At 65.4% G+C, this 115,343-nt stretch carries 98 protein-coding genes and 2 pseudogenes (2 of these 100 running past the window's edge); 35 read left to right on the top strand and 65 right to left on the bottom strand.

Translation table 11 applies throughout. The annotated features are described in order from the left end of the window. The 4 genes in view from KBC94_RS00785 to KBC94_RS00770 are tightly spaced (at most 30 nt apart) and all read right to left on the bottom strand, a layout consistent with a single transcriptional unit that may run on beyond the window. Window positions 1-412 carry the 5' end (the start) of a hypothetical protein gene (locus KBC94_RS00785; protein ID WP_294365267.1) on the bottom strand. The gene continues 746 nt to the left of window position 1, outside the view, so only the first 412 of its 1,158 coding nucleotides appear in the window; it begins with the start codon at window positions 410-412; the stop codon falls past the left edge of the window. Continuing rightward, window positions 409-10,200: an RNaseH domain-containing protein gene (locus tag KBC94_RS00780; RefSeq protein WP_294365265.1), complete on the bottom strand. Its 9,792-nt coding sequence runs from the start codon at window positions 10,198-10,200 to the stop codon at window positions 409-411. Before KBC94_RS00780 ends, KBC94_RS00785 begins: the two co-directional genes overlap by 4 nt. A gap of 30 nt (window positions 10,201-10,230) precedes the next feature. After that, complete coding sequence (locus KBC94_RS00775; protein WP_294365263.1) at window positions 10,231-13,746, bottom strand: hypothetical protein; 3,516 nt, start codon at window positions 13,744-13,746, stop codon at window positions 10,231-10,233. Further along, the gene (locus tag KBC94_RS00770; RefSeq protein ID WP_294365261.1) at window positions 13,739-15,145 is read right to left on the bottom strand and encodes a hypothetical protein; all 1,407 of its coding nucleotides are present in this window, start codon (window positions 15,143-15,145) and stop codon (window positions 13,739-13,741) included. Before KBC94_RS00770 ends, KBC94_RS00775 begins: the two co-directional genes overlap by 8 nt. A 332-nt stretch (window positions 15,146-15,477) precedes the next feature. On the opposite strand from KBC94_RS00770, the gene KBC94_RS00765 reads away from it, so the two are divergent. Beyond that, complete coding sequence (locus KBC94_RS00765) at window positions 15,478-15,699, top strand: hypothetical protein (RefSeq protein WP_294365258.1); 222 nt, start codon at window positions 15,478-15,480, stop codon at window positions 15,697-15,699. Between the two features lie 185 nt (window positions 15,700-15,884). Here KBC94_RS00765 and KBC94_RS00760 read toward each other — a convergent pair whose 3' ends face one another. Beyond that, window positions 15,885-16,604, bottom strand: coding sequence for an SOS response-associated peptidase family protein (locus KBC94_RS00760; RefSeq protein WP_294365256.1), 720 nt, complete (start codon window positions 16,602-16,604; stop codon window positions 15,885-15,887). A 358-nt stretch (window positions 16,605-16,962) separates the two neighbouring features. Between KBC94_RS00760 and imuA the strand changes: the two genes are divergently transcribed. From imuA to KBC94_RS00725, 7 genes are all read left to right on the top strand, one after another. Then, on the top strand, window positions 16,963-17,721 hold the full coding sequence (gene imuA / locus KBC94_RS00755; RefSeq protein WP_294365254.1) for a translesion DNA synthesis-associated protein ImuA: 759 nt from the start codon (window positions 16,963-16,965) through the stop codon (window positions 17,719-17,721). Then, window positions 17,672-18,982 (top strand): DNA polymerase Y family protein, encoded by a 1,311-nt coding sequence (locus tag KBC94_RS00750; protein WP_294365251.1) that lies wholly within the window; start codon window positions 17,672-17,674, stop codon window positions 18,980-18,982. The genes imuA and KBC94_RS00750 overlap by 50 nt, the downstream gene beginning before the upstream one ends. 9 nt (window positions 18,983-18,991) lie before the next feature. Next, window positions 18,992-22,093, top strand: a complete 3,102-nt coding sequence (locus KBC94_RS00745) for an error-prone DNA polymerase (RefSeq protein ID WP_294365249.1) — start codon at window positions 18,992-18,994, stop codon at window positions 22,091-22,093. 242 nt (window positions 22,094-22,335) lie between these two features. After that, window positions 22,336-22,698 carry a nuclear transport factor 2 family protein gene (locus KBC94_RS00740; RefSeq protein ID WP_294365247.1) on the top strand — a complete coding sequence of 121 codons (363 nt, stop codon included), beginning with the start codon at window positions 22,336-22,338 and terminating at the stop codon, window positions 22,696-22,698. After that, window positions 22,695-23,489 carry an alpha/beta hydrolase gene (locus KBC94_RS00735; protein ID WP_294365243.1) on the top strand — a complete coding sequence of 265 codons (795 nt, stop codon included), beginning with the start codon at window positions 22,695-22,697 and terminating at the stop codon, window positions 23,487-23,489. The genes KBC94_RS00740 and KBC94_RS00735 overlap by 4 nt, the downstream gene beginning before the upstream one ends. Then, the gene (locus tag KBC94_RS00730) at window positions 23,486-23,899 is read left to right on the top strand and encodes a PaaI family thioesterase (protein ID WP_294365240.1); all 414 of its coding nucleotides are present in this window, start codon (window positions 23,486-23,488) and stop codon (window positions 23,897-23,899) included. The genes KBC94_RS00735 and KBC94_RS00730 overlap by 4 nt, the downstream gene beginning before the upstream one ends. A gap of 25 nt (window positions 23,900-23,924) precedes the next feature. Beyond that, entirely contained in the window at window positions 23,925-24,227 is a 303-nt protein-coding gene (locus tag KBC94_RS00725) for an antibiotic biosynthesis monooxygenase (protein WP_294365237.1), read from the top strand. Between the two features lie 83 nt (window positions 24,228-24,310). Here KBC94_RS00725 and ligD read toward each other — a convergent pair whose 3' ends face one another. The 4 genes and pseudogenes from ligD to KBC94_RS00705 all read right to left on the bottom strand — a co-directional run bounded on the left by ligD (window position 24,311) and on the right by KBC94_RS00705 (window position 28,017). Next, window positions 24,311-26,848: a DNA ligase D gene (ligD, locus tag KBC94_RS00720; protein WP_294365229.1), complete on the bottom strand. Its 2,538-nt coding sequence runs from the start codon at window positions 26,846-26,848 to the stop codon at window positions 24,311-24,313. Between the two features lie 7 nt (window positions 26,849-26,855). Further along, window positions 26,856-27,041 (bottom strand): DUF3606 domain-containing protein, encoded by a 186-nt coding sequence (locus KBC94_RS00715; RefSeq protein ID WP_294365227.1) that lies wholly within the window; start codon window positions 27,039-27,041, stop codon window positions 26,856-26,858. 146 nt (window positions 27,042-27,187) lie between these two features. Further along, window positions 27,188-27,274: pseudogene (locus KBC94_RS28830) on the bottom strand (type I methionyl aminopeptidase); the annotation flags it as partial. 353 nt (window positions 27,275-27,627) lie between these two features. Then, complete coding sequence (locus KBC94_RS00705; RefSeq protein ID WP_294365222.1) at window positions 27,628-28,017, bottom strand: hypothetical protein; 390 nt, start codon at window positions 28,015-28,017, stop codon at window positions 27,628-27,630. A 50-nt stretch (window positions 28,018-28,067) separates the two neighbouring features. On the opposite strand from KBC94_RS00705, the gene KBC94_RS00700 reads away from it, so the two are divergent. Genes KBC94_RS00700 through KBC94_RS00690 form a run of 3 tightly spaced genes read left to right on the top strand, consistent with a single transcriptional unit; the run spans window position 28,068 to window position 31,416 of the window. Next, window positions 28,068-29,627: a recombinase family protein gene (locus KBC94_RS00700; RefSeq protein WP_294365220.1), complete on the top strand. Its 1,560-nt coding sequence runs from the start codon at window positions 28,068-28,070 to the stop codon at window positions 29,625-29,627. Next, entirely contained in the window at window positions 29,624-30,514 is an 891-nt protein-coding gene (locus tag KBC94_RS00695; protein ID WP_294365217.1) for a plasmid partitioning protein RepB C-terminal domain-containing protein, read from the top strand. The genes KBC94_RS00700 and KBC94_RS00695 overlap by 4 nt, the downstream gene beginning before the upstream one ends. Next, entirely contained in the window at window positions 30,514-31,416 is a 903-nt protein-coding gene (locus KBC94_RS00690) for a plasmid partitioning protein RepB C-terminal domain-containing protein (RefSeq protein WP_294365215.1), read from the top strand. The genes KBC94_RS00695 and KBC94_RS00690 overlap by 1 nt, the downstream gene beginning before the upstream one ends. A gap of 340 nt (window positions 31,417-31,756) precedes the next feature. Here KBC94_RS00690 and KBC94_RS00685 read toward each other — a convergent pair. The 5 genes and pseudogenes from KBC94_RS00685 to KBC94_RS00665 all read right to left on the bottom strand — a co-directional run bounded on the left by KBC94_RS00685 (window position 31,757) and on the right by KBC94_RS00665 (window position 35,256). Beyond that, window positions 31,757-32,332: pseudogene (locus KBC94_RS00685) on the bottom strand (PIN domain-containing protein). Next, window positions 32,329-32,796 (bottom strand): helix-turn-helix domain-containing protein, encoded by a 468-nt coding sequence (locus KBC94_RS00680; RefSeq protein ID WP_294365212.1) that lies wholly within the window; start codon window positions 32,794-32,796, stop codon window positions 32,329-32,331. The pseudogene KBC94_RS00685 and the gene KBC94_RS00680 overlap by 4 nt, the downstream one beginning before the upstream one ends. A 397-nt stretch (window positions 32,797-33,193) precedes the next feature. Further along, window positions 33,194-33,730: an XRE family transcriptional regulator gene (locus tag KBC94_RS00675; RefSeq protein WP_076511125.1), complete on the bottom strand. Its 537-nt coding sequence runs from the start codon at window positions 33,728-33,730 to the stop codon at window positions 33,194-33,196. A 204-nt stretch (window positions 33,731-33,934) separates the two neighbouring features. Next, on the bottom strand, window positions 33,935-34,276 hold the full coding sequence (locus tag KBC94_RS00670; protein ID WP_076511126.1) for a chorismate mutase family protein: 342 nt from the start codon (window positions 34,274-34,276) through the stop codon (window positions 33,935-33,937). Window positions 34,277-34,293: 17 nt separating this feature from the next. Beyond that, a complete protein-coding gene (locus KBC94_RS00665) occupies window positions 34,294-35,256 on the bottom strand; it encodes a tripartite tricarboxylate transporter substrate binding protein (RefSeq protein ID WP_294365206.1) in 963 nt (320 codons plus the stop codon). 392 nt (window positions 35,257-35,648) lie between these two features. Between KBC94_RS00665 and KBC94_RS00660 the strand changes: the two genes are divergently transcribed. The 4 genes from KBC94_RS00660 (at window position 35,649) to KBC94_RS00645 (ending at window position 39,981) form a co-directional block, all read left to right on the top strand. After that, the gene (locus KBC94_RS00660) at window positions 35,649-35,924 is read left to right on the top strand and encodes a helix-turn-helix transcriptional regulator (RefSeq protein ID WP_294365204.1); all 276 of its coding nucleotides are present in this window, start codon (window positions 35,649-35,651) and stop codon (window positions 35,922-35,924) included. 469 nt (window positions 35,925-36,393) lie between these two features. Further along, window positions 36,394-36,669: a helix-turn-helix transcriptional regulator gene (locus KBC94_RS00655; RefSeq protein WP_294365202.1), complete on the top strand. Its 276-nt coding sequence runs from the start codon at window positions 36,394-36,396 to the stop codon at window positions 36,667-36,669. Between the two features lie 287 nt (window positions 36,670-36,956). Beyond that, on the top strand, window positions 36,957-39,116 hold the full coding sequence (pabB, locus tag KBC94_RS00650) for an aminodeoxychorismate synthase component I (RefSeq protein ID WP_294365199.1): 2,160 nt from the start codon (window positions 36,957-36,959) through the stop codon (window positions 39,114-39,116). Beyond that, the gene (locus KBC94_RS00645) at window positions 39,043-39,981 is read left to right on the top strand and encodes an EamA family transporter (RefSeq protein ID WP_366934623.1); all 939 of its coding nucleotides are present in this window, start codon (window positions 39,043-39,045) and stop codon (window positions 39,979-39,981) included. Before pabB ends, KBC94_RS00645 begins: the two co-directional genes overlap by 74 nt. A gap of 20 nt (window positions 39,982-40,001) precedes the next feature. On the opposite strand, the gene KBC94_RS00640 is transcribed toward KBC94_RS00645, so the two are convergent. Further along, complete coding sequence (locus KBC94_RS00640) at window positions 40,002-40,715, bottom strand: LuxR family transcriptional regulator (RefSeq protein WP_294365194.1); 714 nt, start codon at window positions 40,713-40,715, stop codon at window positions 40,002-40,004. A gap of 255 nt (window positions 40,716-40,970) precedes the next feature. Here KBC94_RS00640 and KBC94_RS00635 point away from each other — a divergent pair, with 255 nt between their 5' ends. Beyond that, the gene (locus tag KBC94_RS00635) at window positions 40,971-41,588 is read left to right on the top strand and encodes an acyl-homoserine-lactone synthase (protein ID WP_294365193.1); all 618 of its coding nucleotides are present in this window, start codon (window positions 40,971-40,973) and stop codon (window positions 41,586-41,588) included. Between the two features lie 144 nt (window positions 41,589-41,732). Here the strand turns inward: KBC94_RS00635 and KBC94_RS00630 are convergent, their stop codons facing one another. The 13 genes from KBC94_RS00630 to KBC94_RS00570 form a co-directional block, all read right to left on the bottom strand. Next, window positions 41,733-43,700, bottom strand: a complete 1,968-nt coding sequence (locus KBC94_RS00630; protein WP_294365191.1) for a DUF3363 domain-containing protein — start codon at window positions 43,698-43,700, stop codon at window positions 41,733-41,735. Between the two features lie 337 nt (window positions 43,701-44,037). Continuing rightward, the gene (locus KBC94_RS00625; protein WP_294365190.1) at window positions 44,038-44,562 is read right to left on the bottom strand and encodes a S26 family signal peptidase; all 525 of its coding nucleotides are present in this window, start codon (window positions 44,560-44,562) and stop codon (window positions 44,038-44,040) included. Continuing rightward, window positions 44,559-44,912: a hypothetical protein gene (locus KBC94_RS00620; protein ID WP_294365188.1), complete on the bottom strand. Its 354-nt coding sequence runs from the start codon at window positions 44,910-44,912 to the stop codon at window positions 44,559-44,561. The genes KBC94_RS00625 and KBC94_RS00620 overlap by 4 nt, the downstream gene beginning before the upstream one ends. Next, entirely contained in the window at window positions 44,909-45,172 is a 264-nt protein-coding gene (locus tag KBC94_RS00615) for a chromosome partitioning protein ParB (protein ID WP_294365185.1), read from the bottom strand. Before KBC94_RS00615 ends, KBC94_RS00620 begins: the two co-directional genes overlap by 4 nt. After that, window positions 45,169-45,861: a ParA family partition ATPase gene (parA, locus tag KBC94_RS00610; RefSeq protein WP_294365182.1), complete on the bottom strand. Its 693-nt coding sequence runs from the start codon at window positions 45,859-45,861 to the stop codon at window positions 45,169-45,171. The genes KBC94_RS00615 and parA overlap by 4 nt, the downstream gene beginning before the upstream one ends. A 66-nt stretch (window positions 45,862-45,927) precedes the next feature. After that, complete coding sequence (locus tag KBC94_RS00605; protein WP_294365179.1) at window positions 45,928-46,905, bottom strand: replication initiator protein A; 978 nt, start codon at window positions 46,903-46,905, stop codon at window positions 45,928-45,930. A gap of 20 nt (window positions 46,906-46,925) precedes the next feature. Next, window positions 46,926-47,219, bottom strand: a complete 294-nt coding sequence (locus tag KBC94_RS00600) for a helix-turn-helix domain-containing protein (protein ID WP_294365939.1) — start codon at window positions 47,217-47,219, stop codon at window positions 46,926-46,928. A gap of 92 nt (window positions 47,220-47,311) precedes the next feature. Beyond that, window positions 47,312-47,863, bottom strand: coding sequence for a DUF2285 domain-containing protein (locus tag KBC94_RS00595; protein ID WP_294365937.1), 552 nt, complete (start codon window positions 47,861-47,863; stop codon window positions 47,312-47,314). Window positions 47,864-47,927: 64 nt separating this feature from the next. Next, a complete protein-coding gene (locus KBC94_RS00590; RefSeq protein ID WP_294365176.1) occupies window positions 47,928-48,131 on the bottom strand; it encodes a DUF6499 domain-containing protein in 204 nt (67 codons plus the stop codon). Between the two features lie 81 nt (window positions 48,132-48,212). Beyond that, on the bottom strand, window positions 48,213-48,563 hold the full coding sequence (locus tag KBC94_RS00585; protein ID WP_294365935.1) for a DUF2958 domain-containing protein: 351 nt from the start codon (window positions 48,561-48,563) through the stop codon (window positions 48,213-48,215). A gap of 871 nt (window positions 48,564-49,434) precedes the next feature. Then, window positions 49,435-49,980: a DUF6036 family nucleotidyltransferase gene (locus KBC94_RS00580; RefSeq protein ID WP_294365173.1), complete on the bottom strand. Its 546-nt coding sequence runs from the start codon at window positions 49,978-49,980 to the stop codon at window positions 49,435-49,437. Continuing rightward, window positions 49,977-50,654, bottom strand: coding sequence for a helix-turn-helix transcriptional regulator (locus tag KBC94_RS00575; protein WP_294365168.1), 678 nt, complete (start codon window positions 50,652-50,654; stop codon window positions 49,977-49,979). Before KBC94_RS00575 ends, KBC94_RS00580 begins: the two co-directional genes overlap by 4 nt. A gap of 180 nt (window positions 50,655-50,834) precedes the next feature. After that, the gene (locus tag KBC94_RS00570; protein ID WP_294365164.1) at window positions 50,835-51,077 is read right to left on the bottom strand and encodes a helix-turn-helix transcriptional regulator; all 243 of its coding nucleotides are present in this window, start codon (window positions 51,075-51,077) and stop codon (window positions 50,835-50,837) included. A 231-nt stretch (window positions 51,078-51,308) separates the two neighbouring features. Between KBC94_RS00570 and KBC94_RS00565 the strand changes: the two genes are divergently transcribed. Further along, window positions 51,309-51,587 (top strand): helix-turn-helix transcriptional regulator, encoded by a 279-nt coding sequence (locus KBC94_RS00565; protein ID WP_294365161.1) that lies wholly within the window; start codon window positions 51,309-51,311, stop codon window positions 51,585-51,587. A gap of 358 nt (window positions 51,588-51,945) precedes the next feature. On the opposite strand, the gene KBC94_RS00560 is transcribed toward KBC94_RS00565, so the two are convergent. From KBC94_RS00560 to radC, 4 genes are all read right to left on the bottom strand, one after another. Next, window positions 51,946-52,323, bottom strand: a complete 378-nt coding sequence (locus KBC94_RS00560) for a DUF2958 domain-containing protein (protein WP_294365155.1) — start codon at window positions 52,321-52,323, stop codon at window positions 51,946-51,948. A 583-nt stretch (window positions 52,324-52,906) separates the two neighbouring features. Then, window positions 52,907-53,215 carry a DUF736 domain-containing protein gene (locus tag KBC94_RS00555; RefSeq protein WP_076511102.1) on the bottom strand — a complete coding sequence of 103 codons (309 nt, stop codon included), beginning with the start codon at window positions 53,213-53,215 and terminating at the stop codon, window positions 52,907-52,909. Window positions 53,216-53,948: 733 nt separating this feature from the next. Continuing rightward, window positions 53,949-54,341: an ATPase gene (locus KBC94_RS00550; RefSeq protein ID WP_294365144.1), complete on the bottom strand. Its 393-nt coding sequence runs from the start codon at window positions 54,339-54,341 to the stop codon at window positions 53,949-53,951. Window positions 54,342-54,597: 256 nt separating this feature from the next. Next, a complete protein-coding gene (gene radC / locus KBC94_RS00545; RefSeq protein ID WP_294365141.1) occupies window positions 54,598-55,128 on the bottom strand; it encodes a DNA repair protein RadC in 531 nt (176 codons plus the stop codon). Between the two features lie 389 nt (window positions 55,129-55,517). On the opposite strand from radC, the gene KBC94_RS00540 reads away from it, so the two are divergent. Genes KBC94_RS00540 through xseB form a run of 3 tightly spaced genes read left to right on the top strand, consistent with a single transcriptional unit; the run spans window position 55,518 to window position 57,584 of the window. Next, a complete protein-coding gene (locus KBC94_RS00540; RefSeq protein WP_294365139.1) occupies window positions 55,518-55,856 on the top strand; it encodes a DUF5710 domain-containing protein in 339 nt (112 codons plus the stop codon). Further along, window positions 55,738-57,249: an exodeoxyribonuclease VII large subunit gene (gene xseA, locus KBC94_RS00535; RefSeq protein ID WP_366934628.1), complete on the top strand. Its 1,512-nt coding sequence runs from the start codon at window positions 55,738-55,740 to the stop codon at window positions 57,247-57,249. The genes KBC94_RS00540 and xseA overlap by 119 nt, the downstream gene beginning before the upstream one ends. Beyond that, window positions 57,246-57,584 (top strand): exodeoxyribonuclease VII small subunit, encoded by a 339-nt coding sequence (xseB, locus tag KBC94_RS00530; RefSeq protein ID WP_294365135.1) that lies wholly within the window; start codon window positions 57,246-57,248, stop codon window positions 57,582-57,584. The genes xseA and xseB overlap by 4 nt, the downstream gene beginning before the upstream one ends. A gap of 63 nt (window positions 57,585-57,647) precedes the next feature. Here xseB and hxsA read toward each other — a convergent pair whose 3' ends face one another. From hxsA to KBC94_RS00510, 4 genes are read right to left on the bottom strand one after another with little or no spacing between them, the layout of a single operon-like run. Then, window positions 57,648-58,313 carry a His-Xaa-Ser repeat protein HxsA gene (gene hxsA, locus KBC94_RS00525; protein WP_294365133.1) on the bottom strand — a complete coding sequence of 222 codons (666 nt, stop codon included), beginning with the start codon at window positions 58,311-58,313 and terminating at the stop codon, window positions 57,648-57,650. Beyond that, a complete protein-coding gene (gene hxsC / locus KBC94_RS00520) occupies window positions 58,310-59,443 on the bottom strand; it encodes a His-Xaa-Ser system radical SAM maturase HxsC (protein WP_294365129.1) in 1,134 nt (377 codons plus the stop codon). The genes hxsA and hxsC overlap by 4 nt, the downstream gene beginning before the upstream one ends. Then, on the bottom strand, window positions 59,443-60,882 hold the full coding sequence (gene hxsB, locus KBC94_RS00515; RefSeq protein ID WP_294365126.1) for a His-Xaa-Ser system radical SAM maturase HxsB: 1,440 nt from the start codon (window positions 60,880-60,882) through the stop codon (window positions 59,443-59,445). The genes hxsC and hxsB overlap by 1 nt, the downstream gene beginning before the upstream one ends. Beyond that, the gene (locus KBC94_RS00510; protein WP_294365122.1) at window positions 60,870-61,793 is read right to left on the bottom strand and encodes a restriction endonuclease; all 924 of its coding nucleotides are present in this window, start codon (window positions 61,791-61,793) and stop codon (window positions 60,870-60,872) included. Before KBC94_RS00510 ends, hxsB begins: the two co-directional genes overlap by 13 nt. A 518-nt stretch (window positions 61,794-62,311) precedes the next feature. Between KBC94_RS00510 and KBC94_RS00505 the strand changes: the two genes are divergently transcribed. The 4 genes from KBC94_RS00505 to KBC94_RS00490 all read left to right on the top strand — a co-directional run bounded on the left by KBC94_RS00505 (window position 62,312) and on the right by KBC94_RS00490 (window position 69,116). Next, window positions 62,312-63,679 (top strand): hypothetical protein, encoded by a 1,368-nt coding sequence (locus KBC94_RS00505; RefSeq protein WP_294365119.1) that lies wholly within the window; start codon window positions 62,312-62,314, stop codon window positions 63,677-63,679. Between the two features lie 46 nt (window positions 63,680-63,725). After that, entirely contained in the window at window positions 63,726-64,358 is a 633-nt protein-coding gene (locus tag KBC94_RS00500; RefSeq protein ID WP_294365116.1) for a hypothetical protein, read from the top strand. Window positions 64,359-64,837: 479 nt separating this feature from the next. After that, entirely contained in the window at window positions 64,838-65,614 is a 777-nt protein-coding gene (locus KBC94_RS00495; RefSeq protein WP_294365113.1) for a Hachiman antiphage defense system protein HamA, read from the top strand. Then, complete coding sequence (locus KBC94_RS00490; protein WP_294365111.1) at window positions 65,601-69,116, top strand: DEAD/DEAH box helicase; 3,516 nt, start codon at window positions 65,601-65,603, stop codon at window positions 69,114-69,116. Before KBC94_RS00495 ends, KBC94_RS00490 begins: the two co-directional genes overlap by 14 nt. A gap of 345 nt (window positions 69,117-69,461) precedes the next feature. Here KBC94_RS00490 and KBC94_RS00485 read toward each other — a convergent pair whose 3' ends face one another. The 8 genes from KBC94_RS00485 to KBC94_RS00450 all read right to left on the bottom strand — a co-directional run bounded on the left by KBC94_RS00485 (window position 69,462) and on the right by KBC94_RS00450 (window position 81,142). Next, entirely contained in the window at window positions 69,462-70,601 is a 1,140-nt protein-coding gene (locus KBC94_RS00485; protein ID WP_294365108.1) for a caspase family protein, read from the bottom strand. After that, window positions 70,598-73,075: an effector-associated domain EAD1-containing protein gene (locus KBC94_RS00480; protein ID WP_294365105.1), complete on the bottom strand. Its 2,478-nt coding sequence runs from the start codon at window positions 73,073-73,075 to the stop codon at window positions 70,598-70,600. The genes KBC94_RS00485 and KBC94_RS00480 overlap by 4 nt, the downstream gene beginning before the upstream one ends. Further along, entirely contained in the window at window positions 73,075-73,923 is an 849-nt protein-coding gene (locus tag KBC94_RS00475; RefSeq protein ID WP_294365104.1) for a hypothetical protein, read from the bottom strand. The genes KBC94_RS00480 and KBC94_RS00475 overlap by 1 nt, the downstream gene beginning before the upstream one ends. Next, window positions 73,920-74,849, bottom strand: a complete 930-nt coding sequence (locus KBC94_RS00470; protein ID WP_294365103.1) for a hypothetical protein — start codon at window positions 74,847-74,849, stop codon at window positions 73,920-73,922. The genes KBC94_RS00475 and KBC94_RS00470 overlap by 4 nt, the downstream gene beginning before the upstream one ends. 34 nt (window positions 74,850-74,883) lie before the next feature. Continuing rightward, the gene (locus KBC94_RS00465; protein WP_294365100.1) at window positions 74,884-76,104 is read right to left on the bottom strand and encodes a GTPase-associated system all-helical protein GASH; all 1,221 of its coding nucleotides are present in this window, start codon (window positions 76,102-76,104) and stop codon (window positions 74,884-74,886) included. Window positions 76,105-76,740: 636 nt separating this feature from the next. Further along, window positions 76,741-77,055: a hypothetical protein gene (locus KBC94_RS00460; RefSeq protein WP_294365097.1), complete on the bottom strand. Its 315-nt coding sequence runs from the start codon at window positions 77,053-77,055 to the stop codon at window positions 76,741-76,743. Between the two features lie 162 nt (window positions 77,056-77,217). Continuing rightward, entirely contained in the window at window positions 77,218-78,135 is a 918-nt protein-coding gene (locus KBC94_RS00455) for a hypothetical protein (protein WP_294365095.1), read from the bottom strand. Continuing rightward, the gene (locus tag KBC94_RS00450; RefSeq protein WP_294365091.1) at window positions 78,128-81,142 is read right to left on the bottom strand and encodes a hypothetical protein; all 3,015 of its coding nucleotides are present in this window, start codon (window positions 81,140-81,142) and stop codon (window positions 78,128-78,130) included. The genes KBC94_RS00455 and KBC94_RS00450 overlap by 8 nt, the downstream gene beginning before the upstream one ends. Window positions 81,143-81,890: 748 nt before the next feature. Here KBC94_RS00450 and KBC94_RS00445 point away from each other — a divergent pair. The 4 genes from KBC94_RS00445 (at window position 81,891) to KBC94_RS00430 (ending at window position 86,141) form a co-directional block, all read left to right on the top strand. Next, window positions 81,891-83,930, top strand: a complete 2,040-nt coding sequence (locus tag KBC94_RS00445; RefSeq protein WP_294365088.1) for a CHAT domain-containing protein — start codon at window positions 81,891-81,893, stop codon at window positions 83,928-83,930. 16 nt (window positions 83,931-83,946) lie between these two features. Then, window positions 83,947-85,278: a hypothetical protein gene (locus KBC94_RS00440; RefSeq protein ID WP_294365085.1), complete on the top strand. Its 1,332-nt coding sequence runs from the start codon at window positions 83,947-83,949 to the stop codon at window positions 85,276-85,278. Between the two features lie 382 nt (window positions 85,279-85,660). Next, complete coding sequence (locus KBC94_RS00435) at window positions 85,661-85,816, top strand: hypothetical protein (RefSeq protein ID WP_294365974.1); 156 nt, start codon at window positions 85,661-85,663, stop codon at window positions 85,814-85,816. Further along, entirely contained in the window at window positions 85,788-86,141 is a 354-nt protein-coding gene (locus tag KBC94_RS00430; protein ID WP_294365930.1) for an AlpA family transcriptional regulator, read from the top strand. Before KBC94_RS00435 ends, KBC94_RS00430 begins: the two co-directional genes overlap by 29 nt. Before the next feature lie 269 nt (window positions 86,142-86,410). Here the strand turns inward: KBC94_RS00430 and KBC94_RS00425 are convergent, their stop codons facing one another. The 7 genes from KBC94_RS00425 to guaB all read right to left on the bottom strand — a co-directional run bounded on the left by KBC94_RS00425 (window position 86,411) and on the right by guaB (window position 93,851). After that, entirely contained in the window at window positions 86,411-87,361 is a 951-nt protein-coding gene (locus KBC94_RS00425; protein WP_294365084.1) for a nucleotidyl transferase AbiEii/AbiGii toxin family protein, read from the bottom strand. Further along, on the bottom strand, window positions 87,345-88,166 hold the full coding sequence (locus tag KBC94_RS00420) for a type IV toxin-antitoxin system AbiEi family antitoxin domain-containing protein (protein WP_294365081.1): 822 nt from the start codon (window positions 88,164-88,166) through the stop codon (window positions 87,345-87,347). Before KBC94_RS00420 ends, KBC94_RS00425 begins: the two co-directional genes overlap by 17 nt. A 154-nt stretch (window positions 88,167-88,320) precedes the next feature. Then, complete coding sequence (locus KBC94_RS00415; RefSeq protein WP_294365079.1) at window positions 88,321-89,577, bottom strand: tyrosine-type recombinase/integrase; 1,257 nt, start codon at window positions 89,575-89,577, stop codon at window positions 88,321-88,323. Between the two features lie 299 nt (window positions 89,578-89,876). After that, window positions 89,877-91,496, bottom strand: coding sequence for a glutamine-hydrolyzing GMP synthase (gene guaA, locus KBC94_RS00410; RefSeq protein WP_294365076.1), 1,620 nt, complete (start codon window positions 91,494-91,496; stop codon window positions 89,877-89,879). A 44-nt stretch (window positions 91,497-91,540) separates the two neighbouring features. Further along, window positions 91,541-91,957, bottom strand: a complete 417-nt coding sequence (locus KBC94_RS00405; protein WP_294365073.1) for a type II toxin-antitoxin system VapC family toxin — start codon at window positions 91,955-91,957, stop codon at window positions 91,541-91,543. Continuing rightward, window positions 91,944-92,288: a type II toxin-antitoxin system Phd/YefM family antitoxin gene (locus KBC94_RS00400; RefSeq protein WP_017760532.1), complete on the bottom strand. Its 345-nt coding sequence runs from the start codon at window positions 92,286-92,288 to the stop codon at window positions 91,944-91,946. The genes KBC94_RS00405 and KBC94_RS00400 overlap by 14 nt, the downstream gene beginning before the upstream one ends. Window positions 92,289-92,384: 96 nt before the next feature. Continuing rightward, a complete protein-coding gene (guaB, locus tag KBC94_RS00395; protein WP_017760531.1) occupies window positions 92,385-93,851 on the bottom strand; it encodes an IMP dehydrogenase in 1,467 nt (488 codons plus the stop codon). 59 nt (window positions 93,852-93,910) lie between these two features. On the opposite strand from guaB, the gene KBC94_RS00390 reads away from it, so the two are divergent. Continuing rightward, window positions 93,911-94,402 (top strand): DUF4124 domain-containing protein, encoded by a 492-nt coding sequence (locus KBC94_RS00390; protein WP_294365060.1) that lies wholly within the window; start codon window positions 93,911-93,913, stop codon window positions 94,400-94,402. 67 nt (window positions 94,403-94,469) lie between these two features. On the opposite strand, the gene KBC94_RS00385 is transcribed toward KBC94_RS00390, so the two are convergent. Together KBC94_RS00385 and KBC94_RS00380 are read right to left on the bottom strand one after the other, a co-directional pair. Further along, the gene (locus tag KBC94_RS00385; protein WP_294365057.1) at window positions 94,470-94,799 is read right to left on the bottom strand and encodes an RnfH family protein; all 330 of its coding nucleotides are present in this window, start codon (window positions 94,797-94,799) and stop codon (window positions 94,470-94,472) included. Next, window positions 94,796-95,254, bottom strand: coding sequence for a type II toxin-antitoxin system RatA family toxin (locus KBC94_RS00380; RefSeq protein WP_294365052.1), 459 nt, complete (start codon window positions 95,252-95,254; stop codon window positions 94,796-94,798). Before KBC94_RS00380 ends, KBC94_RS00385 begins: the two co-directional genes overlap by 4 nt. A 62-nt stretch (window positions 95,255-95,316) precedes the next feature. On the opposite strand from KBC94_RS00380, the gene smpB reads away from it, so the two are divergent. From smpB to KBC94_RS00360, 4 genes are all read left to right on the top strand, one after another. Beyond that, the gene (smpB, locus tag KBC94_RS00375) at window positions 95,317-95,796 is read left to right on the top strand and encodes an SsrA-binding protein SmpB (protein WP_294365049.1); all 480 of its coding nucleotides are present in this window, start codon (window positions 95,317-95,319) and stop codon (window positions 95,794-95,796) included. A 113-nt stretch (window positions 95,797-95,909) separates the two neighbouring features. After that, window positions 95,910-96,434: a sigma-70 family RNA polymerase sigma factor gene (locus tag KBC94_RS00370; protein WP_294365046.1), complete on the top strand. Its 525-nt coding sequence runs from the start codon at window positions 95,910-95,912 to the stop codon at window positions 96,432-96,434. A gap of 16 nt (window positions 96,435-96,450) precedes the next feature. Further along, a complete protein-coding gene (locus tag KBC94_RS00365) occupies window positions 96,451-97,182 on the top strand; it encodes an anti-sigma factor (protein ID WP_294365043.1) in 732 nt (243 codons plus the stop codon). Window positions 97,183-97,284: 102 nt separating this feature from the next. Next, window positions 97,285-97,677, top strand: coding sequence for an ATP-binding protein (locus tag KBC94_RS00360; protein ID WP_294365040.1), 393 nt, complete (start codon window positions 97,285-97,287; stop codon window positions 97,675-97,677). Between the two features lie 116 nt (window positions 97,678-97,793). Here the strand turns inward: KBC94_RS00360 and KBC94_RS00355 are convergent, their stop codons facing one another. From KBC94_RS00355 to KBC94_RS00300, 12 genes are all read right to left on the bottom strand, one after another. Beyond that, a complete protein-coding gene (locus tag KBC94_RS00355) occupies window positions 97,794-98,645 on the bottom strand; it encodes a DMT family transporter (RefSeq protein WP_294365037.1) in 852 nt (283 codons plus the stop codon). 52 nt (window positions 98,646-98,697) lie between these two features. Next, complete coding sequence (typA, locus tag KBC94_RS00350; protein ID WP_294365034.1) at window positions 98,698-100,524, bottom strand: translational GTPase TypA; 1,827 nt, start codon at window positions 100,522-100,524, stop codon at window positions 98,698-98,700. Beyond that, window positions 100,521-101,513 (bottom strand): tRNA pseudouridine(55) synthase TruB, encoded by a 993-nt coding sequence (gene truB, locus KBC94_RS00345; RefSeq protein WP_294365031.1) that lies wholly within the window; start codon window positions 101,511-101,513, stop codon window positions 100,521-100,523. Before truB ends, typA begins: the two co-directional genes overlap by 4 nt. A 4-nt stretch (window positions 101,514-101,517) precedes the next feature. Next, entirely contained in the window at window positions 101,518-101,889 is a 372-nt protein-coding gene (gene rbfA, locus KBC94_RS00340; protein WP_114804132.1) for a 30S ribosome-binding factor RbfA, read from the bottom strand. A gap of 24 nt (window positions 101,890-101,913) precedes the next feature. Beyond that, window positions 101,914-104,904, bottom strand: coding sequence for a translation initiation factor IF-2 (gene infB / locus KBC94_RS00335; protein ID WP_294365026.1), 2,991 nt, complete (start codon window positions 104,902-104,904; stop codon window positions 101,914-101,916). Window positions 104,905-104,927: 23 nt separating this feature from the next. Beyond that, window positions 104,928-106,415 (bottom strand): transcription termination factor NusA, encoded by a 1,488-nt coding sequence (gene nusA / locus KBC94_RS00330; protein ID WP_294365023.1) that lies wholly within the window; start codon window positions 106,413-106,415, stop codon window positions 104,928-104,930. A 25-nt stretch (window positions 106,416-106,440) separates the two neighbouring features. After that, window positions 106,441-107,055: a ribosome maturation factor RimP gene (gene rimP / locus KBC94_RS00325; protein ID WP_294365019.1), complete on the bottom strand. Its 615-nt coding sequence runs from the start codon at window positions 107,053-107,055 to the stop codon at window positions 106,441-106,443. Between the two features lie 316 nt (window positions 107,056-107,371). Further along, window positions 107,372-108,508 (bottom strand): YbfB/YjiJ family MFS transporter, encoded by a 1,137-nt coding sequence (locus tag KBC94_RS00320; protein WP_294365929.1) that lies wholly within the window; start codon window positions 108,506-108,508, stop codon window positions 107,372-107,374. Between the two features lie 65 nt (window positions 108,509-108,573). Continuing rightward, complete coding sequence (locus tag KBC94_RS00315; protein ID WP_294365017.1) at window positions 108,574-110,190, bottom strand: ABC transporter ATP-binding protein; 1,617 nt, start codon at window positions 110,188-110,190, stop codon at window positions 108,574-108,576. Window positions 110,191-110,193: 3 nt separating this feature from the next. Then, entirely contained in the window at window positions 110,194-111,237 is a 1,044-nt protein-coding gene (locus KBC94_RS00310; protein WP_294365014.1) for an ABC transporter permease, read from the bottom strand. Window positions 111,238-111,239: 2 nt separating this feature from the next. Further along, complete coding sequence (locus KBC94_RS00305) at window positions 111,240-112,274, bottom strand: microcin C ABC transporter permease YejB (protein WP_294365011.1); 1,035 nt, start codon at window positions 112,272-112,274, stop codon at window positions 111,240-111,242. 10 nt (window positions 112,275-112,284) lie between these two features. Next, window positions 112,285-114,081, bottom strand: a complete 1,797-nt coding sequence (locus tag KBC94_RS00300) for an extracellular solute-binding protein (RefSeq protein WP_294365008.1) — start codon at window positions 114,079-114,081, stop codon at window positions 112,285-112,287. A 37-nt stretch (window positions 114,082-114,118) separates the two neighbouring features. Here KBC94_RS00300 and fabI point away from each other — a divergent pair, with 37 nt between their 5' ends. Together fabI and KBC94_RS00290 are read left to right on the top strand one after the other, a co-directional pair. Then, window positions 114,119-114,913, top strand: coding sequence for an enoyl-ACP reductase FabI (gene fabI / locus KBC94_RS00295; RefSeq protein ID WP_017762261.1), 795 nt, complete (start codon window positions 114,119-114,121; stop codon window positions 114,911-114,913). A gap of 25 nt (window positions 114,914-114,938) precedes the next feature. Beyond that, on the top strand, window positions 114,939-115,343 hold the start of the coding sequence (locus tag KBC94_RS00290; protein ID WP_294365927.1) for a DNA ligase. The gene runs 432 nt beyond the window's last position; the window shows 405 of its 837 coding nt (coding positions 1-405); it begins with the start codon at window positions 114,939-114,941; its stop codon lies beyond the right edge, outside the window.

Raw genomic sequence — 115,343 nt, 5'->3', positions numbered from 1 at the left:
TGCACTTCTGGCCGGGAATGAGCTCGTAGGCGTACTCCTCCAGATACGCTCGGCAGCGCTCGCGTGCACGGGCGGTCCTTGGCGTAAGGACGATGGTGGTCCGAGGCGGCGCCGACCAGCGGGCCAGCTCGAGTGCGGAGACCGTTGCGCGGCCGAAGTGGTGTCCAACATCTGACTCCAGGTGCGAGCCTTCATCCAGTTCGACGAACTCGACCCGTTCGGGCGCAGGGCATGCGCTCGTCAGCGCCTCACGCAAGGCATGGCGAATGCCCGTGACGTGCGACGAGTCGATGCGGATGACGAGGACAGCGGTCGAATCGAGGCTGTGCGCGAGTTCCGAGGTGAAGCGGCTCGGGCCGGGCAGCGACCAGTACAACGCAACGGAGAGCGCAGTTGGGTTGGGGGTGCTCATGCGGCGGTGCCTGACCGTGCATCGATGAGGTCCAGGTACAGCGCGGGAACTTCCCACGACCCGTCCGCGGCGGGCTGGATCAGCCCCATCCACTGCGCAAAGAGAAAGTGTGCGGAACTCAGGCCTAGTCCCTCCAACTGCTCAAGTTCTTTGGACTCACCGCGCATCTCGCCGTGCATGAGGAGCAGGAGGTCTTCCAGCCGGGCACGGGTCGGCTCGGAAATCCTCGAGGGCAGCCCAACCTTGGCGTAGAACGAGTCGAGGTCCGATGCCAGTCGCTTGCGCGATTCCTCGGGCTGCTGAAGAGCTTCCTCGACCGTCATCGAGGCACCACAGATCCTCTCAAGCTCATCCCCGAAGCCGCAACTCGCGCGCAAAAGAGCCTGGCGTGCTTCGGCGTTGTCGCGAACGGCCTGGTTCTCCAACCGGTCGAGCCGGAAGTAGACCGCGTCGTCACTCCAAGCCGGAATCGGCTCGACCACGACGTTGCGCGGTAATGGCTTGCTCGCGTCTGCCAGTCTCTCGGCGAGCGCAAGAGCCTGTTCAGGGCCCGCCACCAGCAACTGGCGCATGGTGGTGGGCCGCACTCGCAGGGATGGGTCTGACTGCCCGGATTGCTTGCCAAAGGTTTGCGCAACCCCGGCATAGGTTTCGAGCTGGTCGAGGCGCCAGCCTCGTGACACCACTGCAATCAGCCTGGAACGGGCCGCGCTTGGCTTCTTGCGCTCCCTGTTGATCCAGGTTCGCGCTTCGTCAGGGCTGTTGAAGGTTCTACCTTCGATGGTGGCTTCCTCTTGGCCTACATCCCAGGTCTCGCGCAGCCGATCGAACGTGGCGATGCCGCTGAGGATGTTACCCACGAACACCACCAGTTCGCTGGCATCGCCCTGCAAATAGTTGCGCACCCACGCACTTGGGGCAGGGAAGGTCTTGGTGTCGCGTTTGTTGCGAACCAAAAGGCGGGCCTCGCCACGCGAGCGTTCATCGGTCGGCTTCTCGCGTGCCAGTTCGATGAGGAGGTGGGCGACCTGGTCCTTGTCGCCCAACATCGTCGCGATGTCGGGCGTGCGCAACTGGAAGCGTGACCCATTGCGTTCGAGAACGGTGAGCTTCTCCATCTCGTCGAGCAGCGCCTCGTACGCACCTGGCGCCGTGGTCTTGAAATGCTCGGGGGCGTAGGCGACACAGTGGTCACGAATCTCGGTGGCCGTGAGGCCGGTGAAGACGCCGCCTGCAGGCTCCGCATAGGAATACTCGGCCAGGATGAGCGCAATGGCCTTGTAACGCTTGTCGAGGTTGAGGTTCAGGCCGAACTTCTCTTGGATCTCGCGAAGGAAGTCCTGGTCGCGCTCCACTGCGTCGAGATCGGCGATGCCGATCATCGTCGGCAGCTCCTTGCCGCCGCGCTTGTTGTACAGGCGGCGCACGAGGTTGCGACAGTACAGCTGGATGAAGGCCGGGTAGAAGTTGCACACGGCCATGATGCGCATTGGCAGGCTCTCGTCACCCTTGCCGAAGTGAAACCCGAGGGATGCCAGTGGCTTGGTGATGAGGTCGATGCCGTTGAGGATGTCGGTATCCGACGAGAACGGCTGCAGGGCGATCGACGTGGCCTTGCCCAAGGCCGTGTTGCCGCCGGTGGTCATGCGGGTGAGGTTGTGCAGCCCGGCAATCACATAGCGCAGTCTGCAGCGGCTCAGCACGGTCTCGCTCAGGTTCTGCAGATTGGCGAGAAACGGCGCGTTGCCCTGCAGGTCCTCGCGCATGACATCATCCGCTTCGTCGATGAGCAGGTAGCAGGCATTCGTCGCCGCGCGACCGGCCATGATCTCGTCGTGAATGCGGTCGCGCACTGCCTGGTCCGTTGTCAGTTCGTCGGGAGACTGGCTCAGGAACCCCGCGGTCACCATTGCCTTGTGTATGGCCTTCCAGCTGAACAGCCTGTAGTTCTGGCTGAAGCCGGCGGGGTCCTTGCCGCTGTCCAGTGGCACGTAGATGGCCATCTCGCCGCTGCCCACCGCGCCCGACACCAAGCGGACATGGCTCTTGGACTCTTCCAAGATCTGGTTGAGCAGTGACGACTTGCCGAGCCGGCGGCCACCGTACAGGACCGCCGCCGATGGCACCTCACGCAGCATGCGTAGCTCGCCCTTGCGCCCGAAGAACATCTCTGGCGGCACAGGCCTGGCGCCATAGTCCGCATAAGGGTTCGTGGAGAACGACAGCAGGCACACTTCCATCAGCTTGGCCAGCCGTGTGGCGGCATGAACCGCCATGTAGGCCACCAGGTCGTCATCGACCAGCAGCACTGGCTGCTCGTGACCGAGTTGCGCGCGCTGCTGGAGCGTCAGGTTTTGACGGCTGAGCATGAAGCTTGGCGTCAGTGGCGGCAACTGGGCCAAGGATTGGCTGAGCTGCCCGATACTGGCCGGCTGAGGAACCACGACGCCTTCGATGTGAGTCGCGTCGGACCCGAGCGCAGGCGGGATGAACACCCCAAACCCAGATGCAGCCAGCCCCGCGAAGGGTTTGCCCTCGAAGAAGAACTTGCCCTCGTTGCGCTGCACGACCGTCGGCTTCTGGGTCACGCCTGCGGCACCGAAGAAGCTCTGCAGCGCGTCGGCAAACTCGCCGCGCGGCCGACCCTTGAAGACGCTGACCCAGCTCGCGATGAATTCGGCCCCCTCGGCACGCTCGGGATTGCCCATCGAAGTCAGCCACTCCGGCGCGCCCGCAGGCACTGGCGCGACCCCTCGGAGAATGTCGTGCAACCCTTCGAGCGGACGGTGGCCCTGGGTGACCTTGCGGACCTGAGCCCTGAACTCGTCGAAGCGGTGACTGGCTGTCCGTTCCTCGAACTTCAGAAGCGGCAGCTTGTCCTCGCGCAGCAACAGGAACTCGTTTCGAGCCACGCGCACGCTAAGGGCCGTCCCCGTTGCGAGCCTTGCGCGGATCAGCTGTGCCTTCTGCTCAAACTGCCGCATCTCGAGGGGCTCCAGATTGCGCTCCTTGCGCTCCTTCACGAGCTCGTCGATTTCGCGCTCGAGCTGGGCCCTGCTCTGCTGGATCTTGGTGTCCAGCGGCGTGAGCACCATGTGCTGGAGGACCGCCCGTGCTTGCGGGTAGTCTGCATACACGGCCGACGTCTTCGCCGGCGACCCGATATCCTGGGTCGAGTTCGACCTCACGAGCGACTCGATGACCTTGAGCATGCGACTGGCCTCGGCCTGAGGCAATGCGTTCAGTGACATCGCATTGGTGACCCGCTGCTTGGCCTCCTGCAGGTCTGCGCTGAGCTTTGACCGCGCCTCGCGCTGGGCGGTCTCATTGTCCGCAACCAGTCCCGGGAGCAAGGACTTCGCGAGCTTGCTCAGCCGCTCCTCGATGAGGCGCGCAGGCAGGAGCCTCTCGGCGGCGCGGTGAGCCTTCGCCGCGCCCAACAGCAACACAGGGAGTTCGTCGGTGCTCGTCGCGCCCATGCGCGGGCGCAGGTCGCGCTCGGCGCGAGCCATAGCAGCAACGAGCGCCGCGAGGTCACCCACCGGTACACGGGTTGCCGGGTCGTCGGTCGGGCGCCAGGACAACGTGGGCTGCAGGTCCCGGCCCAGCGGATGCTCGAGCAGAAGGAGCTGGTCCTCCTCCGACACCGCCTCGGTGTCTTCGGCCTGGCTCATCAACGCCAGTGCCCGGTCAAGCGCGCAAAGCAGGACGGCTCGATGAACCGCCGGCGTCCCTTCGTCCAGTTCGAGCGCTTTCACGTAGGCCTGGGCAACCTGGAGCTCCCGGAACAGCCCTTGCAGGAAGTCCTTGTGCTTGGGCGGCAGGCTATCCTGCTTGCTGCTTTCGAGTCGATCGAGCTGCTCGAAGTACTCCTGCACGAACTGCGCCGTCGCTTTGAGGTTGTTGACGAGGTAGTCCCGGCCGACGCCCTCGATGGGCTTCCTGCGGCCAATGCGCTTGCGCAGGTCCGATATCGTGGACAGGCCCTTGTCGGCCAGCTTCAGAACCTCAGGCAGAAGTTCGCGGGCACGGGCGTCCTGGCCTCGTGCGATACGGGCGACGCACTCGCCGGTCGCGAAGCCTCGCTTTTCCGAGCACATCGCGGCGTGCAACTCGATGTAGTCCCCTGCCGTCCAATTGGTGACCAGGGAAGCGTCGCTTGCCCAGTTGGCCGCGCGCTGTCGCATGCGGCGAACACCGTCCTCGAGCGCCTGGTGCAGCCCGACGCGTGCTGCCGACATCATCTCCGGTGTGACGACCAAGTGGATAGACTCGAGTGACGCAATCCGCTCGACGATGTCGTGCAAGTCCGGATGCTGCTGCAGACGCGGTCGCAGATATTGGATGACCGCCCATCGGATGCCGCGATCGTGGCCTTCCAGTAGCATGGGCAGCAGGCTCGCGCCGAGTACCCCCAGGTGGTCAGCGAATGTGTTTGCTGCCGCGTGGTCTGCCGTCTGCTCGGCCAGCCACCCGTCAAGGGCCGCAAGAGTGGCTGGATCGACGGGCTGCCTCTGGTAGGTGGCTCGGATACCGGCTACGGCGGCGTGCCACAAACGCGGCGCCGGGCCCGCCATCATCTCGGTCAGCGCATTGGCGGCGACCTGAGCCAGCGCCAGGCGGTTCGCCTGCAGACACGCCAGCAACGTGCTCTGAGCCGGCTCGAGAAGGGTGACAGGACCCACGGTCGGTGGATCCGGCGGTTCATCCTCTTCCTCAACCTCCTCGAACACCTCGGCCGTGACGGCCGCTGCGGTCAGCGGTGCTCGTTCGTCGCCGGAACGCGCGAGCGGCGGCGCCTGGTCGGGGCCGGAACTCTCCAACGGCGCCACCGCGGGCGTCGGGATCGGTGTAGCCGCAGGTACCGGGGCCGCAGCGGGGGTGGCCAGTTGTCGTTCTGGCGTGGCCGGAGTCGTTACGACGGGCTGAGTCGGCTGCGCTTGATGGGCCGGCACGACATCGTCTGCTGAAGTCAGGTCGGCGGGCGCCGGTAGGGGGACTGGTGTCGGATGGACGGCCGGTTCGTGCTCGGCTACAGGTGGTTCGCTGGCGAGGCCAGCTGTCTCGTTCATCTCCCCTGAAGTGAAAAGCCGGCAATCGACCAGTGCTTGCTCGAGTGCATCGTCGGCGTTGGAGGCGCGCTGCGCCGCAACTTGCAGCAGCGTGGCCTTGCGCATGCGCAGTTCCTTGGCCGCGAGCAATTGCGCACCTTCAAACTGGCCCGAGTCGACCTTGGTGAGCTCGGCGTCCGCCGCTGCCGCCTCATCTAGGGCCTGACGCACAGTCGCCAACTGCACACCGATGGCGTCCAGGTCTGCGTCACTCGGATGCGGGCCCAGTACTTGCCGGACGTCTACCGCGTGCCATGTACCCACCTCCAGGTCCGTCACGACGGCCCGGGCCAGCGCTCGCGCCTCCTGGTCGAGTGCGTCGAGCCGGGCGGCCAGTGCCGCCCGCTGGGCGGCGAGCGCCGCTTCTTCAGCAGCCCGTTGCGCCGCCTCAGCTTCCTTCAGCTGCAGCTCGGCAGCACGGACAGCAAGGATCTCGTCATGCTGCTGCCTCAATTGCGCCAGTCGTTGCGCATGAGCGTCGTATAGGGCGTCGAAGTCGGGGTTGCCGGGCGCGGGCCACGGCAGGTCGTAAGGGGCGGGTGGAATCGTGGGAACATGTGCAGGTGTCGCCCGCTCACTGCGCAGAACCGGGGCCAATGCCATCGCGGCGACCGCTTGGGCGATTGGTGCCTTCTCGAGCTCCGAGGGTGCCGAGAAGCGTTCGACCGGAAAGCTGGGTACAGGCGCCAGAACAAACGGCGACGAAGTCTCCCTCACCCCGATGGCCGGCGCGAACTCCTGGCTCACCACCAGTTCCGCGTTGGGCCGGGATGCAGCATGGACCACGTGGACGCCGACCTTGCGTTCGGCACTCGACCTCTCGTCGAAGGCCTTCCGACAGACCTCGTAGCAGTCGATCATGTACTGGAGCGCTGCTCGCGCATGGGGCCCCAACGCGATGGGGTCTGTCGCCGCAAGCGTGTTGGGCACGACGTCTCGGTACGGGTAGTGCGCCAAAAGGCAGAACACCCAGCCCAGCACCTCGTCGTCGCCGTTCTTGCAGAGCCAGCGAACGAACTGCGGCATCTCCTGCCAGAACTTGCCACGCGCCGGGTCACCTTGCTCCGAGTCGGTGTCGTCCAGGAACTCGTCGTAGGCCTCGTTGATGGGATGGAAGAAGATCTTCTCCGACGACGGAAACACCCCCGCGATGTCCAGCGCGTAGTGCGACTGCGGAATCCCCAGGCGCTTGAGCACCCATTCAGGGAACGTAGCCACACTCGGTGCTTCACCCCGCTCCAGCCGCAGTTTGATGTGAAACTCCCTGAGCTGTCGCCAGTAGCGCCCAATGGCACGCTTGTCCGTCGGCCAGGCTCTAGACGGAAGGATGCTCTCGCGTGTGACGAACCAGGGTGGCTCCACACGCACGTGCACCTTGCCTAGCAGCATGTCCTCGTAGAGCTTCTTGCCGACAGCGCCAGACTTTCGCGAGTACAGCTCCGGCGCGGCGAATGCAGCCTTGAGGGCGCGGTCCAGCGCAGGATCTTCCAATGATTCGGGTGGAGGCTCGGCCTGTTTCATGGCCGGTGTAGCGGCGCTGATCGCTCCGGTTAGTGTGGCGTCGGCGATGACCGCGGCTTCGGCCTGCGCTACTTCAAGCGCGAGGCGGTCAGGAGTGCACCGAGCCGCAGCCTTGAGGTCTGGGAGGGCTTCCAGTACCTCGGCCACCAGTTCGCTTCGAAGCTCCGCCGAGCGGCTGGCGTTCGCGTCGGTCCTCGGCGCGTCCTGGCGCGCGCGGTCCGGGGTGTCGGGAGCGGCGGGCAAGGGCTCCTCGGCTTCTGCTTCGGGCGCTTCCGGATATCGGATGATGTAGTCGCGGACCTTCGACACGAAGAACAGCGGCGCGGGCAACGCAGTCCAGTCGTCGTAGTGGGCGTAGCCCAGCCGCAGGCCCATCACGAGTCGGGCGAGGTTGTCCGGCTGGACGTCGGACGGCGCCTGGAGCACAGTGACTTCCAGCCCACTCGGCAGCGCGGCGTTGTCCTTGGCCACGGGAAGCGTGCGCCGCTCGTACCAGCCGGAGGCATTCCTGCTCATGCGCCACATCGGGCGATAGCAGGACATCCCACGCTTGGTCTGCACCGTGCTCCGGTAGCCCATCACCATCAGGTAGTGCGGGTGGAGGCGCGGGCCGGCGGACTCGTCAAGCTCGACGATCGTCTTGTAGGTTGTGGCGTACTGCTCCTCGGTGGTCTGTCGGGTAGGCTCGAGCTGCGGCTCGGCGCGCCACTCCTCAAACGCGGTCGTGTTAACCCACCGCATCACCATCGTCGCGTTGCGATCGCTGCGCAGGCGCAGGAAGGTCATCGACGCAAAGCATGTCCTAAATTCGGCGTCATCGAGCACGACTCCGCGGCCGTTGCCCGAGGTCAACGATTCGTCGGTGAGCTCTTTCCACAAACCGGCCACCGTCGACCAGTCCACCAGCACGATGGCACGCGGGTCCTCCTCGCCGATGTGGCCGAGCATTTTGCGGGTAGCGTCAGCAAAGTTCTCTCGAGCCCAGCGCTCATCCCCCGACAGCTGGCGCTGACTGCCCAGCCACTGAAGGCCTTGGTTGAGAGGCTCCCATTCGGTAGGTTGAGTGCGGTTCTTGTTGCGGCACACGAAGCGCACGCTGGTCACCCCGGAGGTCACGTCGAGCCGGGTGAACAGGATCAGGCAGACAGGCTGCTCCTGGGTGAAGGCTCGCGCTTGCGAACGCACCACCTGAATGCCGTAGATCGCTTTCGGCGCTGCGTCGCCCAGGCAGCCGGTGACAAACTGCTGCACGCCGAACACCACGCCCGAATGCGCCATGAAGACGTCGAGCAAGGCGCTTTGCACGCGGTGAATGAAGTGCTGGACGTCGGGCTGCTGCGACTTCCTGTCGACTTCGAGGGGCAGGAGGTGGTGCACGTTAGCCTTCGCGCGGCTGCACATCGCATGCAGCCCGGCAAAGTAGTTCACGGGGTCTTCGGGCCGTTGATTGACGTCCTTAGGTGCACAGATGAGCACGTGTCGCGCGCCGTCGGCATCTTGTGCCACTCGGTCGGCAATCCCAGCCCACCGGTTCACTCTCGCATCGAAGCGCCGGATGCCTTTTTCTCCGGACTCATCCAGGTCGGCACGCAGGCCGTGCACGCCTTGCGGCAGTGTCGAAAACTCCAGGCGCAGCCGATCGCCAAAGATTGCCCGCGCGCTGCGCTCAATGAGTTTGCGCTCGTCGGTGCCGTCGACAAACACCCAGAGCGAAGGCGTCTTGCTGCCATGGATGCGGGCCAACGCATCCTCGTTGGCTGAGCGGTGGCGGGCCAGCCTCTCGCGGCGTTTGGTCTCCTTGGCCGGATCGTCGCCGGCCATTTCGCCGTCTGCCTGCTCGTCGCCGGCTCCGGCCGCCGCCACTTCATCGGACAGCGCTGCGCCAGCCCATCCGAGCTCGGCGGCATCAGAGGGCATTACGTCGGTGACCAGTAGTCGCGCCACCTCACTCTTGGCCTGGTTCATGGCGCGAGGCATCTTAAGGACGCGGCAAGGCAGTGCGGGGTCGAGCACATCCGGCAGCAACTCGACGATCTCGTCATAGAGGTCGACTTCGTCGCTTTCGAACACGGTGCGCTGCTGCACGTAGTCAAATAGCGTGGTGAGCTCAGGCAGGCCGACCCACCACCCGCTCTCGTCGGGCAGGAGGTTGGCAACAGCGTCGGCCAACGTTTCAGGCAGCGCGCGGTCACTCTCGATCCGATACTGGATGTACTCGTCGCCAAACTCCCAGCCGTCCTTTCCGCGCCGAATCCAGGCCGGCAGAACGGGCATCTCAGGACTGAAGATGTAGCAAGTGACGGTGCTAGGCGCATTGGGCTTGCGGCCAGGGACTCTCTGGGCCCACACCCGCTTGACCGGTGTGACCTTCAGGTGGATTTCCTTGCTCGTCGGCCAGGTTCCCACCGAGAGCCGTGCTGCCATTGAGAACAAGGGCTTGTGTCCAGGCACTTGGTTCGGCCACGTGATGAGCTCGACCGAGCCATCTAGCGATGTGGCGTCTGCGACCAGTTCGCACGGGCCGAGGCCAGGGAAGAGTTCTTCGCCGACAAGTCGTTCGGCCAGGTGTTTGGCGATGAGGTCAAACTGGGGCTTGGACACCTGTCCTGTCGAACTGCGCTCGACAAGCGGCTGATTGCGGTGCTGCAAGTCGATGTTGCCCGCAGCGATGCTCGCACGCAGCTGCGCCGCGGCGTCGCCCAGCCCGTTGTGCTCGGCCCACGGCCCGACGACATCCAGATGCCAGCGCATCAGGACTACGACAACTTCCTGCTTGATCTCATCGCACTCCGCGTCGCTGGAGTCACCCGGGAACGCCCACCGTAGCTCCAGCGCCGGCTTGCCCGGGTTCTTGAGGCCAAGGTGCTTGTCCAGGCGCACGACGCCTTCAAACTTTGCCATCAGGGCCGAACGCAGGCGCAGGATTGGGAGGTTCTTCTCCTCGTTGCTCTTGGCTGCCTCCAGCAAAGCCTGCAGCGATGTGCCGAGTGGCCCAACGAATCGAACCGCAAGCAGCGACACGCTCTGCCCGAGCCATTCCGGCCGAATTCGCGCACCAAGCAGGACGGGCCGGTCACTGCCCTTGGTCTCCGGCGACTTGCGCCATACGGGGGACCCCGCGCTTTGGCTCTGTTCAGAGGTCGTTGTATCGCTCATAAGGGTCCTCGCTGGGTTCGTGTTCTTGTCCTACGCGTCCTTTAGTCCACTGATGCGAGACAGCGGCATGTAGAAGGAGCGGTAGAGGTTCTCGTAGCACTCGCGGAGCCCAGCGTCAGGGTGCGTAAGGCAGTCATCCAGGATGCGGCGCATCATCAACAACATCGATGTGCGCAAGTTGTCGGGCAGCCCCACCGCCGAGCGCGGTGCCCAGGCGGCATCGACGAAGTAGACGAACGCCGGGCAGTCGCCGCGCATCGCCCGTCCGATGGTCTGCAAGATCATGATCATCTGGTCGGCGACGAAGGGCTTGGCGTACTCCCCGAGCGCCCGCGACGCCTGGGGCAGCCGCAGCAAGGCCCCGACCGTGCCTGAGACCTTCCCGCGTCGATTGCGCATGGCTCCAAGTGCCTCTTCGGTGGACGCAAACCGCTCCTGGTCGAAGCTCTCAGATGCCGCACCCACGACCCCCTGCAGGAAGCCGAGGCTGTCGCTGCGCGGGTGCGGTCGCGTCAGAAAGAAGAGCGACCCGATCATTGCTTTGTCGGCGCGCGGACCGGACTTGTAGACGATGTTGACGCCGCGTCCGATGGCGTTCATCGGGAAGATGAACAGGTCCCAGTCCGGGTCCTCACCCAGGCGCTCGACCTCGGAGGCGGTGATGCCGTGCGCAGTGGCTGCCGCCAGCGCGCCGCCGCGAACGAGGTATCGCACGCGCGAGCGCCAGGCCGGATACTGCTGTCGAATGTGCTCGTAGAGCATCTCGCACTGCTCGTAGCTGTTGACGACGAATGCCGCTTTACGGCCAACATCATCGACGATGTCGTTCTGCGCGATCGCAGTCTCGACCTTGCTGACCCGGCCGCCCTCGAGCAAGTCGGTCACCATGGCCTTGAGCACGAACTCGCGCCGGGCTAGCCGCGAACCGCTGAAGAACAGCCGCTTGCGGTCGTCGTGAGGGTCCTTCAGTGGCAGGAACTGGTAACGCGACAACGCCCATCCAACGCCTGCGTTGGGACGGCGCAGCACGTAGTGCGGACCGACAGCGACGTGGTAGCTCGGGCTGGCTTGAAGCAAGGACGTCGCGCTTGTGAGTAGAACGGCGGGGCCTGTGCCTCCGGTGGCCAAGCCGAGCTGTGCCATGCGGTGCACGAGTGTGCGCGGCGTGCCGAGAAAGCCGACATGGGCGATGTCTACATCACCCTCGTCGCCGACGGTGTAGCGCACGCCGCTGAGCCTGCCGGCCAGTGACTCGGGGACGATGCCCAACATCTCCTTGGAGGGGCGTGACTCGAAAATCTCGTCGCCGAGGATGCCTTGGCCGTTGAGCAGACGCAGGTGGGGGCCGAGTCCGAAGTGCTGCAGCACCAGCAGCGTCACGTTAGCAAGCAGCTTGACGTGCTCGAAGAAGAACTTGGGCTCCTTGGCAAGGGTCAGGCCAGGTGGTCGCAGCAGCACCCGCGCCAGTGCCCTCATCCACTCGTCGGTGCCCTCACGGTCCCAGGCCTCCAGTGCCCGCAGGACGTCGGCGGCGTACTTGCGAATTTCCTCGGGGGTTGACCGCGCGAGTCCGGCCAGCTTGGCAAGCTCGGCATCACTGATCTCGTAGGCGAACGTCTGCACCACCTCGTTGTCGGCTTGACCACTCTCCCCCTGCGCACGGTCTTCCTCCTGCTGCAGAAGATTGAGGTGTCTCAGCGCCTCGCCACCCTCACGGAATGCCACTCGCTTGGTGGCGTAGTCCCAGATGCGCTCGAGAGCCTGGCGGGCCTGCAGATGAGCTTCTGTCTCCTCCTCATCGAATCCCTCTGCGTCATGGCCGCCCCTCGCAAGCGGGAACATGTCGGCGATGAGGGACAGGCCCGTCAAGAGCTTGCGGGCGTATTCGTCGCGAAACTCCCGCGGCGCGGTCACGATCGCCGCGGTCAGTCGTTCTGCAGCGAGCCCAAAACGACCGGACATCGCCATGATGGCGGCGATCGAGGCACCGCCGACGAACGCATTGCGGCCCTGAGCGGCGGGCGCGTGCAGATCCAAGAGCAGCCTGTTCCAGACCGAATCGGCGTCACCCGAAAGCTTCATCAGCGGCGTGCCGCGGCCGTCCATGTTGGCCTGCGCGCCATCACATTCGTCGACCACGATGAGATCGAAGGTTCGCGCGAGGTACTCGAAGTGGCGCAGTTGGACATCGCTGAAGAGTGGCGAGACTTCGCGGTCGGTCGACAAAATGTGACCGGCCCAGACCGTCGCATCGACCAGCGAACGCTCGCCGTGTTGCCGGCCGCACACCGAGGCGAGCGCGCACTGGTGCGGCTTTGGCCTCTTGCTGGCTTTTGCGCCGCTAACGGTTTGGTGGACCAGTTGGCATGGCGGATGGGCATGCGGAAAGGTCACGTCCTCGTCGGCGGCGAAGGCGGCGAGACTGCAGTTGGTGGCAAAGTAAGGCGCGGCGTCCCGCGTCACGGCGTAGCCGCGGTTGTCCTGCGACAGTGCCGCGGCGAAGCTCGAGACGTGCTTGGATCGAGCCCGGTCGCTCTGGCCGAACAGCAGACCGGCGGGCACGTAGTAGAGCGACAGGCGCTCGACAAAGCCTGTGGCCACCTCGATGGACGGGAAGAGGAGGCACACCTGGTAGTGGCGCTCGCTCGCCCATGCAGCAAGCAGGTAGAGCAGCGTCGTCTTTCCGGCACCCGGCAAGCCGATAAGGTGCTTAACGCCGATGAGCTCTATCGCATCTCGCTCTACCAGACCTTCAACCGTCGCCTCGGTGAGCACGGCGGTCGGCTCGCCGGTCGCCGTGTGCAGCCGTCGATACCAGCTGCGCTCGCCGGCCTTCTGACGTCCGGCCTGCTCGTCCAACACGTCGAAGCGGTCTGCCACGGCCACGAGATCCGACCATTTGACCAGCCCCGGGGCGCGGCCGTGCCGGGTGGTGTCCATCAACGGCGGCTCCGGCGGCATGAACCCGAGCGGCTCGATCGCCGTCTTGAAGTGCCGCCTCTCGTCGACGATCCGCGCAGGCAGCGTGGGGTCGTGACGACGGCGCGGCGGCCGCTGCCGCAGGGCCAGTGGCGCCGTCAACGAGGCGAGCGCCTCACTGATGTCGTCCGGCATGATGGACGTCCAGACTGGCCAGACGTTGAGCTGAGGGTCGACCTCGAAACGCTTACCGGGCCCTTCTTCGTCGTCCTCCGCCGGCCCCGCCGGCGGTGCGCCGCGCTCGGGCGCATCACCCGGCTCGACGTCATCGTCCCAAGATTTCGCGCGCGAGGTGGCCCGTCGGCGCTGCTCGAGTCGGCGGTGCGTTTCGTTGTACTGGCCGACCATCAGGCGCAGTTCGCGCTGGCTCCACGGTGCGTAGCCTGAGATGCGCAGGTTCTCGATGGCAGTAACCACATTGGCCGGTAACGTGGCCAGTACCGAATTGAAGCCGGTCATAAGCGCCGGCAGGTCCCGCAGGTGCCGTTGGCCCATCAGTTCGGTGGCGAGCAAGCACAGGTAGTTCAGCGCGTTGGCGCCGCGGTAGGGCTTCAGGCGTTCACGCATGGCCAAGCACCTCGACGGTGTCCGACAGCGTTAACGCTCGAATCGACGAGCCCTCCAGGCACGCGCTTACGCGCTCGACGTAGTGGGGCACACGGCGAGCCATCCAGTCAGGAATGACAAGCAACTGGGTCTTGTAGTTCTTGAGGCCTCCGGGCCGGCGCCGTAGGCGCTCCCCGAGGAGCTCTGGGCTACTGTAGGCCTTGAGGTCTATCCCTACAGGGCTACCTTCGCCGAGGTCCAGGTCCACCATGTCGCGGTTCGGGTACATGCGCACGGTGTGGCCGCGTGCGGCGAGACGATCGGCAAGTCGGATCTCGTCGATGCCCGGTTCCAGCCAGTACTTGCGCAGGGACCTGTTCAGGCGCAGGAGATCCGCTGCCGGCAGCGTTCGTCCGGGCGTGGCGGCGTGCTCTGCCGCGCAGGCCGCCGTCATACATCGCAACCCGCCCGGCTGCGCGGTCATCACGTTGTTGCAGTGCCCGCACAGAGTCGCCGTCTCACCAGCGACTAGCGCGCCGGGAAGCGGCTCGTAGAACTGCTGCTCGATGCAGGCCCATACGGCAGACGGCAACGCAGCCAGGAACTTCAGCAGCTGCTTGCGTGTGGCCACAGGGTTGCGAACAACAAATGTGCGCACCGCCGTGTAGTAGTCGTTGGCATCCTTTGCTGAGTGCTTGGACAAGCTGTCCTGGAAGGCGGCAAACACCTGCTCTTCGAGCAGGCCGGTCATGCCGCCAAAGCCTTCCGACAACTCCTCGGCCTCCAGGGTCGGCATGTAGTCCTCGGCGTCGATGAGACACACCGCGTTTAGACCAGCTTCCTTGACGGCGGGAAGAGGAAGCCACTCGCCTAACGGCTTGGTGCACTGGGCAAGGAGTTGGTGAATCTCCGCCCCGACGTCGGAGAGGCCCAGCGTCAGGCGTGCCCTGGAGACAAGGGCCATGGCCTTCCTGTCTTCATCCCCGAGGCCTGAGACGCCGCTCCAGAGGCGGTCGACACCTGAAACCATGGTCGCGCCTCCGCCCATGAAGACCTGACGTGCCTGGCGGATGACGAGTGCTGCGAGACTGGCAGGAAGAAGCTTGAGCGGGTCGCTGCGAGGTTTCCAATCCACGTATGGGTCTCGTGGAGGGGCCGCGGCGCCCGCCGGGGAAGGGGCCTGTGCCTCTGCTACCAGGGCCTCGATCTTCTCGACAAGCAGCTTGGGCATCGTCCGGTAGTCGCTGGAAGCAGCGGGCATTCGGTAGGTCTTCATTGCCCGCGGCTCGACGCCAAGAATTGCGGCCAGGACATCCCAGGTCAGCCGCGTCTTGCCGGCGCTGAGGATGCGCTTTGCTGCAACCAGGAATGCCTTTTGGTCTGACTTGGCATCAGGCGGCGGTGCAGACTTGGTTGGCATCAAGACTTTCGAGGTCGACGCGACCCTGAAGATACGCACAGCGTACTATCAATATAGAGCACATCGCAATACGGTACGCAGTGTGTTCAGATTTTCGGCTGCGGTAATGCACTGTTTGCGTCGCATTCCCATCACGGTACGCCCTCCCGTCCTATGGCAAGGACATTAATAGTCCTCCAGCCGGCGGTGATCTCACTTACGTTAAGTACCCAAGTACCACAGGCATCTCCGAACAACGAAGTCCCCGATGACGATCACGCCACTCTCCTACGGGTCTGATCGATACCGCACGAGCGCGTTAGCCTTCTCCACCATTCCCCCGGGCCGCTGCAGTGCCCCCTTCCGCGTCCCTTCGCTCCATCAGTCGCGGGCCGCGCTCGGCCAACGTCGTCACCAATGGCCCGGGTACGCTGTACACGCTGTTACGTGAGGCCTTCGATCAGCTGCGCCGCGAGCGCTGCGATCTGGCCGCGGCTTTCGGCGACTTCCTGCTGAGGACGCTGGCCGATCGCCTGACGCTGACCCGGCGCTTGGTGCCGACGCTGTCCGGCTGAGCGGTAGAAAAGCGGCTGCAATCGTGGTGATCAGCCCGACAGCTGATGCTCCTGGACGTCCGTTTGATGGCTGACAGCTGTCACTGAGATGGCGAAAGTGAATGACTGCAAGCAGTCTGAAGCTGCCTCCCACGCGATACCGATACCCGCCCATGGGCTCTCTTCCTGAGGCGGAGCGTGAGCGATCAGAACAGCCCGCCTTGAGATGGCGGAACTTGGTCAGAACTTCTCGGCGATCTCACATTCGGCTTAGCCGGCACCGAGCGCGGCTGCCTAGCCTCTGGCTGCCCCTTCATCGGCCCACCCCATTGACGGAAGAACCGAGGCGCCTTAGCCAAGGAGCATGACATCCACTGGTCGTACTCGTCTGGCTCCAGGAAGACAGGCATCCGCTTCTCCGTCCCCGGTTCGTGGAACTGGCTGTAGAACGGATGCCCATCGCAGTTCACCGTCAGCATCGTGTAGCTGAACTTGTCGACGCCGTGCTCCAGCCACTGGCTATATAAGCCCGCGATGCCGAAGGGCGTGCCGTCTTCCTTCTCGATGCGCCAACGCTCGCTGGTCAGGTCCTCGGCGTACCTCGGCTCATAGACCGCCTGGGCCGGGATCACGCAGCGCAGGCCTCGCATCCAGCTGTCTTTGAAGCTGGCCTTGATGCCCACCGTCTCACTGCGCGCGTTGTAGGTGCTGCGCCCGTACGCAACCTCCCGACGCCACGGCGGCAGCAGTCCGAAGCGACCAGCCTCGAACTCGCGCTGTCCGTTCACCAGTCGAATGAAAGGACCGAGTCCCGTCGGATAGAGCTCTGGCGGCGTCTCTGCCTGGGCATCCCGCTGCACGCCAAAGAACGCCAGCAGTTCATCGGCATTGGTCACGGGCAGGTAGTTCGCGCACATGAAGCCCATGATAGGACCGCATCCTGAGACATTTTTCTCGCCAGATCCTACGGGGAGAGGCGCTGGACAAAGGACGCCGTGAGACGATGAAACCGAGGTCGCACCTTTCAGTCAGTTCGACTCCCTTCGACCTGAGATTTCCTCCCTCGCGATCTCTTTGGCCTGCCCCGAGCAGGCCTTTTCTTTGGCTGCGCTGATCACGGCCACAGCTCCGCAAAGCTGGCCTTCCTAGAGGCCGCTCACGAAGTTTTCAGCTCGGCACGCATTCCAAACCGGCGCTGGATCAGATACTGTATGCACATACAGTTTAACAATACCCATGCGTCCCGCTGCCCTGTCCCACTGGTCCGAGCCGGATCCACCTCCTATGGCTCCCGCCAGACCGCGCGCCAATCCAACCCCCGGCGAGATCCCGAAGGGCGTCTGGCGCGGCAGTGAGCTGGGCAGCCAGGTCACTGAGACGGTGCCTTCCGGCTGGGCGGCACTGGACGCTCAATTGCCCGGTGGCGGATGGCCTCGCCGCTCACTCACTGAAGTGCTCGCGCCCCAGCCAGCCGTCTGCGAATGGCGCCTGCTCGGCGGCGTGCTCGGGCACGTTGCTGCTGCTGGCGGCCAGGTCGTGCTGGTGGGCCCGCCGAAACCACCGCACCTGCCAGGCCTGCTGCATGCCGGCATCGGCGCTGCCCAAGTGATCTGGGTGAAGGCAGAGACGCCGGCCGAGCGCTTGTGGGTCACCGAGCAAATGATCAAGTCCGACGCCGCCGGCGCCATCGTGGCCTGGCTGCCGCAGGCACGCCAGGAGCAGATCCGGCGCCTGCAGGTCTGCGCCCTCGCCTGCAAGGCCCCCGTCTTCCTGTGTCGACCCGAGGCCGCGCGCCACGACTCGTCGGCCGCACCGCTTCGCCTGCACACGACCTTTCGGCTGGACTGGGAGCTGGAGGCCGACATCTTCAAGCGCCGTGGCCCCGCCATGGACGCGCCACTTCGTCTGCCCTCCATCCCGGGCGGTCTTACCTCCATCCTCACGCCTCGGCTGCTGACACCGAGCCGCCTGACCCAAGCCAAGGAGGCTTCGCATGCTGTGGGCAGCCCTGCTCCCCGCACTCGAGAACACGCCCTCCACTGAGCTGCTGCACGGCGCCGCGCAGTGGGCCATGCAGTACACACCGCGCGTCACGGTCCTGGAGGCATCGGCGCTGGCGATGGAGCTTTCAGCGAGTACGCGCCTCTTTGGCGGCAAGCGCCTGCTGGTCAAGCGCATTCGCAACGAGGCGCCGGAACTCGATCTGCGTGTGCCCAGCTGGGCACCGACGAGCCTGGCCGCCCTGGCGTTGGCGCGGGCCGGGCAGACCAACGGCTTCAGCAGGCCGCTGGTGGAAGTGCTGGATGCCCTGCCCTTCGATGCGCTGAGCGCCGCCCGGGCGCACGAGGCCACCTTGTCCCGGCTGGGCTGCCGCAACCTGGGCGATGTGCGGGCGCTGCCGCGTGGGGGCCTGAGCCGTCGCTTCGACGCAGGCCTGTTGACCGCCATGGACCAGGCGTATGGCTTGCGGCCAGAAACGCACGCCTGGGTGCAGCCGGCTGACCGCTTCGCCCAACGGCTGGAGCTGATGTCGCGGGTTGAACTGGCTCCCGCCATGCTTTTCGGGGCGCGGCGCCTGCTGCTGCAACTGTGCGGCTGGCTCGCCGCCCGGCGCAGCGGGACAACGGCTATCACCCTGAAATGGTGCCACGACGTCATGCGCGCCAAGACTGCTGGCGACGGTGGCGAACTCACGGTGCGTACGGCCGAAATCACGCGCAACGTGGAGCACCTGTCACGCCTTCTGGCCGAGCACCTGGCCAAGGTCGAGCTCAAGGCGCCGGTGGGCGATCTGGAACTGATCGCCGACGAGGTGCAGCCCATGGAGGAGCGCAGCGCCGCGCTGCTGCCCGATCCTGCGCAGAGCGGCGAATCCCTCGCCCTGGTGCTGGAGCGCGTGGCCGCCCGCCTGGGCCCCGAGCGCGTGCTGCGCCCGGTAACCGCCGCAGACCACCGCATGGAGTGGATGGTGCACTGGCAGCCAGCCGACCAGCCTCTGCCTCGAAAACCCTTACACGACATCTCGCTGCCGCAGCCCACGTTCATGCTGCCCCAGCCGCTGAAGCTGGCGGTGCGCGGCGACCGGCCGATCTACCAAGGGCCGCTCATCATGCTGTCGGGCCCCCACCGGGTCGAGGGCGGCTGGTGGCATCGGCTCTCCGACGACCAGGGCCAGCAGTCCACGGCCAACGTTCTGCGCGACTACTGGGTGGCGCTGAGCGAGCACGCCGGCGTGCTGTGGGTCTTCCACACCCGGCTGGACGACGAGCGCAGCGCCTGGTTCCTGCAGGGCGTCTTTGCGTGAGGCACTCCTATGGCGCTTTCCCACTACGCCGAGCTTTGGTGTCTCTCCAATTTCTCTTTCCTCCACGGCGCCAGCCATCCTGAAGAGTTGGTCGAGCGCGCCCACGAAATGGGCTACTCGGCTCTGGCCCTCACGGACGAATGCTCCATGGCCGGGATCGTGCGGGCGCATGTTGCGGCCAAGGAGGTGGGCCTCAAGCTGCTCATCGGGGCACAGTTCAATGTTGAGCACGAGGCTCCGTTCACCTTCATTGTCCTGGCCCGCAATCTCCAGGGCTACGGCAACCTGTGCGAGTTCATCACCGGGCTGCGGCGCAGCGCTGACAAGGGCACCTACCGGCTGACCTTCGGCCACCTGGCCAAGCAGCGCTTCGAGGACTGCCTGGTGCTGCTCGCCCCACCGCGCGGCACCACGCCTGACCACCTGAACGTCCTCACCGACTGGCTGCAGGCAAGCTTCGAGGATCGATGCTGGCTGGTCGCGCTGCGCGAGCGGGTGCTGGGCGACGAGATGTGGCTGCACCAGCTGCGCCAGGCGGCGAACGCCTTCGGTGTGCCCGTGGTGGCCGCCGGCGACGTCCACATGCACGTGCGCTCCCGCAAGCCGCTGCAGGATGTCCTGACCGCCACCCGCATCGGCAAGCCGCTCACGGAATGCGGTCTGGCCCTTCAGCCCAACGCCGAGCGCCACCTGCGCACCCGGCTCCGCCTGGCCCAGCTCTACCCCGCCTCGCTGCTGCGCGAGACCTTGCGCGTGGCCGAACTCTGCGACTTCTCGCTGGACGAGCTGCGCTACCAGTACCCCGACGAGGTCGTGCCAAAGGGCGAGACCCCAGCCTCCTACCTGCGGCGCATCACCTACGAAGGCGCCGGCCGCCGGTGGCCAGAAGGGGTCTCAGCCAAGGTGCAGCAGCAGATCGAGCACGAGCTGTCGCTCATCTCGGAGCTGCACTACGACCACTACTTTCTCACCGTCTACGACATCGTGCGCTTCGCCCGCTCCCGGCACATCCTCTGCCAAGGACGAGGCTCTGCGGCCAATTCGGTCGTCTGCTACTGCCTGGGCGTCACCGAAGTGGATCCGGCGCGCATGTCCGTGCTCTTCGAGCGCTTCATCAGCCGGGAGCGAAACGAGCCACCCGACATCGACATCGACTTCGAGCACGAGCGGCGTGAAGAAGTCATGCAGTACCTGTACCAGAAGTACGGGCGCGACCGCGCCGCCCTCGTCGCGACGGTGATCAGCTACAGGCCACGCTCGGCCATTCGGGACGTGGGCAAGGCGCTCGGCTTCGACCTGGAGACGGTGGATGCGTTGGCCAAGGGCCACCAGTGGTGGGATGGCCGCGAGGTGCGGCCGGAGGCCTGGGCCGAGGTTGGCCTCGATCCCGACGACCTGCAGGTACGCCAGCTGGTGGCGATCACGCAGCAACTGATGGGCTTTCCCCGCCACCTATCCCAGCACGTGGGTGGCTTCGTGCTCACGCGGGGCCCTCTCGCCCGCATGGTGCCAATCGAGAACGCCTCAATGGTGGACCGCACGGTGATCGAATGGGACAAGGACGACCTGGATGCGGTCGGCCTGCTCAAGGTGGACTGCCTGGCCCTGGGCATGCTCACGGCCATTCGCAAGTCGCTGGAGTTCATCGGCGAGCGCAGGGGCTACCGCTTCGAGATGCAGGACATCCCGGCCGAAGACAGCACCACCTACGACATGATCTGCAAAGCCGACACGGTGGGCGTCTTCCAGATCGAGAGCCGGGCCCAGCAGGGCATGCTGCCGCGCTTGAAGCCTCGCTGCTTCTATGACCTGGTGATCGAGGTCGCCATCGTGCGGCCGGGTCCGATCCAGGGCGGCATGGTCCATCCCTACCTGAACCGGCGCCAGGGCAAGGAGCCAGTGACCTATCCGAGCGAAGCCTTGAAGGAAGCGCTGGGCCGCACGCTGGGCGTTCCGGTGTTCCAGGAGCAGGTGATGCAGATCTCTATCCTCGCCGCGGGGTTCACGCCCGGTGAGGCGGACGGGCTGCGGCGCTCGATGGCCGCGTGGAAACGAAAGGGCGGGCTGCAGCAGTACTACGACAAGATCGTGAACGGCATGACGGACCGTGGCTACGACGAAGCCTTCGCAAAAAGCATCTTCGAGCAGATCAAGGGTTTCAGCGAATACGGCTTTCCGGAAAGCCACGCAGCCAGCTTTGCGCTGCTGGTCTACGCCAGCTGCTGGATCAAGTGCCATCACCCGGCGGAGTTTCTGGCGGCCATGCTCAACAGCCAGCCGCTGGGGTTCTATTCGCCTTCGCAACTCGTTCAGGACGCGAAGCGGCATGGCGTCGTAGTGCGGCCCGTGGATGTGATGCACAGCCAGGTGAACTGCTCGCTGGAGGGCCTGCCGCATCCGCCAGCCGTGCGGCTGGGCCTGCGCATGATTGACAAGCTCAAGGGCGAGTCGGCGCAGCGGATCGTGCAGGCACGGGAGCAGGCGCCGTTCGACAGCGCAGAAGACTTGGCCCGGCGCGCTGGCCTGGAGCAGCATGAGCTGAAGATTCTCGCGGCCGCCGATGCGCTGATGAGCCTGTCCGGCCACCGGCGCCAGCAGGTCTGGGATGCCGCGGCGCTGCGACGAGCGCCGGAGCTATTGCAGGACGCGCCGGTGGACGAGGACTATCTGGAACTGCCCGAAGCACCAGAGGGCGAGGAGATCGTGTGGGACTACCGATCCCTCGGGCTCACGCTGCGGCGCCACCCGCTGGCATTGCTGCGAGAGAAGCTCAAAGCCAAGGGGCTCAGCACCGCAGCCGACCTGCACCACCTGCCCAGCGGCCGGCAGGTGCGCTACTGCGGCATCGTGACGCTGCGCCAGCAGCCGGATACGGCCAATGGGACGATCTTTGTGTCACTGGAGGACGAGACCGGCGTGGTGCAGGTGATCTGCTGGAAGAGCTTGCGAGAGAAGCAGCGCGAGGTGTTGCTGCGATCGAGGCTGCTGGCCGTGCGGGGGGAGTGGCAGCGAGAGGGTGAGGTGCGGAACCTCATTGCTCATCGGCTGGCTGATCTATCGCCGCTCCTGGGGCGACTGGCCGACTCCGCGGCGAGTCGGGATTTCCGATAAAGGTGGCTGTTCCTGCTATGAGCACTTGCGGCCCTCGCGAGGGCGGTCTGCTGTCGCAACGGGCAACGCTGCAAACTAACCTTGCATGCCAGTTGACCTCAGCAACAGTCCGACGACCTTGTTCGCCTGCATCTTCATGCGGCCATGCCAGCGCCCCGGCGCAGCGCTGCCATGACCTGCGAGGTCATCGCTTTTCATCGCCCGGCTCCACACACTCGGTGCACCTCAACCAGGAGCTGAACATGATCGATCCGAACACCCTCGCCCGCGACTATCTGGCCGTGTGGAACGACGCCGACGACGCCTCGCGCGACCGTCGTCTGGCCGCCAACTGGCGGGCCGATGCCTGCTATGCCGACCCGATGATGCAAGGCGAAGGCCGCGACGGCATCGCCACGATGATCTCGGCCGCGCGCACGCAGTTTCCCGGCCATGCCTTCACCCTTCGCGGCACGCCCGACACGCACGGCCACTTCGTGCGCTTCTCGTGGACGCTGGCGCCGGACGGCGGCTCCGCCGTGGCCACCGGGACCGACGTCGTGCGGTTGGATGCCGAGGGCCGCATCGCCGAAGTGATCGGCTTCCTCGACGGTTCTGCCGCATGAGCCGCGCCTCGATTCCACGCGGCGATGGCCACGCGCTGCATGTCCGCGACTGGGGCGAGGGGCCGCCCGTGGTGCTGCTGGCAGGCTGGGCCATGGATGGCCGCATCTGGGGCGAGACCATGCTGCACCTCAACGCCACCGGACTGCGCACCATCGCCTACGACCGCAACGGCCATGGCCGGTCCACCGACCGGCCCGGCTACGACTACGACGCACTGGCCGACGACCTGGCTGCGGTGCTGGAAGACCTGGACCTGCGCGGCGTCACACTGGTGGCCCACTCGGGCGCGGGCGGCGAGGCCCTGCGCTATCTCGGGCGCCATGGCCGTGCGCGGGTGGCGCGGCTGATCCTCGTGGGTGCCACCGGTCCGCGCGTGATCGGCCAGGGCGGGATCACGGCCGAAATGGTGGACCTGCTGTGCGGACAGCTCGGCAGCGACTTGTCGGGCTGGATCGACGCCAACATCGGCCCCTTCGCGCCCGGCTCCCCCGCGCGCATCAACGACTGGATGGCTGCAATGGTGCTGGACTGCTCCCGTCGCGCGGTGGTGGAGTTCCAGCGGACCATCGCCCATACCGACCTCTCGGCGGATGCAGCCGGCCTGGACCTGCCGGTGACCATCATCCATGGCGATCGCGACGTTTCCGCGCCGCTGGACCTCAGCGGACGCGTCTACGCAAAAACGATCCCGGGCGCCGAACTCGTCGTGTACGAGGGCGTGGCGCACGGCGTCATGGTGACGCATGCGCGCCGGCTGGCCGATGACATCGCACGACGGGCCGCACCATGATCGCGCCTGGCATCGCCCACGAACTCATCGCGGCGCGGCTGCTCGGTTCGCCCGTCGCACTGCAGCTCGGCCTGCGCCTCGCCCACGCAGAACCTGGCAAGGTGCAGGTGCGATTGCCGTTTTCGGGCGGCAACGTCACCGAAGGCGCGTTGGTGCATGGAGGGGTGATTGCCACCTTGGCCGATGTCGTGGCCGTCGCCACCGCGGTATCCGCCGCCCACCGACCGCCAGCCGGAGGGGCGACTTCCAGCTTGGCGATCACCTACCTCTCACCGGCCGAGGGCTGCGCGCTGCTCGCGACCGGACTGGCGCTGCGCAGTGGCGCGCGCCAGCATGCCGTGCGGGTGGAGGTCGCGAGCGATATGGGCATTGCGATCGCGCAGGCGCTGGTGACCGTCGTGCTGACCTGATCCGTCGTAACGGAGGCATCCATCGATGAACGAGACCTACGTGATCACCTTCCATGTCAAGCCGGCGGAGGTGCGACGCTTTCATGCGTTGCTGGACGGCGTGCTCGATGCCATGCGCGGCGAAGCCACCTTCGTGCGGGCAGCACTGCACGTCGATCCGGACCGGCCATACATGTTTCAGTTGCACGAGACCTGGAGCGACCGGCAGGACGTGTTGACCGTGCAACTGCAGCGCGACTACCGGAGGGCGTGGCACGCCGCCCTCGAGGAAATCCTGGCCGAGCCTCGGAGCATCGCCATCTGGACGCAGTTGCGGGCCGATCCGTGAAGCTGGTCCGACGCTAAGGCGAAGGCCCGTTCCTGAGCGCCGACACACCAATCATTTTGGAGAGCCGGACGACACGCTCCCCCCTATCCATCTCGCCGTGCCGCGGCCAGCGTCTTGACCGCCTGCGCCAGCGACTGCCGCCTCGTCCAGTACGCCGCCCACGGATCACTCTTCTGGAACGACAGGTACTCCCGCGTCGTGAGAACGGTCCACTGCGCGCCGCTCTTGACCTCGCCGAGTTGCTCCCAGGCGATGGGCATGGACACGCCCGTGCCAGGCCGGGACCGCGCCGAGAACGCTGCGGCTGTGGTCTGCCCATGACCATTGCGCAGGTAGTCGATGAAGATGCGGCCCTTGCGGTTGCTCGGCCCGCTCTTGGCGACGAAGCGCTGGGGAATTACCCGTGCCATGTGCGCCACGACGTCGCGCGAGAACTGCTTGACGGCGTCGAAGGCCAGCCGGGGCTGAATGGGCACGACCACATGCAGGCCCTTGCCACCTGAAGTCTTCAGCCAGGCGTCGAGTCCCAGTTCATGCAGCAGGGTGCGCGTGAGCAAAGCAGCCTCCTGCAGTTCGCCCCAGCTCACTCCCTCCCCCGGGTCCAGGTCGAACACGATCCGGTCCGGCTGGTCGATCTTTCGCGCGGTCGAATTCCAGGTGTGGAACTCGACGGTGTTCATCTGCGCTGCGGCCACCAAGGCTTTCGTGCTGTCCACCACGAGCAGAGCCGCATGCCCCGGCCAAAGGCCAGGGTCGAGCTGGCCGAGTCCTGGCACGCGCGTCTCCGGATGCTTCTGGAAGAACAGCTGCCCGGTCACACCCTGCGGTGCGCGCACCAGGGATACCGGCCGGTGCGCGAGGTGCGGCAACATCCATTCGGCGACGCTCTCGTAGTAGCGCACCAGATCCACCTTGCGCAGCCCCGTTGACGGGTCGATCACCCGATCCGGGTGCGTCACCACCACAGGGGCGACCAACTTCGCCTTGCGCGGCTCGGCTCGCTTCTTTACCGCCTGTTCGATCCCGATGTCCTGCGGCGGCTTGTCGGCGCGCACGCCCTTGAAGATGGCATGGCGCACATGTCGCTCGGGCGTCCATTCGGCGAACGCGACCTCAACCACCATCTCGGGGCGCACCCACCGCTCGCTGCCGGCCGTGCGGCGGCTCCAACGTCCTGGCTTCACCGAACTGCGCTCAACCGCCGGCGTGTCCGTTTCCAGCACCCGGAGCCTGTCGTGCAGGTCCCGTGCCGTCGTGGCGTCAAAACCGGTGCCGACGTTGCCCACATAACGCAGCGCCTCGCCCTCATGCACCGCCAGCAGCAGGCCCCCCACCGCATTGGTCGTGCCGCCGCGCACCGTGTAGCCCACGACCACGAACTCCTGCCGCTTCTGGCACTTGAGCTTGAGCCAGGTATCGGAGCGGTCGGACACGTAGGGAGCCCGCGGGTCCTTCAGGATCAGGCCCTCCAGGCCAAGCCGACAGGCTGCACCCAGCAACTGCGAGGGCTCGGCATCCAGCGCTTCGCTGAATCGCACCCGGTCGGAGCCACGCTCCTTCAGGAGCGCTTTCAGCACCAGACGGCGGCTGCGCAGCGGCACGGCGCGCAGATCGGTGTCGCCGACATAGGGCAGGTCGAAGACAAAGTAAGTGATGGACTCGCTCTTCGCGCTGTCGATCGCGTTCTGCAGCGCATTGAAGCTGGGCACACCCTGGGTGTCCACGACGACGATCTCGCCATCGATCCAGGCGTCGACCAAGCCCATCGCGTCGACGGCGTTGGCAAGGCTCTGGAGCTTGTCGGTCCAGTCGTGGCCGTTGCGCGTGAAGAGGCTGCAGCGGCCCTGCTCAATGCGGGCCAGCAGGCGATAGCCATCGAACTTGTTCTCGGCGATCCAGTCGCCGCTTGGTACCTGCTCGGTCAGCCGGGCAAGTTGCGGCGCGAAGCTCTTCGGGAGTTTCTTGATCGGCAATGCATTGGCCAGGTCCGGTGCCTCGTCCTTACGGGGCGGCGGCGCTCGGGGCTCACGCTCTTCGACCAGCCCGAGTGGATGCGCCACCACGCTGTCCGGCAAGGCGGTGACGACGTCGTAGTCGGTACTGGACCGTGCCCAGGCATCGCCCTTCTTCTTGAAGAGCATCCACTGGTCCTGCTTCTTCTCCCCGGGCTTGGAGATGCGGACCAGCTCCCAGAGCCCGGCCAGCTTCTCGCCGTGCAGACGGAACAGGATCTTGCCGACCTCGAGGCCTTCGCGCGGGTCACCCATGGGCTCCCACGTGCCACGGTCCCAGATGATCACTTCGCCGGCGCCGTACTGCTTTGCAGGAATGGTGCCTTCGAAGCTGTTATAGCCAAGCGGATGGTCTTCGACCTGGATGGCCATCGACTTCACGGCGGGATCGTACGAAGGGCCCTTCGGCACCGCCCAGCTCAGCATCACGCCATCAAGCTCCAGCCTGAAGTCGTAATGCAGCCGGCTCGCCCAGTGCTTCTGGATGACGAAGTTCAGCGCCGGGGAAGCGCCCTGCTCCTCCTGCCCGCGCGGCTCGGGCGTGAGGGCGAAGTTGCGCTTGGCGGTGTACGCCTGCAGCCCGCGCTTCTGGCGCGTGGAGGCGGGCATGCGCGCCTTACTTCTTCTCGGCGCTCAGGTACTGCTCGACATTCTTGGCTTCAGGGCCGACGGCCTCCACCGCCGTTCGTAGCTGGTCCGGCGTCACGCCGAACTTTTTGGCCCAGTCATGGACTTCGTAGTCCTCGTGAATGTTGATGCGGCTGCGATCATGCCCATGGGCTTGCGTGCGGTCGTCGGACATGGTGATCTCCTTTACCCTAGAAGAAGAGCATCGGACACCTCACGACGCAACTGCTTTTGGCAGATCTTTGTGCGCGCCGCTTCCTACAGCCTCAAGCCTGCGCATGCGCCCCCTGGTGGCCCGTTTCTGACTGCGCCGGCGTAGAGTCAGTGCGGCACGCTTTCGCCTGCCTGCAAGGTCAGCACCTGTACGCCATGGCGTGTAACGGCCACCGTGTGCTCGAACTGGGCCGAGACCGCAGTCTGCATCTCTCCGCTGGTGAGACACATCTTGGTCTTCGCAAGCCGGATACGGAAGTCGTGACTGGCCCTCTTGCCTACGTCCGCCGGTTCGATGTCGATGAGGCCAGTGACTGGCGCGATAAAGCCCATCTCCCCTTCGAAGATGTAAGAAGGCCCGGTCATGCCAGGTAGCGCGGAGTAGGCGCAGACCGCGGCGTTGCGCATCTCGTGGATGCAGCGACGCCCTTCCAGCCCGACCACTGTTCGCCACGCAGCTTGGTCGCGCTGCACCCACATTGGATTTTCTCCCCATCCGCTTGGCCCGCATTTCAGGGTTTGCACACAGCTAAGATTTGGAAATGACTTCAAAAGATGCGGCGCGTATTGAACTTCTCGAACTCGCAGTGGATGAGATGGAAGAGGACCAAGCCGCCCAGGACGCGGAGATTGCCATGTTGCGAGAGCTGGTCCTTCGACTCATGCAACTGCTGCACCTCAACGGAACCGTTCCGACTCCAAGACCTCGCGGCCGCAAGTGCCGTCGCCTCAGCCTTCTCGCAGGCAGACTCTGGTCCGGCCGTAAAGCCGGTCTCATCCCCTTTGCCCAGGCTGCTGATGGATTTGGCCAAGAAGCTGGACGACCTGCCCGGGTCGAAAAAACCCAGCGCTTGAGCCACGGCCGGCGCTGCATTGCGCCATTGCACACCAGTTGTCCGGCCAGTTTGGTTGGTCCCCGTCACGTCGCTGTCATGCACCGCCTTTAGCTTCTCATCCTGCGGCACACCGCCGCAATCGAGGGCGCAAGGTGAATGACGACACTGGTGCGAAACATGGACAAGCCCACGAACTGCCCGTGGCTCAGTACGTCCGGATGTCGACCGAACATCAGCGCTACTCGACGGAAAATCAATCGGCGGCGATCTCCGACTATGCAAAGCGCCATGGGATGCGCATCGTCAAGACCTATGAGGATGCGGGCAAGAGTGGGTTGAACCTCAAAGGCCGCAATGGCCTCCAGGCGTTGCTCCACGACGTACGTACCGCCTCACCCAACTTCTCCGCGGTCCTGGTCTATGACGTGAGTCGCTGGGGCCGCTTCCCGGATCCGGACGAAGCTGCGGTCTACGAACATGCCTGCAAGAGTCGAGGCATCCGAGTCATCTACTGTGCGGAGCCGTTCAACAACGATGGCTCGCTGCCCTCCACTGTATTCATTGGCATCAAGCGGAGCATGGCGGCGGAATACAGCCGCGAACTCTCGGTGAAGGTATTCGCGGGAGCGTGCAACATTGTTCAGCATGGCTATCGGCAAGGCGGCGCGCCAGGATTTGGCCTGCGACGGCAACTCGTCGACGAAGCTGGCACCGTCAAAGGCCTTCTCTCCAGAGGCGAGAAAAAGAGCATCCAGACCGATCGAGTGATTCTGGTTCCAGGGCCGTCCGAAGAGCAGGAGGTGGTGAGCCGGATCTACCGCATGTTCCTGGAAGACGGAAGCCCGGAGCGGGTGATCGCATCAGCCCTGAATCGCGAGGGCATTCTTTCCGATGCGGGCAAGCCCTGGACACGCGGCACGATTCACCAGATCCTCACCAACGAGAAATATGTCGGCAATAACGTCTACAACCGCACGTCGTTCAAGCTGAAGATCAAGCATGTGCGCAATCCGCCGGAAAGCTGGGTTCGGTGCAATGGCGCCTTTTCCGGGATCGTGCCGGTGGAGCAATTCCTGCGCGCTCGCGCCATCATCGATGCGCGCGCCATCCACCTTGAGGACGAGCACTTGCTGGCCGTGCTGCGAGCGACACTCGAGAAGCATGGCGCGCTGTCCGGGATCGTCATCGACGAGGAAGAGGGAACGCCATCGAGCTCGGTCTACCGTAGCCGGTTCGGCAGTCTGCTGCGGGCGTACAGCTTAATTGGCTATCAGCCGCGCCGGGACTATGCATACCTCGAGATCAACCGCGCACTGCGTAAGAAGCACCCAGTGCTGGTTTCCGAGATGGCTTCCTCCATCGCCGAATGGGGTGGATGGACAAAGATCGACGCGGCCACCGACCTGCTGACGGTCAACGATGAATTCACCACATCCCTGGTGATTGCCCGATGCCAGCAGACGGCGCATGGGTCCAACCGCTGGCGAATCCGCTTCGACACAAGCCTTCATCCGGACATCACCGTCGTCGCCAGAATGGGGCCCGACAACTGCGTACCGCAGGACTACTACGTGTTTCCTGCGCTCGATTTCGCGACCGAGGTGCTGCCCACCTCTGAGGACAACGGCTTCAGCCTCGACGCCTACCGCGTGGATTCACTCGAACTGCTCTACCAGTTTGCTGGACGCACCCCCGTGCCGGAGACGCCATGAAGACGCCAACCAACAAAGTCCACATGATTGCCATCGCAGACATCACGGTGGCCAACCCGCGTGCTCGGAATCCGCGTATCCACAAAACGATCACGGACAGCATTGAGCAGGTCGGACTGAAGCGGCCCATCACAGTGCGTCGAATGCCGGAAGGAAAGGGACCCACGCCCTTTGCGCTCATATGCGGCCAGGGGCGCCTCGAGTCCTGTGTGATGCTGGGCCAGACAGAGATCCCCGCCATCATTGTGGACGTCGACGAGGAGACGGCGCATCTGATGAGCATTGTCGAGAACGTCGCGCGCCGATCCCCCCGCTCTGTCGAGACGCTTGAGCATGTACGCGCGTTGAAGCAGCGCGGGTATTCGGACAGCGAGGTGGCCACAAAACTAGGGTGTACCGCGTCATGGGTCAATTGCGTTTCGCATTTGCTGGAGCACGGCGAGAGGCGTCTGCTTGCCGCTACCGAAGCAGGCGACATGCCACTGCATCTGGCTGTCTCGATCTCACGCTCAAGCGATGCCGAAGTTCAGCAGTTGTTGATCGACGCCTATGAAAGTGGCGAGTTGAAAGGCCGCAAGGTCACCGTTGTTCGCAAGATCATCGCCCGGCGAGCGCGACATGGTAAGTGGATCAATGCGGGCGGCAGGGGGCCTGCCCGCGCGCAGATGACGCCAGACGAGCTGGCCAAGCTGTACAGCAGGGACGTCGAGATTCATCGACGTATCCAAAAGAAGGCAGAGTTCACCCAACGATCGTTGTTGCTGGCTCAACAGATCTTCAAGGAGTTGTTCTCGGACCTGCGCTTCTGCGCCGTGCTGAGAGATGAGGGTCTCGTCACCGTTCCGAAGCCCCTGGCGGACCTGACAACCTCCGTGGGCCTCGACTGATGGCAGGCAAGGCCACCCGAACCGTGCGCTTGGGCTTCGAGCGCGACTGTCAGAACATCGATCTGGACTTGTTGCATTGCGCGGTCGAACTCCCTGAAAACATCAAGAACACGGTCAAGTACCGGCAGATTCGGGCCTCGGTCGAGGCCATCGGCCTGGTCGAGCCCATCGTGATCGCCCACAGCCCAGCCACACCCGGCTCGTTTCTGGTGCTGGACGGCAGGCTGAGGCTCGACATCCTTCGGCAAATGGGCGTTCCGAAAGCGATGTGCCTCATCTCCACGGACGACGAAGGCTACACCTACAACAAGCGCGTCAATCGCCTCTCAGTGGTGCAGGAGCATCGAATGATTGTGCGGGCCGCCGGCCGCGGCGCATCGGTGGCCCAACTTGCCGAGGTGCTGAATGTCTCCGCCGACTCGATTCGTCAGCAGTTCAGGCTGCTCGACGGCGTCTGCAATGAGGCAGTGGCACTGCTCGCGGACAAGCCAACCACCTATGGGACGTTTCGGGTGCTGAAGCGCATGAAGCCATTTCGTCAGATCGACGTCGCCCAGGCCATGGTCAATCTCGGCAAGTATTCAACGAAGCTGGCAACCGCCATGCTGCAGGCCACCCCTCCAGAGCAGCTGACCGAACAGGCCGCCGCCCGCGCCACAAAAGCGGCTCCCGTCGAAGCGCTTCAACGACTGGAGCGGGAACTTGCGGCCGTCCAAGCCGACACAAAACTGCTGGAAGAAGGCTACGGGCCGGCAAACCTGCAGTTGGAAATCATCAAGACGTACATCGGCAAGACGCTGCTTGAGAACGCCTCGGTCGTGCGGTGGTTGGCCAAGAACCGCGCGGAATACCTCGAACAGTTGCAGATCATTGCGGACATCAAGACCCTGCCTGCGCACTGAACGCCGTTGGACGTGCCGTGCCGTTTTCGCTGCCGGCCCAGTACAACGATCGCTCCGCCCATGCCGAGCACCCACAAGGCCCACGGCGTGCACGGGCTCGGCGCCGCACTGATCTTGGTCTGTCCAGCCGTGGTCACCGCGTCAATTCAGCCTCCAGCGGCTGTTCTCGCCACGCGTTCGACGGCGCTAGGGCGCTGAATGCGTTGTCCGCGCTCCACGCGTCCCCGGCCTCCTGTGTGGAGCCTGGCCTCTGGCTTCCAGAGCGTCGTCTGAAGCCTAGACAGGGCCTGATGCCTACGCTACCGGCGTGCAGGAAAAGGTGTAGGACGAGCAGCCCCGTTCACAGAACCGTCCGAAAGCTCACCAGGTCCCGAACCACACGCGTCAGGCCTTGCTTCAGCAGGATGTCCAGGTAGCGGTCCGCATCGATAGGCGGATTCTTGAGCGTCCGCCGCTGCTTCTGCGCGGCAGCAACCACCGCCGCCTGATCCAGATCGAAGAGGTTGTCGATGAACTCGTCCGGATGCTGCACTTCGATGCCGAAGGGCGCCAAACGATCCTCTGGAAAGTCACGCGCGTTGAAGGTGACGATCACACTGGCCCCACATCGGATGGCGGCGGCAAGGACATGCCGATCGTCCGGGTCCGGCAGCGTGAGCCCGTCGATCAACGCTTCGTGGCCGGTGACCAGCGCATCCGGCACCGCAGCATTCATGCAGTCGACGGTGCGCTGAAGACTGGGAGGTTCGAGCTCGGGGCGGCTCTTCAGCAGGTTTCTCACCCATTCGTCATGGATGAGATCGGTCTAGCGTGCGCGAAACTGCCCCGACAGAGCGAGCCACATCAGGAAGTCGCGCAACGGCGCGGGATACAGCACGCAAGCGTCGAAGACCGCCGTGAACGGCGAGCTCTTCATTCATACCCCATCTGCAGCGCCTGGGCCTGCGCGGCAAGCTCCTCCATGGCGGCGGCACTGGTCCGCTCCTGGGCGGACTTGTAGGCCATCAGGTCGGCAAACCGAACCCGACGGTGCTTGCCCGCCTTGTGGAAGGGCAGCGTCCCCGACTCCAGCAGCTTGACCAAGTGGGGCCGCGACACGTTGAGCATGTCCGCGGCCTCCTGGGTGGTGAGCTCCGCATGGATCGGCACCACCTTGACCGCGTTGCCTTCGGCCTGCTCCGACAGGATGTCCACCAGCAGGCGCAGCGCAGAGGTGGGCAGCTCGACGGCATGCGCCTCGTTCTTCTCGTCAAAGATCTGGATCCGTTGCGTCTCCAGCTGCGTCGACAGGAACGCTGCCAGTGCACGCTGGCCTTGCGTGGCCGCAGCGACCTCTCGCGCAACCGGCAGGGATGCTTCGAAGGTGGTGGACTGGGTCATGATGGCGGCTCCGCTGGGCTGGTATCGAGCCGCCATCTTATTCGAAACAAACGAAACTCGCAATAAACGAAACGAAGATGACCGCGAGGATGGCGAGGAATGCCAGCCTGCGCCGCCCAGAAATCGAACAAGTCGGCCTCCGGCCCAGCAATGAGACGCCGCCACGCCAAGATCAACGGCGGCAGGCACCGGACATTCCGCCCATTCCATGGAGGCATCCGATGGCGCGCCGGCGCAAGATGCCCGCAGGCACCCGGTGTCCCATATTGCATCGCACCGTATGAGCCCGCGATGCACGCGGGCGGTCCGCTGAAACGTTGCGCGAGGTTGAGGGCTCACCGCGGTCGACCGATAGACCGGTGCTCCGCCCCGGCAAGTCTCAGCACGCCAACGCCACTCAGGGTCTCAGCGTGAACACGATGGACAGATAAGCCACCGGCCGTGCCTCGATGGCCTCGACCCCGTGCAGGGCACTGGCGTCGAACAGCAGGGAGTCGCCCTCCTCCAGGTCCATCACCCGCGGCCCGTACCGGTACTTCACCCGGCCATTCAGCAGGTGGATGAACTTCAGCCCCGGATGCTGGAAGTTGGCGTAGGCAGGCGCGTCGGTATCGAGCCGCACCAGATACGGCTCCACGAACATCTGCCCGGACAGCAGGTGGCCCAGCAACTCATAGTGGTAGCCGGCCACCGCGCCCAGCCGGTCGACCGGCATCCCCTGGCCCCGCCGCACCAGGCTGAAATCCATGCGCTCAGCCTGGTCCGCGAAGAAGCGCGCCACCGGCACACCCAGCCCGCGCGCGATCCGCTCCAGCGTGTCGACCGACGGCGACACCAAGCCGCGCTCGATGCGCGACAGCATGGAACGCGAGACCCCGCTGGCCTGGGCGAGGCCCAGACCCGACATCGTCATCGCCGTGCGCAGCGCGCGGATCTGCGCCCCGACCCGGGAAACGGCCGAGTCCGGCTCGCCCGCCAGGGGCTGGCGTAGCGTGGGCAGCGCCGACGCCGGCAGCGGGATCACCCGCCCGGTGGGCAGGGGCGAGGCCCTGCGCAGCCGACTCATGGCGTGCGCCCTCCCTGCCGCCTGGTCACGAGCGGCCAGTGGGCACCCCGGCGGCACGGCCATCGCGGGTCCTCAAGCGCCAGGCGTGGGTCCAATGATGTCCTCCTCCAGGCGGCAGGTCTCCTGGATGATGAGTTCGTAGAGACTGCGCAGGAACGTGGGCGAGATGCCATGCTGGGCGGCGAACTCGGCCGCGCGGCCCTGCACGACGCCGATGCGCTGGGGCTGCATCATGGGCACGCCGAAGGCCTTCTTGTGGTGGCCGATGCGCACGCAGACATCGAGCCGCCGCCGCAGGGTCTCCAGCAGCAGGCCATCGGTTTCGTCGAGTTCAGCGCGCAGGGCCGCAAGTTGCGCCTCGCCGGCATGGGCCTGCTCGCCCGTCGGGGCCGTCGTGTTCGAAGAAGCGGTCATGATGTCGAGGTTCCCGCTCATTCCTGCACGATGTGCTGCGTGCGAATGATCTCGCCCAGCAGTGCCGTGTCCGCCTGGACCCGCTGCCCAAGCGCCTCGGCCGTGCTGCCGGCGGCCTGATACCCCTGGCGGAACAGCTTCTGACCGACGTCGGGCGTGCGCACGATCTCGGCGATCAAGCGCGACAGGCGTTGCGCGATGGGCGCGGGCAGGCTGCTCGGCGCCGCCGCCGCGGTCCAGATCTCCAGCGAAAGCGCGGGCAGCCCGGCCTCCACCAGCGTGGGCATGTCGGGCACCAGTGGCGAGCGTTGGCGGGCCGTGATGCCGATGGCCCGCAGCTTGCCCGAGGCCACCTGGGTCTGCGCCAGCCCCGGCGGCAGCAGGGCCAGGTCGATCTGGCTGCCAACCATGCCGGTGATCACCTGCGGATTGCCCGGATAGGGCACATGCACCGGCACCAGGCCGGTGCGGGCCTTGAACACCTCCATGCCCAGGTGGCCCAAGGTGCCCACGCCCGGGCTGCCGTAGCTCCACCGATTGCCCGCGGCCTTGGCCGCCGCGAGGAAGCTGGCTCCGCTGTTGGCCGCAGACGTCGCCGGCACCGCCAGCACCATGGGCGCCACGCACACCAGGCTCAAGGGCTGCAGATCCTTCTGCGGCTCGTAGGCCGTGGCGGGATTGAGCATCTTGGCGATGGTCATGTTGCCGTTGATCAGCATGCCAATGGTGTGCTGGTCGGTGGCCTTGGCCACCAGCGCCGCCGCAATGTTGCCGCTGGCGCCCGCATGGTTCTCCACCACCACGGGCTGGCCCAGCGACCGGGCCAGCGGCTCGGCCACGATGCGCGCCACCAGGTCCGGGGTCGATCCGGGACCGAAGCCCACCAGGATGCGCAGCGGCCGGCTGGGCCACCCTGGGGTGCTCGCTGCATCGGCAACGGGCTCGGCGCCCGAGGCGACGGTCGAGAGGCCCAGCCCCATGGCGGCGGCGATCAGCGACAGCGCCCCGCAACGCGTCGCGCGTGACAGCCTGGCACCGAGCCGGCGTGCCGTCGACGCCAGAGATGTCGCAGGGGGACGTAAGGCGGGCAGAGAAGGAGGAATGAGCGAGGGGCGGGACATGGGCACTCCGGGTCAGAAAAGCCGGCAGTTTTCGAACAACCCGTCGCCGCCTCAAGGCTTGCCTCAGAGGCAATCCGCGGCCGCCGCGCCGCGCGTCATGCAGCCCTGCCGCCTCACCCTGCAGTCGGTTGCAGTCCCGAAGCACCTGCCGAGGAAGGCGGGACACCGTGGTGTTGCATGCCATGCCCATGGGTCATTTTTGTACCATACATGCGGGTGCATATAAACGCCACAAACGGGAGAGTCGTCATGTGCGCACCCATCAGGATCCCGACCTTCTGCGAGCCTTCGCCGCCGAGGTTCGGGCACGCCGCGATGCGCAGGGCCACAGCCAGGAATCCCTGGCCTTCCAGTGCGGCCTGCACCGCACCTTCATCGCCAAACTCGAGCTGGGCCAGAGCAGCCCGTCGATCACCACCCTCTTCTGTCTGGCCGACGGGCTGGCGGCCCCGCCGGCCGAACTGGTCGAGGCCGTGAGCAATCGCCTGCGCAAGGAGCGCGCCGCGCGGCACCGTCCCGCGCGTTGACGCGACGCCGCCCGCTCCGGGCCACTGTGAACCAGCCGGGACCAGGAGCCCGGCGGCCCCCTCCTTGGGTGCTCGCCGATGTCGGTGCACCTGCGGCGCCAGCAACGGCGGGCGACCCATCTGAACGGTGTGGAGCGGCGTGCACCGGTCGCAGTGCCAGATCCGCAACACCAAACCACAGCGTTGTCTCATGGCCCCCACTGTGGCGCGCCTTGCGCAGGACCGCCGCCCGCCCGCGCATGAACGGCGCCCACCCATCGTGGCAGATGCCTGAAGCCCTGCGCACTCGCGCCTGTGCCTGAGGCGCAACCCACGCATGGCCAACCAGCCATCCCGTGCCGCCGACGTTGCCTCCCACGAACGCCAGCCGCGCTCACGCCTCCTCATCAATTGCACCTGCAGCAACAACGCCACGTTTTGCACCATACAAGCGGGTGCATAAGAAACCCATCACCGGGAGAGTCGGCGCGTGCGCGCCCATCAGGATCCCGACCTTCTGCGAGCCTTCGCGGCCGAGGTTCGGGCGCGCCGGGACGCGGCTGGCCTGAACCAGGAGGCCCTGGCCTTCCAGTGCGGACTGAACCGGACCTTCATGGCCAAGCTGGAGCTCGGCCAGACCAGTCCATCGCTCACCACGCTGTTCCGCCTGGCCGAAGGACTGGCCGCGCGTCCTGCCGAGCTGATCGACGCGGTGGCCAACCGCCTGCGCAAGGAGCGCGCGGCCAGCCGTCGCCGTGCCTCCTGAGTCCCTGACCGTCTGACGCCCGGCCAGGGGGCCGCTCGCGGCTGCGGCGCGGGGGCCCGGATTGCTTCGCGAGCAAGCGTTGCGGCGAGACCGATGGCGCTGCAGGATGCGCGCCATGCCCGGACGTCTCCCGCCTGCTTCGCAGCCTGACGGCTGCGCGACCCGCGTCGCCCAGGTCGCTCCAGCGCGATGCGATGCGGCAGGCCACCCTCCCATTTCCAGCAGCTTGTTTTCCGCGACCGCAGGGCCAGGATGTCTGCTCCCCTTTGCCAACCTGGAGCTTCACCGTGCGCACCCTGCTGATCGACAACCACGACTCCTTCACCTACAACCTGTTCCAATACCTTGCGGCCAGCAATGGTGTGGCGCCCACCGTCGTGCGCAACGACGAGATGGACTGGCCCGATGCGGCCCGCCTCGGCTTCGACAACATCGTGATCTCGCCGGGACCCGGGCGTCCGCAGCAGCCCGCGGACCTGGGGCTGTCGGCCGATGCACTCGCACAGGCAGAGGTGCCCATCCTGGGCGTGTGCCTGGGGCATCAGGCCATGGGCCATGCCTGCGGTGCCACCGTCGACCTGGCCATGCGCCCCATGCACGGCCGCGTCGACCGCATCTCGCACTGCGGGCGCGGGCTCTTCCAGGGCATCCCCGATCGCTTCGAAGCCGTGCGCTACCACTCCCTCGCGGTGACGCAGTTGCCGGGCAGCCTGGAGGCCCTGGCCTGGGCGCCCGACGGCACCCTGATGGCCCTGCGTCATCTTCGCAAGCCCTGGTGGGGCGTGCAGTTCCACCCCGAGTCCATCTGCACCGAGCATGGCGCCCGGCTGCTGCGCAACTTTCGGGAACTCACCTTGGAATGGCAGCAGTCCCGCATCCGCCGCAACACCTGGGGCAGTTTCGTGACGCTGGATGAAGCGACGGATCCGCCGCCGCCGGCGTGGGAGGTCCAGGCCCGCTGCCTGGACTACTTCGTCGATCCTGCCCGGGTCTACCAGGCCCTCTTCGCGACCCGACGACCGGCCTTCTGGCTGGACAGCAGCCAGAACGGTCCGGGCATCGCCCGCTTCTCCTTCATGGGTGACGGGAGCGGACCGCAGAGCGAGTACCTGAGCTACGACAGCACGGCGCACGCGCTGCGCATCCAGCACGCGGACGGCGAGCAGGTCCTCACCCAGAGCATCTTCGACTACCTGAGCACGCGGCTCGCCAACGAGCCCGCGCTCGTGCATGCGCCCCTACCCTTCGACTTCGTCGGCGGCTTCGTGGGCTACCTCGGCTACGAGCTGAAGCAGGAACTCGAGGGCGAGGCGGCGCACGCGGCGCCCGGCCCCGACGCCGCCTGGCTGTTCGTCGACCGCTTCCTGGCCTTCGACCATGCCGAGGGCCAGATGTGGATAGTCTGGCTGACCCCTCACGGTGCCGCCGATGCCCAACTGGGTTGGGTGGAAGCGATGGCGAGCTACCTGCAGGCGGAGGCCGGGGCCGCCGAGCCGCCCGTGCCCCCAAGCCGCGGCGCCGCCGCCAGCCTGGTCCAGCGCATGCGCTGGCACACGCCCCTGGCTGAATACCGCCGCCTCATCGAGCGTTGTCAGCACGAGATCCGGATGGGCGAAAGCTATGAGATCTGCCTCACGAACCAGCTCGTCGGCGCAGGGCGCGTGGAAGCGCTGGAGCTCTACCATGCACTGCGCACGCGCAATGCCGCGCCCTATGCGGCCTACCTGGCACTGCCCGAACTGGCGGTGCTCAGCGCCTCGCCGGAGCTCTTCCTGGCGATCCTTCCCGACCGCACCGTCGAGTCCAAGCCCATCAAGGGCACGGCCCCGCGTGGCCGCACGCCGGAGGACGACGAGCAGATCGCCCAGGCGTTGCACGCCGACGAGAAGACGCGCAGCGAGAACCTCATGATCGTTGACCTGCTGCGCAACGACCTCAACCGCAGCTGCGAAGTGGGCAGTGTCCATGTGCCCGTGCTCTTCGGCATCGAGCGCTTCGCCACCGTCCACCAGATGGTGAGCACGGTGCGTGGCACGCTGCGCAGCGACCTCACGGCCGTCGATGCCATCAAAGCCGCGTTCCCCGGTGGCTCCATGACCGGCGCTCCCAAGAAGCGCACGATGCGCATCATCGACACGCTGGAGGGCGCACCGCGGGGCATCTACTCCGGCAGCCTCGGCTACCTGTCGCTCAACGGCGCCGCGCGCCTGAACATCGTGATCCGCACCCTGGTCGTGCGGGACGACATGCTCAGCATCGGGGCCGGTGGTGCCATCGTGGCGCTGTCGGACCCCGATGCCGAAGTGGCGGAGATCGTCCTCAAGGCACGGGCACTGTGGGACACGCTCAAGGCCTGCGGCGCGCCACTCGACGATGCCGACCTCCAGGGTACGCAGCGTCCCGATCCGAGCACGCCCGACGGCCATGAACCCGCCGGCGAGGCCTGAAACGGCGGGGAGGAGCGGGCCCCTCGCCATGGTTGCCGCCATGGGCTGCTGGGCCGGCAACGACGCGCTTGTGAAGCTCTGCGCTCAGGACCTGAGCGTCGCGCAGATCCTGGCCGTGCGCGGCAGCTTTGCCGTGGCCTTGTCCCTGGCGCTGATCATGCTGGCCCGCGAGCGCCTGCTGGACCGCGTCATGCTGCGCCCGGCCGTCGCGCTGCGCTGCATCCTGGAGCTCGCTGCGGCCGCCAGCGCGACATGGGCACTGGGGCTTGCGCCGCTCGGGGTCGTCGCCGCCCTGACCATGACCGCCCCCCTGCTGACGCTTCTGACCGCCCTCCTCCTCGGCTGGACGCCGTGGCAGTGGTCACGGCTGCTCACCGTGGCCATCGGCTTGGCAGGCGCCTGGCTGGTCGTGCAGCCCTGGCGGAGCGAGCCTCCTGCCCCCCTGGGCGTCGTTGCCGCGCTGGCCTGTGCGATGTGCCTGGCAGGCCGGGACCTGAGCACGCGCCGGCTCTCACCCACGGTGTCGCCCCGGCAGCTGACCCTCTTGGTCAATGCGACCGTGTGGGTCGCCGGATTGGCACTCTGGGCATTCACGACGCCAGAGCGGCCGGTTCAGCTCCAACACGCCGCGTGGCTCGCCGCGGCGGCCCTCTGTGCCACTGCCGGGAATCTGCTGCTCGTCAAGGCCTTGCGCAGCCCTGATTTGGGCCGCGTCATGCCGCTGCGGTTCACGCTGCTGCTGTGGTCCTCGCTGCTCGGCATGCTCGTGTGGCACGAGCAGCCATCGGCGGCCACCTGGGCAGGACTCGCCCTGATCGCCGCCGCGGGCGGGGTGGCGCTGCGCCGACCTCCAGACTCCGCCTGAGCGCTCAAACCCGCCGGCGCTCAGCGCAACAGTCCCGTCGCGGCCGCCCGTGCGGTGGCCGCGGGGCGGCTGCCTGCGCCCATCTTGCGGGCGGCATTCTTCATGTGGAACTCGACGGTGTGCGGTGACGAAGACAGCAGGCGAGCGGTATCGTTCGACGTCTTGCCGTCGGCGGCCCACCGCAGCACTTCTCGCTCCCGAGGCGTGAGTCGTTCAAGCTGAAGTCCTGGGGGGAAGCGCAGAACCCACGACGACAGCGCACCGTGCGCAACGTTCACGAGGAAGCGCATCGGCATCTCCTTGGCCCGCAATTCGGACATCGTGAGCGGCTCGACATCACGCGCGAGGGTAAGCAGACCGACGCCGCCTTCCGGTCCGAAACACGCCTGCGCCCACCCATGCCGCAGACCGAAGGAACGCGCCTCGTCCCAGAGCTGCGCCGCCGGCCTGAACGTGGCGTCGTTCCACAGCACCGGCTCCAGGGACCGACGGGCGTGCAGCACCGTCGGGTCGATGCGCAGATAACCGGCTTCTTCGTACCGTGCGCGCCAGGAGGGGTCGTAGTTGCTGATCAGGTAACAGCGTTTGCGCGTGAACGGGAGCGGGAACTGGTAGCCATAGGCGCACAGGTCAAAGCCCAGTTGCTGCGCCGCATCCGCCACGGCATCGAAGGCCTGCTCGACGCACGCGCTGTCATGCAGCGCCTGCAGCAGTGCCCCACCCCATCTCTCCATGTCTATCCCCTTGTCTGCTCTGAAACCACAACGCTCCGTGACAAAAGATTAATGAAAACTGAACTCTTTGTGCAACAGGTGTGCCACCGGTGAGCAGCGCTTTGTCCGCTGAAGTCGCTTATGCGGATGGCACGCCGCTGCGCCCGGCGCCCCCCCTGCCGTAGAAGCGGCGCATTGCCTACCTACCAGATCCAGCAGGTAGCTCTGCGCCACATGTCCCTCTGAAATTGCCCTGACATCATCAGGAGGGACTTCATGGTCTATTTGACGGGCACCGCACTTGAACTCGGCACTGCGCTGCTGCGCGACCTCGGGCACTACCGATACCGGGTCTTCGTGGAGCGCCTGGGATGGAAACTGCCGGACGCCCGGGATGGGACCGAGTGGGACCGCTTCGACACACCGCAGACGGTCCACGTGGTCGCCCTGGACGCCCAGGGTCGCATCCAGGGCTGCGCCCGGCTCCTGCCTACGACGGGGCCATATCTGCTCGCAGATGTGTTCCCCGAACTGATGGGGCGTCAGCCTTGCCCGCGCGCCGATCATGTCTGGGAGCTGTCGCGCTTTGCCGCCATCGACTTGGCGTCCGCACCGGCGTCGGGCCACACCTTGGGCTCTCCGGCGGCACTGGCACTGCTGCGGCGCGCCATGCAGGACGCACGCCACCACGGCGCGCGCGAACTCGTCAGCGTCTCGCCGGTCGCCATCGAGCGAATCCTGAGGCGCGGGGGGTTCGCCTATGCCCACCTGGGCGCACCGATGGACATCGATGGCCAGCACCTGTTCGCCTGCAGCCTCGCGCTGAGCGCGCCGCGCAGCGACCGGCTGCCGGTGCGAGAGGGTGTAGCGGCCAATGGCCAGGTTCGAGGCTGAGGGGTTGAAGGACCATGAGCAGGGTCGCCAAGCTCCCGGCCGCCAGCCATCCATTGGAGCGGCAGGCGCCCGCGAGGCGCCTCCAGCGAAGTCGTGCCTGACGCACCGGCAAACGCCACCCCATGAACAACGCGATTGGCGCGCTCAGCGACCGAGCCCACGCGCGCGGCCTACCTCCCAGTTGGCGGAAGTCCCCCGCAGGATCACGCTCAGTTCCTGACCGCGCCGGGTCTCGATCACCGGCTGCCAGGGCACCAACCGAAGCGCCTTTCCATCATCGAGCACGGCAAAGCGCCCGCTGGTCAATTGCACGGCGTGGCGGTAGACGCCGCGCACCCGCTCGCCATCCTTGACGGGCCGCCACAGTCGTCCCGCGCGCGCAGCGAGGTCCTCGCCAGACCGCTGGACCTCCCGCGCGGTCAGGGTCCGCAACAGATCCCGGGCCAGCACCCATCGCTGTCCCTGCCGCGCCGCGAGCCCGCGCGACTCGAGCACCCGCAACCGCGCGTCCTGCGCCTGCCGCACCTGCGCCCCGAAGCCGGCCTGGGCGGGTGGCGTTTGCGTCGAGGCGGTGCCCACCAGCTGCCGATCAAGCCAGGTCGCGCCTTCCGCGCCCACCTGCTGCCCGATGGCCAGCGCCGAGCGAATCTCGACCACCCGCGCTGACGTCCTGGCCGCATCCTGCGCACGCGCGCGCTCGACCAGATCCTCAGGCACGTGCCACACGCCTTCACCAACGCGCGTGACCACCCCGCCTCGGCGCAGGACCTCGAGCCGACGCCGGCACGCCTGCACCACCTGGTCAGGCTCGCCGTGCCCGCTGGCCACCAAGGATGCCCTGTGCATGGCTTCCTCGTAGCGTCCGTCCGTGCTGGCAGCCCGGATCAGGCGGTCAGCGCTTCGCCCGAGCTGGGGCGGCCCGCAGGCAACGATCCCGCCGACCGGTAGGGCAGACAGGTCGCTGCCCACCGGCAGCGTGACGTAGTGGGCGCGGCCATCCAGCCCGTCGATCACCAGATACGGACGTTCCAGCAGCTCATCGTCCAGGCCCTTGGCCTGCAGCCGGCCCACGACTGGCGCGCCAGGGGCTGAGTCCGTGATCAGTTCCCGAGCCTCGCCGGCCATCGCCCGATGCATCGTCCGCACGATGTCCCCCCGTCGCCCCATCGCGGCCAAGGTGTCCTGCAGCCCCACACCGAGCTGCCAGCGCTGTGGGCCGACGCGATGTGCCAGTCCAAGTCCCTCGAGCCGCTGCAGGCGAGACCGCAACAGGTTCTCGCTCAGCACGGAACGCGCCTCATCTGTGACCGACTGCAGGTTGACGGAACCGCTTGTTCCGCCACGCTGCACAAGCTCCCGATCCAGCCCCGTGAGCCGCTCCTGATCGACCTCTCGCCGCCAGCCCTGCTGGATCTCGCGCTCCGTGCGTGGGCCCAGCCACTCGGTCGCGATCTCGCTCGCCCGCAGACGGATGCCATGCGCGATGTAGTCCGGTGCGATCACCAGGTCCCGCGCATCGCGGCCACGGCCCACCCGTCCTCGCAGCACCACATGGGTGTGCGGGTTGTCCGTGTCCCAGTGGTCGACCGCCACCCAATCGAGGGAGGTCTCCAGGTCGGTCGCCATCTGCTCCATCAGTCGTCGGGTGAAGCCGGGCAGATCCTCCAGCTCGGCCGCGTCCTCGGGCGACACGATGAAGCGGAACTGGTGGCGATCACCGCGACCACGTTCCTCGAAAGCCTCCAGATCGGCCGCGTCCGAGTCTGCGCCATAGGCCCTGCCGGGCGAGCCATCGCGCCGCACCCCGTCGCGTTCGATGTAGCGCAGATGCGCCCTCACGCCTGCCTTGCCCGCACGCCGCAGCATCACGTAGCGCGACTTCACGACCACCCGCCGTGCGTTGGGGGGCAGCCTGCGGCCCGCCGCACCGGCAGCCACCCGGCCGCGCCCGAATCGCGAAGCGGGACGCCCACCCGCCGTGCGTCGGGGCTTGGCGCCGGAGGCCGAAGCCGCCTTCAGCACTTGCGCCACGAAGGCCTTCGGTCGCGGGCCGCCACGCGCCTTCGGTGGCCCAGGCCGCACGCGGAAGTGCTCATCGTCGGAGCGACTCATGACCCCCGCCCCTCGCTGCGCAGCCCGGGGCACCCGCCCGGCACGCAGGATGCCGCCGGAGTGCCGCGCCAAACCCTTGTGCAGACTGAGGAAACGGCCTCCGACGTGCCGACCCTTTTCTCTTGCCCTCGAGCCCGAACCCGTTCCCTGCACCACTGATACCCCTGCTCACCCAAGCCGACCTCGCGAGGACAACGCGGATATCGGCACGATGTGGCCGCATCGTTCGCTACCGCAGGACGGCTCCCGGTTCGCACGCCGGTGTACTGCCCGAGCGCTGCTTTCGTAGCGCGTTGGCTGCGCCCGTGAGGCGCGATTGAACACACAGTCATGCCACTCACCATGTCCACAGCGGATACGCGACACCGAGCACGGCATCCACACGCACCGGACCGAAGTAGCGGCTGTCGAACGACACCGGCTGCGCGTCCCCAAGCAGGAAGAGTTCGCCATCGGCCAGCGGCCCACAGTGCGCCCAGATCGGCAGCGACCGACCCGCGCCATCGTGCAACCGCACGACCGCCATGGCCCTCGCGTCGATCCACACCCGCTGCCGAGCGATGCACACGCGCTGAGGCGCCACCGCCGCAACCCGCTTGAGCACCGGCGTGCCGGCAGGCAGGTAGTGACGCTGCGCCGCGAGTGCCGCTGCGCAGGCAGGCAAGCGGGCCAAAACCAGGCTGCCCACGTGCATCGCACCTGGCGCGCTTACCGCATCGACGCGGTACCAGCCCCGCGCCATGCTCGCGCTCGGGTTGAACACGATCCGCGTGCGAAGCGGCAGCACACACGGCGCCGTAAGCACTGTCACGGCGAGCAGCGTGGCAGCGAGAAATGCAACCCGGGCTGCTCGGGCCTTCATGAGCACCCCTCGCACGCCAATGCTTCCGCCACTGGCGTCCACTGCAGCGACGGCGCGCGGAGGAACGCACACGGCAGACACAGCGCCGAGCCCATTCGGCAGCCGGCCATCGGGCTCGACCAGGGCACCTGAATCGACAACGACAGCGCCGGGAACTTGGCAGAGCCCCGTTCCATCTTCCTGGCGCAGCGGCAGCCCTGGCGGCTCGTCGACGCATGCACGCAGGCACTGCGAACACAGGCAGGCACCCGGCATCCGGCCGCCGGCCGCTCCTTGGCCGCCGCGCCAACAAGGCGGTGCGCGCAATGCACCGCCTCCGCCATCGCGCTGAACGCGAAACCGGCGATCACGCCGCTTCCTCCGGATAGGCGCCTTCGAGCAACTCGCGCAGCATGTCCGCCACGGTCAGGCCCCGCCGGAAGGCGATGACCTTGATGCGCCCGCGCAGCGCTGGCGTCACATCAATGGTCAGCCGCGCAGTGAACACTGTGGCCTTGGCCTCTGCAGCGACTGGCTGCTCGCGACGCACCCAGGCCGTCACCGGGTCAGCAGCCGGTCGCCGACCGATGGCGGCCCGCCGCGAGGGCAGGCGCGCGCCGCCGTCCGTCATTGAAGTGCCTCCCCGACAGCATCCGCCAGCGTCGCGATCTCGCGCGCAGCGGCCCCTTTGCGCGCCACCTCCCACACCAGCTTGCCGGCCGCCACGCAGTCGGCGAAGGCGATGCGCTGCCCAATGTCCGCGCGCAACGTGGCAAACGGTTGATCGGCCAGCGCGGCGCGCGCCTCGCGCCCGATCACCGTGCCGACCACCCGCCGGTTGATCACGAACGCTGCGCGCAGACCCGGCCGGAACACCTGCGCTTCCTGGATCAAGGACACCATTTCCTGCGTGGCCGAGACGTCGTAGGCGCTGGGCTGTACGGGGATCAGCACCAGGTCAACGGCCAGCAGCCCGGAACGCGCAAGGCTCGCCACACGGGGCGGCCCGTCGATCACGACAAGGTCGGTCTGGGCGGCGATCTGCGGCACCTCCCGGTGCAGCGTATCCCGCGCCAGGCCGAAAACCCCATAGAGCCGATCCTGGCCGCGCTGGTGCCGCCGCTGGGCCCAATCCAGGGCAGAGCCCTGCGGATCGGCGTCGATCAAGGTGACGCGCCGGCCCTGCCTGGCGAAGGCACCGGCCAGGTGCGTGGACAGTGTGGTCTTGCCTGCGCCGCCCTTCTGGTTCAGCAACGCAATGACCTTGCCGCTGCGGACGGCGGGCTCGTCCAGCACCGCCACGCCAGCGGCATTGCCCATCTTTTGAGCAGCCAAGTCGGCGGTCTCTCTTCTATTCATACAGTTAGTCCCTGTTATGAATTCAAGTTAAGGAAGGCCCGAACCCTTGCGGGGCACGGCTTCCAGGCGGTTTGGCGCCGGTGATCTCCCGAGTCGCGCGCCGTCGATCTCCCGTGCCTGGCGCCCCCGATCTCCCGAGCCCGTCCCCACACCATCCACAGCTTCTTCCACGGCATCTGTGGACAACTCGTCCTCACGCCCTGGCCGGAAGGCGAGCCATTCGTGCGTCCCGCATCGCTCGACGGCCAGGCGATAGCCCGGCAGCGCCTGGCGCTGCGCGAGCGCGCGCAGGTGCAGTGCGAAATCGCGGTAGCGCTGCAGGCAGCCAGACTTGGCGTGGAGGTAGCGAAGCTCGAAGCGCCAGCCGTTGCGCTGCCGTCCGCCGTGCTTGCGCACCAGTCGGTAGAGCCAGCGCTCTATGCCGCCTGTGAGCCGGAAGTAGGTGCGGTCCAGCGTGAGCACGAGCGTGTGGTCGATCACCCCGGAATAGAACCAGTCGGGCAGGATCAGCTCGATGCCGTCGCTTCGGCCATCGGGCCGCACGTGCTCGCGCCACTCGTTGATCCAGGAGAAGCGGTGCATGCGCCGGCCGGCCTGCCGGATGGACGTCTGCACCGTGGTGGACTGAAGCCGGTCCAGCGACGCGCGCAGCGCGAGGTACTCGGTGCGACCGGTGCCACGCTGGGCGAAGCGCAGGATCTCGTAGGGGGTGGCCGCCATCAGGCGTGAGGTCGGCCGGCCCTCGTCCCGGGCCTGCACGATCTGGCTGGCGGCCCAGATCAGCACATCGGCATCCCAGATGGTCGCGATGCCATGCTCGGGCACACCTTCTACGGTCAGGGACACGTCGCCCGCCTCGAATCGGATCGGCACCACCCGGTGCGACTTGGCCAGGCTGAAGAAGGGATAGGACATGAGGTCCTGCGCATCGCGCAGGGCCATGTCGTCGACGGGCAGCGCACGGAACAGGGTGAGCTGCTCGCGTTCGCCAGACCACTTCGACATCGCCGCGACTTCCCCACGCTTCAACGCACGGAATCCCGGACCGCGTAGCCGGGATCGGAGGTCATGGCGAAGGTGTTGCGGTCGGCATAGGCGCGCAGGTCGGCCCGGGCATAGACCACCCTTGCGCCGAACTTCCGAAAGCGCGGCCCGCCGCCCAGCACCCGCTGCTTCTCGAGCGTGCGCGGCGACAGCCGAAGAAGCGCCGCGGCTTCTTCAGTGGTCAGGAACTCCGGCTCTGCCGGAGCTGCGGCGGACGCAGACTGGGGCGCAGCCCCTGCCGCGCCGTACGGAGGAATCGGATGTCCTGCTGCCATGGCGGCCTCCTTCGGGGTGAATGGGCCGTGATCCATTCACAGCCCATGGGAGGTAGTCTCCGGATACCGCGGAGACCCGCACAGGGAGAGCTTCAGGGCGAGAGGTCGCCTCCGTGGGCGCGAGCGTGGACAGGGCGCAGCCCCGCCAACCCCAGATAACCTCCACGCATGAAACCCTCGGCGCGCGCGATCAGGTGGCGAACCTGCGCACGCAACGCACCGTCCGCGTGCCAGTCCGCGCGTACGGCCCGCGAGCCGAAGAGCGCGACGGCAAGGTCCCGGTGCGAGGCACCCGCCTGCATCGCATCGAGCGCCTGCAGCGCCCTCAGGTGCAGCCGCCCGTCACGGCCCACAGAGCGTGCGTGCGCGGCTGGCAAGGTCCGGCCCTCCAACAGCCCGGCTGCGGCTTCGAACGCCGCCAATTGCCCGCGCAGGTGTGTCGTCAGGGGCACCGTGACGACAAAGGGCGCGCCGCTCGACAGCCCCGCGTCGATCAGAAAGCGTGCGTGTCGCGGACCGATGGAAACGCTCAGGACGGCGTCGGGGCCCGCCATCAACTGCTTGTCGCCGGGCACACGCCACAGGTCAAAGACGATGTGCGCTGACGCAGCGACCACCCCGCCCTCGCAGCGAGCGCGACGCACACGCAACAGCGCATCCTCCTCGCTCAGCCAGGACGGCTGCGCATCACGCGCATCCCATGCAGGATCAGCGGCGACATCGCAAGCCCCAGCGGCGCAACTCACCATCGGGCCTGCACCACCGCCCCTGTTGCCAGCCGCCTCGGTAGCCGGGGTGCCGCCGCAGGTATTCCCAGGCGAGCGCCGGCCCGTCCAGTTCCAGCAGGTACAGGTAGGCGCCTCCCGCGCACCAGGGCGCAGGAGGCGCGTCGGCAGAGGAATGAATCGTCATGGCGCGCGCTCGGTTCGTCGAAGACGACAGGCTGCCGCGGGCCCGGGGCCCGCACGTGGCTTTGCGCGCCATGGGGCTCACTCAGGCCACGATCCGACCCGCCAGCCGTGCTTCGCGCGCATAGGCCTCAACGCTCCTGTCCGGACGGAAGCCCAGGTCCCGCTCGATGGGCAGCCCCAGAGGGCCACGCACGGCTGCCAGTTCCGCCAGGCTCACCCAGCCCAGCTCTGGACACCCGTGCCCCAGATCGCAGAGCCCGAAGGCGAGATCCGGGTTCTCGGGATCGATCTCGGTCAACAACCAGGTCGCGCCGGCATCGGGCGTGAACAGCTTGACCACGGGCTGCGGGTCGGGATGGCGCGGATCGCGCGCCTGCCAACCGTTGTCCAGCAGTTGCGCACGTTGTTCGTCGGTCAGGAGCGTCGTCATGATGAGGTCCTCGAAGGTGTCCGGGCGGGATTGCCCGGTGCCGACGAGCACACGGCGCAGCGCCGCCGTCACAGGTTCCGCAGGACGGCCGCCAGGCCGCCAACGTGCAAAGCACGCGCCGACCTTGACGGCCAGAGCGCCGTGGCACGCTAGGCAACACAGCAAGCCAGCCCCCGCACTGGCTCCCAGGCGAGCGCAGCGCGCAGCGCCGCCAGGTGCGGAGGCGTCAGTGATCGACGCCAGCAGGGTCGAGACGCCCGGACACGCGTGGCCGGGTGGCTCGATGCGTCAGCACGAGTGCGCGGTGCGGCAGCGCCTCAGACGCACAAACACGCTTTGACGCAATCACGACGAACCCGAGAACTCACAGACGCGCCCTACGCCTTCAAGCCGGCGACTGGTGCCCGCCGGCTCGGAGACCATCAAGGCGATCGACTTCAGGTTGAAGCGCTGTCAAGAGCTCACATCCCTTGTGGGTGATGGCACCGTGCCGATCTCGACAATCGGGTCGGGAACCAGATCCGGCCGATGCAGTCGGTGGATCCAACGGGTTGCCCGCCAGCAGGCTGCGGGCAGGCAAACACGCTACGCATTCAAGACCCTGTCAGGCCCGTACCGTGGGGAGACATGGAAGCGGCGGCGGACAGTGGCCCCCAGAAAACCCGCTGGCAGCGGCACCAAGGCTGCAGAAGTGCTGGACGCGAGTCTCCGGCCTCTGAGTCATGAGCGAAGAACAAAGCTCCAGCCGCGTCCACCGCGCAGAGGAGCACGTCCGCTGCAGCCTGCTCCATCGTCGCTTGGCTCGCGTGGGCGCGCCAAATCGGCCACCGACACAGGAAGCGAACCGCATGGAAGCGGCGCAACCGGTGGATGGCTATCTTTCCGAGGATGGTCCCGCAGCCCACCGCGCCAGCGTCCGGCGCAGGCGCTGCTGCTCGGTGCGATCGAGTGTGCTCATGCGGGGAATGAGTGCCAGCACCTCATGAAGCGCCACGAGCCCGTGGCTGAACATGGCCATGCAGAACACGCGGTCCTTCTCCCGGCCCGCAACGGCCTTGGACAGCATCAGATCCGCAAAATCGAGGCAGTAAGCCACCTTCCCGTCAGTACCCGGTCCCTGGACCCGGTGCACCCGGCTCATCCAGTCGTCCGGGAGCACCGCCGTCTCCGGGCCCACGCCTTGTGCGTAGTAGCCGTAGGTCTCGTGAAACTGTGAACCTTCGCCAATCGCGCCATCGATGGCGTCGGAGAGATCGGGGCGCTGCAGCGGATAGATGTCGGCCTCTCGCGACGCACGGAAGACGGCTGGCGCAGCGGGTAGTGCGCCGAGGATGGACTGGCTGCCGACCACAACGAACTCGTACTGATCGGTGATGTCGGCACTGGCGCGGACAATGTGTTCCAGTTCTTCGCGCGTCATGGCTCGGACTCCGACATCGGGCACGCGCCGACCTGCACCCCACCCTTGAGCGCACGAACCTGGGCCAGGACGTCAGCCCGAACGGATGCCGGCAGGACGGCTGTGAGCGGCGACGCCTGACGCAATTCGGCGGCGCGCTGGCTGCGGCTCAGCACCTTGTGCCACGACCGGGAAGCCAAAATCGCCTCCCACTCATGCCAGAGACTGGTCGAGCGTGTCGAACCGGCCTCCATCCAACGCTGCAACGTGGCGTGCGCCTGAGCTAACAATGCCGGGTCTTCTCGCGCCATGCGAACGGCGGCCTCGTGCAACGCCAGGCTCTGAAGGTCTTGCGCCTGATGGCGGCCTTCATCGGTACTCACCGTGACCTGAACGGTGGGCCGACGGCGTCTGGACCTTGCCCCGGCGGTACCTGCGGCCGCAGCCTGCAGGCCGTCCCCAGCCAGCAAGGCCAGGTCTCCCACGATGCCCAGCACCGACATCACGCGGGCGTAGTTGCCCATCGAAGGCCCGGGATCTCCGGCCTCGATGGCGGTCAGGGTGGTGCGCGACAACTGAGCTTCTCGCGCAACATCGGCCATGGAGAGCCCCTTGCTTTTGCGCACCGCTTTCAACCGATCACCCAGCTGCAGAAGCAACTGACGCTCAAGAACAAGAGGAAGACTACTGCCCATTTGTTCATAATTTTATTCATCTGAATCAACAATGACCAGTATCCTGAACATCTAAGCAGGAACCGTGGGCTGCTCCGCCCAGGCGACCTGCTTCCTGCGCCGAAGGCCCACCGCGTCGTCTCGGCCTCGCATGCCATCGTCATTAGCGCAGGCACGGCCTCGCACGGTGCCCGCCCAATTTCACGCCAACCGCCGCCCCGCATCGGTACTCTTCCCGGGCGAGACGTCATCCAGCAATTCGGCCATGCTCACCCGCAATGCGCTGGCAATCTGCGCCAGTGCCTGAATCGATGGGGAAACCAAACCTCGCTCGACGCGAGACAGCATGGACAAGGACAGGCCGCAGACACGTGCCAGTTCAGACATGGACAGGCCAAGTCGCTCACGGTGAATGCGGACATGCGCGCCGATCTGCATGCCCATCGACCCTTCAACACCGCGCTTGGGCGTTCGCCCTGTGGCAAGCAACCGCGGTGGAATACAGATGGGTGTGGCTTGCGGCAGTGGAGAAGCACGGTGCATGGCAAAGTCCTTTCGAGGTCGCAGCGCAGGGCAATCTACGTATTTCGTAGAGAACTTTAACTCAAACACTTCGAATATCGTAGGGTGGCACATGTTGGTCAGCCCCCTTCTGCTGGAACCTTCGGGCGTCGGATGCGTGAGGCACGCATGCGCGCGAAGTTGCCGCAGGACCGCGTCGGCGTGCTCATGGGCTTGGACGAGTCCACCAGCAGCGCCAGGATCTCTCGTTACGAGACGGGCGTTCACGAACCCTCGCTATCCACGGCGCGTGCGATCGCGGCAGTTCTGAACGTACCGCTGGCTTATCTGTACTGCGAAGATGACATCGCTGCGGACATCCTGCTCGAACTGCATCTGCGCAGCGAAGATCAACGCCGGCGATTTCTTTCATGGCTGAGAGAGGCGGACTGAAGCGAGGAGCCCGAGGGGCCTGTGGCCAGGCAGCACCGCATCTCGCTGAGGGATGCATGGATCCCCATCGTTCGTAGTCGGCCGCGAGCGACTGTTCTGGGCGAGAGGGCGCCCCATTCTGTGAACTGCGTCGGAATGGCAGCAGTGTCATCACTGCGCCGGCCGTCACTGATGCGCACGGCTATCGTGGCGTGCCGCTCGTTCGCACAGTGCCCTCCCGGAGCACTCATGCTTGCAGCGCGAACTAGGCCGAAAGGTGGAAAACAGGCCGCTCGGCACTGCTTCAACGCCATCCAGCATATCGGCGACGAACAGCACGCAATCGGCAGCATTCAGATTCATGACGTGCGGCCCGCATTCAGTGCAGCCAAAAGCCCTGGACGTTCGCATGGGGCGTTGCCGTCCGGATCCAGCTGCACCCGATGGGGCTCCGCGAACATGTGCATCGGCTGCTCGTGCTCCGGTCCTGCTCGATGGGCGGCCCCAGAGGACCACGCACGGCCGCCAGTTCCGCCAGGCTCACCCAGCCCAGCGCTGGACACCCGTGTCCCAGATCGCAGAGCCCGGAGGCAAGATCCGGGTTCTCGGGATCAATCTCGGTCAGCAACCAGGTCGCGCCGGCATCGGGAGTGAACAGCTTGACCACGGGCTGCGGGTCGGGATGGCGCTGATCGCGCGCTTTCCGGCCGTTCTCCAGCAGTTGCGCACGTTGTTCGTCGGTCAGAAGTGTCGTCATGGTGAAGTCCTCGAAGGTGTCCGGGCGGGATTGCCCGGTGCCGAGGAGCGCACGGCGCAACGCCGCCGTCACAGGGTCCGCAGGACGGCCGCCAAGCCGCCAGCGTGCAAAGCACGCGCCGACCTTGACGGCCAGAGCGCCGTGGCACGATGGGCATCACAGCAAGCCAGCCCCCGCACTGGCACCCAGGCAAGCGCAGCGCGCAGCGCCGCCAGGTGCGGAGGCGTCAGCGATTGACGCCCGCAGGGTCGAGACGCCCGGACACGCGTGGCCGGATGGCTCGATGCTTCAGCACGAGAGCGCGGTGCGGCGGCGCCGCAGACGCACAACTGCCGCACAAGCGCAAACACGCTTTCACGCGAGCACGACAAGCCGATGACTCGACAAATGGCCTCTACGCTGTCAAGCCTTCACGGACTCACGCCTCCTAACGGAACCTGAAAGACGTCAGGCCACCAAAGCGTCTTCGCGCAGAACCGGACATGCGCTTGCGATGGAGATATCACCCCTTGAGCGAGCGCAACCTGGGTGCGGAAATCCAGCCGCAAGGCGCCCCGCCGAAGCGGGGCGCCCAGGACGACGATCAGTCGGCCTTGGTGCGTGTCCAGATCAGCTGGTGCGCACCTTCTTCGCCTTCGACCAGGCGGGCGTAGATGGTGGACGGGAACGATGGGTCATCGAGGGTCACCGAGAGGTAAGGCCGCTCCGCACGGCTGACCTTCTTCCAGGCCGCGCCGATCTCCAGCCCATTGCCGGCCACGATACGGAAGTCCGGCGCGTTGTCGCTGCCCTTGTCATTGGGCACGATGCGGACCTTGACGTTCAGCGTGAGTGTGCGCACGGTGCCGGTATAGCTGTTGCCCGAGGCGGTGAATTGGCCGATGGTGCTCATGGTGTTTCCTTTCGAGGTGGTGCCAGGTCCGCGCCCATCGCGGCCTTGTGCGGTGATCCGGCCGGCGCGGGTCGGGCGCGTCGCACCGGAGGCCGCAACGCAGTGGAGGACCGGCAGGCCCGGCAAATTTGCCTCGCGAGGAATGCGCACAGCGCAGGGGAAATTTGTTGGGCATGCCGGTTGCGGCGATCAAGCCCGAGGCGGGCCGAAGCGCAGCACAGCGGAGCGCAGGCCTGCCGTGCCCACGCCAGGATTCACGCTCAAAGACAAGGCCGCGGGAGCGGATCGCCCCTCGAACGGAACCAGTGGCACAGGCCCTCGCCACGCGGCTTACACGTTCGCCACGAAGCACGGATCGCACAACGCACGATGGATGCCGTGACCTGTGACACACAAGCGCGCCGAACGTCATTCGTCACCGGCAATGTCACCTGATCGAGATGGCGCAATAGGATTTCAGCAGACAACGCCCACCGGAATGGCTGGCCCTCGCCGCCCTCTGCCGCTGCGTCAGCGTGGCGCCAGCAGAAGAGCGCTGTTGCTCGCCGCAAATGCGACGCGCACGTTCCGCGCCGGGCGTGGATGGCGGGATGCCGACGACTTCAGCAGTGATCTCGGGCCACCGTTCTAGGCAGGCCGGTACTCTAGGTCCGGCCCAGGACGCCTGCTGCCATGTCAATATGCACGATGCGCCGCCCAGAACCGGCGGCGCATCATCAGCCGTGGAGGCCGATCAGCGTGGCGCAGACGCCATCGTCTCCAACTGAGCGATCACACCCGGCTCGACAAAGACACAAGCCTGCCCGTCTGCGATGGATGCATTGAACAGACGCATGAACACCTCCCTTCGGAGATGGGCGAGGCGCCCTGTGCGGTAGGCTTGCTCAGGCCTGAGCGTCCCAACGCCAGCCGACACGCCACTGCGCTCGGAATCGCACTCGACCAGCGCGACGAAGCCGTCGTCGAACAGCGCTTGATGCTCCGCGCACAGGCCCCAGCCGGTGATCGTGTGATGCGCCATGCTCGGGCGAAGGCGCTTGTCCAGCAGCAGGTTGCCGGTATCGAAAGGCGGGCCACAAACGAGGCACAGCCTCTGCTCCAGCGACACGTAAGATTTTTCGTCCATGAGGACCTCCGGTTGTTCGGGCGGGATTGCCCGGGACCGTGATCCGCACGGCGCAGCGCAGGGGGTCAGGGGCCAAAGGCGGCCGCGCGGCCGCAAGCGCCAACGGCGCGCCGCCCTTGACGACCGAGCACGCCGTGACAGGATGAACGGAACAGCAAGCCCTCCGAATCCAGCACAACATCAGTCCACGAGAGGCCTCATGCCGACGCGCCTGGCGAACCGACGCAAAGCAGAAGAAGGGGCCGAGCCCCTCCTCTCAAAGCAGCCCGCGCTCAGCGAAGGACAGCACCGTCGGCCCGGCAACGATCAAGTGATCGAGGACCCGGACATCCACCAGCGCCAACGCCTCCTTGAGATTCCGCGTCAGGACTTCGTCCGCTCGCGAGGGCTCCGCAGCGCCCGACGGATGGTTATGAACCAGCAGTAGCGCCGCAGCATTCCGCGCCAGCGCCTCCTTGACGATCTCGCGTGGGAATACCGACGTCTGGTTCACCGTGCCCCGGAACATCTCGACGTAATCCAGCACGCGGTGTTGCGCATCCAGGTGAATCACGGCGAACACCTCATGCGGCAGCACGCCCAGACGCAGCTTGAGGAACGCCCGCACGGCAGCCGGCGAGTCCATCACGTCGGTGCCCCGCACTTGTCCCGCCAGCACCTGCTGGGCCGCCAGCAGCAGCTCTTCCGCAGTCGCCGGTCGGTACTCGCCAGAGCGATCCTGGACCATCAGCGAAGCAGTGGGAACAGAACCAAGAAGATCGAGAGAAGAGAAAAGATCGTGTGCCATGACGGCCTCCAGTGACCGGGCGGAGTTGCCCGGGACCGGAACCGGCACATCGCAGCGCAGCGGTCACAGGTTCGGAGACGGCCGCGAGGCCGCAAGCGTGCGCAGCACGCGCAGACCTTGACCGCGAGAACGGTGTGCAAGGATGAAGGGAACCAGCAAGCCAGCCCCACCACCCCGTCCTCGAGGCAAGCGCAGCGCGCAGGCTGCCGCGCAGCGACAGCCGAAGGCGTGAGGGATCGAAGCCGAATGGTCAGGACGACATCGTTGGCCTGGGGCGAAGCCCGTAGAGCCCGACGGCAGGAACTGCTGGCACGCACGTCATCGGTCTTCAGCGTTCCTGAGGAGGCTCGGTCTGCAACAATTCTCCGGACAGGAAACGATTGCAAACCATGCCCCGGCACTACCTCAACGTCCCCTTCGCCCAGAAGGACGCCGCCAAGTCGCTTGGCGCGCGCTTCGACGGTGCGGTCAAGCGCTGGTACGTCGAGGACGGACGTGACCTGAAGGTTCGCCCAGTGGTTACCCGCATCGGTCAGCACGTCCACTTCTCCAGCGGAACTGGCGCTCCCGACTGCAACAGTCGCGATCGCCGTTTCCCCCGGCAAAGGCATCTCCCTCTCGCGCCTGCTCGGCGGGGTCGCCGACGCGGTCGCCCACGCCTTCGACAAGGGTGTCTGGACACTGGTCGAGGTGGTCGAGGCCCGCGTACGCGGCCATGTCTACCTTGAGCTATCCGAGCGAGACGGCAGCGGCCAGCCCATCGCCAAAGCCAGGGGCGTCATCTGGAGTTCAACCGCCTCACGCATCCTCCCAGAGTTCGAGAAGGACACCGGCGCCGTCATCGGCGCTGGCATCAAGCTGCTGGTGCGCGCCCGGCCGGTCTTCAACGCCCAGTACGGCTTCAGCCTCGACATCGATGCCATCGACCCCGACTACACGCTGGGCGACCTCGAAGCCCGCAAGAAGGAGATCCGGGACCGACTGCAAAAGGAAGGCGTCTTCAACCAGAACCGCCGGCTCGCGCCGCCCTGGGACTACCGGACCGTCGTGGTGATCGCTCCCGAAGACGGCGCGGGCCTCGGCGACTTCCGCAAAGAGGCCGAGCGGCTGGAGCGCTTCGGCATCTGCCGCTTCATCTACGCCCACAGCCGCTTCCAGGGCGAAGGGGCCGCCCGGGAGATCGTCTCGGCTCTGGCATTGGCGCTCGAACGAGTGAACAAGTCGACCCCACCCGACGCCGTCGCGCTCATCCGCGGAGGGGGCGCCGTCAACGACCTGGCCTGGCTCAACGACTACGACCTGGTCCGCTTCATCTGCGACCTGGACATCCCGGTCCTCACCGGGATCGGCCATGAACGCGACAACACGCTGCCCGACGAGGTCGCCCATATCCGCTTCGACACCCCCAGCAAGGTGATCGCCGGCATCGAGCAGCACATCCTGCGAAGGGTGCGCGAGGCCAGCCGCGCTGCTCAGGACATCTTCGCCGCGGCTTCCCGCATCGCCCAAAGTGCGAAGAGCAAGACGGAGCGCTACGACGCGCAAGTCCGGGCGGATGCCAGGACCCATCTGAGCCGTGCCCGACAGTTCAGTGCCGAAACCCTGCACCAATTGCAGGCCGCCGCGCTGCACCAGATCCATGACGCCAGGGTGAGCAGCACGGCCCTCCTCCACCAGACCAACACCGAAGCAGCACTGCATGTGTCCTCGGCGCGGCAGCAGGTGCCCGCGCTCATGAACGACATCCGCGTCCACTCCCAGGACCAGGTCGGCGCTGTACGCAGCAGGACAGATCTGAACTTCCAGGCAATCACGGCCGAAGGCGGAGCGACGGTACGAACCACGCGACAGTCGGTGAATGACCAAATGCTGCGCCTGGCAGAGCGCGCCCAGGGTTCGATTCAACAGGCACGGGCCGGTGCCGAAGCCCTCATGCGCGAAGTGACGGGCCAGGGCCCGGAGAAGACGCTCGGCCGCGGTTTCGCCATCGTCCGCGCGCCTGACGGCCAACCCGTCACCGACACCGTGCAGGCCCAGGCACTCACCACCATCGACATCCAGTTCAGAGACGGCCGGATCAACGCGAGGCCGGCCGGCAAGACACGAAAGACAAGCCCATGACGACGAGCTTTAGAGAAGCGTACGGCATGCTGCAACGCCATGCCGAGACCCTGCGCACGCAGGACGAACCCAACATTGACGACCTGCTGACCATCGTCACCGAATCGGTGAGTGCCTACAAGGTCTGCAAGCAGCGCATCGATGCCGTGGAGGAGGCCTTGAAGGCCGCCTTGGATGGTGCCGGCGTCGAGGTCCCGCCCTCGCCTGCCGCGCCCGCGCCCGCGCCCGCGCCCCAGACCACAACGCCCGCCCCTGCGAGAGCGCGCGGCCGCGCCAGCCAGACAGCCGCTCCCGCGGCTTCGTTCGACGACATGGATGACGACATCCCGTTCTAGCGGCTCATCGGCAAGGGCCATGAAGAGACATCCATCTCCCGCTCTCGGCCAAGCATCCTGAAGCTAATTGACTGCCGGAATGCCCATGGCGTTGAGCGTAGGCGTCGTCATCGTGCCGGTCTTCTGCAAGCCCTTGAGGTCCTGGAAATAGCGCAGCGCCCGTCGCGTGTCTTCGTTCATCGTCCCGTCCACTGGTCCGTCATAGAGCCCCAGCCCCCTGAGCTTGATCTGCACTCGCATGATCTGGAGCCGTAGCTTTTCCGGATGAGTCAGTTCCTCCCGCGCTGCCGCGGAGTTGCCGGGGACGGTCTGCCCAGGTCGAGCGCTGGCACCGGGCGCTGCGAATCGATTAGTCGCATTCCCGGGAACTGCTTCATACAGCGAGGAAGCCCGCGAAGGCGTGGGTGCCGGCGCTGGTGCAGGCTGCACATAAGAAGGAGCGGGAGCTGGACTCGGCGCCACATAGGCAGGTGCACGATAGCTCGAACTGCCGCCGCCGGAACCCGAATAGTGCGAGCTGTGACTTGAATGGGACCGATGACTGGAATGGGAGCGATGACCCGCAAACAGGTTGTCGGCTTCCAGGTTCAATGGCCGCAGCGGAACTGGCCCTGTCGCGTCCAGCGGATCAATCTCCGCTTTGGGGCCGGGAACCGCTGAGAGACTCTTTGTTGTCATCAAAGGAAGACTGGCAACGAACAGCGACAGATTGCGGATGAACGTGCTCATGCGATGACTTCCCCTGCCTCGATGGTTTTCAGCGGCGCGGGCTTCCAGCCTTTCTCGTGCCACGCAAACAGCCCCGCGCATCCGGCCTTCACAGTACAGCGATCGCACTCGCTGGCGTAGACGTTCTTCCAATCGGAGATGCTCCGACTGGCAACGGGCCACAGCGTCCGAGGTAGCGCGCAGAGCGGCGCATTCATGAACAAATGAGGAACGGCGTGACGCCGGAGCACTCGCGCCGCCTGCTCCAGCGTATCGCCCCACGCGCTCAGATCCACCTCGCACAACGCGCGGTTGGCCAGCGCGAATCCGGTCGGCTCACACCCCATCAAGGCCACTTCGCGAACAAAAGGCAAGTTACGGCCAATGAATCCTGCCAGTTCCGGCAGGACCTGCAACACAGGCTCGATCAACACGATGCGAAGCTGAATGGCCTGCCGATGCGCCTGAAGCGCCAGCAGTCCAGCCAGCGTCTCGTCATAGGCGCCATGCGCCTGGACCACAAAGTCATGCACGAAGTCGGCATGGCCATAGAGCGGAACCAGCCATCGCACCGGTACCGACAGCCCGTCAAGAATCGTCGATGCCACCTGCGGATGAGCAAACAGCCGCCCGTTGGTCAAAACCTCCATCCGGGTCTGCGGATGGTATTGAGCGACGGCATCAATCACTCGCCGCAGTTCTGCCCCCAACAGCAGGGGCTCGCCACCCGTCAGCCCGAGCAGCTTCGGCGAAAAGCGCATGTGGCGAATGGCATCGATGGCCTCCGCCACCAGCCAACTGTCTTCTCCCGGCGTGGGCGGCTGCGAACACATCAGGCAATAGCTGTTGCACCGGTTGGTCATGAACAACGCGTGGTGCGTGTCCGATTCCCGCATCAGCACGACGGCCTCGTCCCTATCGGGATGCGGCACAACGACGTCACCGTCCTGAAGCGCCGCACTTTGAACCCAGGCGACGTTCGCAAGCCCCGCGTCTTTTAGCGCTTCGACGCCAGCCCTCTCCTCCATGGACTCGGCCTTCACCAGAAAGCGAAGGTGAGGCGTCCATTCGGCGGCGACCTCGGCGTAGCCGACGACCCGATGCACGAGCGCTTCGCATGCCGGCTGGAATGTGGCCGTGAGCTTGCGCATCAGACCTGCGCCTCCGCTGTCGGGCGCGCCCACGCGTGAAAGAGGTCCAGCAAGGTCTCATCCGCCGTACGCACCGCCATGAACATGGCATCGAACATGCCCAGGTGACGTTGGCAATGCTCGGTGTCATGTGCGGGGACAAAGGGCGTGCCGAACTGCGCCTGCGCATCCACGGGATTCGGGGCACAGAAGAGGCTGTAGGGGCAAGCCTGGCACCCAGCCATGTCGTCCACCTGGCTGGCCTTCACGAGCTCGGCCCGTACCGGCGAAGCCAGGAGCGCCTCGAGCGGCGTTCCGATACGCCCCATGCGCAGCGAGGTGTCGCCAGTCTCGGCCATCATGCGCGCCTCGTCACTGGGATAGACGTAGCCGTCATAGTTGTAGACCAGCACGCTGGCGCCAGCGCCGGTCGGGCTCTGCAGATCCACATAGCCGGCGTCGAAGGTGGACAGCATCTTGTTGAGCAGGATCGACGCATAGACCTCGCGGATCGCCACGCCTTGCCGATTCCAATGCAGCACGCGCCGCAGACCTCGCAGGTAGAAGCGGAAAAAGTCCTGCACTGAGTAGCCCAGCAGAGCCTGGTTGCGTTTGGCGAAACCATAGCTGCTCAGCGGCCGCAGGAAGATCTCACCGAATCCCAACCGAACGTACTCGTCGACGATGGCTTCCGGCTGATCGAGTGACGCCTTGGTCGTCGTCATCAACGCTGCCACCGCGTCCACCCCGGTGTGCTTTCGCGCCAGATCGACACCGGTCAAAGTCCGCTCGTATGCATCGCGCCCGGGAACCGGCCGGTTGCAGTTGTGCAGATCACGCGGGCCGTCGATGCTGGTCGACAGGTAGACCCCATGGGTCTTGAAGAAATCGCACATCTCGGCATCGAGCTGGTGCAGCGTCGAGGCGACGACAAAGCGGATGCGGCGTCCCTCGGACGCGTTTCGAGTCTGGATGCGCAGGACGGCGCGCTTAATCAGGTCGAAGCGCAGTAGTGGATCGCCCCCCTGGAACTCCGCGGTCAACGTGGGCGACGCGCTCTCGAAGATCGTGTCGCAAGCGGCATCGAGGTCAGCCGTAGAGATGGTATGGCCCTCGTCATGCAGCGAACGACTGACCTGGCAATAGCGGCAGGAGTGGGCACATTGCAAGGTCGGTACGATGATGTGCAACGCAGGCCCCGCGGAGACCGTCTCTCGCTTCGCAGCGACCCGCGAGTTGATCAACCGGCGCATGCCCGCCGACGGCGCACTGTCACCAAGCAGGAACCGCGCACGCAGTTCGGCCTGCCGTCGCAACGGCAAGCTCGCCGGAGACTGCTGGAACTGATCGAACTCCTTAGCGGAGAAGAATGCGTGGTCACCACTGCGCGCTGTGGCCACGACAAAGCCATCCGGCAGCACACGACTGCGAAAGGGCTGTACCTGGGTCACGTACGCCACGGCCTATGCCCTCGCAGCACCCTGCGAAAAACAGGCTGCCCGCAGCCGCCCCATATCGACCGCGTGCCTTTGCAGCCAGGATAGCCAGAGCATCCCCAGAACGCATCCCCGGCCGACGCTCCGCGCTTCGCGACACGGCGAAGCATTGCTTTCGAACAGACCGGACACGAGGGCAACCCACCGCGAGCGGATGAAGCAGCGACAGCCTCACCATGTGCAGGCTCGGACACAGCCGGCGAAACGGACCGCCCTCCGCGAATCAAGTGAAGCAACCCGGGGCCGTCGATCAGGCGGATGTTGCGACCACTGGCAAAAGCCTTGGCCTCCTCGGTAAACCGCCCAGACGTCACGACGAAACCACCTGCCGCGCCGCGCGCCGCCATGACACCATAGAGCTCGCGAACCACGGTCACGCCGACCTTGAACGCTTTCCATTGCTTGCACTGGACCAGAAACTTCTCGCTGGCCTTGATAAGGACGAGGTCGATTCCGCCGTCAGGCCCGCCGCCACCAACTTCCGAAACCGCGTAGCCTTGCTGCCGGAAACCCTCACCCACGAGCAGTTCGAACTCCCTCCAACTCATCCCATCCAGCGCGTCTGCAGCGTCACTACGAGCCACAGAACCGATTAGCTTCCGGCGTTCACGGCGGCGAATCGCCGAGGCGAGTGCCCCCATGACGCAAATGAAGGGAAGGATGTATTGGCCTGCGTAGGCCAAGCCGCGCCAGATGCCGCTGGTGGCAAGCTGGCCGATATCCTGGGGCGTGTTGGCGAGGGGCAGCGGCGCGCTCGCCAAAGCATGCAGCCAGAAATAGCTCAGCACGGCCAGCCCGATCCCGGCTAACCAGGGCAGCATCGCGACCAAGTCCATCAGGTATTCAGCCGTGCTCGCTCTTCCTCGTCTCCGCATCGTGGCGCCCTCCTCAGGAGGCAAGCTACCTCAATCGGAAACATTTCGCAATGATTCAGAGCGGGCACTTTCCCGAGCCTTAGGAATGACGGCTGCGCAGCGGGAGCGGCCGTTGATTTGCGACTGGCCTACTCACGCTGTCCGGCATCAAGCGGTCATTGCGCTTGCCGATGTGCGCCGGTCAGGCCGCACGCGGGACTGGTCGCACATCGCGGCCGTCACGCTCAACCCAGAACGCGACTCTGTCGTCGCTGCGACCCGGCGCAGCAAGGATAGTCAGCCATTGGCTGCATAACCGAGGCGACAACTACCTTGATGCGCGCCGTACGGTGGAGGGTGCAACTTCAGGCCGCCCTCGGAGCGATGGGGCTCGACGCACTGTGCGGCACAGTCACCGTTTTTTGGGGGGCTCAATCGCTGGCATAGTTTCAGCAGACGCTGGAGATGAGGCATGGAGTGAAGTCGCCGACATCGATGCGCTGCTTCGCGCTTTGGCGCTGCAATATGAGTCACTCCCGATGGACTATGCACAACTTCGCACGCTGCTGGAACCGTTCATCGCGGGATTGAAAGACACCGGCACCCATACGATGTTGCCGACGCTTTGCGAAGAGTTGGGGCTGCCTGCGCCTGCCGCCGACGGCTCAAAGCGCGAGCGCATGACCTCCAGCTTCGACGCAGCGGCAGACACCGATCTGCCTGCGGTTGCGCGCAAGCTTCTGATACGTCATCCGCCCAATGCCACCACCCGTAACCAGATTCAGGACATTCTCTGGAGCGACAGCGCGTGCCCGCCAATCCCGAAGCGATATCGGCGCGAGGTCGCGCGGCGGCTCAATAGCGAAGAACTGTATGGGGATGCTCGTAAGTTCGACGCCCTGCTGGAGCGCTTGTGGATCTTGGACGCAAATGAATGGATGCACCTGTTGAGCGGAAGGCCCGCAGGATTGCGCGCGGAAATTCAGCAGCACGTCCATCGCAATCCGGAGGATTGGCCGGCTGAAACACTGTTCGACCAGTTGGGCGCCTATGACGCCTCCGACCGACGCTTTGCGTTGTTTCTGGAGGGACTGGCTTCGGCCGACGTGCGTCCCGACGAGGCAGCGCAACGCCACTTCGTTGCTTGCGTCAACGAGTCGCTGCACGGTTGCGGCGTCGAACTGCGTGAGACTGATTCGGAGGGCGGCTACCCGGTCTTCTCACTGGTGTCGTTGTATGCAAAGGACAAAGGCCGGCCGAAGAATCTTATCTTCGCCTCACCCAACAAGCCCGACCTGCGTTTCCGAGACGCGTTGGACAACGACGTGGAGATCGTTACCAACGCGGATAAGGTGCTTGTCTATGACCGCCCCATCGGCAACGAAGGACTGCGCTGGAACGACCTGCAGCAGTGGTGGAGCGATACCGAGCAGATCACCGATGCTACGCAGGCCAAACGATCGCTGTACACGCGTCTCAAAGCCAGCTTGCCCGGCAACTCTCCGCCGCAGTCCTTGCTGTTCGATGCATTCTTCGAGGGATTCCGCAGTGCCGTACCGAACCTACCAGCGCTGCTACCGGAAGTATGGCTGCACTGGGACCCACGCACGGTCAAGGAGCGAGGGCCGGATGCACTTTTGCGCTTTCGCATGGACTTCCTGCTCCTGCTGCCGCAGGGCGTGCGAGTCGTCATCGAGGTCGACGGCAAACACCACTACGCGGATACGGCAGGTGTCGCCAACGTGCAGCGCTACGCGCAGATGGTCAGGGCCGACCGAGAACTCAAGCTGGCAGGTTATGAAGTCTATCGCTTCGGGGCGGCGGAACTGCTGGCGCCTACAGCCAAAGCGGATGTGAAGGCCTTCTTCGAGGCTGTATTCAAACGCTACGGCGTTCCGACGAACTGACAAGCCAGCCGCACGCCGGCCACCACCAAATTCCCGAGGAGGCATTGTGGAGAACGACCAAGACGATAAGGCAGCGGAGTTGGATCCGCTCGCCAGAGTGAGGTCGCCCTCTGACTTCGCCGGGCAACTGCTCTTTATCCAGGGCGAAGACTGGCACAACAACGCGATGCTGGGTTGGACCCACTTCCCTTGGGATATCTACGCTGCGGGCTACAAGGATGCTGCCGACGCCCTTGTCTGGGCGTTAGCCGATCGGAAGGCATCCCTCGACAGCGCTGTTTACCCGCTGGTGTTCTTGTATCGCCAAGGACTGGAACTCCAACTGAAACTGATCCTACCGCTGGCACGCCGCCTAGTTGGCAAGGAGGCTGTCGCCGATCACAAACACGGTCTGATGCCACTGTGGGACGAACTGCGCCGGCACGTCGAACAACTCGATCCCCGTAAGGACGACCAAGAGTTGACGGCCATTGAGGATTTCATCTGCCAGCTCGATAGCGTCGATCCTGGTTCTTTCGCCTTCCGATACCCGACGACGAAGAAGGGCGAGGTGTCGCTTCCCGAGCTTCGGCACGTCAACGTAAGGCACCTCTCCGAAGTCATGGACAGCGTGTTCATGCTGCTGGGCGGTATCTACTCCTGGCTTGGGGAAATGGAAAAGAACGATAGCTACTACTGAGCGTGTTGGAAGCCGTTCGGTTCGCTGGGCCGATATTGGTGACGCCACAGTGGGCACGCTTCTTCAAGCCCCACATCCGCGGAGATCCGCATCGACTTATCGGGGATCACGCCGCGGCCACGATAGGGTTGGTGAGCGAGCCACACCCCGCCTCGTCGACACCCGCAACGTGTTTGTCGGGCTCGAACCAGGAGTAGCCAAGCCGCGCGGCGGCGGCGCGAGCGCTCATTAGCGTCCCTTTCCAGGAAGCCGCCGCTGGCAAATGACAGCCTATGGCCGGTTGCGTGTTTACCCGGACGTGGAATCAAATTGGGATCAGAACAGGATCACGAGCCGAACGGCGACTCGCCGGTGTGGCGACGCAATGGCGCAGACGGCCAAGTCCCGACCTCCACGACCGGCTGCTGCGTGGCGGCTCGGACCGGACCGGATGCATTGATACAGCTATTGATGTATGGTTTCCTCAGGGAGAGAACAATATGAAGCTGTTCGAGGAATGGTGCGATTCGACCAAGGAAGAGGATGAGCGAAAACGCTACTGGCTCTACACAGAATCTCCGGGAGGTCGCGCGAAAGTCAGCGGCCATCTCGCGGTCACCGTTCGCTCTCACTACGACCGCCTGGAGCGCATCGCCGAAGACGTAGCTCGTCTTGGCTTTCCAGCGGCGGCAGAAATACTTCAGAGCGCGCTGCCTCAGACTCCCAAGTCCCGTTCTGGTGACCTCGGTGAGATCCTCGCCACTGAACTGGTGGAAGAGGAGATCGGTCTCCGCGTCCCAGTTCGTCGACTTAGGTACAAGGATGGCCGAAGCATGGCCATGCGCGGGGACGACTTCATCGGGGCTGGATATCTAGGCGAGCATCTTTGGCTGCTCAAGGGGGAGGCCAAGAGCAATGCCGTTCTGGGCAAATCAACAGTAACGAGCGCGCGAAAAGTCCTGGACCGGGACAGTGGACGCTGCACACCTGACTCTCTGCTGTTCGTTGCCAACCGTCTACTCGAAAGCACCGATGCAGCCGACAACGCGCTCGGTCGGGACTTGCGCGACGAGGTGGGCGTGAAAGCTCTGTCGTCGGACCGCATCGACCACATGTTGTTCACGGTCTCCGGAAACGGCCCCCATGCATCACTGAGGGCCGACCTTGGTGCTGCGGGCGTCGATCGCGATCACTACGTTGTGAACCTTCATATTGACGACCACCAAGCCTTCATCGCCAAGGTTTTCAAAGAGGTAGGTGACCTTGGAAACAACTGAAGAACTTGAGCAGTTCCTGACTGCGGCGACCGAAGATGGCCTGCTTGGCCGCTTGCTCTATCGCGGAGCCGCCTGGTCTTTGATGCGCGTGGATGGTGTCCTGCCGGAGGATGTACAGCCGCTTGGAAAGACCATCGAGGTCGATCTCGCAGAGCATGGATTCGCTCTACTTCGCGCCGCGATGTCGTTGCGAAGCAAGGCAGGCTCTTCCCTGATTACATCCAAGGCCTTTGAGCGAGCTGGCAACGCATTCGAAGCCATTGTGCGCAACGGCGATCCCGAGGCGGATGACCGAGGCTTCAAACGCACACTTGCCGCCACGGCTTACCACCTCGCCGGATATTCTGCGGTTGCCTACTCACTGTTCAACGAGGTGTCATCCGATCTGAACTCGGCGCCGGCGGAAGTCGGGCTGATGCGTCTCCTGCTCCGTGACATGGATGGTTTGCGCAGCATGGTTCGGGAGTGGCTCGCCTCCCGGGAGAACAGTGACGAAGGGCTGTCCGAGGCGCTTCAGGGAGGAGAATCCGTAGAAGCGGTCTTGGCCACGATTCTGAACACAAGCCTATTCAGAGCATTGGCCTATTTCGACTTTGCGTTGGAGACCGGGTCTGAAGAAGCGATTGCCTCGGCCGTCGAGCTGTTGTCACTCACCGCCAAGTTGGCCGACATCGCCGCAAACGTCCCCTTGTGGTGGATCTCGAGCCTGTGCAGGCACCTTGTTGATGACCTCTGGGGGCACTCTCTGCACCAAGTCCTGCCAACCCAAGGGCCGGACGGAAGCGAAGAGACGTATGAGGACCTGCGGGCACTTTTCATTGGCGTCCTTTTTTCCCGCAAGGTCTCCGAGGTCGAACTTTGGCCGTCGCAACGTGAAGCCGCTGCAAGATCCACCGATCTAGCTGACGACCTGGTCGTTTCACTTCCGACGAGCGCCGGCAAGACCAGGGTCGCCGAGATCGCATCGCTGATGACGCTATCTACGGGGCGACGCGTCCTGATAGTCACTCCCCTGCGCGCGCTCTCGGCGCAGACGGAGAGGAGCTTTCGCAAAACTTTTGAACCGCTGGGATTCAGCGTCTCATCGCTGTATGGCGCCAGCGGCGTCTCTTCGAGCGACGAGGATGCGCTTGGTTCTTGCAGCATCGTCATTTCTACGCCGGAGAAAATTGACTTCGCACTCCGCAGCGACCCTGAGTTGCTGAACGACGTTGGTCTGATTGTTCTGGACGAAGGCCACATGATTGGGCCGAGCGAGCGAGAGATCCGGTACGAGACTCTTGTTCAACGGCTCCTAAGACGTTCTGATGCAGGCACTAGAAGAATCGTATGCCTCTCAGCGATATTGCCGAGCGGCGAGGAGCTTGACGACCTCAACATGTGGATTCGCGCGGACGAACCTGGCGAGACGGTGAGATGCGATTGGCGCCCCACTCGTCAGCGCTACGGGAGACTGACTTGGCGAGGGTCAGACGCATTGTTGTCGCTCGACCTTGAAAACGACGGACCGCGCATCAGCAAGTTCGTCGAACAGGTCGCGGCGCGCGGCAAGGAGAAGAATCCGTACCCCCGGGTGAACGCACAGCTAACGCTGTTTGCGGCATGGGAGTTTGCGAGAAAGGGAAAGCGGACGCTGATCTTCTCGACGCAAGCAAACTGGGTGGAAGGCTACGGCAAGAAGGTTGTCGACTTGACCCGCAGAGGCTATCTCGATTCGTTGCTGGACGACCAGGCATCTATCGTCAGAGCGGTGGAGATTGGCAATGAGTGGCTCGGCGAAAAACATCCTGCGGTCGTCAGCCTGAAGTCCGGTGTCGCCATCCACCACGGGCGCCTTCCGAGTCCCTTCTTGCGCGAGCTCGAGCTCCTGATTTCCGATGGGACTCTCAAGGTCATAGTCGCTTCGCCGACTCTGTCGCAAGGCCTCAACTTGAACGCTGCGGTTCTGCTGGTTCCCGCGCTCTACCGCGCAGGTAAGCTCATCGAAGGGGAAGAGTTCGCCAACGTTGCGGGTCGCGCCGGACGAGCATTCGTGGACGTCGAAGGCCTCATAGTCCATACCATCTTTGACAAAGTCGATTGGCGCACCAGGGAGTGGAAGGAGCTAGTTGCTTCTACCAAGGCCCGAACGCTTAAGAGCGGTCTCATCCAGATCGTTGCGGAGATACTGGTGCGTCTATCACGCGAAGGAGTTCTCGGGCGAGACGACGCTTGGGAATATCTTTCAAACTCACGAGAGGCCTGGCGCTCCGCAACAGAAGAGGCTGAACTGACCGCCCGCCTCGCCGCTCCCGAGGACGCTGCACAAGCTGGAGGGTCGGAAGATGAGGATTCGGATGGTGACGATGAGACCGAGCGAAGCGTCGACGAAGAACCGCTGGCGGCGCTGGTAGAGCGCCTTGATACAACGGTGTTTGGGCTTATCGAAGCGCTCGATTCCGAGACAGCTGATTTGCCATCACTACTTGATGCAGCCCTCACAGGCTCGCTCTGGGCTCGACAAGTGCTGCGTGAACCGGAGGGGACGCGGGAGATTCAACGACAAGTCTTTGCCGCCCGAGCCAATCTCATCTGGTCCAACACCTCCGCATCTGCCCGAAAGGGCCACTTCGCGATGGGGGTTGGATTGGATGCAGGTCTCACCCTTGATGCGATGGCGGACGAGCTCGAGTCGCTGCTCGACGAAGCTGACCTTGCCGCGATCTCTGGTGATAGCGACACGCTCACGACCTCTCTTGCGCAGCTCGCAGAGCGGCTGCTTGTCGTTCGCCCATTCATTCCCGACAAGAAGAATGCTCTCCTGGAAGGTTGGCAGGAGACTCTTGCCCAGTGGGTGACCGGGACGGAGGTGGCGACGATCGGGCCAGAAAACATGAAGGTGGTCGAAGAGGCGTTCACCTACCGGTTGGTGTGGGCGCTAGAGGCACTCAGGACGCGTAGGACGAGCCTGGGCTGGGAGTCCGAGCACATTGCCGGTGGCGCGGCAGCAGTCTTGGAGACTGGCGTCCCAACGCTACAAATGGCAATGCTCATTCGCGCCGGCCTGCCCTCCCGACGAGCCGCTATGGCCGCAGTGGAATCTGCTCAGCCAGACTTCTTTACCCCGGCAGACATGCGCGCCTGGCTTCAATCCAACGAGGTGGAGGAGCTCACAGACACGGGTGTCTGGCCAACGTCTGAAACGTCCGAGCTCTGGCGACGTTTTCTCAAGCAGATGTTGAGCGAGAGCGTGTCCGAATGGACCGTATCTCGCTCGGCGCGTGCCCTTGACATCAGCGCTGATGATGCACCTGCTGCAGGCCAGTATCGGATCGATCCGTCCGGCGATGACGGTCGTGCAAAGCTGCTCACTCCAGACTACGGCTTCGTTGCGAACTTTAAGAAGGCGCCCCGGGATCAGGCCCCACGCCTGCTGTCGGCAGTTGCCGCGGGCGGAAAGACGGTTGTGAGCGTCATTCGAATAGGTCGAGGAAAGATGCGTTGGCCGTTGGCAAACACCTGAGCCTAGAGGAGACCGGCCACTCGAGCCTGGAACGGTGCCTCGGCATTCAAATGGCCGGTCTCTGAGGTGCAGCGACCAGACATGCCGACGAATGTCGAATGGCCGGTCATGACAGACGCAGCCGATCGGACCATCGAGCCCGAGTGACCGGGATCGGTCTGAAGCTGCCCGTCGGCATCGCACGGGCAGCTAGGCAGCGGGTGCCGTCGTTCGCATTGCCGAACTCGACGCCCAAAAGCGGCCGTCCAACTCTGAAGCTCTATCGTACTGTCAAGTCTTCGCTGCTCAACCCAGCACGGCCTTTTCCGGCGCTACATAACGCCTCGCGGGATCGCTACGATCGGCTTACATTGATCGTAGCTGGCTGTTTCCCGGAAAGTCGTTCATAGCGGCGTCCAGCAGCGTGTCCATCGTGATATTGCCCCCGCCGCCGTTGTGGATCAGGCGGAGCGCCGCGTACCAAGCGGCCTGCCCATTGCCCGCCGGCGAAAGCGCCGAAGGGTCTCCGCCGGCACGAGACCAGATCTCGTTGTGCCCTGGCCCGCTGGGATAGAGCTGAGCCATGACAGGTGCGACCTTACGCCAGTCGATCGTGAGAGAACTTGGAGCCCCGGCCCCCAATGCGGGTGCAGCCGGGGCCGGTGCTGGTGCCTGTACTGCGGCCGCGTCCTCGCCCTTGAACCAGCCGCCCTTGCGCAGGGCAAGTGGAAAATTGTTCTCGGTGCGGGCCCGCAGAACAGGATGTTGAACCGTTCCGGCGACGGGATTTTTCGGGACCTGCTCAGAAAGGTACGTGAAAAGATCCAGCACACGCACAGTCCCATCGTCGGCGCCACGCGCATGCCCCCGCAACCCCTCAAGCAAGAAGTGCGTGAACAGGCTGTGCCCACGCCATGGTGAGGTCATCGACACCTCAGTCTCTCTACATGAAGCAATGACCACACGCCCAGCGCCCGAGGAAAGCTTCTCCAGCGCGGCGTCTCGAAGACCTGGCAGCATGCCTTTGGATTCCCCATCAGCCTTTACGTGCGCCGCGGCTTCGGCATGGCAGGCGTCCATCAGCAGCACCACCCGCGCTGAAGGAATCGCCTCGAGCAGTTCGGTCAGCTCCTGCGCGAGCAGGCCGGTACCGTCTGGATCACCTGGCACACAGTCCGCAGGGTAGAGGTAGCCAGCGTACTCCGGTGCACCAATCCTACGGCCGCCGTGCCCTGAGAAGAAGACAACGACGGTGTCGTCCGGCTTCGCCGTTGCCGCCAGCTCGCGCAGTGCGTCGACGATATTGCTCTTGGTCGCCTGCTCGTCCAGCAGCAGCCGGACCTGCGAGGGCGGGTAGCCGCACAGCGTGGGGTCGCACAGGATCTGCACCACCGCTTCCGCGTCCTCGCGGACTAGGCTGGGCAATTGCAGCGAAGGGCAATATCCCTGGCCGATGCCGATGACCAACGCCCGTCCACCGTCGAAGTTCACTTTTTTCTGGGTCATAGCCAAAAGCGCTGCCGCTGGAGCTGCCGCAACGTGTCGTTGTAGGGGTGCTGCGCAGCCATTTCGTGAAGGACGGCTTCCGCCCCAGGTGCCATGCCATTGCGCAAGCCGCGAATGCATCGGTGCCAGCTGGCGCGGCCAGACCCTTCATTGGACAGATCGCCCGGATGTCCGCCGCTGCGGCTCCATAGCTCGTCATGCCACGGCCCGCTCGAGTAAAGCGTCGCCGCCTCCGTTTCGAACGCGTCCCAGGCCTCGTCTTTGGAGAGCGGTGGCGGCAAGCCAAGCTTGTAGCTGACCCACAGCACGTCGATGGGGCCGAGCAGGCGATAGCACTCGCGATACAACGGCTTCAAGTCCGTTCGGACAACGAGCAGATCCTTCGCATCGCGGGCCGCGTCGCGCCACTCATTCGCCTTGATGAGCTCGCCCAAGGCCTTGGAGGCTGCCTCGCTGAGGCGCAGGGCGCTCTGGCTGAGATCCCTCAGGAAGTTATAGACCTCGCGGTCACTCTCGAAGCCGAACTCGCTCAAATACAACAAGAATGCCGCGGGCGCCCGTTGCAGGACGTCGATCAGATAGCCGCGGCGCTTGACGATCGCGACGATCACTTCCGCGAGGCGGGGCTCCACAGACGCCAGGCTCTGCTCTTCGCGCTCAAATCGATCCAGCCAACCGCGCGCGGTCGCGTCGAGGATCTGGGCCGAATGAGGGCTTGGAATGAGATCCCAGGCGCGCTCGCGCTCGTTGACGTCCAAGATGTTGGCGAGCGGCGTGGTCGCGACTACGCCCCAAAGCGACTCGACCGCCATCTGCGCGGCGATGGTCTCGCCGAGGCCTGTCTTGCGGTTCGGCAGAGCATCCAACACTTCAGGCGATAGATCGAATGCCTGTTTGAGCAGCAGGAACCACTCGAAACGCTTCCAGTCGAAGCGCTTCATCACAGACGGCGTTCGAACACAGGCCTGGGAAGCCATCTTGGTCACATGCTGATCTTGGATCGCGATCGCGACGTCGACCACCTCTGCATCGCTAGCCTTGCTGAGCGCGCCGGTCAGCAGCACCTGCGTTGATGCCTTGGTGGCCGGCGACACAGCCAGTGCGGCCTCTACAGCTTCAAAGGGTGGGCGGGAACGCGCCAGCAAGACGCCACACAGGTGCCACCAACCCTTGGCAAGCAGCCCAGGCACGAGCGCATCAGCGACGCCGGCTGCAAGCGAATCGTCGACGACTTCCAGCACGCGCTTTTCGTGGGTCGGATCCAGCAGCGACAGCAGTCGCGACGCTTGGGCAGCCTCGACCCTCAGCAGTTGCCAGACGGCTTCAAAGCCGCGTTTTTGAATCGTCTTGGCCTCGCTCGCTGCACGAAAGCCCGCCTCTACCGCGGCCAACCACATCGGCGTGGGCTTGCCAGTTTGCCAGGCAGCGAGAATTTCTTGCAGGCCATCCGCATGGGCGGTGCTGGCCCTGTCCTTGACCCACAACTGGACGGCGTCGGAAAGCATGGACGCCTCTGCCAGCCCGGAAAAATCCAGGTTGCGCAACGCCTTCACGTTGTCCACGGTCCAATTCGCCGCTGAGGCCAGAACCCGCTTGGTGGCCCCCAGTTTCACGGCTTCAGCCGTCGCTAACTTGTCACTGGCATCAATCAGCGTGCGAAGCAGCAAGATGTCATCGACCGGCGTGCCTGGCTTGCGCCAAAGATCGAACGCCTGCACGGCAACGGCAACGGCAACCGGCGAGTCCAGGCGAAGCCCGGCCTGCTTTGCAAAGTCACGGACCGAGGTTTCGCCAGGCCAATCCAGAATCGTCGCGGCATGGGCTCCCGCCTGGATCGGCGCCTGTAGATCGATCACCTGCGCAGGGAGCCAGCGAGACATGAGCGCTTCAGGCGTGCAGACCACGGCCAGTTCATGGACGTCGCCGGGGCCGAAGCTGAGGCCGAACGTCAGCTTGCTTCTGTACTCTGGCGGCGCCCTGCGCCAGATCTCGAACATGGTCTCCTCAAGGCCTTGGCCCTGACGGACCACGATAGGCCTCGGCCCGTTTCCGTTGAGCGCCGTGGCAATCGCGACCGCGCCCTGCGACGGCTCAGCGACGTTCTCCGCATTCGACGGAGCACCCAGCTCGATCGGATCGAGCCCGTCTCCCTCGGACCAGGGCGACTCGAGGATTGCCGCGATCGGGCGCAAGTCGCCGAGCGACTCGACATCGGCATGCGGAATGAAAGCAGCCCTCGACAACACCATGCCGCCGCGATTGGCGGCAGCGTCACGGCGCGTGTGGACGAACATCAGCCAAGCGCCTTCCCTAATCAACCGGAAATACGGCGCCCACTCAACCCCGGCTGGGCAGGTCTGCGGCAGGTCGGTGCGCCATGAGACGTTTCTGAACTGCCCTGCAAGCCCTGCATCACTCGCCATGAGGAGGGCGTGCCCGGCGGCGGCTCCATATATCGCTTGGTGCAGCCGCATCAGTTCCCCGACATGTCGGCCAAGCGCACGATGGGAACCGTCAGATCAGGATTCGAACGGCCATCGGCCTCCACGACGAAACCCGAGTTCTCGGGACCTCGGTCGATGAAAGACTCGTTGGCTTGCTTCATGTCTAGCTCACCCCCCAGCGCGGACAGGCCCAGCACCGAGGCGCGCGCCCCCCAGTTGCTCCGCACGAACGACGCCAGCAACGGCAACTGCTCATTCAGCAAATCATTCGGCTTGGTGCCTTCGGGTAGCTTCAACTCGTCCCAGCACGACAGCAGCACCACCAGCGGCGGCACCGGTCCTCGCTCGTGGAGCCCGCGCGCGTGCAGCAGAATCTGGAGAAGCTCGACCAGGCGTGCCTGAATGGAGCGCCTCGGCTTCGTCGCCTCGCCATCCGGCGTGCGCACGACGTGCGCCAGCGGCTTGCTGAAGATGTCGTCGTCGGCTTCCGCCAACTTGGGGCGCACGATCAAGACCCAGCCGTGAGCGGCCTGAGTCCGGTCCAGCCACTCTCGCTTCATTGCCCGGCTGTCGATCAACTGCCTGACCTGCTCGCCTGCGTAGTCCGGCCAAGTCAAATCCATCGCCCGGCCACCCGCATCGACGACCGGCAGGACCACGTCCTGATAGACGCCCGACGGAGTGTGCTCTGCCAGCAAGCCGGCACCGAGACGCCAGCGCACCTCGTCGAAAGCGGAGACGTCTGCCGCAGCCACTCGCAGCTTGATCTCGCACTTTTCAGCTTCGATGCGCTCGAGCAACTGCGCGCCGTAGTGGCTTTTGCCGTTATCGGATTCGCCAAACAGCGCGATGCGAACGTTGGCATCCGGGCCGCTCATGCAAATGCTCCAAATGTCTGGAAGAGGGCCCGACTCGCGTCTTCGCGCTCTTCGCGCGCGACCATGGCGGGCTTGGCCGACAGGGTCCAAGCCAGCAGCTCGACGATTCCCTGGCCGCGGTTTCGCGTCTCTTCACCGGGTGCTGGGAGCATGCTGACGCGAAACTCCTGGTAGTGGTAGAGGCTGCGCTGGGCGGCCTCTTTGATTCGCTTTTCCATTTCAGGCGACACGGTCACGTCGCACTTTGTCCATACGAGTGCGACCGGTCGCCCCGCCGCTTCTGTGCCGATGCGACGAAGTAGATTGACCAAGGCGACACGAGCCTGCCCGCGTTCAGCCCCCGCCAGGGCCTGAGAGTCTGCGATCACCAGGAAGACATCCGTGCGCTCGGAAAGCCAACGCGCGCCCTCGCCCTGCGGGCTGGCTTGATTGGAGGCCCAGTAGCTGAACCATTCCCCAGGCGCGTCAGCTGCCACCAACTCGCACCGCCCCTGCGGCGCATCGAGCGCCAGGTGGAGCATCCCCGGTTCTCGGCCGCCCCCCGTAGAGGTATGGGGCGGGAACGTGGGCCCGCTTGCCGAAGTCCAGCGCAAGCTACCGGCGATGTTCTCCCAGCCTTCCAGGGTGACAGAGCCGGCAAACTCGACGCCATCGGGCCGAATGCCCCGGGCAATCAGCAGGTAGAACGCCGCGAGTAGCGAGGTCTTGCCCGCATCCGACGCGCCAGCGAGCGTCAGCAACTTCAACTTGGAAGCGCCGGCCACATAGGGCAGATCGGCTGGCCCCATGGCATTGCCGGTCCACGGAAAGCGAAGCTGACTTTCGGCGCCTTCGCCATTTTCCGCCGGTGCTTCAGCATCAGCGGCCGCCGCCCCCTTCGCAAAGTAAGGGCAATCCTCGGGCGGATCGCCGTGGACGCACGTCATGGTGGGTGCGTAGCAGCCGTGGTGCGAGCAATCGCTACTCATCAGCCGCATCCTCAGCCTCTGTGGCCCTCTGGATTTCCTGCACGGCTCGCACGGCCATCAGTTCACGCAGCAGCCAGACAGCCCAGCCCTGGTAGGTCAGCGTCGGCGCACAGATCGGGACGGCACCGTCCTTTTGGAGAACGCCCGTCATCACCAAACCGGCAGGACGCTGGAACGCCAGACGGCCATCCAGCGCAGCGCGCGCCGGCGCGTCGGCCGCCTGGATCGCACCAATGCCCTGCGCGTCGTTGCCCAGCCCAAGGGCCAAGATCGTCTCCGACAGGAGGGCGTCGACGGCGCGCTCATATGCGTCGGGCAGATGGCCAGCCAGATCGGCGACCGCGCGGATAACGGCTTCGGCTGCACCGAGCTCGCGGTAGGACTTGTCGGCGGACTCTGAATACAGCGACTGGCGCCACCACAGCAGGCGCATCGACCGCTGGATCGCCGGATTAATCGCACCCAGGCCGGTGATGCTGTTGGCGACGCCCTGCTGATTTTTGTCGTCGAATCTAGCCGCTTCGGCAATGGCAAAGTCGATGTAATCAGCAATGATCGGCGCCAGCCGGTCAGAAAAATCATGGATCCACGGAGGGCCGACGTTGGACCAGTGGGGATTCGGGTTGTCGCCCGCAGTCCCGGCGCGGTTGTGCGGCCCCACCGCCGCCTCGATGCGCTTCAATAGCTGCGCTCGGTCGATCTTCGTGGCCTTGACGACGTTAGGCAGTTCCGTGCTCACTCCTTGGGCAGGCACGGCCAGTGCCCCGCGCTCTTCCGCTAATGCGGCCTCGGCGGCGTCGACGAGCAACTGGATGGCCTTGGCGTACTTTCCCAGCTCGACGGCTGTCACGAAGTTCCGCATTAGCAGGGCAACAGCCGTGCCCAACGACGGCTGGCTCTCGATGGCGGTCACCAGCGCCTGAAGCGCGACCCCGCGATACAGCGTGTTGGCCTTGCCGTCGCGGAATACGCTTTGGTAGGTGCTCCAGTGGTTCCCGATGGCGCGGGCCGCGTCATCGAACGCGTCGGCCGGGTTCTTGTCGTCATCGCCCAGGATGGCCGCCAGTGCCGGGATCGCCATGGTGATGGGCCTGGCAGCGAACTCATCAGCCAGAGCCGCTGAGGCCGCCTGCAGCTTGTCCAGCCGCGAGTCTTCACCGTCGAGATCAATCAGGCTCACCTGCATGAACGCCCGAAGAACTGCTGCCGACATCGTCTCTCCTCCTATGTTCTAGATCACGGCGTCGCCCCGAAGCGCGCCCACCAAGGTCGAGCGTCGCTGTACACGAGGGTTAGCATACCCGTTGAAAGTTTGTAACACGGATGCGCGCGAGCGCCGTACGTTCGTCGAGTCGCGCCATTGTTAGCCCTCGCCGACTGCAGTGGGAAAGCGACATCCGCACGGGGCAGAAGCTTCGGGAGCACACAGGTGCGACAGCGACCATGAGCTACACCCGCGTCCTCAATTTGGACGGTGGCGCCGTACGGAGTCCGCTGGACACCCGGACCAGAAGCGCTCCGCCCTAAAGCAGGCGCTCGTGAACTTCGGCAATCAGTCTCAAGCTGCCCGTCGGCACCGCTCGGGCAGCTATGCAGCGGTTGCAGACCTTCGCCCGTTCCCTTCCAAGGACCGCTCAAAATCGGATCACCGCCATGGACGCGCTAATTCGACCCAGCGATAGAAAATGCAGCGGTTGCGGTCCTTCGCCGCCGCCCTGCCAGAGACGGCCTGCTGATGATTCGCCACAACGATCGGACTTCGGATTGGCTCAGCGCCAGCAACAAGCCTTGTCTGGCACGTGGTCTGCGCAACAAGCTGCGGCATGGTGCTAGTGAAACAGCTGCCGATTTAGTTACTCGCCGCGGTGCGCGTGGGCAAACTGCTCTGCAGGGTGGCCGCGCATGAGACAAGTCCTCGGCTGAGATTGGTCCGATTAAGCAGGTCGCGCTTAAACACACCCGAAAAGTCGGTCCGCGTCTTGTCGAACGCAAAGTTCACGGCTGCGAGGGGCATCAGCGCGTTGTTGATCGGCTTGGTGATCGTGATAGCAGTCTGTCCAAGGTTCTTCGTGGCCTCTTTCACTTGAGGGTAGTTGCCCGCGATCTTGGTGATCTCGGCGACGACTCCCACGCCTTCCTTGATGGTCTTGATCTCTTCCTGCATTTAGTCTCAGCTGGCGCAAACTGCGCCAAACGCAACATGGTTCACCGGTGTGGCCCGATGGCGATCGCCCCCGGCCTCCATCGCTTTGGTGATGTGGTCTTTATGCGTCGCACCCTCGGCTCGATAGTGGGGTCGCAAACGAAACCGCACGGAGAGCGAACGCTACAAGTATCCGGACCGATACGAGCCGGCGCGCCAGTCCCCAAGCCCTTTGCTCACCTCGCGCCGTGCAGATGCATAGTCGCCCGCTGGTCGACGCCTATTCAAGAGCCACAATCCACCTTCAATCACTCGCATCTGATAGTCCGGTGGGATCGATTCGTCGTTGCTGATCACCGTCAACGCGTCCCCGTACGCCACTCGCAAGTTTGTCGCCAGCACAGACGACGTGCAGCACGAAAGGTCCAACGTTCCTCGGAAGTCGCGCGGGATCGCGCCAACGATCGCTTGCCCGCTCCACATGCCATCGAACAGTTCGAGCGCATTGCCCTTGCGAAGATGAGGATCAAAGGCCTGATCCACGATGTCTCGAGACATCGCGGCCCCGAGCAGCGGCGACATGTCCAGTTGCGCTGCGCCTGACGGAAAGCACGCCCGAAACGCGCCTCCATTGATCGCACGATTCAGTGACTCGCAAAAGCTCTCGGCCGAGCTGCCGCTCCAACCGTCGCGCACACTTCGAAACGCGTCGGACCTCGGCCCCGACCACTTCAGCAGCGCCTGAAACCGGTCGTTCCAGCCTGGCAGCAAGTCCAAGCTCGAGACACTGCTGCCGCGCCAATGGGCCAAGACAATGACTGCGTCGTGCGACGAGAGTGCGGCCTTCAGATCCGCAAACGTCGCGCACCGATAAATCGTTGCCTTGGCCGCACTCGCGGTCGCGAACAAATCAGCAGCTGCTTCTCCGACGACTTCATACAGCGCCGAGAATTTTCCGAGCTGGGCCCGGTCTCTCTCGCGCGTTCTCTCGCCATACTCCCAAGGTACCGGCGAGCGGAGCCGCAGCGCGCACTCCTCGATCGAGATTGGAATCCCGATGACCAGCGCCACCTTCTCCGGCGAGTCGGACTCGTCATTCACCGGCCGCGACCAACGTGACCTGGCCCTTTTGCAGGTCGAAGCGGAATGCACTCTTGCCCACCCCTTCGAGGAAGGCGTCGACGAAGCGGGCGCTCTTGTTGTCGCGGTACAGCCGTTCGGCCACGCGCGTGATCGCTTCTTGAACGTCAGTCTGATCACGTTCCGCAGAGGCAAGCGCGGCTTTTGATGAAGCGACGGCAGCGGTCGGGTCCGTGCTCACCGGTAACCCATCCTTGTTGCGAACAGAAATCTTGACTCCTTGGTCTCGACCGTAGCGCACCTCGACCAAATGGCCGCTCTCTGCGGTCGGCTTGTTACCGAGCACTTTCGCCTCCGCCCATGTAGGTCGCTCCGCCAGTGTCGCGACGAGCCGCCCGCGATCGATCACACCATCGACAGATCGGCCAACGTCAGTGGACAAATGAACGACCTTGCCGCTCTTCGTCCGAAGGCTGAACATCTCGCGAAGTGCCTCCATGCCGCCCGCAAAGTACTTGCGTGCAGTCGAGATTGAGTCTTCGAACGACTGCGCGCGTGTGGGTAAGGACCTGCTCATCACTTCCGCCCCCTCGGCGATAGACACCGCGCGCTCAACCGGGAACCCGGCAAAGAGGACGTTCCTGCCGCGGGCTGCGCCGGCGAGATCGTCGCGCACACCCGAATCGCCCAGAATGGCTCGCGCCTTCGGTGGCGGCTTCATGTCGACGACGAACGTCACGTTGGTATCGGATCGTTCGACGTAGACGTCGCACCGGCAAAGCGCCGCCCTCTCCATCAGGCTCGCATCCGGGACAGGCAGATCGCCGGCTTTGGCCAATGCATCCACAAAGCTGGTCGGGGGCGCTTCGGAGAGCTTCAATGCCTCGAGCATCGGCCGTTCGACGGCCTGCGCCGGAGCCTCCTTAGTGACCAGCGACCGCGCGACGGCCGCACTGTTCCCGGCTTGCTCCTTGGACACCGCGACCGTTGGCCGCCCGCCGATCCAACGCAGACCGCTTCCCGCCTTGGTCGCAGCGGCTTGAACATCCCAAGGCAGACCATCGATGTTGTGTCCGCCGACCGAGTCCGTCTCGGCGACGTTTTGCGACAGCACTACGCTCGGGGTCTGGATCGACCCGCGACTCTCCGCTTGCGCGGTCGCCGCCAGAATCTTCAGAAATACAGCATCCAAGTCCTTCGTGTCGGTGGCACGACTGCGAAGCTCTGCCCCAACCGCTTCGGCGAGCTTGTTCTGGGCCGCGAGCGTCGTCAGCGAAGCGCTTTTGGCCTCGACGTCGGATTCAACGGCCACAGACTCACGCTTGATGGCTTCGAGTTCGTCCTTCAACTCCGCAATTCGCTTGGCAGCCGGATCGACGAATGGAGGCTCTGAGGCACCAACCGGTGCTCTCCAATCGCAGCGAAGAAAGGTGGTTCCTTTTTCCTTGACCGTAGATACGCTGCCACTAAACGACGCGCAATGAGTTCTGAACGCAGCTTCAGATCGTGCATATGCTTCTTTCAGCTCGGACACCGCCACATTCCAACGTTCTTCAAATTGCGAGAAGGACGCAATCTTCAGATCAACATCGGACTTGATGGTGAGCATGCGCTGTGCTTGGTACTGAGGCGTCGCGAGCAACTCAGACAGCTGCGCCGCCGTGACCCCCGCACGCTGCATCGCCGTGTGCAAATCGGTTGCCGGCGCGCCCTCCGCCAGCGCGACCTTGACACCGTTGGGCGACCCTAGCATCGCCGTCAGCCATGGGGTCGTCTCGGTCACGAGCAGCTTGGACACGATGTCCGAGCGGTCGACGGCCTTGGCGACTGCAGCGGCTCCTGCACCGACCGCCGCGAACGGCTTGGCTTCGCCCAGAATCTGATACAGGAAAACGTTTTGCGCAACGCGCGCGAGGATCGGATCTCCACGAGTCGCGAAGTATTGGCTCCCCACGTTACTGGCGCTGGTCGCCACGTCAATCGGCGACTTGACGGTCTTGTCGCGATCTTGCCTCGCCTGCAGTCGCATCCGAACTGCCTTGGACTGCGAGTCATCCGGAACGATGTACGACACCGGCAACGCCGTGGTGCCCACCGACGAGACGACTCTGCCCTGCGGTGAGTCGCTGACGGCTGCAAAGCCATTTGTGTTCCAGTTAAAAATCAGACTTGTCGACAGTGCTCTTTGCATAACCCAGGTCGACGCGGGCAGCTTGCCAAACGGAAACTCGCTCGGCGACGGGTATTCGAAGCCGGCGTAGTGCACGCGCGAGCATTCCGACCACGACTTCAGTTGCTGATCTGCGATGTTCAACAGCGTTCCAAATTCGCTGTCCTGCAGCTGCTTGGACAAGTAAATCGGCGCCCAATCCCACCCCTCGTACGCGCCGCTGCCGATCTTGCCGGCGAAGATCCGCTGGCGCTCGTAGCTTTGCCCCAGCGGCTGTCCCAGACTCTCCGCCAGCGACTGGAGCGTCTCAAACCGCAGTGGCGGCAGGACGGCTAACGACTCCGAGCGGCTTCGCCCGAACATCAGCAGCCCACCTCGCTTGGGCTTCAACGCGCCGACCAGGTAATCACTGGCCACCGCGAACTTGCGGAACTCGGCGCGCACGTCGGTTAGCCGAGTGCCCGGGGGGATCACCAACATCACGATGCCCGAATTTGGATTGACCAGCGTTGAGGGCAGCTCAAATGCGCTCGCTTCGCCAAACGTCTTCTGACCGCTCGCGCCGGGCGTCAGATCATTCCAACCGGGCCGCTTCTCTTGGGACAGTCGACTCAAGTCGCCCGCCGTGACCTGAAGGTTTGGCAACGCACCGACCGGCAGCTGAGGCAAGGACGCCGGGCCGATCGCCTCAACGTAGAAGCCAATACGAGTCCCGAACAACGTGGCGCCGATAAACTCGAGCTTGCTTGCCAATTCAATCGGAACCACGATGGGATTGGCGTCCGGACCCGGCAACGACAAGGTGTCTCGGCCGGACAGCGGAAGCGAGATCACCCAATCCTCGAGCCAGCCGTCCACGCCCACCTGATACCGCATTCTGCGAATGGCCTCCGTCGGCACTTGGAAGGCGGCTCTGAAGAGCTCAGCATAGCGTGCCCGCTCCGCCAACGGAGGCGGCTCTGACACGACGACTGTGGCGCGCGACGAATCTGACGACACAGACAAGGCGATGGACTGGTAAGGAAACGGATGCTGCGCTCGAAAGCGTCGCCAATCTGCGCACCCTGTGTCGTCTGCTGGGCACGGCGCAGCGGAAGCGACGGCCGGCTGTGCCACAGGGGGCGCGCATTCGGAGGATGCCTGTTGCGCGACTGCGCAGTTCCAAGCCGCCAAGACCATGAGGAATGCCACGACGCGCATACGCACCTTCCAATCCAGCTAGAAGCCCGCCGCTTGTGCGGTACGCGGCATCGAGCTGGTCAATGCGGCGCAGTCAAAATGCCCAGATAACATAGGGTATCGGCTGCTGCTTCGCCTCCATCATTTGGATGACTGCACGTTTGGCGCCCGGTCTCCGCCAACTGACCCGCACGTTCCGACCGCGGGCGGCAGCAGCGCTTCGAGCAAATTGAACAACGCCGGCAGCTCACGCGCGATGCGCGAGGCCAAGAAACTTGGGCTTGCCGTTGACGCACGGCGCCTGCACACTCTGCGCGTCCGAGAGCCCGTTCGCAGCGCGAATGCGAGACCCACACCGGGCCCAGTTGCTCTGTCCCCAACAAAAATGGAGGCGACGTCGTAACCTTGGCGTCGGTCGCTGATCAAAATGTCGCCCCAACTTGCAACATTGCTCGGCTTTCTGGCGACGCACTGGCCGATCTTCTTGGCCGCCGCCATCGGAGCGTGCGCGGCGCTCGTCCCCTGGCTCCTCTTCAAGGGTCGACGCAGCACGTCCCGCCGCAAAGTTGTCATCGCTCGTAGGAAAGTAGAGGTCGACGAGGACGATGTCGTCATGATGTCTCGCTCGGAGACTGGGGGGGGACGAAGCGCGATCATCTTGTCCGGGGACGGCCCGATCAAACCCGGCGCCAAAGGAGCGCTACGCGATGGCTCCGAGTCGATCGAACGCTCCGATATCTCGCTCGGAATTGATCTGCCGAAACTTGTCCGCCCCGAAAACCTTGGCCCCGACATCAAGATGAATCGGGAGAGCGATGGCGGTGGATTCACAAGCGACAAGGACTCCAATCCTAACGATCGCGACTACAGCTTGCATTTCCGATTCGAGGGAGACGGCTACGACAACGGTGCGTTGCGACGCAATGCCGCAACACGACTCACCGTCTCCGACCTAGCCAACCCGAAGGATCACGCGACAGCCACCGGAAGCAAGCTAAAAGCCGTCGCGCTGGCCGACGGCACCCTCACGGTCTTGCTCACTGTGCCGGACGGTGTGAAGCTGGTCAGCGAACAAGTTGTCTTTGCCAAGTTCCAGTCCGCCGCGCTGGTCAAGGAAGTCGGTTTCGATTTCGTCGTCATGGACGACAGCGCTGCCGTGCTCGACTTTCGGCTTGATCTGTATGCGGCCGGCAAGCTGCTCTATGCCGTGCCGCTATCGATAGCCGTCAGCGCGCCAGGCATCGAACAACCCGATCGAAGCAGCGGGTCGGTGCCACACAGGCCATTGATTCTTGACCTCGACGCCCCGGCGAAGGCCAACCCGAGTAGCGGTCTCTTGCTGAGCATGTCGGTCGGCGATGACGGTCTTTCGATGACGCTGGTTAAGAACACCGGCGGCACGGTCGACTCCCTGTTGACTGCGAAGGTCCGTGAGCTCAGCACCGTGATCGTTCAAACATTGCTAGACGAGGTTCGCAACGAGCTCGGCACGGACTACTACAACACGGCGGCTTGGACCACGCCCGAGCCTGGGCGCGATAACTGGCGCGAGGACCGCGACTTGCTTGATTGCTGTGAACGTGTCGCAAGCGCCGGATCGCTACTGTATCAAGCCATCGCCAACTTCGAGCCGTGTCGGAACATTCTGGAGTACATCGACACCCAACCCACGGGGACACGGCTGACGATTGCAACATCGGGCCTGTCGCTGCCCGTCGAGATACTCTACCCGCGGCGGTTCAGCAAGAACGCTGCGGAGACCGTGAAGAAGGCTAACCCCGCGGCGCCTGACTTGTTTTGGGGGCTGCGCTACGCGGTGGAAATGCTGCAAAGTGGACCGGGCAACTATCGCGAGATGCGCGCACGCCATTGGCGAGCGGAGCCTGAGGTCTCATTCAACCTGAACTCGACGATCACGTCTGAACAGAAGCCCGACCCGATGGCAATCCATCAATCGTTTGCGCGAAGACTGCAAAAGGAAGGCATCCAGTGCAGCGTGACGGACGACTGCGTCGCGATGAAAGAAACCTTGCTCGCCGGCAATAGCACCGCCAGCGTCATCTACGTGTATTGCCACGGCTCAGCCGCCGTCCCGAGCCAAGGACAGGCCGAGGCTCTGCAGTTGGACTACGACTGCTTCGCCAGACCGAGGGATGCTGCAAGAGATACACAGTTCGCTAATGCGCCGGTCGTCATCCTGAATGCTTGCCTCGCGGGATCGACCTCGCCGTTGATGTTCACCGGCTTTTTGAAGGCGTTCAGGGAGCAAGGTGCGCTCGGCGTGATTGCGGCGACCTTCTATGTGCCGATCCAGTTCGGCGCGAAGTTCGGCGCAGAGCTCGTTGAAGCCTGTCTGCTGGAAGGCCCCCCGCTGTCCGAGAAGGTGCGCGTGCTCCGAAACGCCAAGGCTGCACGAGGGAACTTCTCGCCGCTCTTCTACAGCGTGCAGTGTCAGCTCGATCGCTAGATTGCCAGGAGAGCAGATGAAGAAGCAAACGATCATCATCAGTGATCTGCACATCGGCGGCGGCGCCTCCGACCCGGGTGACGACCACGTTTATCAAGGCCAACAGCTCGAGCGGCTCGTCAATGAACTCGCGCAGCGACCGCAAGGTCAAGCCGGCGACATCGAGCTGTACATCAACGGCGATTTCCTTGAATTCGCACAGACCTTGCAGGACGCTTATCGCGGTCGCGATGCAAAGTCATGGTGCTCCGAAAGCGAGTCGATCCTGAAACTGCGCGCGATCCTGGCTGGTCATCCCGGAATCTTCGCCGCGCTCTCGAAGTTCATGACCCTCGGCAATCTGGTCACGGTGGCGGCCGGCAACCACGACGTCGATCTGTACTGGGACTCAGTTCGCAGCGAATTGTCGCAAGCCATCCATCCCGACCTGGGGTTTGAATTCGGCAGCGAGTGGGTCGAGCGCTACGACGCAAAACTTCAGATCGCTCATGGCCACATCCCTGACCCGGTCAACACCTTCAAGCGTTGGGACGAACCGTTCATCGACGGCGAGGCCGAGCCCAGGCTCGAGATGTGCGTCGGCACCCTGTTCATGGTGAAGTTCGTCAACTTCCTTGAAAAGGCGTATCCGTTCGCAGACAACATCTACCCCGTGCAACGGCTGGCCGAGATTCTGGCCAAGAACGATAAAAAGGGGCTTTTGGTGGTCGTCTGGGCCTTCTTGCGCTTCGCGGCCAGATACCCTGTCGCAATGTCAATCGAACCCGCGCAAGCAAACGGTCTGCTCGGGAAGCAGTTGCTCGACTTGGTCCAGCGAGATGATCGCGTTGCCGAGGATCTCGCGAGAGTCGCAGCCGTGCCCATTGAAGTCCTGCGGCGCCAACTCCGCTCGGAAGAGACCTTGTCGGAGTTCCTGCTGCTGCACTGGCCCGACATCTCTTCGCTGGCCGCCTGGGACCAACTGCCTAAGTCGGTCGTCCTCAGCACCGGCGACACACAGAACTCGCTCGGAACGATCGTGGGGAGCTCCGCGTTCGGAAGGGACTCGCTGCGGGTGACCGCCAGAAATCGAGCGTCGAAGGTGGAAGCCACACAAATCGTGGTGATGGGCCACACTCACATACCGGACGAACATATCGCGACCCACAAGGTCACGTACTTCAATCCGGGGAGTTGGACGCGCTACGCAGAGGTGACGAACGCCGGCGAGCTCACGCTGGATGACTTGCGCGACGAGAGTAAGTTTCCATATTCACTGAACTACGTGCAGGTCGACGAGCCCGACGCGTCGGGCCAGCTCCGCGCGACGATGGTGACCTTCGAACGCAACGCTGGCGCGATCAAATAGAGTTGCCGAGGCTGCGCAAGATCCTCGCCTATGCGCGCTTCAGTCACAAGGACATCAACATCCAGCTCGCGCGCGAAGCCTTGAAGGATCGAGTTCGGCTCATAGGCCCGGCAACGAGCCATTGCGTTCTTGCGGACACCATCTAGGAGCAGCACGTCGTTGCCGTGTTCATCGCGATGGCACTTGTCTGACCCTGGTGTTTTACCGACCCGCCGTCGCCTCGGTGCCTATCGCCAGAAGTGACCCGGCTGACGCCCATGCTGTCAAGCGCGCTTCGGGTCCGAGCTTAGTCTCGTGACAACCTATTCTCGTCCTTCGTTCAAGTCGATCGCCGGATGCCGAAAGGTGCAACGTCCGCGATCGGCGAGAAGAGTCACTGAGCATGTACGACCTGAACTTCCGCACCCAGTCTGAAAGGGCCATTCCACTCTGGGCTTCGCTCCAGCAGGTTGTTCCGATCACCTTCGATAGCCACCATGAGCGGCAACGATCTCTTAACGGTTTCCACTATGCAAGCGTCCTCGTCGCCGTCTTCTGAGCGAAGCCCCGCCCTGCCGCACCCTGGTGCCGCAGGGTACAGTGACCTCCCGCAGTTCCCGTCCAAGGCCCCGCTGCCTTTTCGCCGCACGATCCGCCGCCACGAACTGCACCAGATCGTCCCCCTGGCCGAGACCACTATCTACGAGATGGAGCAGCGCGGCGAATTCCCACGACGCTTCCGCCTCACCCCCCGCTGCGTCGTCTGGGACTTAGAAGAAGTCGAGGCCTGGATCGAATCTCGCAAGCAAGACTCGCGATCAGCGAAGCTACGCACTCCCATCGGCCCCGACGTGAGGCAGCGCCAGTACCGCCCGGTGAGATAAGACCGCCGCACAGCGCAAGGCGACACAGCGTCCACCCTAACGTTACGCGCTGGCAGGACCTGTATCACCTTTGCGGTGGCAAGACCCATCGCACCTTCGCCGTCAATTGCTTCGCAGCCGAAAGCCAAAGCGACAGGCCCAGGCCGTCCCGCTCCAAAGGTGGCGTCGGCGCACACGCTGCCAGCCAGTCTTTGCAGACGGCACTCCAATGCCCAAAGGCCGCTTGTAGACGAGCGTGAATCCGTGAGTCTCCGTGGGAGCGTCCGTCCTCACCTGGAGTTCACAATTCGCGCCAGCGTTTCTTCAAGCTGCCGACTATCAGCCGCCCGCTTGGCCGCGCTTCGCTGCGCTAGGTTATGAAGCTTGCGCCGCACGCCCGGCAGTTCGGCCGCGTGAGGAAGTCCGATCAGGCCGAAGTCGGGCTGCTCGTCTTCGACGGAGCGAAGGAAAGCATGCGACGGCTGGTCCAGCCATTCCGCCACACGCGTCAATAGGCGCTCCCGGCTTTCCAGCAACGCCTGCGCACTGATGGGCTCAGCCGTCATCCCCTTGAAGTGCGCCTCGAAGGTCGCAGCGAAATCCGCAGGCACGCGCGGCGCCAGCATCTCCCAGGCGGGTTTGGGGCTGCAGGTCAGGTACACGAGGAAGGTCCGCCACAGCAGTTCATCCGCGCGCTCGTCCTCCAGCAGCAGGCCGACATCGAAGAGATCGCGAGGATGCTGCCGCGACAGCGCCGCGGCCAGCTTGCCGGCATAGAGGTCTGCAAAGTCCAGCACCTGCACCTCTGCGAAGCCGAACGCTTCCTCCACCCGCGGGCGCACGACCATGTTGCGTGCCTGATGCACCGCGCCGCGCATGACCGGCGTCGTCTCGATCTGCACGCGCGCACGGCCGCGGCTGGCCACCAGCCGGGTGACTGTCCCCACCCCCTCCCCTGCTGACGTCTGCACCTGCAGTTGCAGAGGCCGGGCGCGCAGCGCTTCGGCCAGCCGTGCGAGCGCGTCCGCGATCAGCCTTGCGTCCTCGGCATAGTCATGCACAGGCAGCCAGGCCAGATCGATGTCCACGGACAGGCGCGGCAGGTCGTGCTCGAACAGGTTGATGGCCGTGCCGCCCTTGAGCGCGAAGCGCGGCTCCTGCGCCAGCACCGGCAGGATTTCCACCAGCAGCCGCACGCGGTCCGTATAGCGCCGGTCCCATCGGTCAAGCCAGGTGCTCATCGAGGTCTCCCGGCAAGGTGATCTGATAGGTCGGATGCAGGCGTCCGCCGGGCACCAGCGCCCGCTTGCCGCGGCCGAGGTCCACACCATCCAGCGGTACGTGCGACAACCACGCATGCCGATGACGATCGGCGAGGGCCAGGAACAGCCGCTTGGCCTTGATGCTGCGGCAATGCCTAAGCAGCAGGCCGACCCGCTGCGGCCGCAGCGTGGTCATGGCCTGCATCAGCGCATCTGCCTCGTAGACCCCTGCTGCATCCGATACGCCATCGCACAGCTCCAGCATCGCCCGCTCGGACGTGGCGCACACCAAAGCGTCGGCTCCCTGCCCGGTCTCGTGCCACGCCAGGCCCTGATCCGACAGCGCCTGCTCGGACACGTCGTCCGTGTACGGGACGGCAGGCAAATCGAACGGTCCCTTGCCCCGGTACTCGAAGCGCTGTGCCATGGACAGTTTGTCCACCCAGCCCGGCGGCCGCACCGGCCCGTAGAGAGTGATCGTCCCGGCTTCGCCGAGCCGCAGGTAGTGCTCGTGCCCCTGCAGGGCCAGCGCGAAGCGCCCTCCCAGATGCAGCAGCATCCCCTCGCCGGCCTGCAGGCTGCGGACCACCCCCTCCCACTGTAGCTGCCCACCCTTGCGCATGTAGACGCCACGCGCCGGGGACACCAGCCAGCCGCTGCCCACGTAGCGCGCGACAAGGCTGTTGGAGTAGCCGTGCGCCTTCAGCCAGCGGCTGGACACCAAGCGCGTATCGCCCAGCTCACCTAAAAGGCGGTTCAGTTTTCTGATCTTTTGATCACTCATGGTGAACAAAATACCGCTTTCGCGAACTCTCGCCAAGGACCGCGGTTTGAGTTGACCAAACAAAAGATCACTCTGAGTGCCTGTTATGCGAAGAAGGTAAACCGGCCGCCGTGCTTCGGTGCCCGTTAGAAGAGAACAGTCGTGCGGCCATCCCCTACACCGTCGCACTGAGGACCGGGATCACCACGTTGTCAGGCATCAACTTCGGTACGTGAGTGCGGCCGTCGATCCAGGCATCGACCATATCCGCCCACTCCTGCAACATGTGACGCCGCTGCTCGGCGTACTCGGCCTTGTTGTAGACCGAGCGCGAGGAACGCCCTTCTTCGTGCGCCAAGCACTTCTCGATCCAGTCCCCGTTGAAGCCTACCTCGTTGAGCAGCGTGGAGCCGGTGCGGCGCAGGTCATGCACGGTGAACGGCTCCAGCGGCAAGCCCGCCGCCGTGGCCCGCTCCACGATGAGCTGGGTCACCCGGTTCAGGGTTGCGTGCGACATGGAGCGCGTTGGCTCGTAGCGCGAGGGCAGCACGAACTTCGAGCCGGCAGCGCAAGTGTGCAGCGCCACGAAGATGTCCAACGCCTGGCGCGACAGGTAGACCACATGTGGGTTGCGACCCTTCATGCGCTGCTTCGGGATCGTCCAGGTGGCTTTCTCGAAATCCACCTCGCTCCAGGTCGCCTCGATCAGCTCGCTCTTGCGCACCAGCGTCAGCAGGACCATGCGCAGGGCCAGCCGGATCGTGGGGTAGGTGGCGATGGACTCCAACTGGTGGAAGGCCAGCCGGATCTCGGCCGGCGACAGCGCCCGGTCCTTTGGCACGAAGGTCGCGATCGACGCCGCGCCCACGTGGTTGGCCGGGTTGTCCACCTTCTCGCCGTGCAGGATGGCAAATGCGTAGACCTGCTTCACGATGTCGCGGACATGCACTGCAGTGGCTGGCGCGCCCCGTGCCTTCACCTTATTGCACAGCGCGCGCAGGTCATCAGCGCTGATCTCGGTGAGCAGTCGGTTCCTGAACGCCGGCAGGATGTCCCGCTCGACGATGTGCTTGCGCATCGCCCGGGTGCTGTCGGCCATGCGCGCGTCGGCCATCCAGCGCAGCGTCATGTCGCCGAAATTCTGGCCAGCGGACAGGCGGCGTTTCTCGCGTTGCTTCTCCATCGCCGGAGACCTGCCCTCTGCGATGGCCCGCTTGGCATCCAGCAGCTTCTCGCGCGCCATAGCCAGCGTGATGCCCGCCGGTCCGTAGCGTCCGATGGTCAAGGTCTCCCGACGGCCGTTGAGACGGTAGTCGTAGCGAAACGCGATGGTGCCGGCCGGCGATACCGACACGTACATGCCGTCACGGTCATAAGCCTTGTAAGTCAGGGACTTAGGCTTGAGGTTGCGCAGTGCGGTGTCAGTGAGCATCGAGGATTTCCTCCTGTACAAGACGGTTTTTACCGTCAAGGGCTAGGGAACCTGTTGATGCTCGAGAACCCGCATGGCTACTGGATTCCGGAGGTTGCTTTTGCCGTCGAGACGGCAAAAGCGTCCATCATCAATGAGTGGGTCTGAGACCGGCCCCGTAAAACAACCGTCAGCTTTACCGCCAACTTGTTCTGCTGGCCGGCGATAGGATCCGATAGCTGCCGTGACGTATTTTCTTTGAAATCAAAACGTTACGGCGACTTACTGATAGCTGGCGATAGTCTCCAAGGGACCCGGTTTCACTCCCACTCGATCGTCGCCGGCGGCTTGCTCGACACGTCGTAGGTGACGCGGTTGATGCCGCGCACCTCGTTGATGATGCGGCTCGACACCTTCTTGAGCAGCGCGTAGGGCAACTCGGCCCAGTCGGCGGTCATGAAGTCGCTGGTCTGCACGGCACGCAGCGCCACAACGTAGTCGTAGGTGCGGCCGTCGCCCATCACGCCCACGCTCTTGACCGGCAGGAAGACGGTGAAGGCCTGGCTGGTGAGGTCGTACCAGGTCTTGCCGGTGGCGTCGTCGCGGAAGTTGCGCAACTCCTCGATGAAGATCGCGTCGGCACGGCGCAGCAGGTCGGCGTACTCCTTCTTCACCTCGCCGAGGATGCGCACGCCCAGGCCGGGGCCCGGGAAGGGATGGCGGTACACCATCTCGGACGGCAGTCCCAGGGCCACGCCCAATTCGCGCACCTCGTCCTTGAACAGGTCGCGCAGCGGCTCCAGCAGCTTCAGGCCCAACTGTTCGGGCAGCCCGCCCACGTTATGGTGGCTCTTGATGGTGACGGCCTTCTTGCTCTTGGCGCCGCCCGACTCGATCACGTCCGGATAGATGGTGCCCTGGGCCAGGAAGGTCGCGCCCTTGTGTCCGCCGGTGCCGGCCTTGAGCTTGGCGGCCTCGGCCTTAAAAACCTCGACAAACTCGCGGCCGATGATCTTGCGCTTCTGTTCGGGGTCACTTACGCCCTTCAGGTGCCCCAGGAACTGCTCGCTGGCATCAACGTGGATGACGCGCGCATGCAGCTTGCCGGCGAACATCTCCATCACCATCTTGCCTTCGTCCAGCCGCAGCAGGCCGTGGTCGACGAAGACGCAGGTGAGCTGGTCGCCGATGGCGCGGTGGATCAGGGCAGCGGCTACCGAGGAGTCGACGCCACCCGACAGGCCCAGGATCACCTCTTCGTCGCCCACCTGCTGGCGGATGGCTTCAACCGCCTCGGCGATGTGGTCCTTCATGACCCAGTCGGGCTGGGCCTTGCAGATTCCCAGCACGAAGCGCTCCAAGATCGCCTTGCCCTGCTGCGTGTGCGTGACCTCGGGGTGGAACTGCACGGCGTAGAACTTGCGCGCCTCGTCAGCCATGCCGGCGATGGGGCAGCTGTCGGTGCTGGCCATCAGCTTGAAGCCAGGCGGCAGCTCGCTCACCTTGTCGCCATGGCTCATCCAGACGTTGAGCATGCCGTGGCCTTCGTCGGTCGTGAAGTCGGCAATGTCGCGCAGCAGCTCGGTGTGGCCGCGGGCACGCACCGCCGCGAAGCCGAATTCCCGCTTGTGGCCGCCCTCAACCTTGCCGCCCAGCTGGTGCGCCATGGTCTGCATGCCGTAGCAGATGCCCAGCACCGGCACGCCCAGTTCGAAGACGGCCTGGGGTGCCTTGTCGGTGGTCTCTTCGTACACGCTGGCATGGCTGCCCGACAGGATCACGCCCTTGAGCGAACCATCGGCCGCGTATTGGCGCACCCAATCGTCGGTCACGTCGCAGGGATGCACTTCGCTCAGCACATGGGCTTCGCGCACGCGGCGGGCGATCAGCTGCGTGACCTGCGAGCCGAAGTCGAGGATGAGGATCTTGTCGTGTTGCATGGTGGGCTCCGAAAGAAGGGAGATGCGGCCGCGTGGGCGCCGCGTCAGGTCAGGTCGGTGATGACGGGATGGTCCAGTTGAACGCAGGCGCGGTGCAGCGCAGGCGCCATGGTGACCAGCGGCGCCTTGAGGTCGACGGCCAACTTGAGATAGGCCGCATCGTGAGGGCCGAGCTGCATCGATTGCGCCCAGGTCCAGAACTCCAGCGGCGAGATGCGCATGGGCGCCAATGCCACCGGCAGCCGGCTCAGCAGCCGCAGCACGTGCTGGTGGACGGCCGTCGTGAACCGGCCGGTGGCCAGCGCGCAACCGGTGGCCTGGAGCACATCGAGAGGGAAGGTGGCGGCGCTGGTTGCGCTTTCTTCCTCGGTCATGACGCGGATCAGCGCCTGCGACACGCGGTCACTGCCGTCGGCCGGGAAGGCCCAGCGGGTGAAGGCCGAGGCGTCAATGACCAGCATCGTCGTCCTTCGGGTGACCGGCCGTGGGAAGGTCGCCCTGGACCCATGACCCCGTGCGCGCTGCCTGGGCGGCCTCGTGCTGCTGCCACAGCAGGTCGAAGCCGGCACCCTGCTCTGCCGCCGTCGCGGCCACCTTGGCGCGCAGCGCCTGCAGCTCTGCCACGATGGCCTGTCGACGCGCCTCGATGCTGGGTTGCACCGACTCGGGCTCCTTGATCAGCCGGATCACCCGCTTGCCGTGGCGAGTCAGCACGACTTCCTCTCCGTTCTCGACAGCGCGGATCAGTTCGGAAAGCTGGCTCTTGGCTTGGTGGATGGGGACGGTGTGCATGTCGAATCTGGCCCGTCTATGGGGAATTTGGACCATATTCTAGCCAGGAAAGAAAAAGGGCCAGAACAATCTGGCCCTTTTCAGCGCGACGCCGGGTCACTCCGCCCGGTAGTTGGGCGCTTCCTTGGTGATCTGCACATCGTGCACATGGCTTTCGCGGATGCCGGCCGCCGTGATTTCCACGAACTCGGCGTTCGACTTCATCTCGTCGATGGTGGCGCAACCGCAGTAGCCCATCGAGGCACGCAGGCCGCCGGCCATCTGGTAGACGATGGACAGCATCGACCCCTTGTAGGGCACACGGCCTTCGATGCCTTCGGGCACCAGCTTGTCGGCATTGGGGTTGCCCGTGCTCGACTCCTGGAAGTAGCGGTCGGCGCTGCCCTGCTGCATCGCACCGATGGAGCCCATCCCGCGATAGCTCTTGTAGCTGCGGCCCTGGAACAGGATGATCTCGCCCGGCGCCTCTTCGGTGCCGGCAAACATGCCGCCCATCATCACGGTGCTGGCGCCGGCCGCGATGGCCTTGGCGATGTCGCCCGAGTAGCGGATTCCGCCGTCGGCGATCAGCGGAATGCTGTCGCCCAGCGCCGTGGCCACGTTGTCGATGGCCATGATCTGCGGCACGCCCACGCCGGCCACGATGCGCGTGGTGCAGATGGAACCCGGGCCGATGCCGACCTTGACCGCATCCGCGCCCGCCTCGGCCAGCGCCTTGGCGGCGGCGCCGGTGGCGATGTTGCCGCCGATCACATCGACCTGCGGATAGTTCTGCTTGACCCAGCGCACCCGCTCGATAACGCCCTTGCTGTGGCCGTGGGCGGTGTCGACCACGATGGCGTCCACGCCGGCCTTGACCAGGGCCTCGACACGTTCCTCGGTGCCTTCGCCCACACCCACCGCCGCGCCCACGCGCAAGCGGCCCGATGCGTCGCGCGCCGCGTTCGGGAAACTGGTCTGCTTGGTGATGTCCTTGACGGTGATCAGGCCCTTGAGTTCGAAGTCGTCGGCCACAACCAGCAGACGTTCGAGCTTGTGCTTGTTCAGCAGTGCCTTGGCCTCGGCGGGCGAGGTGCCCTCGCTCACCGTGATGAGCTTGGCCCGTGGCGTCATGATCTCGGTGACGGGCACGTCGTAGCGGGTCTCGAAGCGCAGGTCACGGCCGGTGACGATGCCGACGACCTTGCCGCCGTCGATCACCGGGAATCCGGAAATGCCCAGCTCTTCCGACAACTGCAGCACCTGCAGCACCGTGTGCTGGGGCGTGATCACGACCGGGTCGCGCAGCACGCCGGATTCGTAACGCTTGACCTTCGCCACCTCGGCCGCCTGCTGCTGGGCCGTGAGGTTCTTGTGCACGATGCCGATGCCGCCTTCCTGGGCGATGGCAATCGCCAGGCGGGCTTCGGTCACGGTGTCCATCGCCGCCGAAACCAGGGGCAGGTTCAGCTCGATGTTGCGGGAAAGGCGGGTCTTGAGGGAGGCGTCCTTGGGCAGGACCTGGGAGAACGCAGGCACCAGCAACACATCGTCGAAGGTGAGCGCTTTGCCGAGAAGGCGCATGGTGAAGCTCCAAAAGACGGATTGTAACGAGCCGCCATTGCTGCCACTACACTGGCCGGATGAGACCCGCAACCTGCGTCCTGTTGGCCCTGCTGGCACTGCCGCTGGCCGCCCAAGCCCAGTGGCAGTGGATCGATGGCAACGGACGCAAGGTGTTCAGCGACCGCCCGCCGCCCGCGGATGTTCCGGCGCGCAACATCATCGGCCGGCCGGCAGGCGGCGGCGCTGGCGTGCCGGCGATGGCTGCGCCGCAGGCCCCCGTCCCCGCTGCGCCCGCCTCCGCGCCGCGCGTGGACCGGGCGCTGGAAGAAAAGGCCCGTCAGGCGGAAGAGGCTGAGAAGGCCAAGCGGGCGGAGGCCGAGGCCAAGGCAGCCAAGGCCAGGCAGGACAACTGCGCCCGCGCCCGCCAGGGGCTGGCCACCCTCGACAGCGGCATCCGCATTGCCCGCGTCAATGGCCAGGGCGAACGCGAGATCATGGACGACGCCGCACGCGCGGCCGAACAGCGACGGCTGCAGGGCGTGGTCCAGAGCGATTGCTTGGCGCGCTGAAGTCCGCCGCAGGGATGTGCCGCCGGCGCATCGGCGTCCGCGCTGGCGAAGCCCTGGCCAATGGGCCTCAGTAGCCCGCCTTGGCGCCCTGCCTTCGTTTGGCAAACAGCCCAGCCGTCCGAGAACCTTGCCGTTGAAAGCGTTCGCGCCGCGCCACCTTCGGATCCACCAGCAGAGGGCGGCACAACTCGACGCGGTCTCCAGGACGCAATGGCGTCTCCCAGGGCACTGCTCGCCCCCAGATGCCAGGGCCGGCTTCAAGGGCCCAGCCGGGCCACTGCTCGCCCACAGCGCTTGCAGCGGCCGCCTGGCGCAGCGTCGTGCCTTCGGCCAGTTGCAACCGCTGCTCGCCCACCTGTCGCGGCGCGGCCGACCAGCACACGACGATGTCGATCATGCAGCCGGGCCGCCCTCGCCATAGACCTGCTCGGCCCGCTTGACGAAGGCCTCGACCAGCGTCGATGCGATCTTGTCGAACACCGGGCCCACCAGCGCCTGCAGCGCGAAGTTGTCGAAGCCGTAGTTAAGGTCCAGCGTGACGCGGCAAGCCCGTTCACCCTCCTGGCCGACAGGGGCGAACTTCCAGATGCCTTCGAGTTGCGAGAACGGCCCCTTGACGAGCTTGAGTTGCACCTCGCGGCCGGGCACATGGGTGTTGCGCGTGGTGAAGCTCTGGCGCATGCCGCCGAAGGCGAGGCCGACTTCGGCCGTCATGCCTGCCTCGTCCTGCTCGATCACCTGGGCCCGGTCGCACCAGGGAAGGAACTCGGGGTAGCGGGCCACATCGGTCACCAGGTCATACATCTCGGTGGCGCTGTACCAGATCAGGACGGACTTATGGACACTTTTCATAGAATCTGCACGTGTGTGCGGGCCGATTGTAGGAATGCCATGCGCCCCCAAATGGAATCCACATGGCCAACAAAAAGCAGGACAACACCAATCCCCGCATCGCCGACAACAAGAAGGCGGCGTACAACTACTTCTTCGAGGAGCGCTACGAGGCCGGCATGGTCCTGGAGGGCTGGGAGGTCAAGGCGCTGCGCGAAGGCAAGGTGCAACTGACCGACGGCTACGTGCTGATCCGCGACGGCGAGATGTTCATCGTCGGCTGCCAGATCAACCCCCTCAAGAGCGCGTCGACCCACGTCAACCCCGACGCCATCCGCACCAAGAAGCTTCTGCTGCACAAGGAAGAGATCCGGCGCCTGACCGGCAAGGTCGAGCAGAAGGGCTACACGCTGGTGCCGCTCAACCTGCACTGGAAGGCCGGCAAGGTCAAATGCGAGATCGCCCTGGCCAAGGGCAAGGCCGAGCACGACAAGCGCGACACCATCAAGGACCGCGAGGGCAAGCGCGAGGTCGAGCGGGCGCTCAAGGTGCACAACCGCTGAGGGCCAGACGGGCGGATGCGCGCCAGCGCGAATCCAGCAGCCGGGCACCGCGCCCGCACACTTTTTTCGGCTCGCCTGGAATAAACCGCGATGCGCTGGCGTTCATGCAGTCAATGAGCGCCTCCCACGCCATCGTCGGCCAGATCCCCGCCCTGCGGCGCTACGCCCGCGCGTTGACGGGCGACGCCTGGGCCGCCGACGATCTGGTGCAGGACACGCTGGAGCGCGCCTGCCACAAGTGGTCGCTGTGGACGCCGGGCACCGATCTGCGGGCTTGGCTGTTCACCCTGATGCACAACCTGCACGCTAGCCAGCTGCGGCGAGCGCCGGCACCCGCGGTGGATATCGACGCGCTGGAAGCGGAACCCGCGGCCATGTCCTCGGCAGCCGACGGATCGCTCGACCTCCAGCGCTGCCTGTTGCTGCTGCCCGACGAACAGCGTGCGGTCCTGCTGCTGGCTGCGCTGGAAGACCTCTCCTATGCCGAGATCGGCCGCGTGCTCGGCGTGCCCATCGGCACCGTGATGTCGCGGCTGTCCCGCGCCCGCGAGCGGCTGCGCCAGCTCATGGATGGCCATCCCCCCGAGCGCGCCGGCGCGGGCCCCAGCGGCCGCCCTGCCCTGCGGCGCCTCAAATGAGCCCCCGACCCGCGCCATGAACCGCCCCGACCCACCGCCAACGCACCGCTCCCCCGACGAGGAATGGGATCGCCTGCGCCAGCAGTTGCGGCAGCTGCACGCGCCGGTGCTGGAGGAAGCCCCGCCCGCTGGCCTCCTGGCCGCCGCCAAGGCATTCGAAGAAGCCGTGGCGCGCAAGCGCCGCCAGGCCCAGGCGCTGCGATGGAGCGGCATGGCCGCCGCCCTCGTGCTCGCCTTCGGCGCCGGCTGGTCGGCCAATGGACTGCAAGGTGCAACCGGCGGACACACCATGGCCGCAACCCAGGCGCCGCCCTTGCGTGGCTTCGTCCGCGAAGCCGCGGTGGCCTACAGCCTCTACGTGCCCGAGAAGCGCCACCCTGTCGAAGTCGGGGCCGCGGAGGAGCAGCACCTGGTGCAATGGCTGTCTCGTCGGCTGGATCGGTCCCTGAAACTGCCTGACCTGGTATCGCAAGGCTACGCGCTGGTCGGCGGCCGCCTGCTGCCGGGCACGGCGGGCGCGCGTGCGCAGTTCATGTACCAGAACGCCGAGGGCCAGCGCCTGACGCTCTACCTCGGGCAGCTCGATGCCGGCACACCCGAAGCCAGGGGCGCCGCCTTCCGCTTCGAGGCCGGCCCGCAGCTGTCGACCTTCTATTGGGTGGACGACGGCTTCGGCTATGCGCTGAGCGCGCCCCTCGGCCGCGACCGCCTGCTTGCGCTGGCGCAAACCGTCCATGGGCAGCTGTGAGACAGGCACCGAATTCGCCCTGCGCCTACGCGGCAGGCCCCGACCCCCTTCCTACACTCGTCCCGCTGTCTTTCGTTCAACCAGGAGAACCACATGATTGCCATGAAGAAGACCACCCTGATCGGGGTACCCGCCCTCGCACTGGCTGCGCTGCTGGCCGGCTGCGCCACCACCCCCGCGCCCGACATGCCCACCCGCACCGTGGACGGCGTGCTGATCGGCCCGAACGGCAAGACGCTCTACACCTTCGCCCGCGATGCGCAGAACAGCGGCAAGTCGATGTGCAATGCCCAGTGCGCCGCCAACTGGCCGCCGCTGATGGCCCCGGCCGATCCCAAGCCGATGGGCGGCTACACCATCGTGATGCGCGATGACGGCAGCAAGCAGTGGGCCTACAACGGCTGGCCGCTCTACTACTGGTCCAAGGACGCCAAGCCGGGCGACCGCACCGGCGAAGGCATGCTCAACGGTGCCTGGAAGGTTGCCCGTCCTTGAGACGAGGCTGAAAAGCGCCGCGGTCGCACTTGAAGGGCGACCAGGTCAACAAAAGCACGAAGGGGGCATTCCGCCCCCTTTTCTTTTGCTGCGCAGCCACGCCGCGCCATTGAGGGTCAGCACGGCCCACGCGCCGCACGCCATCCAAGCCATTCGTTGGCCACCAGCGCACCGATCACCAGCAAGCCGCCGCTGAACACCGTCGGCGCCGGCACCTCGCCCGCTCCGACCCAGGCGAGCGCGATGCCGAAGAGCACTTCCAGCAGGGCCAGCAGGGCCACCTCGGGCGCCTTGAGCACGCCCGCGGCCATCATCGACAACATGCACGGAATGGCAAGCTGGAACACGCCCAGAAAGCCCAGCAGCGCCAGGTCGCGTCCGCTGGCCGTGAAGGGCCAGGCCAGCGGCAGCGTGCAGGTGGCCGACACGGCGGCCCCGATGAGCACGGCTGGCAGGAGATCGACGTCAGCCCCGCTGGCATGGGCCTGCTGCACGTTGGTCCAGTGGCAAGCCCCGGCGATGGGCACGCACAGGGCCACCAGCGTGCCCGCCAGCGCGCCGTCGTCGCCGATCTGCGCGCCATACATCCAGGCGATGCCCGCACCGGCCACGGCAATGGCCGCCCAGGTGCGCGCCGGCAGGCGGTGGCCGATGAAGAGGCGCGCCGCCAGGGCCGCGAGCAGCGGCCCGGTAGCCAGCGTGACCAGCACGTTGGCCGTCGTGGTCAGCGTGAGCGCCACCATGAAGGCGGTGAACATCACGCTCCAGCAGGCGCCGGAGATCCAGAGGTGACGTCCGCCCTCGCGCAGGCTGCGCCAGAGGCCACGGCCGCGCCAGGCACCGAGGATCAGCACCATGGCCAGCAGCGTGAAGAAGCTGCGCCAGAAGGTGACCTCGAAGCTGACCGCCCGCTCCAGCTGGCGGGTGACGACGCCAGCCGTCGCCCACATGAGCGTGACCAGCACCATCAGGGCGACAGCGCGCCCATGTGTGAGGCCGCGCCGCGCCGAGCGCGCAGGATCAGGCTTCGCGGCTGGCGCGCTTGCGCTCATGTTCCTTCAGGAAGCGCTTGCGCAGGCGGATGCTCTTGGGCGTGATCTCGACCAGTTCGTCGTCCTCGATGAACTCGACGCCGTATTCGAGCGTCAGGTCGATGGGCGGCGTGATCTTGATCGCGTCTTCCTTGCCGCTGACGCGGAAGTTGGTCAGCTGCTTGGTGCGCGTGGCGTTGACAACCAGGTCGTTGTCGCGGCTGTGGATGCCGACGATCATGCCTTCGTACACCGGATCATTCGCCTTCACGAACATGCGGCCACGGTCGTCCAGCTTGCCCAGGGCGTAGGTGAAGATTTCACCGTCATCCATGGAGATCAGCACACCGTTCTTGCGGCCGCCGATGTCGCCCTTGTGCGGCTCGTAGCTGTCGAAGATGTTGCTGATGAGGCCCGAGCCGCGCGTCAGGTTCAGGAACTCGTTCGTGAAGCCGATCAGGCCGCGCGCCGGAATGCGGTATTCCAGGCGCACACGGCCGCGGCCGTCCGGCTCCATGTTGACCAGCTCGCCCTTGCGCTCGCCCAGGGCCTGCATCACGCCGCCCTGGTGGCCTTCCTCGATGTCGGCCGTCACCAGCTCGATGGGCTCGTGACGCTCGCCATCAATCGTCTTGAAGACCACGCGCGGCTTGGAGACGGCCATTTCATAGCCCTCGCGGCGCATGTTCTCCAGCAGGATGGTCAGGTGCAGTTCGCCGCGGCCCATGACCTCGAACACGCCTTCCTCGTCCGTCTCGTTCACGCGCAGCGCGACGTTGTGCTGCAGTTCCTTCTGCAGGCGGTCCCAGATCTGACGGCTGGTCACGAACTTGCCTTCGCGGCCGGCCAGCGGGCTGGTGTTGACGCAGAAGTTCATGGTCAGGGTGGGCTCGTCCACCTTGAGCATGGGCAGCGGCATCGGGTTGGCCGGGTCGGTCACCGTGACGCCGATGCCGATGTCGGCGATGCCGTTGATCAGCACGATGTCGCCGGGGCCGGCCTCGGTGGCCTGAACGCGGTCCAGGCCCTGGAAGGTCAGCACCTGGTTGACGCGGCCCTTGTAGCTCTTGCCGTCCGGGCCTTCGCACACGAGCACGTCCTGCATGGGCTTGAGCGTGCCCTGGCTGATGCGGCCCACGCCGATGCGGCCCACGAAGGTGGAGAAGTCGAGCGCCGAGATCTGCAGCTGCAGCGGCGCAGACGGGTCGCCCTTCTGCGACGGCACGTGCTTGAGCACGGTGTCGAACAGGGCCGACATGTCGGGGCCCCACTGCTCGCCCGGCGCACCCTCTTCCAGCGAGGACCAGCCGTTGATGCCCGAGGCATAAACGACCGGGAAGTCCAGCTGCTCGTCGGTCGCGCCCAGCTTGTCGAACAGGTCGAAGGCGGCGTTCACCACCTTGTCGGGGTTGGCGCCGGGCTTGTCCACCTTGTTGACCACGACGATGGGCTTGAGGCCGAGGGCGAGGGCCTTCTTGGTCACGAAGCGCGTCTGCGGCATCGGGCCTTCCTGCGCATCGATCAGCAGCAGCACGCCGTCCACCATGGACAGGGCCCGCTCCACCTCGCCGCCGAAGTCCGCGTGGCCGGGGGTGTCGACGATGTTGATGTGCGTGCCCTTCCAGCTCACGGCGCAGTTCTTCGCCAGGATGGTGATGCCCCGTTCCTTTTCGATGGCGTTGTTGTCCATCACCGTGTCGACCACTTTCTCGTGGTCGGCGAAGGTGCCGGACTGGCGCAGCAGCTGGTCCACCATGGTGGTCTTGCCGTGGTCGACGTGGGCGATGATGGCGATGTTGCGGATCTGTCGGGTCATGGTGTCGTTACCTCCTGCGAGGGCTCTGGTGACTTTGAATGGGTTTGCAATAGGGTCTGCTGGATTTCGAGCGGGCTCAGCAGTCGCCCGGGAATCAATTCGCCGGCCTTCACATGGGCACTGCCCAGGAAGGCTTTGGGCTGTGCGCCAAAGACGGCCACCGCCTCGGCATCGGTCCAGTGGCCACGCCGGCGCATGCCGGACAGGAAGCGACCAGCATCGTCCGTGCCCAGCGTGACGGGCACATGGCCGGCCACGAGCGCATCAGTGGGCAGCAGTGCTTCGAGGCGCTGCGCGTCGTCCATGGCCTCCAGCGCCTGCAGCGACACGCACTGGTGGGCCGCGAAGGGTCCGGTGCGAGTGCGGCGCAGGGCCGTCAGGTGGCCGCCGCAGCCCAGCGCCGCGCCGATGTCGGCGCCCAGCGTTCGGATGTAGGTGCCTTTGGAGCACTGCACCGCCAGGCGCAGGAAGGGCTCCGGCCCCTCCAGTTGTGCGTCGAGCAGCGTCAGCGCATGGATCACGACCGCGCGCGGCTCGCGCTCCAGCACGATGCCTTGCCGGGCGTATTCATAGAGCGCCTTGCCGTCCTTCTTGAGGGCGCTGTGCATCGGCGGCACCTGCGAGATGGGTCCGCGAAAGCGCACCAGCACCGCCTGCACTTGCTCGGGCGTGCAGTCGACCGGCTGCTCGCTGGTCACCTCGCCCTCGGCATCGCCCGTGCTCGTCGTGCGGCCCAGGCGGACCGTGGTCTCGTAGCACTTGTCGGCGTCCAGATGCAGCTGGCTGAACTTGGTGGCAGCGCCGAAGCACAGCGGCAGCACGCCGGTCGCAAGCGGATCCAGCGTGCCGGTGTGGCCGGCCTTTTCGGCGCGCAGCAGCCATTTGGCCTTCTGCAGCGCCTGGTTGCTGGACAGGCCCAGCGGCTTGTCGAGCAGCAACACCCCATGCACAGGGCGCCGCTGCACCCTGACACGGGATGGCGACGTCATCGGTCTACTCTTCTTTCGAGCGCGAGGACACCGCCTTGGCGATCAAGGCGTTCATGTCCGCCGCACGCTCGGTGGTGCGATCGAACACGAAATGCAGCGTCGGCACGGTGTGAATGTGCAGCCGCTTGAACAGGCCGTTGCGCAGGAAGCCGGCAGCCTGGTTCAAGGCCTCCTGCGTCTCCTGCGGATCACCCACCAGCAGGCTGAAGAACACCTTGGCGTGGGCATAGTCGGGCGTGACCTCGACGGCCTGCAGGGTGACCATGCCCACGCGCGGATCCTTCAGCTCGCGGGCGATCAGCTCCGACAGATCGCGCTGGATCTGGTCCGCGACCTTGAAGCCGCGGTTGGGGACGGATGACTTCTTCGCTGGCATGGCGTAGGGACCTCTGACCGGCGCTTACAGCGTCCGGGCGATTTCCTTGATCTCGAAGAGCTCCAGCTGATCACCCTCGCGGATGTCGTTGTAGTTCTTGAGCTTGATACCGCACTCGAAGCCTTCGCGCACTTCCTTGACGTCGTCCTTCATGCGCTTGAGCGAATCGAGCTCGCCGGTGTAGATCACCACGTTGTCGCGCAGCAGGCGGAAGTGGGCGTCGCGCTTGACCACGCCGTCCAGCACATACGAGCCGGCCACCGTACCGATCTTCGTGGCCACGAACACCGTGCGGATCTCGGCGTGGCCGATGACCTCTTCGCGACGCTCGGGCGCCAGCATGCCGGCCATCGCAGTCTTCAGCTCGTCCACGGCGTCGTAGATGATGCTGTAGTACTTGATGTCCACGCCATTGCCTTCGGCGAGCTTGCGCGCGCCCGAATCGGCACGCACGTTGAAGCCGATGACGATGCCCTTGGAGGCGATCGCCAGGTTGACGTCCGACTCGCTGATGCCGCCGACGCCGGCGTACACCACCTGCACGCGCACTTCTTCGTTGCTCAACTTGAGCAGCGACTGCGACAGCGCTTCCTGCGAACCCTGCACGTCTGCCTTGATGATGATCGGCAGCGTCTTGACCTCGCCGGCCGTCATCTCGGAGAACATGTTCTCCAGCTTGGCGGCCTGCTGGCGGGCCAGCTTGGTGTTGCGGAACTTGCCCGCGCGGTAGGTCGCGATCTCGCGGGCACGGCGCTCGTCGGCCATGACCATGAAATCGTCGCCGGCCTGCGGCACCTCGGTCAGGCCCTGGATCTCCACCGGGATGGAGGGACCGGCCGACTTGGTGTTCTTGCCGTCCTCGTCGGTCATGGCACGGACACGGCCGAAGGTCGCGCCCGCCAGCACCACGTCGCCCACCTTCAGCGTGCCCGATTGCACCAGCACCGTGGCCACGGGGCCGCGGCCCTTGTCCAGCTGGGCTTCGATCACCAGACCCTTGGCGGCGGCATCCACCGGCGCCTTGAGCTCCAGCACTTCGGCCTGCAGCAGCACCTGCTCCAGAAGCTCGTCGATGCCCTTGCCGGTCTTTGCCGAGACCTCGACGAAGGGCGAGTCGCCGCCAAATTCTTCCGGCACCACCTCTTCGGCCACCAGCTCGCTGCGCACGCGTTCGGAATTGGCATCGGGCTTGTCGATCTTGTTGATCGCCACCACGATCGGCACCTTGGCCGCCTTGGCATGCTTGATGGCTTCCTTGGTCTGGGGCATGACGCCGTCGTCCGCCGCCACCACCAGGATGACGATGTCGGTGGCCTGCGCACCACGGGCACGCATGGCCGTGAAGGCCTCGTGGCCCGGGGTGTCCAGGAAGGACACCATGCCGCGCGGCGTCTCGACGTGGTAGGCGCCGATGTGCTGCGTGATGCCGCCGGCCTCGCCCGCCGCCACCTTGGTGGTGCGGATGCGGTCCAGCAGCGAGGTCTTGCCGTGGTCGACGTGACCCATGACGGTGACCACCGGTGCCCGCGGCAGCGCGTCGGCCGCTGCGGCTTGCACTTCTTCCTCGGTGAAGGCTTCGGGATCGTCCAGCGCGGCCACGACGGCCTTGTGGCCCATTTCCTCGACGAGGATCATGGCCGTGTCCTGGTCCAGCGACTGGTTGATGGTCGCCATCTGGCCCAGCTTCATCAGCTGCTTGATCACCTCGGAGGCCTTGATGGCCATCTTGTGCGCGAGCTCGGAGACGGTGATCGTCTCGGGCACGTGCACTTCGATGATGCGCTGCTCGACCGGTGCCGACTGTTGCGGCGAGTCGTCGCGATCACCGCCGCCACGGCGGCTGCGGGGCCCGCTGCGCCAGTTGTTGCGGCCCACGCCGCCGCTGGCATCGCCGCGGGTCTTGATTTCCTTCTTCTTGGCGTTGTCGTTCGCCCAGCTGGAGGACAGCTTGGCCGACTTGACCTCCTTGCCGGCGCCAGGCGCGGCAGCCGGCGCGGCCGTCGTGCCAGCAGGACGCGTGCCGGTACCGGTGGCAGGCTTGTGCAGCGTGCCCTTGACGGCCGGCTTGGCCTCGACGGGCTTCGGCTCTTCCTTCTTGGCGACGAGCACGCGCTTGGGCGCGTTCATCATCTGGCGGATGGCCTCGGCCTCGGCCAGGGCCTTGCGGCGGCGCTCGTCCAGGTCGCGGGCACGGGCGGCTTCGGCGTCGGCGGCCGCCTTGGATTCGGCGGCGGCCTTGGCGCGCGCCTCTTCGCGGGCGTCCTCGCGGGCCTTCTCGGCAGCGGCGCGGTCGGCAGCGACCTTGTCGGCGCTGGCCTTCGCGGCGGCTGCGGCATCGGCTTCAGCCTGGGCGCGGGCACTGGGTGACGACGCCACGCGGGCCTGGTGCGCGGCGGCGTTCAGCGCGGCAGCCTCGGCGCGCGCACGCTCGACCTGCACCTCGCGATCACGGCGGGTACGGTCCACGGCGTCCACGGCATCGGCCTTCGCACGGGCAGCCGCCTCTTCAGCGTCTTCTCTTGCCTGGCGCTCGCGCTCGGCAGCCTCGGCCGCCTCACGCTCGGCGCGCTGCCGGGCGAGTTCCTCTTCCTGCCGGCGCAAGGCCTCGGCGGCCTGACGGGCCTCCTCCTCGCGGCGGGCCAGCTCGGCCGCACGGCGGGCGAGTTCGGCCTCTTCCTCCTGCTGCGCGGCGGCGTTGTCGACCGGCGCATCGTCGCGCTGCATGAAGGTGCGCTTCTTGCGCACCTCCACCTGGATCGTGCGCGCACGGCCCAGGGCGTCGGCCTGCTTGATTTCGCTGGTCGATTTCTTGGTCAGCGTGATCTTCTTGCGCTCAGGCGGCGCGGCAGTGCCATGGCTCGCCTTGAGGTGGCTGAGCAGGCGCTGCTTGTCGCCCTCGGTGAGGGCATCCGAAGCGGCAGACTTGGCCACGCCGGCGCTGCGGAGTTGGTCAAGCAAGGTTTCGGGCGTCTTCTTGAGTTCTTGTGCGAACTCTGCAACGGTAGTGCTGGACATAGGATCTGGTGCCTCCCATCACATCACTCTTGCGCGCCGTCGAACCAATGTTCGCGTGCCTTGAGGATGAGGGACTTTGCTTCGTCGGCGGTCTGGCCGGTGATTTCGGTGAGTTCGTCGACGGCGAGGTCGGCCAGGTCGTCGCGGGTGTGGATGCCGGCTTCCGCCAGCTTGCCGATCAGTTCGGGCGTCAGGCCTTCCAGGTCGCGCAGGTTCTGCGACACGGCCTCCACCTTCTCCTCGCGGGCGATCTCCATCGTGAGCAGCACGTCCTTGGCACGGGCGCGCAATTCGTTGACGGTATCTTCGTCGAAGGCCTCGATCTCGAGCATCTCGGCGATGGGCACGTAAGCCACCTCTTCCAGGCTGGAGAAGCCTTCCTGGATCAGGATGTCGGCGATTTCTTCATCGACATCCAGCTTCTCCATGAAGAGCTGGCGCGTGACGGCGGTTTCCTCGGCCTGTTTCTGGGCCGATTCGTTCGCGTCCATGATGTTGATCTTCCAGCCCGTGAGCTCGGAGGCGAGCCGCACGTTCTGGCCGCCGCGGCCGATGGCGATGGCGAGGTTTTCCTCGTCCACCACCACGTCCATGGCGTGCTTCTCTTCATCGACGACGATGGACTGCACGTTGGCCGGGGCCAGCGCGCCGATGACGAACTGGGCCGGATCCTCCGACCACAGCACGATGTCCACGCGCTCGCCGGCGAGCTCGTTGGTCACGGCGTTGACGCGGGTGCCGCGCACGCCGACGCAGGTACCGATGGGGTCCACGCGCTTGTCGTGGCTCAGCACGGCGATCTTGGCGCGGCTGCCGGGGTCGCGGGCGCAGCTCTTGATCTCGAGCAGGCCCTGCTCGATCTCGGGCACTTCGTTGCGGAAGAGCTCCATCATGAACTCCGGCGCCGAGCGCGACAGGATGATCGGCGCGCCACGCAGCGTCAGGTCGACCTCCATGATCATGGCCCGCACGCGGTCGCCATTGCGCAGGTTTTCCTTGGGGATCATCTCGCCGCGGCGCAGGCGCCCCTCGACCCGGCCGGACTCGACGATGATGTCGCCCTTGTCCATGCGCTTGACGGTGCCGGTGAAGATTCGCTCGCCGCGCGACATGAAGTCGTTGAGCAGCATCTCGCGTTCGGCGTCGCGGATCTTCTGCAGGATGACCTGCTTGGCGGCCATGGCGCCGATGCGGCCGATGGGCAGCGACTCGACGGGCTCCTCGATGTACTCGTCGACCTGGATGTCCGCCACTTCTTCCTTGGCTTCGAACAGCAGGATCTCCTGGTCGGGCAGCTGCAGGCCGGCCTCGTCGGGCACGACGTGCCAGCGGCGGAAGGTTTCATAGGCGCCGGTGTCGCGGTCGATGGCCACACGGATGTCCACATCGCCCGGATACAGCTTCTTGGTCGCCTGTGCCAGGGCGGATTCCACGGCGGCGAAGACGACGTCGCGCTCGACGTTCTTCTCGCGCGAGATCGCATCCACCAGCATCAACATTTCGCGATTCATTCGATGACCCTACTGTTCGTTCTTGTCACTGCGGCGTCGCCGCGCCGCTCTTGGGCTTGCGCCCCTTGAAATCCACGATGGGGGCGAGTCGCGCCTCGCGCAACTCGTCCAGGGTGAAACCCAGCGCCTGCAGCGTGGCGGGCGCGCGCTTCTTGCTGATCTTCTGGCCCGGCTTGGCGGGCGTGGGCTCGTCGCTCCAGACGATCTGCCAGCCATGGCTGCCGTCGGCCGCCTCCACGCGCTCGAGCGTGCCGCGGAACTTCTTGCGGTTGGCGCTGACCTGGCCGGCGGCCGCCTGGCCCATGGGCGCCTTGAGCACGATGTCGATGACCTCGCCCACGAAACGCTCGAAATCGCGGTCGTGGCGAAGGGGGCGGTCGATGCCGGGCGAGGAGACCTCGAGCCGCTGGTAGTCGACGCCTTCGACCTCGAGGGTGTATTGCAACTGGCGGGTGACCTTCTCGCAGTCCTCGACGGTCACGAAGGCTTCTTCAACGCCTTCGGCAACGGGGCCCGCCCAGGGCAGATCGATCGTGACACGCAGCAGCCCACCGGCCGAGCGCTCGATCTCGACCAAGTCGTAACCCAGCCCAGACACTGTCTGGGCTACCGTTTTTTCTACCGTCTGCTGCAATGCCACCGTTCGCGTGCGTCCTTCTGACTGAGAGCCCTGGCCGATCTTTGCTGCCGCACCAGAACCGAAGGCCTGCCGGACGGCAGTGCATCCGGCGGGCCTGAACATCAAGTACCCGAGGCGGCGAAGAAGGGGGGACAACCAAAAAAAAAGGGCGGTGAGTACCCGCCCGTTTGGTCGTGAGCCTCCGATTATAGGGAATTTGTGTCGCAATTGCACCTGCTGCGCAGCAGGGCGGCCAACACTCACGCAGAAAGGCAAATAGGAGCCCGAATGGCCGCTCTTTCCTTTCGCATTCCTTGCCGTACCGAGCGCGCCGGATTCAGCGCCCTCGCCCCTTGGATGCAGTGCGGTGCCAGACGATCACGAACAGCAAAGCCCCCAGCATCAGCGCTGCCGCAGCCACCCACAGTGCCGGCGCAAAGCTGCCCCAGCGCTGCGCCACCGGTGCGGCGAAGAGCGGCCCCACGATCTGCCCCAGTCCGTAGGAGGCCGTGGCATAGCCGATCAGTCCGGCCGCGGCATTGCCGCGCAACCGGCGCGCCTCCCGCACCGCGAACAGGGTGACCGCGGTGAAAGGCAGGCCCAGGAGCATGCTGCCGACCGCAAAGCCCGTGATCGTCGGCCACGTCACCGACAGCAGGACACCCAGCGCCTGCATGACATAGCCACTGGCGAGCAGCAACCGATTGTCCCAGTGCTGCGGTGCCTGGCCGCCGATCAGCACCCCCGGCACCACGGCCAGCCCGAAAAGCGGCCAGAACAGGTCGGGCCAGGTCGAGCCCGGCAACGCCTGCCGGGCGATGACCGGCAGGAAGGTCGCCGTGATGATGTAGCCGAAGCCCGCCAGGCCGTAGAGCCCGACCAGCCAGGCCGCCTCGGCGCCGCCGCTGGCCGCGGCCGGCGGGATGGGCGAAGCCGCTGCGGACGCAGGCACTCCCTCGCGCCCATCGTCGAAAACACGCCACACCAGCGCAATCAAGGCCATGGCCAAGCCGCCATATACGCACCAGGCGATCGAAGCCCCCCAACGCCCTGCCGGCCCACCCAGGAAGCCCGTGATCGCAATGCCCAGGCCCGGCCCCGCATAGATGACGCCCCCCAGTCCGGGCGCATGCGCCTCGGCCAGGCGGCGCGCACCCCATCCGCTGGCAAAGACGAAGACCCAGGCGCTCGCGAGCCCGGCCGCCGTGCGCAAGGTGGCCCAGGCGGCAAAGCCATGCAGCAACCCCATGCCGACCAGCAGCGCGGCCGTGGCCATCAGCCCCCCGCGAACCAGCGTGCGCGCAGGCGCACACAGCCAGGCGCTGGACAAGGCGCCGAGGAAATAGCCCAGGTAGTTGAGCGAGGCAAGCACGCCGCCCGCCTGCAGATCGATCTGTCCCTCGCCGAGCATGACCGGCAGCATGGGCGTGAAGGCGAAACGGCCCAGACCCATGGCGACCGCCAGCGCCACCATGCAACCCAGGGCGGCGCGCCAGGCCTGGGCGCTTTCGGAGCGCGGGCCGCCCTGGCCGGCGCCGCTCACGTGGAATGCCCCATCAGCGCCGCGGAGACGAGCTGACGGGTATAGGCATGGACCGGTGCGCCGAGCACGGCATCGACCGGCCCCTGCTCGACGATGTGTCCGTCCTTCATGACGACCACCCGGTGCGCCATCGCCTGGACGACCTCGACGTCGTGCGTGATGAGCAGGTAGGCCAGGCCCTGCTCACGCTGCAGCCGCTGCAGCAGGGCCAGCACCTGCTTCTGGATGGTGACGTCGAGCGCGCTGGTGGGCTCGTCCAGCACCAGCAGGCGCGGCTGCACGATCAGCGCGCGCGCAATAGCGATGCGCTGGCGCTGTCCGCCCGAGAACTCGTGCGGATAGCGCGACAGCAACTGCGGGAACTGCGCTTCTTCGAGCCCGACTTCTGCGAGCGCCTGCACGACCCGCGCATGCCGTTGCGGCGCCTGCAGTTCGGGGGCGTGGACCGACATGCCCTCCCCCACGATCTGCGCCACCGTCATGCGCGGCGACAGCGACGAAAAAGGATCCTGGAACACGGCCTGCACCTGCCGCCGCAGCGCCCGGTCGGCCCTGGCGCCGCGGCGCCACGCCAGCCCGGCCACGCGCATCTCGCCCGCAAAGGGCAGCAAGCCCAGTGCAGCCAACGCCAAGGTCGACTTGCCGGATCCGGACTCGCCGACGACGCCCAGCGTCTCGCCGGGTCGGATCAGAAGGTCGGCGTCCTGCACCGCGACGAACCGGTCGCGGCCGAACCAGCCGCGAACGCCCGGACGCGGCACGGGATAGCTGACCGCGACCTCGCGGGCCGACAGCACCGGCGCTTCGTCGCCCTTCGCCGGCACCTCGGCCACGCGCCGCTCGGGCCGGCTGTCGATCAGCTTGCAGGTGTAGGGATGCCGCGGCGCGTCGAAGACCTGCCGCACACTCCCCTGCTCCACCATGCGCCCATGCTCCATCACGGCCACACGGTCGGCAAAGCGCCGCACGAGGTTGAGGTCGTGCGTGATCATCAGCACCGCCATGCCATGGCGCTGCTGAAGGGTGTCGAGCAGGTCGAGGATCTGCACGCGCAAGGTGACGTCCAGTGCCGTCGTTGGCTCGTCGGCGAGCAGCAGCCGCGGCTTGCAGGCCAGCGCCATGGCGATCATGGCGCGCTGGCGCTGCCCGCCCGACAGCTGATGCGGAAAGGCGCGCGCGCGCCGCGCCGGCTCCGGCACGCCGGTGTCGGCCAGCAGTTGCACGGCCGCCTCATGGGCGGAGCGGGCGTCGAGGCCTTCGTGCAGTCGCAGCACCTCGGCGATCTGGTCGCCCACCGGGTAGAGCGGGTTCAGGGCCGTCATCGGCTCCTGGAAGATCATGGCGATCTCGCGGCCACGGATGCCGCGCAACGCGCGTTCGGGCAGCGCCAGCAGATCGCGCGGCGGATCACCCGCCAGCCGGGCCTCGCCGCTGACCTGCGCATCGGGCAGCAGACGCAGCAGACTGAGCGCCGTGACGGTCTTGCCCGAACCGGACTCGCCCACCAGCGCCAGCTTCTCGCCCGGTGCCAGCTCGAAGTCGACGCCATGCACCACCGGCTTGCCGTCGAACGCGATGCGCAGGTTGTTCACACGAAGAAGCGCTTCGGTCATGAATCAGGCCTTCCGCGGATCCATGGCGTCGCGCAGCGCGTCACCCATGAAGGTGAGCAACATCAGCGTCACCACCAGCACACCGAAGGTGGACAGCGAGATCCACCAGGCGTCGATGTTGGCCTTGCCCTGGTTGAGCAGTTCGCCCAGGGACGGCGTGCCCGGTGGCACCCCGAGGCCGAGGAAGTCCAGCGAGGTCAGCGCCAGGATGGCCGCGCTCATGCGAAAGGGCAGGAAGGTCACCACCGGCACCAGGCTATTGGGCAGGATGTGTCGCCACATGATGGCCAGGTTGCCCACGCCCAGGGCGCGGGCCGCGCGCACATAGTCCATCTGTCGGTTACGCAGGAACTCGGCCCGCACATAGTCCGACAGTCCCATCCAGCCGAAGAGCGAGAGCAGCACCAGCAAGAGCGCCACGCTGGGCGCGAAGATCGCGCTGAAGATGATCAGCAGGTAGAGCTCGGGCATGGAGCCCCAGATCTCGATGAAGCGCTGGAAGGCCAGGTCGGTCCTGCCGCCGAAGAAGCCCTGGATGGCGCCGGTGATCACGCCGAGCACCACGCCGATGGCTGTTAGCGCCAGCGCGAACAGCACGCTCACCCTGAAGCCGTAGATGAGCTGTGCCAAGAGGTCGCGGCCGCGGTCGTCGGTGCCCAGCAGGTTCTCGGACGAGGGCGCAGCCGGGTTCGGCCGGCTGGCGAAGTAGTTCAGGGTGCGGGGCCCGTACGGGTTCGGCGCGTACAACGCCCAGTTGCCCCCCTGCGTGATGCGCTCACGGATGAATGGGTCGAGGTAGTCGGCCGGTGTCTCGAAGTCGCCGCCGAAGGTCTTCTCGGAATAGTCGGTCAGCACCGGAAAATAGAGCTGGCCGTCGTAGCGCACCACCAGCGGCCGGTCGGACGACAGCACCTCGGCGAAGAGGCTCAGCACCACCAGCACGGTGAACAGCACCAGGCTGACGAAGCCCAGCCGGTTGCGGCGAAAGCGCCGCCAGGCACGGCGCCCTGGCGACAAGGGAACGGAAGGCGCGGAGGTGTCGCTCATGCTCAGTCGAACTTCACGCGCGGATCCACCCACACGTAGCAGAGGTCGCTGATCAGCTTGGTCACCAGGCCGATCAGCGTGAAGAGGTAGAGCGTGCCCAGCACCACGGGATAGTCGCGGCGGATCACGCTCTCGTAACTGAGCAGGCCCAGGCCGTCGAGCGAGAACAGCGTCTCGATCAGCAATGAGCCGGTGAAGAAGGCACCGATGAAGGCGGCCGGGAAGCCCGTGATGATGGGGATCAGCGCATTGCGCATGACGTGCTTCCACAGGATCTGCTTCTCGCGCAGGCCCTTGGCGCGGGCCGTCAGCACGTACTGCTTGCGGATCTCTTCGAGGAAGGCGTTCTTGGTCAGCATGGCCGTGACGGCAAAGCTGCCCAGCACCATAGCCGTGATGGGCAGCGCGATGTGCCACAGGTAGTCAACGATTCGCGCGCCCCAGGACATCTGCTCCCAGTTGGCCGAGGTGAGCCCGCGCAGCGGAAACCACTGCAACTGGCCGCCAAAGATCACCAGAAGGGCCACGCCAAGTACGAAGCCCGGAATCGCATAGCCCACCAGCACGAGCAGCGTTGTCACGAAGTCGAAGCGCGTGCCCGCCCGCACCGCCTTGGCGACGCCCAGCGGCACGGCGATGAGGTAGCTGATGAAGAAGGTCCACAGGCCCAGGCTGACAGACACCGGCAGCTTCTCCTTGACCAGGTCCCACACCGCCTTGCGCTGGTAGAAGCTCTGGCCGAGGTCGAAGCGCGCGAAGGCTTTAAGCATCTGCCAGAAGCGCTCGGGCGCCGGCTTGTCGAAGCCGTAGAGGGCCTTGATCTCGGCCACCTGCTGCGCGCTGAGCCCTTGCCGGCCGCGGTAGGCCGACCCACCGGCAGAAGGCCCCTCGCCCCCGGCCGATCGGCCCTGCAGTTGCGACACCATCTGCTCGACCGGACCGCCCGGCACGAACTGGATGACCGCGAAGCTCACCAGCAGCACGCCCAGCAGGGTCGGCACCATCAGCAGCAGACGTTTGAGGATGTAGATGGGCATGCCGCGCTGCCTACTTGTTGCTGGGGGACGCCCACCACGTTGCCGCGGCCCAGCTGTCCGGTTCGTAGTAGGGCGGGACGCTCGGCGGCAGCACGAAGCCGGCGGGCCGGTAGCCCACCAGGAAGCCACTGCTGTACCACTGCGGGATGCCGTAGTAGCCGTTGGTGAGCACGCGGTCGAGCGCGCGCATGGCGGCGCCCAGCTCGTCGCGCGTGGTGGCGGCCAGCACGCGGCGAATGAGCGCGTCCACCGCCGGATCCTTCAGGCCCCAGTAGTTGGCCGACCCATGCGTGCCGGCTGCTTCGGAGCCGAAGTATTCGAGCAGTTCGCTGCCCGGCGTGGTCCGTGCCGGGATGCGGATGCTGCCGAGCTCGAAATCGAAGTCGTTCATGCGCTGCTGGTACAGCGCACCGTCGACGTTGCGCACCGTCATCTGGATGCCCAGCTTGGCCATGGCGGCCTGCATCGGCAGCACCAGCCGCACGCCCGAAGGCTGGGCGTTGAGGTATTCGAGCGCGAAGGCTTCGCCCTTGGCATTGCGCAGCGCGCCGTCGCGATAGGTCCAGCCCGCTTGGGCGAGCAGATCGCGGGCCTTGCGCAGGTTCTCGCGCAGGCTGGAGGGCGGCACGGTGCTGGGCGACAGCGGCACCGGCCCGAAGACCTCGGGCCGGAGCTGGCCGCGCAGCGGCTCCAGCAAGGCCAGTTCATCGGCGCCCGGGAGGCCCTTGGCCTGGAAGGGGCTGTTGGGAAACCAACCCTGCACGCGCGTGTAGATGCCATAGAACATCTGGCGGTTCAGCCATTCGAAGTCCATGGTCAGGGCCAGCGCCTGGCGCACCCGCACGTCCTGCAGCTTGGGGTTGCGCAGGTTGAAGATGTAGCCCTGGTAGTCGCCCGGTGCCCCGCTGGGAAAGACCTGCTTCTTCACCTCGCCGCGGTCGAAGGCGCGGCCGGTGTACTGGCGCGCCCAGTTGCGCGAGATGAACTCGCGCTTGAGGTCGTACTCGCCCGCCTTCAGGCCCTCGAAGCGGGCCGTATCGTCCAGGTAGAGCTTGTAGGTGATGCGGTCGAAGTTGTACTGCCCGCGGCGCACCGCGAGGTCACGCCCCCAGTAGTTCTTGTCGCGCACGTAGGTGATGTCACGGCCCAGCCGGGCGCTGGATGGCCGATACGGACCAGAGCCGATGGGCAGTTCGGTGATGACTTGGTCGAAGGGCTTGCCCTGGCCCCAGCGCTGGCTGAAGACCGGGATGCCACCGGCCAGCAGCGGCAACTCGCGGTTGTCCGAATCGAAGTCGAAGCGCACCACGCGCTCACTGACGGCCTTGACGCTGCGGATGCCCGCCAGCAGCGTGCGGTACTGCGGCGCCGCCTGCTTGCTGATGAGCGTACGCCACGAATACACGACGTCTTCGGCCAGCACTGGCGTGCCGTCGCTGAAGCGCGCCTCGGGCCGCAGGCGGAATACGGCAGAGCGATGGTCGGGCGCCACCTCCACATCCTCGGCCAGCAGGCCGTAGGCCGTCGAGGGCTCCTGCAGATTGCCCACGAGCAGCGACTCGAACACCAGGTCCGTGAGGCCTGCGGGCGCGGTGCCTTTGAGTGTGAAGGGATTGAACTTGTCGAACTGCGTGACCGCGATCGGCGGCACCAGCCGGATCTCCCCGCCCTTGGGTGCGTCCGGATTGACGTAATCGAAGTGGGTGAAGCCGGCGGAGTACTTGATGTCGCCGAACTGGGCATAGGCGTGCGCACCCCACACGGGCAGCGCCGCAACCAGGAGGGCCGGGAGCAGCCAGAGTCGCATGCGAGAATTCTGCCCAAGTTTTTCTCAAGGCAGACCCATGGGCTTTCTCAGCGGCAAGAAACTTCTGATCACCGGCGTCCTCTCCAACCGTTCCATCGCCTACGGCATCGCCAAGGCCTGCCATGCGCAAGGCGCAGAACTCGCCTTCAGCTACGTGGGCGAACGCTTCAAGGACCGCATCACCGAGTTCGCTGCCGACTTCGATTCCAAGCTGGTCTTCGACTGCGACGTGGGCGACGATGCCCAGATCGCCAAGCTGTTCGAGGACCTCTCGCAGACCTGGCCCAAGTTCGACGGCTTCGTCCACAGCATCGGCTTTGCGCCGCGCGAGGCCATCGCCGGCGACTTCCTCGAAGGCCTGTCGCGCGAGGCTTTCAAGATCGCGCACGACATCAGCGCCTACAGCTTCCCGGCCATGGCCAAGGCCGCCCTTCCCTACCTCAACGACCAGGCCGCGTTGCTCACGCTGACCTACCTGGGCGCCGTGCGCGTGGTGCCCAACTACAACACGATGGGCCTGGCCAAGGCCAGCCTGGAAGCCTCGGTGCGCTACCTGGCCGGCTCGCTGGGCCCCAAGGGCGTGCGCGTCAACGGCATCAGCGCCGGCCCCATCAAGACGCTGGCTGCCAGCGGCATCAAGGGATTCGGCAAGCTGCTGCCCGCAGTGGCGGCCGTCTCGCCCATCCGCCGCAACGTGACCATCGACGACGTGGGCAATGTGGCGGCCTTCCTGCTGTCCGACCTGGCCGGTGGCGTGACCGCCGAGATCACCTACGTGGATGGCGGCTTCAGCAACGTGGTCGGCGGCATCGACGAGCCGTCCGAAGGCTGATCATCCATCTCCTCGCGTGACGGTCATGTGGCGTCGCGGTTTTCTGCTGGCGACGTTGTCGGCCGCCCTGTGCGCGCCGGCATGGGCCGCGCCGCCTGCCCTCATGCTGGCAGAGGTCTGGCGCCCGGGCATGCCGCTCGACGGCTACTGGGTCAGCGAGAAGTACGACGGCGTTCGCGGCTTCTGGGACGGGCAGGCCTTGTGGACGCGCGGCGGCGAGCGTATCGCCGCGCCGGCGTGGTTCACGGCCGGCTGGCCGCAGCAGCCCATGGATGGCGAGCTCTGGGCCGGCCGCGGGCGCTTCGAGCATGCCTCCGGCACGGTACGCAGCCAGGCACCTGACGATGCAGCGTGGCGCGCCATGCGCTTCATGGTCTTCGACCTGCCCGCCGAATCCGGTGACTTCGACCATCGGCTGCAGGTGCTGCAG

The organism is Pseudacidovorax sp. (genome assembly GCF_017991995.1).
In the GTDB taxonomy this organism is placed as follows: domain Bacteria; phylum Pseudomonadota; class Gammaproteobacteria; order Burkholderiales; family Burkholderiaceae_C; genus Xenophilus.
Note: the sequence above shows the minus strand (reverse complement) of the source record. Positions and strands in the feature narration are given on the sequence as shown.

Excerpts from the sequence above, each read along its gene's own strand:
- KBC94_RS00355 (WP_294365037.1), bottom strand. The coding sequence starts at position 98,645 with ATGGTGCTGGTCACGCTCATGTGGGCGACGGCTGGCGTCGTCACCCGC.
- KBC94_RS00360 (WP_294365040.1), top strand. The coding sequence starts at position 97,285 with ATGAAGAAGACCACCCTGATCGGGGTACCCGCCCTCGCACTGGCTGCG.
- KBC94_RS00740 (WP_294365247.1), top strand. The coding sequence starts at position 22,336 with ATGATCGATCCGAACACCCTCGCCCGCGACTATCTGGCCGTGTGGAAC.
- KBC94_RS00760 (WP_294365256.1), bottom strand. The coding sequence starts at position 16,604 with ATGGGCTTCATGTGCGCGAACTACCTGCCCGTGACCAATGCCGATGAA.
- KBC94_RS00400 (WP_017760532.1), bottom strand. The coding sequence starts at position 92,288 with ATGCACACCGTCCCCATCCACCAAGCCAAGAGCCAGCTTTCCGAACTG.
- KBC94_RS00695 (WP_294365217.1), top strand. The coding sequence starts at position 29,624 with ATGAAGACGCCAACCAACAAAGTCCACATGATTGCCATCGCAGACATC.
- KBC94_RS00510 (WP_294365122.1), bottom strand. The coding sequence starts at position 61,793 with ATGCGGAGACGAGGAAGAGCGAGCACGGCTGAATACCTGATGGACTTG.
- KBC94_RS00485 (WP_294365108.1), bottom strand. The coding sequence starts at position 70,601 with ATGACCCAGAAAAAAGTGAACTTCGACGGTGGACGGGCGTTGGTCATC.
- KBC94_RS00445 (WP_294365088.1), top strand. The coding sequence starts at position 81,891 with ATGTCGCCCCAACTTGCAACATTGCTCGGCTTTCTGGCGACGCACTGG.
- KBC94_RS00415 (WP_294365079.1), bottom strand. The coding sequence starts at position 89,577 with ATGCTCACTGACACCGCACTGCGCAACCTCAAGCCTAAGTCCCTGACT.
- fabI (WP_017762261.1), top strand. The coding sequence starts at position 114,119 with ATGGGCTTTCTCAGCGGCAAGAAACTTCTGATCACCGGCGTCCTCTCC.
- hxsA (WP_294365133.1), bottom strand. The coding sequence starts at position 58,313 with ATGAGCACGTTCATCCGCAATCTGTCGCTGTTCGTTGCCAGTCTTCCT.
- KBC94_RS00390 (WP_294365060.1), top strand. The coding sequence starts at position 93,911 with ATGAGACCCGCAACCTGCGTCCTGTTGGCCCTGCTGGCACTGCCGCTG.
- radC (WP_294365141.1), bottom strand. The coding sequence starts at position 55,128 with ATGGCACACGATCTTTTCTCTTCTCTCGATCTTCTTGGTTCTGTTCCC.
- KBC94_RS00575 (WP_294365168.1), bottom strand. The coding sequence starts at position 50,654 with ATGGGCAGTAGTCTTCCTCTTGTTCTTGAGCGTCAGTTGCTTCTGCAG.
- KBC94_RS00465 (WP_294365100.1), bottom strand. The coding sequence starts at position 76,104 with ATGTCGGCAGCAGTTCTTCGGGCGTTCATGCAGGTGAGCCTGATTGAT.
- KBC94_RS00780 (WP_294365265.1), bottom strand. The coding sequence starts at position 10,200 with ATGAGCGATACAACGACCTCTGAACAGAGCCAAAGCGCGGGGTCCCCC.
- KBC94_RS00310 (WP_294365014.1), bottom strand. The coding sequence starts at position 111,237 with ATGAGCGACACCTCCGCGCCTTCCGTTCCCTTGTCGCCAGGGCGCCGT.
- parA (WP_294365182.1), bottom strand. The coding sequence starts at position 45,861 with ATGGGCAATGCCGCTGGCGTGGCGGTGCTGGACGAGCCCGCCGTCCGC.
- KBC94_RS00670 (WP_076511126.1), bottom strand. The coding sequence starts at position 34,276 with ATGACCGCTTCTTCGAACACGACGGCCCCGACGGGCGAGCAGGCCCAT.
- truB (WP_294365031.1), bottom strand. The coding sequence starts at position 101,513 with ATGACGTCGCCATCCCGTGTCAGGGTGCAGCGGCGCCCTGTGCATGGG.
- KBC94_RS00715 (WP_294365227.1), bottom strand. The coding sequence starts at position 27,041 with ATGTCCGACGACCGCACGCAAGCCCATGGGCATGATCGCAGCCGCATC.
- KBC94_RS00505 (WP_294365119.1), top strand. The coding sequence starts at position 62,312 with ATGGACTATGCACAACTTCGCACGCTGCTGGAACCGTTCATCGCGGGA.
- xseB (WP_294365135.1), top strand. The coding sequence starts at position 57,246 with ATGACGACGAGCTTTAGAGAAGCGTACGGCATGCTGCAACGCCATGCC.
- KBC94_RS00640 (WP_294365194.1), bottom strand. The coding sequence starts at position 40,715 with ATGGAGAGATGGGGTGGGGCACTGCTGCAGGCGCTGCATGACAGCGCG.
- KBC94_RS00605 (WP_294365179.1), bottom strand. The coding sequence starts at position 46,905 with ATGTCGAAGTGGTCTGGCGAACGCGAGCAGCTCACCCTGTTCCGTGCG.
- KBC94_RS00405 (WP_294365073.1), bottom strand. The coding sequence starts at position 91,957 with ATGCTGGTCATTGACGCCTCGGCCTTCACCCGCTGGGCCTTCCCGGCC.
- KBC94_RS00425 (WP_294365084.1), bottom strand. The coding sequence starts at position 87,361 with ATGAGCACCTGGCTTGACCGATGGGACCGGCGCTATACGGACCGCGTG.
- guaB (WP_017760531.1), bottom strand. The coding sequence starts at position 93,851 with ATGCGCCTTCTCGGCAAAGCGCTCACCTTCGACGATGTGTTGCTGGTG.
- KBC94_RS00775 (WP_294365263.1), bottom strand. The coding sequence starts at position 13,746 with ATGCGTGAACGCCTGAAGCCCTACCGCGGCGCCAACGCGCTGAACTAC.
- KBC94_RS00665 (WP_294365206.1), bottom strand. The coding sequence starts at position 35,256 with ATGGGGCTGGGCCTCTCGACCGTCGCCTCGGGCGCCGAGCCCGTTGCC.
- KBC94_RS00615 (WP_294365185.1), bottom strand. The coding sequence starts at position 45,172 with ATGACGGACGGCGGCGCGCGCCTGCCCTCGCGGCGGGCCGCCATCGGT.
- KBC94_RS00630 (WP_294365191.1), bottom strand. The coding sequence starts at position 43,700 with ATGAGTCGCTCCGACGATGAGCACTTCCGCGTGCGGCCTGGGCCACCG.
- nusA (WP_294365023.1), bottom strand. The coding sequence starts at position 106,415 with ATGAATCGCGAAATGTTGATGCTGGTGGATGCGATCTCGCGCGAGAAG.
- KBC94_RS00475 (WP_294365104.1), bottom strand. The coding sequence starts at position 73,923 with ATGAGCGGCCCGGATGCCAACGTTCGCATCGCGCTGTTTGGCGAATCC.
- KBC94_RS00635 (WP_294365193.1), top strand. The coding sequence starts at position 40,971 with ATGGTCTATTTGACGGGCACCGCACTTGAACTCGGCACTGCGCTGCTG.
- KBC94_RS00315 (WP_294365017.1), bottom strand. The coding sequence starts at position 110,190 with ATGACCGAAGCGCTTCTTCGTGTGAACAACCTGCGCATCGCGTTCGAC.
- KBC94_RS00730 (WP_294365240.1), top strand. The coding sequence starts at position 23,486 with ATGATCGCGCCTGGCATCGCCCACGAACTCATCGCGGCGCGGCTGCTC.
- guaA (WP_294365076.1), bottom strand. The coding sequence starts at position 91,496 with ATGCAACACGACAAGATCCTCATCCTCGACTTCGGCTCGCAGGTCACG.
- ligD (WP_294365229.1), bottom strand. The coding sequence starts at position 26,848 with ATGCCCGCCTCCACGCGCCAGAAGCGCGGGCTGCAGGCGTACACCGCC.
- KBC94_RS00430 (WP_294365930.1), top strand. The coding sequence starts at position 85,788 with ATGCAAGCGTCCTCGTCGCCGTCTTCTGAGCGAAGCCCCGCCCTGCCG.
- infB (WP_294365026.1), bottom strand. The coding sequence starts at position 104,904 with ATGTCCAGCACTACCGTTGCAGAGTTCGCACAAGAACTCAAGAAGACG.
- KBC94_RS00565 (WP_294365161.1), top strand. The coding sequence starts at position 51,309 with ATGCGTGAGGCACGCATGCGCGCGAAGTTGCCGCAGGACCGCGTCGGC.
- KBC94_RS00385 (WP_294365057.1), bottom strand. The coding sequence starts at position 94,799 with ATGATCGACATCGTCGTGTGCTGGTCGGCCGCGCCGCGACAGGTGGGC.
- KBC94_RS00370 (WP_294365046.1), top strand. The coding sequence starts at position 95,910 with ATGAGCGCCTCCCACGCCATCGTCGGCCAGATCCCCGCCCTGCGGCGC.
- KBC94_RS00590 (WP_294365176.1), bottom strand. The coding sequence starts at position 48,131 with ATGACGATTCATTCCTCTGCCGACGCGCCTCCTGCGCCCTGGTGCGCG.
- KBC94_RS00645 (WP_366934623.1), top strand. The coding sequence starts at position 39,043 with ATGCCGACCTCCAGGGTACGCAGCGTCCCGATCCGAGCACGCCCGACG.
- KBC94_RS00570 (WP_294365164.1), bottom strand. The coding sequence starts at position 51,077 with ATGGGCATGCAGATCGGCGCGCATGTCCGCATTCACCGTGAGCGACTT.
- KBC94_RS00550 (WP_294365144.1), bottom strand. The coding sequence starts at position 54,341 with ATGGACGAAAAATCTTACGTGTCGCTGGAGCAGAGGCTGTGCCTCGTT.
- KBC94_RS00600 (WP_294365939.1), bottom strand. The coding sequence starts at position 47,219 with ATGGCAGCAGGACATCCGATTCCTCCGTACGGCGCGGCAGGGGCTGCG.
- KBC94_RS00770 (WP_294365261.1), bottom strand. The coding sequence starts at position 15,145 with ATGCCAACCAAGTCTGCACCGCCGCCTGATGCCAAGTCAGACCAAAAG.
- KBC94_RS00495 (WP_294365113.1), top strand. The coding sequence starts at position 64,838 with ATGAAGCTGTTCGAGGAATGGTGCGATTCGACCAAGGAAGAGGATGAG.
- KBC94_RS00625 (WP_294365190.1), bottom strand. The coding sequence starts at position 44,562 with ATGAAGGCCCGAGCAGCCCGGGTTGCATTTCTCGCTGCCACGCTGCTC.
- KBC94_RS00750 (WP_294365251.1), top strand. The coding sequence starts at position 17,672 with ATGCTGTGGGCAGCCCTGCTCCCCGCACTCGAGAACACGCCCTCCACT.
- KBC94_RS00480 (WP_294365105.1), bottom strand. The coding sequence starts at position 73,075 with ATGCGGCTGCACCAAGCGATATATGGAGCCGCCGCCGGGCACGCCCTC.
- KBC94_RS00365 (WP_294365043.1), top strand. The coding sequence starts at position 96,451 with ATGAACCGCCCCGACCCACCGCCAACGCACCGCTCCCCCGACGAGGAA.
- KBC94_RS00560 (WP_294365155.1), bottom strand. The coding sequence starts at position 52,323 with ATGACGACACTTCTGACCGACGAACAACGTGCGCAACTGCTGGAGAAC.
- typA (WP_294365034.1), bottom strand. The coding sequence starts at position 100,524 with ATGACCCGACAGATCCGCAACATCGCCATCATCGCCCACGTCGACCAC.
- KBC94_RS00540 (WP_294365139.1), top strand. The coding sequence starts at position 55,518 with ATGCCCCGGCACTACCTCAACGTCCCCTTCGCCCAGAAGGACGCCGCC.
- KBC94_RS00470 (WP_294365103.1), bottom strand. The coding sequence starts at position 74,849 with ATGACGTGCGTCCACGGCGATCCGCCCGAGGATTGCCCTTACTTTGCG.
- KBC94_RS00380 (WP_294365052.1), bottom strand. The coding sequence starts at position 95,254 with ATGAAAAGTGTCCATAAGTCCGTCCTGATCTGGTACAGCGCCACCGAG.
- KBC94_RS00735 (WP_294365243.1), top strand. The coding sequence starts at position 22,695 with ATGAGCCGCGCCTCGATTCCACGCGGCGATGGCCACGCGCTGCATGTC.
- KBC94_RS00300 (WP_294365008.1), bottom strand. The coding sequence starts at position 114,081 with ATGCGACTCTGGCTGCTCCCGGCCCTCCTGGTTGCGGCGCTGCCCGTG.
- KBC94_RS00580 (WP_294365173.1), bottom strand. The coding sequence starts at position 49,980 with ATGACGCGCGAAGAACTGGAACACATTGTCCGCGCCAGTGCCGACATC.
- hxsC (WP_294365129.1), bottom strand. The coding sequence starts at position 59,443 with ATGCGCAAGCTCACGGCCACATTCCAGCCGGCATGCGAAGCGCTCGTG.
- KBC94_RS00320 (WP_294365929.1), bottom strand. The coding sequence starts at position 108,508 with ATGGTGGCGCTGGCGGTCGCCATGGGTCTGGGCCGTTTCGCCTTCACG.
- smpB (WP_294365049.1), top strand. The coding sequence starts at position 95,317 with ATGGCCAACAAAAAGCAGGACAACACCAATCCCCGCATCGCCGACAAC.
- KBC94_RS00690 (WP_294365215.1), top strand. The coding sequence starts at position 30,514 with ATGGCAGGCAAGGCCACCCGAACCGTGCGCTTGGGCTTCGAGCGCGAC.
- rbfA (WP_114804132.1), bottom strand. The coding sequence starts at position 101,889 with ATGCCAGCGAAGAAGTCATCCGTCCCCAACCGCGGCTTCAAGGTCGCG.
- KBC94_RS00440 (WP_294365085.1), top strand. The coding sequence starts at position 83,947 with ATGAAGAAGCAAACGATCATCATCAGTGATCTGCACATCGGCGGCGGC.
- KBC94_RS00420 (WP_294365081.1), bottom strand. The coding sequence starts at position 88,166 with ATGAGTGATCAAAAGATCAGAAAACTGAACCGCCTTTTAGGTGAGCTG.
- KBC94_RS00435 (WP_294365974.1), top strand. The coding sequence starts at position 85,661 with ATGTACGACCTGAACTTCCGCACCCAGTCTGAAAGGGCCATTCCACTC.
- KBC94_RS00680 (WP_294365212.1), bottom strand. The coding sequence starts at position 32,796 with ATGACCCAGTCCACCACCTTCGAAGCATCCCTGCCGGTTGCGCGAGAG.
- KBC94_RS00555 (WP_076511102.1), bottom strand. The coding sequence starts at position 53,215 with ATGAGCACCATCGGCCAATTCACCGCCTCGGGCAACAGCTATACCGGC.
- KBC94_RS00460 (WP_294365097.1), bottom strand. The coding sequence starts at position 77,055 with ATGCAGGAAGAGATCAAGACCATCAAGGAAGGCGTGGGAGTCGTCGCC.
- KBC94_RS00745 (WP_294365249.1), top strand. The coding sequence starts at position 18,992 with ATGGCGCTTTCCCACTACGCCGAGCTTTGGTGTCTCTCCAATTTCTCT.
- KBC94_RS00725 (WP_294365237.1), top strand. The coding sequence starts at position 23,925 with ATGAACGAGACCTACGTGATCACCTTCCATGTCAAGCCGGCGGAGGTG.
- imuA (WP_294365254.1), top strand. The coding sequence starts at position 16,963 with ATGGCTCCCGCCAGACCGCGCGCCAATCCAACCCCCGGCGAGATCCCG.
- KBC94_RS00305 (WP_294365011.1), bottom strand. The coding sequence starts at position 112,274 with ATGCCCATCTACATCCTCAAACGTCTGCTGCTGATGGTGCCGACCCTG.